At 45.4% G+C, this 115,343-nt stretch carries 108 protein-coding genes, 1 tRNA gene and 1 riboswitch (1 of these 110 running past the window's edge); of the genes, 80 read left to right on the forward strand and 29 right to left on the reverse strand.

Annotated features, from left to right (window positions below; translation table 11 throughout):
* Positions 1 to 10 precede the first annotated feature (10 nt).
* The 37 genes from MF542_RS16145 (at position 11) to fabZ (ending at position 38,025) form a co-directional block, all read left to right on the forward strand.
* Positions 11 to 87: transfer RNA gene (locus tag MF542_RS16145), tRNA-Asp, on the forward strand.
* Positions 88 to 329: 242 nt separating this feature from the next.
* Positions 330 to 695: an NADH-quinone oxidoreductase subunit A gene (locus MF542_RS16150; protein ID WP_247021357.1), complete on the forward strand. Its 366-nt coding sequence runs from the start codon at positions 330 to 332 to the stop codon at positions 693 to 695.
* A complete protein-coding gene (locus MF542_RS16155; RefSeq protein ID WP_247021359.1) occupies positions 686 to 1,237 on the forward strand; it encodes a NuoB/complex I 20 kDa subunit family protein in 552 nt (183 codons plus the stop codon). The genes MF542_RS16150 and MF542_RS16155 overlap by 10 nt, the downstream gene beginning before the upstream one ends.
* An 86-nt stretch (positions 1,238 to 1,323) precedes the next feature.
* Complete coding sequence (locus MF542_RS16160) at positions 1,324 to 1,938, forward strand: NADH-quinone oxidoreductase subunit C (protein ID WP_247021361.1); 615 nt, start codon at positions 1,324 to 1,326, stop codon at positions 1,936 to 1,938.
* Positions 1,938 to 3,116, forward strand: coding sequence for an NADH-quinone oxidoreductase subunit D (locus MF542_RS16165; protein ID WP_247021363.1), 1,179 nt, complete (start codon positions 1,938 to 1,940; stop codon positions 3,114 to 3,116). Before MF542_RS16160 ends, MF542_RS16165 begins: the two co-directional genes overlap by 1 nt.
* Complete coding sequence (nuoE, locus tag MF542_RS16170) at positions 3,113 to 3,709, forward strand: NADH-quinone oxidoreductase subunit NuoE (RefSeq protein WP_247021364.1); 597 nt, start codon at positions 3,113 to 3,115, stop codon at positions 3,707 to 3,709. The genes MF542_RS16165 and nuoE overlap by 4 nt, the downstream gene beginning before the upstream one ends.
* The gene (gene nuoF, locus MF542_RS16175) at positions 3,709 to 4,989 is read left to right on the forward strand and encodes an NADH-quinone oxidoreductase subunit NuoF (RefSeq protein ID WP_247021366.1); all 1,281 of its coding nucleotides are present in this window, start codon (positions 3,709 to 3,711) and stop codon (positions 4,987 to 4,989) included. Before nuoE ends, nuoF begins: the two co-directional genes overlap by 1 nt.
* A 23-nt stretch (positions 4,990 to 5,012) precedes the next feature.
* Complete coding sequence (gene nuoG, locus MF542_RS16180) at positions 5,013 to 7,037, forward strand: NADH-quinone oxidoreductase subunit NuoG (protein WP_247021368.1); 2,025 nt, start codon at positions 5,013 to 5,015, stop codon at positions 7,035 to 7,037.
* A 51-nt stretch (positions 7,038 to 7,088) separates the two neighbouring features.
* Entirely contained in the window at positions 7,089 to 8,108 is a 1,020-nt protein-coding gene (nuoH, locus tag MF542_RS16185; protein WP_343265033.1) for an NADH-quinone oxidoreductase subunit NuoH, read from the forward strand.
* Between the two features lie 13 nt (positions 8,109 to 8,121).
* Positions 8,122 to 8,610 (forward strand): NADH-quinone oxidoreductase subunit NuoI, encoded by a 489-nt coding sequence (gene nuoI / locus MF542_RS16190; protein ID WP_247021372.1) that lies wholly within the window; start codon positions 8,122 to 8,124, stop codon positions 8,608 to 8,610.
* A gap of 15 nt (positions 8,611 to 8,625) precedes the next feature.
* Positions 8,626 to 9,270, forward strand: coding sequence for an NADH-quinone oxidoreductase subunit J (locus tag MF542_RS16195; protein WP_247021374.1), 645 nt, complete (start codon positions 8,626 to 8,628; stop codon positions 9,268 to 9,270).
* 12 nt (positions 9,271 to 9,282) lie between these two features.
* On the forward strand, positions 9,283 to 9,591 hold the full coding sequence (gene nuoK, locus MF542_RS16200) for an NADH-quinone oxidoreductase subunit NuoK (protein ID WP_247021377.1): 309 nt from the start codon (positions 9,283 to 9,285) through the stop codon (positions 9,589 to 9,591).
* 6 nt (positions 9,592 to 9,597) lie between these two features.
* Complete coding sequence (nuoL, locus tag MF542_RS16205) at positions 9,598 to 11,577, forward strand: NADH-quinone oxidoreductase subunit L (protein WP_247021378.1); 1,980 nt, start codon at positions 9,598 to 9,600, stop codon at positions 11,575 to 11,577.
* Positions 11,578 to 11,595: 18 nt separating this feature from the next.
* Positions 11,596 to 13,125 (forward strand): NADH-quinone oxidoreductase subunit M, encoded by a 1,530-nt coding sequence (locus tag MF542_RS16210; protein ID WP_247021380.1) that lies wholly within the window; start codon positions 11,596 to 11,598, stop codon positions 13,123 to 13,125.
* Between the two features lie 14 nt (positions 13,126 to 13,139).
* Complete coding sequence (gene nuoN / locus MF542_RS16215) at positions 13,140 to 14,591, forward strand: NADH-quinone oxidoreductase subunit NuoN (RefSeq protein WP_247021382.1); 1,452 nt, start codon at positions 13,140 to 13,142, stop codon at positions 14,589 to 14,591.
* A 35-nt stretch (positions 14,592 to 14,626) separates the two neighbouring features.
* Positions 14,627 to 15,376 (forward strand): biotin--[acetyl-CoA-carboxylase] ligase, encoded by a 750-nt coding sequence (locus tag MF542_RS16220; RefSeq protein ID WP_247021384.1) that lies wholly within the window; start codon positions 14,627 to 14,629, stop codon positions 15,374 to 15,376.
* Between the two features lie 11 nt (positions 15,377 to 15,387).
* Positions 15,388 to 16,164, forward strand: a complete 777-nt coding sequence (locus tag MF542_RS16225) for a type III pantothenate kinase (RefSeq protein ID WP_247021386.1) — start codon at positions 15,388 to 15,390, stop codon at positions 16,162 to 16,164.
* A 6-nt stretch (positions 16,165 to 16,170) separates the two neighbouring features.
* Positions 16,171 to 17,850: a ribonuclease J gene (locus MF542_RS16230; RefSeq protein ID WP_247021388.1), complete on the forward strand. Its 1,680-nt coding sequence runs from the start codon at positions 16,171 to 16,173 to the stop codon at positions 17,848 to 17,850.
* Positions 17,851 to 17,861: 11 nt separating this feature from the next.
* Positions 17,862 to 18,266, forward strand: a complete 405-nt coding sequence (gene mce, locus MF542_RS16235) for a methylmalonyl-CoA epimerase (protein WP_247021390.1) — start codon at positions 17,862 to 17,864, stop codon at positions 18,264 to 18,266.
* Between the two features lie 6 nt (positions 18,267 to 18,272).
* Positions 18,273 to 18,530 (forward strand): DUF1467 family protein, encoded by a 258-nt coding sequence (locus MF542_RS16240; RefSeq protein ID WP_247021392.1) that lies wholly within the window; start codon positions 18,273 to 18,275, stop codon positions 18,528 to 18,530.
* Positions 18,531 to 18,930: 400 nt separating this feature from the next.
* Positions 18,931 to 20,244, forward strand: a complete 1,314-nt coding sequence (proS, locus tag MF542_RS16245; RefSeq protein ID WP_247021394.1) for a proline--tRNA ligase — start codon at positions 18,931 to 18,933, stop codon at positions 20,242 to 20,244.
* A 14-nt stretch (positions 20,245 to 20,258) separates the two neighbouring features.
* On the forward strand, positions 20,259 to 21,506 hold the full coding sequence (locus MF542_RS16250; protein ID WP_247021396.1) for a lipoprotein-releasing ABC transporter permease subunit: 1,248 nt from the start codon (positions 20,259 to 20,261) through the stop codon (positions 21,504 to 21,506).
* Between the two features lie 4 nt (positions 21,507 to 21,510).
* Positions 21,511 to 22,188, forward strand: coding sequence for an ABC transporter ATP-binding protein (locus MF542_RS16255; RefSeq protein ID WP_247021398.1), 678 nt, complete (start codon positions 21,511 to 21,513; stop codon positions 22,186 to 22,188).
* Between the two features lie 50 nt (positions 22,189 to 22,238).
* Complete coding sequence (locus tag MF542_RS16260) at positions 22,239 to 22,664, forward strand: DUF1761 domain-containing protein (RefSeq protein ID WP_247021400.1); 426 nt, start codon at positions 22,239 to 22,241, stop codon at positions 22,662 to 22,664.
* Between the two features lie 22 nt (positions 22,665 to 22,686).
* Positions 22,687 to 26,199 (forward strand): DNA polymerase III subunit alpha, encoded by a 3,513-nt coding sequence (dnaE, locus tag MF542_RS16265; protein ID WP_247021402.1) that lies wholly within the window; start codon positions 22,687 to 22,689, stop codon positions 26,197 to 26,199.
* Positions 26,199 to 26,951, forward strand: a complete 753-nt coding sequence (locus MF542_RS16270) for an NUDIX hydrolase (protein WP_247021404.1) — start codon at positions 26,199 to 26,201, stop codon at positions 26,949 to 26,951. The genes dnaE and MF542_RS16270 overlap by 1 nt, the downstream gene beginning before the upstream one ends.
* Before the next feature lie 154 nt (positions 26,952 to 27,105).
* Positions 27,106 to 27,900, forward strand: coding sequence for a 30S ribosomal protein S2 (gene rpsB / locus MF542_RS16275; RefSeq protein ID WP_343265011.1), 795 nt, complete (start codon positions 27,106 to 27,108; stop codon positions 27,898 to 27,900).
* 98 nt (positions 27,901 to 27,998) lie between these two features.
* Positions 27,999 to 28,928 carry a translation elongation factor Ts gene (tsf, locus tag MF542_RS16280; protein ID WP_247021406.1) on the forward strand — a complete coding sequence of 310 codons (930 nt, stop codon included), beginning with the start codon at positions 27,999 to 28,001 and terminating at the stop codon, positions 28,926 to 28,928.
* Positions 28,929 to 29,102: 174 nt separating this feature from the next.
* Positions 29,103 to 29,825 (forward strand): UMP kinase, encoded by a 723-nt coding sequence (gene pyrH, locus MF542_RS16285; protein ID WP_247021408.1) that lies wholly within the window; start codon positions 29,103 to 29,105, stop codon positions 29,823 to 29,825.
* A 6-nt stretch (positions 29,826 to 29,831) separates the two neighbouring features.
* Complete coding sequence (frr, locus tag MF542_RS16290) at positions 29,832 to 30,389, forward strand: ribosome recycling factor (protein WP_247021410.1); 558 nt, start codon at positions 29,832 to 29,834, stop codon at positions 30,387 to 30,389.
* Position 30,390: 1 nt separating this feature from the next.
* On the forward strand, positions 30,391 to 31,131 hold the full coding sequence (locus tag MF542_RS16295; protein WP_247021412.1) for an isoprenyl transferase: 741 nt from the start codon (positions 30,391 to 30,393) through the stop codon (positions 31,129 to 31,131).
* A gap of 12 nt (positions 31,132 to 31,143) precedes the next feature.
* Positions 31,144 to 31,956, forward strand: coding sequence for a phosphatidate cytidylyltransferase (locus MF542_RS16300; protein ID WP_247021413.1), 813 nt, complete (start codon positions 31,144 to 31,146; stop codon positions 31,954 to 31,956).
* An 11-nt stretch (positions 31,957 to 31,967) separates the two neighbouring features.
* On the forward strand, positions 31,968 to 33,128 hold the full coding sequence (locus MF542_RS16305) for a 1-deoxy-D-xylulose-5-phosphate reductoisomerase (RefSeq protein ID WP_247021415.1): 1,161 nt from the start codon (positions 31,968 to 31,970) through the stop codon (positions 33,126 to 33,128).
* 12 nt (positions 33,129 to 33,140) lie between these two features.
* Positions 33,141 to 34,250: an RIP metalloprotease RseP gene (rseP, locus tag MF542_RS16310; RefSeq protein ID WP_247021417.1), complete on the forward strand. Its 1,110-nt coding sequence runs from the start codon at positions 33,141 to 33,143 to the stop codon at positions 34,248 to 34,250.
* Positions 34,251 to 34,317: 67 nt separating this feature from the next.
* On the forward strand, positions 34,318 to 36,936 hold the full coding sequence (bamA, locus tag MF542_RS16315; RefSeq protein WP_247021419.1) for an outer membrane protein assembly factor BamA: 2,619 nt from the start codon (positions 34,318 to 34,320) through the stop codon (positions 36,934 to 36,936).
* Positions 36,937 to 36,966: 30 nt separating this feature from the next.
* Positions 36,967 to 37,554 (forward strand): OmpH/Skp family outer membrane protein, encoded by a 588-nt coding sequence (locus tag MF542_RS16320; RefSeq protein ID WP_247021421.1) that lies wholly within the window; start codon positions 36,967 to 36,969, stop codon positions 37,552 to 37,554.
* Positions 37,555 to 37,581: 27 nt separating this feature from the next.
* Complete coding sequence (gene fabZ, locus MF542_RS16325) at positions 37,582 to 38,025, forward strand: 3-hydroxyacyl-ACP dehydratase FabZ (RefSeq protein ID WP_247021423.1); 444 nt, start codon at positions 37,582 to 37,584, stop codon at positions 38,023 to 38,025.
* A 140-nt stretch (positions 38,026 to 38,165) separates the two neighbouring features.
* Here the strand turns inward: fabZ and MF542_RS16330 are convergent, their stop codons facing one another.
* Together MF542_RS16330 and gltX are read right to left on the reverse strand one after the other, a co-directional pair.
* Positions 38,166 to 39,452 carry a citrate synthase gene (locus MF542_RS16330; RefSeq protein ID WP_247021425.1) on the reverse strand — a complete coding sequence of 429 codons (1,287 nt, stop codon included), beginning with the start codon at positions 39,450 to 39,452 and terminating at the stop codon, positions 38,166 to 38,168.
* Between the two features lie 51 nt (positions 39,453 to 39,503).
* Positions 39,504 to 40,907 carry a glutamate--tRNA ligase gene (gltX, locus tag MF542_RS16335; RefSeq protein ID WP_281501753.1) on the reverse strand — a complete coding sequence of 468 codons (1,404 nt, stop codon included), beginning with the start codon at positions 40,905 to 40,907 and terminating at the stop codon, positions 39,504 to 39,506.
* A 223-nt stretch (positions 40,908 to 41,130) separates the two neighbouring features.
* Between gltX and MF542_RS16340 the strand changes: the two genes are divergently transcribed.
* A complete protein-coding gene (locus MF542_RS16340) occupies positions 41,131 to 43,125 on the forward strand; it encodes a ComEC/Rec2 family competence protein (RefSeq protein WP_247021429.1) in 1,995 nt (664 codons plus the stop codon).
* Here the strand turns inward: MF542_RS16340 and lexA are convergent, their stop codons facing one another.
* The 6 genes from lexA to MF542_RS16370 all read right to left on the reverse strand — a co-directional run bounded on the left by lexA (position 43,126) and on the right by MF542_RS16370 (position 47,950).
* Entirely contained in the window at positions 43,126 to 43,797 is a 672-nt protein-coding gene (gene lexA / locus MF542_RS16345; protein ID WP_247021431.1) for a transcriptional repressor LexA, read from the reverse strand. It abuts the gene before it with no gap.
* Between the two features lie 75 nt (positions 43,798 to 43,872).
* Positions 43,873 to 45,066 (reverse strand): molybdopterin molybdotransferase MoeA, encoded by a 1,194-nt coding sequence (locus MF542_RS16350; protein ID WP_247021433.1) that lies wholly within the window; start codon positions 45,064 to 45,066, stop codon positions 43,873 to 43,875.
* On the reverse strand, positions 45,063 to 45,539 hold the full coding sequence (gene moaC, locus MF542_RS16355) for a cyclic pyranopterin monophosphate synthase MoaC (RefSeq protein WP_247021435.1): 477 nt from the start codon (positions 45,537 to 45,539) through the stop codon (positions 45,063 to 45,065). Before moaC ends, MF542_RS16350 begins: the two co-directional genes overlap by 4 nt.
* The gene (trpC, locus tag MF542_RS16360; protein WP_247021437.1) at positions 45,536 to 46,336 is read right to left on the reverse strand and encodes an indole-3-glycerol phosphate synthase TrpC; all 801 of its coding nucleotides are present in this window, start codon (positions 46,334 to 46,336) and stop codon (positions 45,536 to 45,538) included. The genes moaC and trpC overlap by 4 nt, the downstream gene beginning before the upstream one ends.
* Positions 46,329 to 47,366, reverse strand: a complete 1,038-nt coding sequence (trpD, locus tag MF542_RS16365; protein ID WP_247021439.1) for an anthranilate phosphoribosyltransferase — start codon at positions 47,364 to 47,366, stop codon at positions 46,329 to 46,331. Before trpD ends, trpC begins: the two co-directional genes overlap by 8 nt.
* A 5-nt stretch (positions 47,367 to 47,371) precedes the next feature.
* A complete protein-coding gene (locus tag MF542_RS16370) occupies positions 47,372 to 47,950 on the reverse strand; it encodes an anthranilate synthase component II (protein WP_247021441.1) in 579 nt (192 codons plus the stop codon).
* Positions 47,951 to 48,063: 113 nt separating this feature from the next.
* Here MF542_RS16370 and MF542_RS16375 point away from each other — a divergent pair, with 113 nt between their 5' ends.
* Positions 48,064 to 49,107, forward strand: a complete 1,044-nt coding sequence (locus tag MF542_RS16375) for a divergent polysaccharide deacetylase family protein (RefSeq protein ID WP_247021443.1) — start codon at positions 48,064 to 48,066, stop codon at positions 49,105 to 49,107.
* 9 nt (positions 49,108 to 49,116) lie between these two features.
* Here MF542_RS16375 and trpE read toward each other — a convergent pair whose 3' ends face one another.
* Both trpE and MF542_RS16385 read right to left on the reverse strand, forming a co-directional pair.
* Positions 49,117 to 50,607 carry an anthranilate synthase component I gene (gene trpE / locus MF542_RS16380; protein WP_247021445.1) on the reverse strand — a complete coding sequence of 497 codons (1,491 nt, stop codon included), beginning with the start codon at positions 50,605 to 50,607 and terminating at the stop codon, positions 49,117 to 49,119.
* A gap of 10 nt (positions 50,608 to 50,617) precedes the next feature.
* On the reverse strand, positions 50,618 to 52,546 hold the full coding sequence (locus MF542_RS16385) for a SurA N-terminal domain-containing protein (protein WP_247021447.1): 1,929 nt from the start codon (positions 52,544 to 52,546) through the stop codon (positions 50,618 to 50,620).
* Between the two features lie 218 nt (positions 52,547 to 52,764).
* Between MF542_RS16385 and tpiA the strand changes: the two genes are divergently transcribed.
* The 15 genes from tpiA (at position 52,765) to MF542_RS16460 (ending at position 67,072) form a co-directional block, all read left to right on the forward strand.
* Positions 52,765 to 53,520 carry a triose-phosphate isomerase gene (gene tpiA, locus MF542_RS16390; protein WP_247021449.1) on the forward strand — a complete coding sequence of 252 codons (756 nt, stop codon included), beginning with the start codon at positions 52,765 to 52,767 and terminating at the stop codon, positions 53,518 to 53,520.
* A 108-nt stretch (positions 53,521 to 53,628) separates the two neighbouring features.
* Complete coding sequence (gene secG, locus MF542_RS16395; RefSeq protein WP_247021451.1) at positions 53,629 to 53,952, forward strand: preprotein translocase subunit SecG; 324 nt, start codon at positions 53,629 to 53,631, stop codon at positions 53,950 to 53,952.
* Positions 53,953 to 54,066: 114 nt separating this feature from the next.
* A complete protein-coding gene (gene pyrG, locus MF542_RS16400) occupies positions 54,067 to 55,698 on the forward strand; it encodes a CTP synthase (RefSeq protein ID WP_247021453.1) in 1,632 nt (543 codons plus the stop codon).
* 103 nt (positions 55,699 to 55,801) lie between these two features.
* Positions 55,802 to 56,590 carry a hypothetical protein gene (locus tag MF542_RS16405; protein WP_247021455.1) on the forward strand — a complete coding sequence of 263 codons (789 nt, stop codon included), beginning with the start codon at positions 55,802 to 55,804 and terminating at the stop codon, positions 56,588 to 56,590.
* A gap of 111 nt (positions 56,591 to 56,701) precedes the next feature.
* Entirely contained in the window at positions 56,702 to 57,976 is a 1,275-nt protein-coding gene (gene eno / locus MF542_RS16410; protein WP_247021457.1) for a phosphopyruvate hydratase, read from the forward strand.
* A gap of 127 nt (positions 57,977 to 58,103) precedes the next feature.
* Positions 58,104 to 58,415, forward strand: a complete 312-nt coding sequence (locus tag MF542_RS16415; RefSeq protein WP_247021459.1) for an FtsB family cell division protein — start codon at positions 58,104 to 58,106, stop codon at positions 58,413 to 58,415.
* Between the two features lie 157 nt (positions 58,416 to 58,572).
* Positions 58,573 to 59,604 (forward strand): pyruvate dehydrogenase (acetyl-transferring) E1 component subunit alpha, encoded by a 1,032-nt coding sequence (gene pdhA / locus MF542_RS16420; protein WP_247021461.1) that lies wholly within the window; start codon positions 58,573 to 58,575, stop codon positions 59,602 to 59,604.
* Positions 59,605 to 59,617: 13 nt separating this feature from the next.
* The gene (locus MF542_RS16425; RefSeq protein WP_247021463.1) at positions 59,618 to 60,997 is read left to right on the forward strand and encodes a pyruvate dehydrogenase complex E1 component subunit beta; all 1,380 of its coding nucleotides are present in this window, start codon (positions 59,618 to 59,620) and stop codon (positions 60,995 to 60,997) included.
* A 110-nt stretch (positions 60,998 to 61,107) separates the two neighbouring features.
* Entirely contained in the window at positions 61,108 to 62,400 is a 1,293-nt protein-coding gene (locus tag MF542_RS16430) for a pyruvate dehydrogenase complex dihydrolipoamide acetyltransferase (RefSeq protein ID WP_247021465.1), read from the forward strand.
* Between the two features lie 12 nt (positions 62,401 to 62,412).
* Positions 62,413 to 62,772, forward strand: a complete 360-nt coding sequence (locus tag MF542_RS16435) for a cupin domain-containing protein (protein ID WP_247021466.1) — start codon at positions 62,413 to 62,415, stop codon at positions 62,770 to 62,772.
* A 2-nt stretch (positions 62,773 to 62,774) separates the two neighbouring features.
* Positions 62,775 to 64,172: a dihydrolipoyl dehydrogenase gene (gene lpdA, locus MF542_RS16440; RefSeq protein ID WP_247021468.1), complete on the forward strand. Its 1,398-nt coding sequence runs from the start codon at positions 62,775 to 62,777 to the stop codon at positions 64,170 to 64,172.
* 8 nt (positions 64,173 to 64,180) lie between these two features.
* Positions 64,181 to 64,786, forward strand: coding sequence for a DUF5655 domain-containing protein (locus MF542_RS16445; RefSeq protein WP_247021470.1), 606 nt, complete (start codon positions 64,181 to 64,183; stop codon positions 64,784 to 64,786).
* Positions 64,787 to 64,789: 3 nt separating this feature from the next.
* Positions 64,790 to 65,704, forward strand: coding sequence for a lipoyl synthase (gene lipA, locus MF542_RS16450; RefSeq protein ID WP_247021472.1), 915 nt, complete (start codon positions 64,790 to 64,792; stop codon positions 65,702 to 65,704).
* Positions 65,705 to 65,772: 68 nt separating this feature from the next.
* Positions 65,773 to 66,570, forward strand: a complete 798-nt coding sequence (locus MF542_RS16455) for a DUF3667 domain-containing protein (protein WP_247021473.1) — start codon at positions 65,773 to 65,775, stop codon at positions 66,568 to 66,570.
* Positions 66,571 to 66,631: 61 nt separating this feature from the next.
* The gene (locus tag MF542_RS16460) at positions 66,632 to 67,072 is read left to right on the forward strand and encodes a type II toxin-antitoxin system RatA family toxin (protein ID WP_247021475.1); all 441 of its coding nucleotides are present in this window, start codon (positions 66,632 to 66,634) and stop codon (positions 67,070 to 67,072) included.
* On the opposite strand, the gene MF542_RS16465 is transcribed toward MF542_RS16460, so the two are convergent.
* The gene (locus MF542_RS16465) at positions 67,069 to 67,716 is read right to left on the reverse strand and encodes a TetR/AcrR family transcriptional regulator (protein WP_247021477.1); all 648 of its coding nucleotides are present in this window, start codon (positions 67,714 to 67,716) and stop codon (positions 67,069 to 67,071) included. The two genes, MF542_RS16460 and MF542_RS16465, sit on opposite strands and share 4 nt — an antisense overlap.
* Positions 67,717 to 67,776: 60 nt before the next feature.
* Between MF542_RS16465 and MF542_RS16470 the strand changes: the two genes are divergently transcribed.
* Complete coding sequence (locus tag MF542_RS16470) at positions 67,777 to 68,652, forward strand: phytanoyl-CoA dioxygenase family protein (RefSeq protein ID WP_247021478.1); 876 nt, start codon at positions 67,777 to 67,779, stop codon at positions 68,650 to 68,652.
* 36 nt (positions 68,653 to 68,688) lie between these two features.
* Here the strand turns inward: MF542_RS16470 and MF542_RS16475 are convergent, their stop codons facing one another.
* The 3 genes from MF542_RS16475 to MF542_RS16485 form a co-directional block, all read right to left on the reverse strand.
* On the reverse strand, positions 68,689 to 69,183 hold the full coding sequence (locus MF542_RS16475; RefSeq protein ID WP_247021480.1) for a CinA family protein: 495 nt from the start codon (positions 69,181 to 69,183) through the stop codon (positions 68,689 to 68,691).
* Positions 69,184 to 69,246: 63 nt separating this feature from the next.
* Positions 69,247 to 69,750 carry a phosphatidylglycerophosphatase A family protein gene (locus MF542_RS16480; protein ID WP_247021482.1) on the reverse strand — a complete coding sequence of 168 codons (504 nt, stop codon included), beginning with the start codon at positions 69,748 to 69,750 and terminating at the stop codon, positions 69,247 to 69,249.
* A gap of 3 nt (positions 69,751 to 69,753) precedes the next feature.
* Positions 69,754 to 70,962: a bifunctional 2-C-methyl-D-erythritol 4-phosphate cytidylyltransferase/2-C-methyl-D-erythritol 2,4-cyclodiphosphate synthase gene (locus MF542_RS16485; RefSeq protein ID WP_247021484.1), complete on the reverse strand. Its 1,209-nt coding sequence runs from the start codon at positions 70,960 to 70,962 to the stop codon at positions 69,754 to 69,756.
* A 43-nt stretch (positions 70,963 to 71,005) separates the two neighbouring features.
* On the opposite strand from MF542_RS16485, the gene dusB reads away from it, so the two are divergent.
* The 9 genes from dusB (at position 71,006) to hflX (ending at position 82,986) form a co-directional block, all read left to right on the forward strand.
* Positions 71,006 to 71,992, forward strand: a complete 987-nt coding sequence (dusB, locus tag MF542_RS16490) for a tRNA dihydrouridine synthase DusB (RefSeq protein WP_247021486.1) — start codon at positions 71,006 to 71,008, stop codon at positions 71,990 to 71,992.
* The gene (locus MF542_RS16495) at positions 71,992 to 73,101 is read left to right on the forward strand and encodes a two-component system sensor histidine kinase NtrB (protein ID WP_247021488.1); all 1,110 of its coding nucleotides are present in this window, start codon (positions 71,992 to 71,994) and stop codon (positions 73,099 to 73,101) included. Before dusB ends, MF542_RS16495 begins: the two co-directional genes overlap by 1 nt.
* Positions 73,098 to 74,555, forward strand: coding sequence for a nitrogen regulation protein NR(I) (gene ntrC / locus MF542_RS16500; RefSeq protein ID WP_247021490.1), 1,458 nt, complete (start codon positions 73,098 to 73,100; stop codon positions 74,553 to 74,555). Before MF542_RS16495 ends, ntrC begins: the two co-directional genes overlap by 4 nt.
* A 66-nt stretch (positions 74,556 to 74,621) precedes the next feature.
* A complete protein-coding gene (locus tag MF542_RS16505) occupies positions 74,622 to 76,931 on the forward strand; it encodes a sensor histidine kinase NtrY-like (RefSeq protein WP_247021492.1) in 2,310 nt (769 codons plus the stop codon).
* 27 nt (positions 76,932 to 76,958) lie between these two features.
* Positions 76,959 to 78,347 (forward strand): nitrogen assimilation response regulator NtrX, encoded by a 1,389-nt coding sequence (gene ntrX, locus MF542_RS16510; RefSeq protein ID WP_247021494.1) that lies wholly within the window; start codon positions 76,959 to 76,961, stop codon positions 78,345 to 78,347.
* A gap of 19 nt (positions 78,348 to 78,366) precedes the next feature.
* Positions 78,367 to 79,743: a Trk system potassium transporter TrkA gene (trkA, locus tag MF542_RS16515; protein WP_247021496.1), complete on the forward strand. Its 1,377-nt coding sequence runs from the start codon at positions 78,367 to 78,369 to the stop codon at positions 79,741 to 79,743.
* 11 nt (positions 79,744 to 79,754) lie between these two features.
* Complete coding sequence (locus tag MF542_RS16520) at positions 79,755 to 81,200, forward strand: potassium transporter TrkG (protein WP_247021498.1); 1,446 nt, start codon at positions 79,755 to 79,757, stop codon at positions 81,198 to 81,200.
* Between the two features lie 161 nt (positions 81,201 to 81,361).
* Positions 81,362 to 81,610 carry an RNA chaperone Hfq gene (gene hfq / locus MF542_RS16525; RefSeq protein WP_247021500.1) on the forward strand — a complete coding sequence of 83 codons (249 nt, stop codon included), beginning with the start codon at positions 81,362 to 81,364 and terminating at the stop codon, positions 81,608 to 81,610.
* A 2-nt stretch (positions 81,611 to 81,612) separates the two neighbouring features.
* Positions 81,613 to 82,986 carry a GTPase HflX gene (gene hflX / locus MF542_RS16530; protein ID WP_247021502.1) on the forward strand — a complete coding sequence of 458 codons (1,374 nt, stop codon included), beginning with the start codon at positions 81,613 to 81,615 and terminating at the stop codon, positions 82,984 to 82,986.
* Here the strand turns inward: hflX and mazG are convergent.
* Positions 82,983 to 83,798 (reverse strand): nucleoside triphosphate pyrophosphohydrolase, encoded by an 816-nt coding sequence (gene mazG, locus MF542_RS16535; protein ID WP_247021504.1) that lies wholly within the window; start codon positions 83,796 to 83,798, stop codon positions 82,983 to 82,985. The two genes, hflX and mazG, sit on opposite strands and share 4 nt — an antisense overlap.
* Positions 83,799 to 83,877: 79 nt before the next feature.
* Here mazG and MF542_RS16540 point away from each other — a divergent pair, with 79 nt between their 5' ends.
* From MF542_RS16540 to MF542_RS16560, 5 genes are all read left to right on the forward strand, one after another.
* Positions 83,878 to 84,828 carry a glycerophosphodiester phosphodiesterase family protein gene (locus MF542_RS16540; protein WP_247021506.1) on the forward strand — a complete coding sequence of 317 codons (951 nt, stop codon included), beginning with the start codon at positions 83,878 to 83,880 and terminating at the stop codon, positions 84,826 to 84,828.
* Between the two features lie 307 nt (positions 84,829 to 85,135).
* Positions 85,136 to 86,002, forward strand: a complete 867-nt coding sequence (locus tag MF542_RS16545; protein WP_247021508.1) for an NTP transferase domain-containing protein — start codon at positions 85,136 to 85,138, stop codon at positions 86,000 to 86,002.
* A gap of 161 nt (positions 86,003 to 86,163) precedes the next feature.
* Positions 86,164 to 87,954, forward strand: a complete 1,791-nt coding sequence (locus MF542_RS16550) for a methyl-accepting chemotaxis protein (protein ID WP_247021509.1) — start codon at positions 86,164 to 86,166, stop codon at positions 87,952 to 87,954.
* A gap of 188 nt (positions 87,955 to 88,142) precedes the next feature.
* Positions 88,143 to 88,598 carry a tellurite resistance TerB family protein gene (locus tag MF542_RS16555; protein ID WP_247021511.1) on the forward strand — a complete coding sequence of 152 codons (456 nt, stop codon included), beginning with the start codon at positions 88,143 to 88,145 and terminating at the stop codon, positions 88,596 to 88,598.
* 65 nt (positions 88,599 to 88,663) lie between these two features.
* Entirely contained in the window at positions 88,664 to 89,440 is a 777-nt protein-coding gene (locus MF542_RS16560; RefSeq protein WP_247021513.1) for a cyclic nucleotide-binding domain-containing protein, read from the forward strand.
* Positions 89,441 to 89,482: 42 nt separating this feature from the next.
* On the opposite strand, the gene MF542_RS16565 is transcribed toward MF542_RS16560, so the two are convergent.
* The gene (locus MF542_RS16565; protein ID WP_247021515.1) at positions 89,483 to 90,835 is read right to left on the reverse strand and encodes a sensor histidine kinase; all 1,353 of its coding nucleotides are present in this window, start codon (positions 90,833 to 90,835) and stop codon (positions 89,483 to 89,485) included.
* Positions 90,825 to 92,213 carry a sigma-54-dependent transcriptional regulator gene (locus MF542_RS16570; protein WP_247021517.1) on the reverse strand — a complete coding sequence of 463 codons (1,389 nt, stop codon included), beginning with the start codon at positions 92,211 to 92,213 and terminating at the stop codon, positions 90,825 to 90,827. The genes MF542_RS16565 and MF542_RS16570 overlap by 11 nt, the downstream gene beginning before the upstream one ends.
* A 164-nt stretch (positions 92,214 to 92,377) precedes the next feature.
* Here MF542_RS16570 and MF542_RS16575 point away from each other — a divergent pair, with 164 nt between their 5' ends.
* The 11 genes from MF542_RS16575 (at position 92,378) to cobO (ending at position 105,293) form a co-directional block, all read left to right on the forward strand.
* Positions 92,378 to 93,736, forward strand: a complete 1,359-nt coding sequence (locus MF542_RS16575; RefSeq protein ID WP_247021519.1) for an efflux RND transporter periplasmic adaptor subunit — start codon at positions 92,378 to 92,380, stop codon at positions 93,734 to 93,736.
* Positions 93,737 to 93,777: 41 nt separating this feature from the next.
* Positions 93,778 to 94,458, forward strand: coding sequence for an ABC transporter ATP-binding protein (locus tag MF542_RS16580; protein ID WP_247021521.1), 681 nt, complete (start codon positions 93,778 to 93,780; stop codon positions 94,456 to 94,458).
* A 34-nt stretch (positions 94,459 to 94,492) separates the two neighbouring features.
* Complete coding sequence (locus MF542_RS16585) at positions 94,493 to 96,994, forward strand: ABC transporter permease (RefSeq protein WP_247021523.1); 2,502 nt, start codon at positions 94,493 to 94,495, stop codon at positions 96,992 to 96,994.
* A 125-nt stretch (positions 96,995 to 97,119) separates the two neighbouring features.
* Positions 97,120 to 97,767, forward strand: a complete 648-nt coding sequence (bluB, locus tag MF542_RS16590; RefSeq protein WP_247021525.1) for a 5,6-dimethylbenzimidazole synthase — start codon at positions 97,120 to 97,122, stop codon at positions 97,765 to 97,767.
* A 77-nt stretch (positions 97,768 to 97,844) separates the two neighbouring features.
* Positions 97,845 to 98,054: riboswitch (cobalamin riboswitch) on the forward strand.
* A gap of 140 nt (positions 98,055 to 98,194) precedes the next feature.
* Positions 98,195 to 100,045: a TonB-dependent receptor plug domain-containing protein gene (locus tag MF542_RS16595; RefSeq protein WP_247021527.1), complete on the forward strand. Its 1,851-nt coding sequence runs from the start codon at positions 98,195 to 98,197 to the stop codon at positions 100,043 to 100,045.
* Between the two features lie 17 nt (positions 100,046 to 100,062).
* Complete coding sequence (locus MF542_RS16600) at positions 100,063 to 100,950, forward strand: ABC transporter substrate-binding protein (protein WP_247021528.1); 888 nt, start codon at positions 100,063 to 100,065, stop codon at positions 100,948 to 100,950.
* The gene (locus MF542_RS16605; RefSeq protein ID WP_247021530.1) at positions 100,943 to 101,935 is read left to right on the forward strand and encodes a FecCD family ABC transporter permease; all 993 of its coding nucleotides are present in this window, start codon (positions 100,943 to 100,945) and stop codon (positions 101,933 to 101,935) included. The genes MF542_RS16600 and MF542_RS16605 overlap by 8 nt, the downstream gene beginning before the upstream one ends.
* Positions 101,932 to 102,717 (forward strand): ABC transporter ATP-binding protein, encoded by a 786-nt coding sequence (locus tag MF542_RS16610; protein WP_247021532.1) that lies wholly within the window; start codon positions 101,932 to 101,934, stop codon positions 102,715 to 102,717. Before MF542_RS16605 ends, MF542_RS16610 begins: the two co-directional genes overlap by 4 nt.
* On the forward strand, positions 102,717 to 103,676 hold the full coding sequence (cbiB, locus tag MF542_RS16615; protein WP_247021534.1) for an adenosylcobinamide-phosphate synthase CbiB: 960 nt from the start codon (positions 102,717 to 102,719) through the stop codon (positions 103,674 to 103,676). The genes MF542_RS16610 and cbiB overlap by 1 nt, the downstream gene beginning before the upstream one ends.
* Positions 103,673 to 104,695, forward strand: a complete 1,023-nt coding sequence (locus MF542_RS16620) for an aminotransferase class I/II-fold pyridoxal phosphate-dependent enzyme (protein ID WP_247021536.1) — start codon at positions 103,673 to 103,675, stop codon at positions 104,693 to 104,695. The genes cbiB and MF542_RS16620 overlap by 4 nt, the downstream gene beginning before the upstream one ends.
* Positions 104,685 to 105,293, forward strand: a complete 609-nt coding sequence (gene cobO / locus MF542_RS16625; RefSeq protein WP_247021537.1) for a cob(I)yrinic acid a,c-diamide adenosyltransferase — start codon at positions 104,685 to 104,687, stop codon at positions 105,291 to 105,293. Before MF542_RS16620 ends, cobO begins: the two co-directional genes overlap by 11 nt.
* 4 nt (positions 105,294 to 105,297) lie before the next feature.
* Here the strand turns inward: cobO and MF542_RS16630 are convergent, their stop codons facing one another.
* The 12 genes from MF542_RS16630 to MF542_RS16685 all read right to left on the reverse strand — a co-directional run.
* Positions 105,298 to 105,930 (reverse strand): histidine phosphatase family protein, encoded by a 633-nt coding sequence (locus MF542_RS16630; RefSeq protein ID WP_247021539.1) that lies wholly within the window; start codon positions 105,928 to 105,930, stop codon positions 105,298 to 105,300.
* Complete coding sequence (gene cobS / locus MF542_RS16635) at positions 105,927 to 106,721, reverse strand: adenosylcobinamide-GDP ribazoletransferase (RefSeq protein ID WP_247021541.1); 795 nt, start codon at positions 106,719 to 106,721, stop codon at positions 105,927 to 105,929. The genes MF542_RS16630 and cobS overlap by 4 nt, the downstream gene beginning before the upstream one ends.
* On the reverse strand, positions 106,714 to 107,736 hold the full coding sequence (gene cobT / locus MF542_RS16640; protein WP_247021543.1) for a nicotinate-nucleotide--dimethylbenzimidazole phosphoribosyltransferase: 1,023 nt from the start codon (positions 107,734 to 107,736) through the stop codon (positions 106,714 to 106,716). The genes cobS and cobT overlap by 8 nt, the downstream gene beginning before the upstream one ends.
* On the reverse strand, positions 107,723 to 108,283 hold the full coding sequence (gene cobU / locus MF542_RS16645; RefSeq protein WP_343265026.1) for a bifunctional adenosylcobinamide kinase/adenosylcobinamide-phosphate guanylyltransferase: 561 nt from the start codon (positions 108,281 to 108,283) through the stop codon (positions 107,723 to 107,725). The genes cobT and cobU overlap by 14 nt, the downstream gene beginning before the upstream one ends.
* Positions 108,284 to 108,448: 165 nt before the next feature.
* On the reverse strand, positions 108,449 to 108,967 hold the full coding sequence (locus MF542_RS16650; protein ID WP_247021547.1) for a nuclear transport factor 2 family protein: 519 nt from the start codon (positions 108,965 to 108,967) through the stop codon (positions 108,449 to 108,451).
* Between the two features lie 548 nt (positions 108,968 to 109,515).
* The gene (locus MF542_RS16655) at positions 109,516 to 110,253 is read right to left on the reverse strand and encodes a retropepsin-like aspartic protease family protein (RefSeq protein ID WP_247021549.1); all 738 of its coding nucleotides are present in this window, start codon (positions 110,251 to 110,253) and stop codon (positions 109,516 to 109,518) included.
* 62 nt (positions 110,254 to 110,315) lie between these two features.
* Complete coding sequence (locus MF542_RS16660) at positions 110,316 to 111,068, reverse strand: MBL fold metallo-hydrolase (protein WP_247021551.1); 753 nt, start codon at positions 111,066 to 111,068, stop codon at positions 110,316 to 110,318.
* On the reverse strand, positions 111,065 to 111,874 hold the full coding sequence (locus MF542_RS16665) for a TatD family hydrolase (protein WP_247021553.1): 810 nt from the start codon (positions 111,872 to 111,874) through the stop codon (positions 111,065 to 111,067). Before MF542_RS16665 ends, MF542_RS16660 begins: the two co-directional genes overlap by 4 nt.
* The gene (gene metG / locus MF542_RS16670; RefSeq protein WP_425531263.1) at positions 111,874 to 113,448 is read right to left on the reverse strand and encodes a methionine--tRNA ligase; all 1,575 of its coding nucleotides are present in this window, start codon (positions 113,446 to 113,448) and stop codon (positions 111,874 to 111,876) included. The genes MF542_RS16665 and metG overlap by 1 nt, the downstream gene beginning before the upstream one ends.
* Position 113,449: 1 nt before the next feature.
* Positions 113,450 to 114,556 (reverse strand): DNA polymerase III subunit delta', encoded by a 1,107-nt coding sequence (locus tag MF542_RS16675; RefSeq protein WP_247021557.1) that lies wholly within the window; start codon positions 114,554 to 114,556, stop codon positions 113,450 to 113,452.
* Positions 114,556 to 115,209 carry a dTMP kinase gene (gene tmk / locus MF542_RS16680; protein WP_247021559.1) on the reverse strand — a complete coding sequence of 218 codons (654 nt, stop codon included), beginning with the start codon at positions 115,207 to 115,209 and terminating at the stop codon, positions 114,556 to 114,558. The genes MF542_RS16675 and tmk overlap by 1 nt, the downstream gene beginning before the upstream one ends.
* A gap of 1 nt (position 115,210) precedes the next feature.
* Positions 115,211 to 115,343, reverse strand: the end of a protein-coding gene (locus tag MF542_RS16685; protein WP_247021561.1) for a D-alanyl-D-alanine carboxypeptidase family protein. The gene runs 1,049 nt beyond the window's last position; only the last 133 of its 1,182 coding nucleotides appear in the window; its start codon lies beyond the right edge, outside the window; it ends in the stop codon at positions 115,211 to 115,213.

The raw sequence follows: 115,343 nt of genomic DNA on the forward strand, positions 1-115,343 counted from the left end.
CAAGCAAAGCGCGGGTGTAGCTCAGTTGGTTAGAGTATCGGCCTGTCACGCCGAGGGTCGCGGGTTCGAGTCCCGTCACTCGCGCCACTTGTTTGTTTGGAAAACGCATCGCTGTATAGTGATGCGTTTTTTTCGTTTTATAGCAATAAAACCCATTACAATCCGGTCTCGTAAAATTCCGTAAAAGCGGAATGTAAGCTTTTCTTTACTAAAAAGAGGGCATAAACTTATTTCTGTGTTCAATGAGGCAAAATTCTCTCTTTACTGATTGGGTTAACCCCATTAAAAGAGCGCTGTAATTTAGGGCCAATAAACAAAAAGGGACTCCCATGGAGTCGTTGCTCATCCAATATCTTCCGATCCTTATCTTTCTAGGGATCGCTATCGTATTTTCATTAGTCTTCGTGGGCGCTGCTGTGCTTATTGCACGCCAGAACCCTGATGAAGAAAAGCTGTCAGCGTACGAATGTGGATTTGAAGCATTCGAAGATAGCCGTCATCAGTTTGATGTACGTTTCTATCTCGTTGCTATCCTCTTCATTATTTTCGACCTTGAAGTGGCATTCTTATTCCCGTGGGCGGTAGCTCTCGGTTCAATCGGTGTGTTCGGTTTCTGGTCAATGATGATCTTCCTCGGAGTGCTGACTGTTGGTTTCGTGTATGAATGGAACAAAGGAGCGCTGGAATGGGAGTAGTACAATCCAGTCATCCTGCTGTTGCAGAGGGTGGTAAGAACCCGGCAGAAACAGAATTTTTCCAAGGTCTTAATGACGAACTTCAGGATAAGGGGTTCGTTGTTGCCAATTTGGAAGATCTTATTGCCTGGGCCCGTACCGGCTCTCTTTGGTGGATGACCTTCGGTTTGGCATGTTGTGCTGTTGAAATGATGCACTCGAGCATGCCTCGTTATGACGTTGAACGTTTCGGTTTTGCTCCACGTGGTAGCCCGCGCCAGAGTGATGTGATGATCGTTGCGGGTACGCTCACTAATAAGATGGCGCCAGCGATGCGTAAGGTTTATGACCAGATGCCTGAACCGCGCTACGTTATTTCTATGGGTAGCTGTGCGAATGGTGGTGGATATTACCACTATTCTTATTCAGTAGTTCGCGGTTGTGATCGTATTGTACCGGTAGATATTTATGTGCCGGGCTGTCCTCCAACTGCTGAAGCACTCATCTACGGAATTTTGCAGCTGCAGCGCAAAATTCGCCGTATTAGTACTCTCGAAAGATAACATCATAGCCGACCCGGTATTCTCCGGGTCGGCCTCATGTATGTGTGGCCCGTCGGGCCGCTTATGTAAGAGGAGCGCGCGAGCGCATGACCGATAAAGCATTGATAGATTTGGGCGAGGCAATCGCGACCAGTCTGGAAAATGACGTAATCTCCACGAGCGTTTCGTTCGGGGAGCTTACTATTACTGTCCGTGCTGATCACATTAAGAAGGTGCTTACCTATCTTCGTGATAACCCGGACTGTTGTTTTAAACAGCTGATTGATCTAACGGCGGTAGACTATCCAGAGCGCTCCAAGCGCTTTGATGTGGTTTATCACCTTCTTAGCATTCAGTTTAACCAGCGTATCCGCGTGAAAGTGGAAACGGATGAAGATACTCCAGTGCCTAGCGCTGTTGAGGTTTATCCGGCAGCAAACTGGTTCGAGCGTGAAGCTTGGGATATGTACGGTATTTTCTTCTCAGATCACCCAGATCTGCGTCGTATGCTGTCTGATTATGGCTTCCAAGGCTTCCCGCTTCGTAAAGATTTCCCTGTTATGGGTTATGTTGAGTGTCGTTATTCTGAAGAAGAGGGGCGTGTTATTTACGAACCAACCCAGCTTACTCAGGAAAACCGTAACTTCGATTTCATGAGCCCATGGGAAACAGCCAAATATGTATTGCCTGGTGATGAAAAAGCTGAGGCGGAGAAGAAATAATGGCTGATGTAGATATTAAAAACTATTGCCTGAACTTCGGCCCACAGCACCCAGCAGCACACGGCGTACTTCGTATGGTTATGGAGCTGGATGGTGAGATCGTTGAACGGGTAGATCCGCATATTGGTCTTCTGCACCGTGGTACAGAAAAGCTGATTGAGCAGAAACAGTATCTTCAGGCGATGCCGTATTTTGATCGTCTTGATTATGTTGCGCCAATGAACCAGGAACACGCGTTTGTTCTTGCTGTTGAAAAGCTGCTTGACGCTGAAGTACCGATCCGCGGCCAGTATATTCGTGTATTGTTTAGTGAGATCGGCCGCGTGCTGAACCACATTCTGAACATTACCACGCACGCGATGGACGTTGGTGCGCTTACGCCAATTCTTTGGCTTTTTGAAGAGCGTGAGAAGCTGATGGAATTCTACGAGCGCATTTGTGGTGCTCGTCTTCACGCAGCTTTCTTCCGCCCAGGCGGTGTTCACCAGGATATGCCAGCGGGTATGGCAGAGGATATCCTGAAGTGGGCTGATGAGTATGAGCAGGTTCAGCAGGACGTTGAAACACTCCTTATCGATAACCGTATCTTCAAACAGCGTAACGTGAATATCGGTGTTGCAGATGCAGAAACAGCGCTGGCGTGGGGTTGGACTGGCCCAATGCTTCGCAGTACTGGTCTTGCATGGGATCTGCGTAAATCTCAGCCATATGAAGTTTATGATAAGATGGACTTTAAAGTGGTTGTTGGTAACGCAGGTGATTGTTACGACCGCTTCATGATGCGTCTTGCTGAAATTCGCGAAAGTATCAAAATTATTCGTCAGTGTATCGAGCAGATGCCTGAAGGACCGGTTATGTCTCTAGACAATAAGATCGCTCCTCCGCGCCGTGCTGATATGAAGACGTCTATGGAATCTCTAATTCACCACTTTAAGCTCTATACAGAAGGCTTCCGCGTGCCGGAAGGCGAGGCTTATGCAGCTGTTGAAGCGCCTAAGGGTGAGTTTGGTGTGTATCTGGTATCAGACGGTTCCAACCGTCCGTACCGCTGTAAAATTCGTGCTCCTGGGTTTGTGCACCTTCAGTCTATGGATCTGCTATGTCGCGGCCATATGCTTGCTGATGCACCTGCTGTTCTTGGTGCTATGGATATTGTATTTGGTGAGGTTGACCGATGAGTGCGGCTTCAAAAGCATTTGCGTGGACGTCTGAAAATGAGGCGGTAGCGCAAAAACACATCGCTAAATATCCTGAAGGTAAGCAGCAATCTGCTGTTATGCCTCTGCTGGATTTGGCGCAGCGCCAGAATGGTGGCCATGTGACACAGGAAATTATGGAGTATATCGGGAAGTATCTTGATATGCCACCAATCCGTGTTCAGGAAGTGGCGACATTCTACTCTATGTATAATCACAAGCCGATTGGTAAACACCATGTACAGGTTTGTGGCACAACACCATGTTGGTTGCGCGGTTCGGATGACATCATGAGCGCTTGTAAGAAGCGCCTTGGCATCACGAAAGGCCAAACAACAGAAGACGGTATGTTCACACTTTCAGAAGTTGAATGTGCTGGTGCTTGTGTGAACGCACCTGTTGTTGCGATTGATGACGATTACTACGAAGACCTTTCCCCAGAAAGCGTTGTCGATATTCTCGATAAGCTCGCTAAAGGAGATGCGGTTAAGCCAGGGCCACAGGTTGATCGTCAGACAAGTGCTCCAGTAGGCGGCGCTACGACGCTTAAAGGTGATAAAGAGGGAGATGCATAATGCTTGCTGATAAGGATCGCATCTTTACTAACCTTTACGGCGATGAAAGCGCTGATATTGATGCAGCGATGAAACGCGGCGATTGGCAGGGTACAAAAGACTTTATCGCCAAAGGCCAAGACTGGATTATTGAGCAAATCAAAGAATCTGGTCTTCGTGGTCGTGGTGGTGCGGGGTTCCCTACAGGCCTTAAATGGTCATTCATGCCGAAGGAATCAGATGGTCGCCCATCTTACCTTGTTGTGAATGCCGATGAAGGCGAGCCAGGTACGTGTAAAGACCGTGATATGATGCGTCACGACCCTCATAAGCTTATTGAAGGTTGTTTGATCGCTGGTTTCGCTATGCGTGCCGTTGCGGCTTATATTTATATTCGTGGTGAATTTTTCCGTGAAGCTGAAGCGCTTGAAAAAGCGATTGAAGAAGCACGCGCGAAGGGTTTCCTTGGTAAAAACGCTTGTGGTTCCGGATATGATTTCGACGTATTCGTTCACCGCGGAGCAGGGGCTTATATTTGTGGTGAAGAAACCGCACTTATCGAAAGTCTTGAAGGAAAGAAAGGCCAGCCTCGCCTGAAGCCTCCTTTCCCAGCGAACGTTGGTGTGTGGGGCTGCCCAACTACCGTAAACAATGTTGAATCTATCGCAGTTGTTCCAACAATTCTGCGTCGTGGTGCTTCATGGTTTGCGGGTCTTGGTCGTCCGAACAACACAGGTACCAAAGTATTCTGTATTTCTGGTCACGTTAACAATCCTTGTAACGTGGAAGAAGAAATGGGAATTCCACTGAAAGAACTTATCGAAAAGCACGCGGGCGGTGTTCGTGGCGGCTGGGATAATCTTCTTGCAGTTATTCCTGGTGGTTCTTCTGTACCAGTTCTACCAAAAGAAATTTGTGACACAGTGTTGATGGATTTCGATAGCCTTCGTGATGTGCAGTCTGGCCTTGGTACAGCTGCAATTATCGTGATGGACAAATCCACTGATATTGTGAAAGCGATTGCTCGTCTCTCTGAATTCTATAAGCACGAAAGCTGCGGTCAATGTACGCCTTGCCGTGAAGGTACTGGCTGGATGTGGCGCGTTATGGAACGCCTTGTAGAAGGTAGAGCTGACAAATCAGAAATTGATACCCTTCTTGATGTTACTAAACAGATTGAAGGCCATACAATTTGTGCACTTGGTGATGCTGCTGCTTGGCCAATTCAGGGATTGATGCGCCACTTCCGTGATGAAGTGGAAGCTCGTATCGATGCCTACCAAGCAAAAGCTGCTGAGTAAGAGCGCGAGGCCAGGAGAATTCAATGCCCACGCTAACTATTGATGGTAATGAAATTACCGTAGATGCCGGGACAACAGTCCTTCAGGCGTGTGAGAAGTTAGGAATTGAGGTTCCGCGCTTCTGTTATCACGAACGCCTGTCGATTGCCGGTAACTGCCGCATGTGTCTTGTTGACATGGAGCGTTCGCCTAAGCCGATCGCAAGCTGTGCAATGCCTGCGGGTGATGGCATGGTAATCCACACAAATACTGAACGTGTTAAGAAAGCACGTGAAGGTGTGATGGAATTCCTGCTGATTAACCACCCACTTGATTGCCCAATTTGTGACCAGGGCGGCGAATGTGAGCTTCAAGACCAATCTGTTGCCTTTGGTGCAGGTAATGCTCGTTTTGATGAAAACAAGCGTGCGGTTGAAGATAAAAACATGGGGCCGCTTATTGCGACCACAATGACACGCTGTATTCACTGTATGCGCTGTGTGCGTTTCAGCGATGAAATCGGCGGCGTTGATGACATGGGTGCGTTAGGCCGTGGTGAAAACGCGGAAGTGGTAACTTACCTTGATGGCCTTCTGGATACAGAGCTATCTGGTAACGTAATTGACTTGTGTCCGGTTGGTGCGTTGACCAGCAAACCTTATGCGTTTACTGCACGTTCTTGGGAGCTATCCTCCACGCCGTCAATCGATGTGATGGATGCGGTTGGCTCTAACATCAATATTGATACACGGGACGGCTACGTTATGCGCGTTCTGCCTCGTATCCATGATGATGTGAACGAAGAGTGGATCTCAGATAAAACTCGCTTTGCTTATGATGGTCTGAAAAAGCGCCGTCTGGATCGCCCATATGTACGTAAGGGTGATAAGCTAGAGCCAGCCTCATGGAATGATGCATTTGCTGCTATCAAAACTGGTGTTGCTGGAGCTAAAGGCGCTGAAGTAGCTGGTGTTGTTGGTGATCTCGCTGACATGGAGAGCATGTTTGCTCTTAAAGGCCTTCTAGGCTCACTTGGTTCTGACCGCATTGAAGCGCGTCAGGACGATGCAGCGCTTGATGCATCTGTTCGCTCAGGCTACATCATGAATACCGGTATTGCAGGTATTGAAGACGCTGATCTTATTCTTCTCGTAGGCACAAACCCTCGTACAGAAGCGCCGCTTGTTAATGCACGTATTCGTAAGACAGTTCGCAAAGGTGGCTTGAAAGTTCTGAATATCGGCCCTTCCGTAGATCTCACATATGATGTTGAAGACTTTGGTGACGATGCGAGCCTTCTTAAATCAGCAAAAGGCGGTCGCCATGCGATTTCCAAACTGCTGAAAGCAGCAGAAAAACCAATGATTATCGTTGGTCAGGCTGCTCTTCGCGGTGAAAACGGCTCTGCTGTGCTTAAAATGGCGCGTGATGTTGCTGACAAATACTGCATCAAGGAAGGCTGGAACGGCTTTGGCGTACTTCACACAGCTGCAAGCCGTGTTGGTGCCCTTGATCTTGGTCTGACAACAGAAGGCGGCGTGAAATCAATTCTTGCGGACGCTGAAGCGGGCAAGCTTAAAGCTGCTTTCCTTCTTGGCGCTGATGAGTTTGATACAGCTGCTCTTAAAGATGTTTTCACTGTTTACGTGGGTACACACGGTGACGAGGGCGTTAAAAACGCTGATGTTATCTTGCCTGCAGCTGCTTACAGCGAAAAAGCCGGTACATATATCAACACTGAAGGTCGTGTTCAGAAAGCTGCTAAGGCGGCCAATGCTCCGGGTGATGCCCGCGAAGATTGGACAATCCTTCGTGCGCTTAGCGATATAATCGGTGAAACACTGCCATTTAATTCAGCATCTGATCTTCAGGCAAAACTTGTGGAAGCTGTTCCACATGTTGCAACTGTTGATACGCTACCAACAGAAGAGTGGGGCGACTTTGGTGTTGAGGGTGAACTTGGTAAAGATGGATTTGTTCTTTCAACAACAAACTTCTATCAAACCAACCCAATCGCGCGGGCTAGCTCTATAATGTCAGAGTGCATTGACGCTCGTCAGGAGGCTTAGGGACCAATGGTTGAAGCATTTTTTGAATGGTTCCCTACTACTTGGTTAGGGATGTTACTCGGAGTGGAGCAAACTGGTTTGTTCTATTTCGTGACGATTGTCGCAATTATTCTCGCGATTGTGTTCCCACTGCTTATCGCAGTTGCTTTCGCAGTTTATTTCGACCGCAAGATTTGGGCTTCTGTGCAGCTGCGCCGTGGTCCGAACGTGGTTGGCCCGTTTGGTCTTCTCCAGTCATTTGCTGATGGCTTTAAGTTGTTCCTGAAGGAAACAGTTATTCCGACAGGCGCAAACAAAGCGATCTTCCTGATGGCACCGATGATTACATTCGTACTTGCGCTTATCTCCTGGGCGGTTATCCCATTCGGTGATGGTATGGCGCTTGCTAATCTGAATGTTGGTATCCTATACATTCTGGCGGTTTCGAGCCTTGGTGTATACGGTATTATCATGTCAGGTTGGGCTTCAAACAGCCGTTATGCGTTCCTCGGGTCGCTTCGTTCCGCTGCTCAGATGGTATCGTATGAAGTATCCATTGGTTTCGTGCTTGTATGTGTTCTTCTCGCTGTGGGTTCCTTGAACCTTAACGATGTAGTGCTTGCGCAAGAAGGTGGTATTCACCGCTGGTATTTCATTCCATTCGCACCTGTGTTCTTGATCTTCTATATTTCAGCACTTGCTGAGACTAACCGCCCTCCGTTCGACCTTCCTGAAGCGGAAGCTGAGCTCGTGGCTGGTTATCAGGTAGAATACAGCTCTATGGCGTTCGCACTCTTCTTCCTTGGTGAGTATGCAAACATCCTTCTGATGTCTGCTGTGATGGCAATCCTGTTCTTTGGCGGTTGGTATGCGCCAATTCCAGCACTTGATTTCATCCCAGGCTTCTTCTGGTTGTTTATCAAGATTTGTTTCTTCTTCTGGACATTTGCCATGGTGAAGGCGTTTGTACCGCGTTACCGCTATGACCAGTTGATGCGCCTTGGTTGGAAAGTATTCCTGCCATTATCATTATTCCTCGTAGTGTTCTACGCCGGCTTCATGGTCGCGTTTGACCTGCTGCCTGGTCAATAGGAGGGCTGATTAGATGTCTGCTATTGCACAAACAGTTAAAAGCCTGATCTTGAAAGAGTTCTTCGCGGCTTTCTGGCTTTCTATTAAATATATGTTCAAGCCAAAGGCTACGATCAACTATCCATACGAGAAAGGCCCGCTAAGCCCACGCTTCCGTGGTGAACATGCTCTTCGCCGTTATCCAAACGGTGAAGAACGCTGTATCGCCTGTAAACTGTGTGAAGCGATTTGCCCGGCTCAGGCTATTACGATTGAAGCTGAGCCTCGTGAAGATGGTTCTCGCCGTACAACACGCTACGATATTGACATGACCAAGTGTATTTACTGTGGTTTCTGTCAGGAAGCGTGCCCAGTTGATGCGATTGTTGAAGGTCCGAACTTTGAGTTCGCAACAGAAACACGCGCAGAACTGCTGTACAGCAAAGAAAAACTACTGGCTAACGGTGAGCGTTGGGAGCGTGAGATCGCTCAGAACATCGCGGCCGATGCGCCGTACCGCTAAGGAAGGAATAGATTAATGCTTAGCCTTAGCTTAACTGAATTAGCCTTTTACTTATTTGCCTTTGTTACTGTGGCAGCTGGCGCGCTCGTGATTTCCGCGAAAAACCCGGTACACAGTGTTCTTTGGCTTATTCTGGCTTTCTTCAGCTCCGCAGGACTGTTTGTTCTGATGGGTGCTGAGTTCCTCGCGATGCTGCTTGTGATCGTATACGTAGGGGCGGTAGCGGTGCTCTTCCTCTTCGTGGTGATGATGCTCGATATCAACTTTGTTGAACTGCGTCAGGGCTTCTTGCAGTATTTGCCGATTGGTGCGCTTATTGGTGCCATCCTTGCAATCGAACTGGTTGTTCTTGGTTCTGCTTGGCATTTTGGCCCGGATGTGGCTTCAAATATTGCGGCGCAGGCGCCTGCGGCTACTGAAGTGGAAAACACTAAAGCGCTCGGTCAGATTATTTACACTGATTATATTTTCATCTTCCAGACAGCTGGTTTGATCCTGCTTGTGGCAATGATTGGTGCGATTGTTCTTACACACCGTACACGTCCTGGCGTGAAGCGTCAGAATATTGCTGAGCAGGTGGCTCGTCGTCCTGAAGATGCATTTGAACTTGTTGATGTAGAAGTTGGTAAAGGTGTTCCTATGCCAACGAAGAAAGGGTAGGGCCAGAAGTCCATGACAATTGGGTTAGGACATTATCTGACGGTCGCCGCAATCCTGTTTGTATTCGGGGTTTTCGGTATCTTTCTAAACAGAAAGAACGTCATCATTATTTTGATGTCTGTAGAGCTTATGCTTCTTGCAGTTAACATCAACCTGGTAGCCTTCTCTACATATCTGAATGATTTGGTTGGTCAGGTATTCGCCATGTTCGTTTTGACAGTTGCTGCAGCTGAAGCCGCGATTGGTCTAGCGATCCTTGTAGTTTACTTCCGTAACCGCGGTTCGATTGCGGTTGAAGATATCAACCAGATGAAGGGGTAAGGGACAATGGAATTTGCCATTAAAACTCTTGTTTTCTTGCCGCTTATCGGCTTCTTAATTGCTGGTATCTTCGGCTCAAAAATCGGCGATAAAGCCAGCCAGATTGTTACAACTGGTTTACTCTTTATCTCTGCAGCGCTTTCTTGGATGGTGTTCCTGGATGTTGCCCTTGACGGTAACAAATATCCGGTAACTCTATTTAACTGGGTTACATCAGGCACACTTTCCTTCGATTGGTCAGTAAGTGTTGATGCACTCACAGCTGTGATGCTTGTTGTTGTGAACTCAGTTTCTGCACTGGTTCACCTATATTCAACGAGCTACATGGAAGAAGACCCGCACAAACCACGCTTCTTTGCGTATCTGTCGCTCTTCACATTCATGATGTTGATGCTTGTTACATCTGACAACCTGGTTCAAATGTTCTTTGGTTGGGAAGGTGTTGGTGTAGCTTCTTATCTGCTTATTGGCTTCTGGTTCAAGAAACCAACAGCAAATGCGGCTGCTATCAAAGCGTTTGTTGTAAACCGTGTTGGTGACTTTGGTTTTGCTCTGGGTATTTACGCAACATTCCTTCTTTTCGGATCAGTAGAATTCGATGTGATCTTCGCGAATGTTGGCCAATATAAAGACGCAACAATGAGCTTCCTAGGCCATGACTATCATGCGCTCACAGTTGTTTGTTTGCTGCTCTTTGTTGGTGCAATGGGTAAATCTGCTCAGCTTGGTCTACACACATGGTTACCTGACGCGATGGAAGGTCCGACACCTGTATCAGCGCTTATTCACGCTGCTACAATGGTAACAGCGGGCGTATTCCTTGTTGCTCGCTTTAGTCCTGTGTTTGTAGAAGCGCCGGACGCCATGGCTGTTGTAACTGTTGTTGGTGCTCTAACGGCGTTCTTCGCAGCGACTGTTGGCCTTGTTCAGAATGATATCAAGCGTGTGATCGCTTATTCAACTTGTTCGCAGCTTGGTTACATGTTTGTGGCACTTGGTGTTGGGGCGTTTGGCGGCGGTGTATTCCACCTCTTCACACACGCTTTCTTCAAGGCACTTCTATTCCTGGGTGCTGGTTCGGTGATCCACGCAATGCATCATGAACAAGATATGCGTAACATGGGTGGCCTTCTTAAGAAGATCCCATTCACTGCAACAGTAATGTTCATTGGTAATCTGGCTATTACGGGTGTACCGCTTCTATCCGGTTACTATTCAAAAGACCTGATTATTGAAGCGGCGTTTGCAGCACATTCTGGTGTTGGTGAATTTGCCTTCTTCATGACTGTGGTTGCGGCACTTATGACAAGCTTCTACAGCTGGCGTCTATGGTTCATGACATTCCTTGGTGAAAGCCGTGCGGATGCTCATACATATGATCATGCCCATGAAGGCCCGATGTTCCAGATGCGCTTCCCACTTGCAGCACTTGCTGTTGGTGCCCTAGCTGCAGGTTGGACATTTAAAGAAGCGTTTATTGGTCATGACGTAGCTGGTTTCTGGAATGGTGCGATTGACCTTTCTGTGAAAGTAATGTCTCACGGTGAAAGCCTACCTATCATGGAAGCTGCTCACCACGTTCCTGGTGCTGTAAAGCTCGCGCCGATGATTGCGATGATCGTTGGTCTTTTGCTTGCTGCTTGGTTCTACGCACGTAAAACTGATCTGCCGCAACGCACTGCTAAAACATTCAACCTGCTTTACGATTTCCTACTTAATAAGTGGTATTTCGATGAGCTGTATGACTTCCTGTTCGTGAAGCCTAGCTTTGCTCTTGGCCGTATCTTCTGGAAACGCGGTGATGAGCAAACCATTGATGGTTTTGGTCCGAACGGCGTGTCTGCTGCAGTTGCAATGGTTGCTGCCAAGGTACGCAAGCTTCAAACCGGATATGTTTATCACTATGCATTTGCCATGATTGTTGGCCTTGCTGCTATCGTGACCTGGTTTATGGCCAGCGGCATAAGCAGTGGCGCCGGGCATTAAGGGCAGGGGAATAGACAAATGTTATTTATTGAAAATCACCTGCTCAGCTTCATGATGATTATCCCGCTCATTGGCGCGGCGATCATCATGATGATTAAGCATCAGGATAAAGAAATTGAGAAGCGGAACATCCGTCAGGTTGCTCTGTGGACGACAGTTGCTACGTTCCTGCTCAGTATTCTACTTTGGGCTGGCTTCGATAGCACAACGGCAGATTTCCAGTTTGTTGAGAAATATAACTGGGTTGGCGAAGACATTAAATATTACGTGGGTGTGGATGGTATTTCCATGCTGTTCGTCGTGCTTTCAGCCTTCCTTATGCCAATCGTTGTTCTGGCAAGTTGGGATAGCGTTCAGAACCGCGTAGCGGAATATATGATTGCCTTCTTGGTGCTAGAGACACTGATGATCGGTGTATTCTCTGCACTTGATATCTTCCTTTTCTATGTGTTCTTCGAGGGCGGCCTGATCCCAATGTACCTTCTTATCGGGGTGTGGGGCGGTGCAAACCGTGTATATGCGAGCTTTAAGTTCTTCTTATATACGCTTCTAGGCTCTGTAGTGATGCTTGTCGCTGTGCTCTATATGTTCATTGAAACAGGTACGACTGAAATCCCAGCGCTGATGACACATGGTTTTGATACCGATGTGCAAAACTGGCTATGGCTGGCATTCTTTGCTTCATTCGCGGTGAAAATGCCGATGTGGCCGGTTCACACGTGGCTACCGGACGCGCACGTACAGGCACCCACTGGTGGTTCTGTAATCCTTGCGGGTGTTCTTCTGAAAATGGGTGGTTACGGCTTCCTGCGTTTCAGTCTTCCAATGTTCCCGGAAGCGACAGAGCATTTTGCTTGGCTTGTGTTCGCACTGTCAATTGTAGCGATTGTTTATACATCACTTGTCGCGCTCGTTCAGGAAGATATTAAAAAGCTGATTGCTTATTCTTCTGTCGCTCACATGGGTTTTGTAACAATTGGTATTTTCCTTCTGAATCCAAACGGTATCGAAGGTGCTATCTTCACTATGCTTAGCCACGGTATTGTATCTGGCGCACTCTTTCTGTGTGTTGGTGTGATTTATGATCGCCTTCATACACGTGAAATCGCTCGTTACGGTGGCCTTGCTATTAATATGAAGATGTATGCAGCTACATTCGTAATCTTCACGATGGCTTCTGTTGGCCTTCCTGGTACAAGTGGTTTTGTGGGTGAATTCCTTGTTCTTAATGGTGCTTATACTGTGAACACTTGGGTGGCCTTCGGTGCAACAACTGGGGTGATTCTTGGTGCTGCTTACATGCTTTATCTTGTTCGCCGTGTTATCTTCGGTGAGCTTGATAAAGACGATGTGAAAGCAATGCCTGATCTAAATCTACGTGAAAAGATCATCATGGCACCGCTGATTGCTATCGTTATCTGGATGGGTGTGTATCCGAACAGCTTCCTTGAGCCAATCCACACATCTGTTAACAGCTTGATTGAAACTCATTTCTCAGCAAACACTGAGCATGCTGCGGCACCTGCGCCGCAGTCTGCTGCACGCTAAGGAGCCTTTGACCGATGAACGGTGAATTAAATCTATTCGTTGCTTTGCCAGAAATTATCATGGCAGTTTGGGCGATGGCTCTTTTGATGCTGGGTGTATTCCAGGGCGATAAGAGCTATAACCAGATTTCTAATCTAACAATCGTAGGCTTTATTGTGTGTGCGATTGTGATGCTGGTGAATGTAGGCGGTGAACGTCAGGTTGCTTTTGGTGGCATGTTTATCTCTGATGCATTTGCGGTGTTTATGAAAACGCTGGTATATGCTGGCGGCGCGGTTGTGCTTCTGATCTCAACCACATACCTGAAAGATCATAAGATCGCCCGTTTTGAATTCCCAATTCTAGTGATGCTTGCGTCTCTCGGTATGCTGCTGATGATTTCGGCAAACAGCCTTATGTCTCTTTACGTAGGCCTAGAGCTTCAGTCTCTATCTCTCTATGTATTGGCGGCAATGAACCGTGACCGTACGCGTTCTACAGAGGCGGGTCTTAAGTACTTCCTTCTTGGTGCACTAAGCTCAGGTATGCTGCTTTATGGTATCTCGCTGATTTACGGCTTTACTGGTACAGTAGATTTTGATGTTCTTGCTCAGGTTCTGAAAACAGAAGGTGCATCTAATATTGGTGCGGTTATTGGCATCGTGTTTATGCTGGCTGGTCTTGCATTCAAAGTATCTGCAGTTCCGTTCCATATGTGGACGCCAGATGTTTATGAAGGTTCTCCAACACCTGTTACAGCATTCTTTGCTGCAGCGCCTAAGGTAGCAGCACTCGCGCTCTTCATCCGTGTGATGGTTGGTGCATTCCCTGGTCTTATGCATGAGTGGCAACAGATTGTGATCTTTATCTCAATCGCTTCTATGCTTGTTGGTGCTTTCATTGCGCTTGTTCAAACAAACATTAAGCGTCTGCTTGCCTATTCTTCTATCGGCCATATTGGCTATGCCCTTGTTGGTTTGGCGGCAGGTACACAAGCTGGTGTTGAAAGCGTGCTGATCTATATCGCAATCTATCTAACCATGACGCTAGGTACTTTCGCATCAGTACTTACTATGCGCCGCAGCGAAGGTATGGTTGAGAATATCTCTGACCTTGCCGGTCTGTCTCGTAACAACCTGCCGATGGCAGTGGCACTCGCGATTTTTATGTTCTCACTTGCAGGTATCCCGCTCCTCGCTGGTTTCTGGGGTAAGTGGTATGTGTTCCTTGCAGCTGTAGAAGCAGGCCTGTGGCCAGTGGCTCTGATTGGTCTCCTCGCTAGTGTGGTAAGTGCATTCTACTATCTGCGCGTTGTTAAGATCATGTTCTTTGATGAACCAGCTGCGAGCTTTGATGGCAACCACGGTCGCTCTGTATCGTTTGTGATTGGTGTGTCTGCGCTGATTAACTCACCAGTGAGTTATATTCTGCTTGTTGCACCGCTAATTACAGCGGCTGGTTGGGCGTCTAAGGCGCTGTTGTTCTAGTGAACATACCATCTTTTGAAAATTGGGGAGCCTCGATGCCGCATGGTGTCGGGGCTCGCTTTTTTAATAGCTTAGATAGCACGAATATTAAGGCGACGGAGCTAGCAACTACTGGTGATAAAGGCCCAGTATGGCTTGTTGCTGGTACGCAAGATGCTGGCAGAGGGCGTCAGGGTAGGGTTTGGACATCAAAGCCCGGTAATCTATACACTTCCTTACTGTTCGCACCACATATCAAGCCTGTAGATGCTGGTGCATTGCCGTTTATCACTGCTCTTGTTGTACGAGAGACATTCGTCGGTCTGGGGCTTGAAAACGAGCAAGTGCAGTGTAAATGGCCAAATGACATCCTGATTAATCACAAAAAGGCCAGCGGTATTTTGATTGAAAGTTCTGCCGGAAGTAATGGCTATCTCGATCATGTGATTATCGGCATTGGTATGAATTTGTTACATAGCCCGACGGACGCTGCTTTTAAAGCTACCTCGTTTTTTGAAGAGACGAAGAAAACTGTTGAAGTAAGAGATGCGCTTCAGCTCCTCGCTCATAATATGAAAAAACGATTAGATAGCTGGATAGTAGGCCAGTTTGAATCTATTGGGCGAGAATGGACTGAAAATGCCTGGGGTTTAGGCGAAAAGAGAGAGATTAGAACCACTAGAGATACATTTGAGGGCACACTTTTGGGCCTTGATAGCCATGGTGGTTTAAAAATTTCAGTTCCAACTGGTGAAGAACAGACTATATATGCGGCTGATATTTTCCCAAGTTTATCTGGTAATTAGAGGGTAGAGTTATGCTGCTAACCATTGATGTAGGAAATACCAACACTGTTTTTGCTTTGCTTGAAGACGAGAAGACAGTGGAATTCTGGCGTTTATCTACAGTGGACCAGCGGACTGTGGAGGAATATATGGTTTGGATCAGCCACTTGATGGCTCTCCATGATCGTTCTCCTAAAGATGTGCACGGTGCCATCATCGCCAGTGTGGTACCGCAGGTGGTAAGGCCACTAAAGCAGCTTTGCGAGAAGTATTTTGATACTTCACCTCTTGTGGTGGGTGATCCTGGCGTTGATATCGGTGTTGAGGTTGATGTAACCAATCCAGGTGAGGTTGGTGCTGACAGGCTCGTGAATGCAGTAGCAGCCAATGATATGTATGGTGGGCCGCTTGTTGTGGTAGATTTTGGTACGGCAACAACTTTTGATGTGGTCGGCGAAACAGGCGCCTATCTTGGAGGCCTAATCTGCCCAGGTATCAATCTTTCTCTTTCTGCTCTTCATCAGGCCGCCGCAAAACTCCCTCGGATTGCTGTAACTGCGCCAGAAGATGATCGCTGTACGGGCAAAACTACGCTGGAAGCTATGCAGTATGGTATTTTCTGGGGCTATATTGGGATGATTGAAGGTATTGTAAAGCGCCTGAAGAAAGAGCACTCCGAAGATATGAAAGTGCTTGCGACAGGGGGCTTAGCACCTGTTTTCGCTGACTGGACCAACGCCATTGATGAAGTTAGTAGTGACCTGACCCTCGAAGGTCTTCGTATAATTTTTGATAATAACAATAAATAAGCATATATGGCCTACCTAAAACCAAAAGATAAAAGCCTTTATTTCCTGCCGCTTGGTGGTTCAGGAGAGATTGGAATGAACCTCAACTTATATGGCCATAAAGGCAAATGGTTGATGGTAGACTGCGGTATGATGTTTGGGGGGGAATATACCCCAGGTGTTGACCTTATTTTCCCTGATCCTGCCTTTATTGAGGACGAGAAAAAGCATATCTCCGGTTTGGTATTAACCCACGGACATGAAGATCATATTGGGGCGGTACCTTATTTATGGGGTCGGTTCCGTTGTCCAGTTTATGCTACAGCTTTCACTGCTGAGCTAGTTAAAGACAAGTTGAATGAAGTGGGCCTTCTTGATGAAGTCGAGCTGATAATTGTTGAGCCATCTCAGGCATATGATATTGGGCCATTTGGTGTGACTTATGTTCCTCTTGCGCATTCCATTGCGGAAGGGCACGGCATTGTTATACGTACAGAAAGTGGTACGATTTTCCATACAGGTGATTGGAAACTTGATGCTAACCCAATTATTGGGCCTGCATGCCCAGCTGATACACTTACTCAGCTAGGTCAAGAAGGTGTTCTGGCCCTTGTTGGGGATAGTACAAATGTCTTTAATCCTGAAAGTTCAGGTTCTGAAGCAGATGTTCAGAAAAATCTGATTGAAGTAGCAAAAGAGCAAAAGAACAGGGTGGTGATTACCACGTTTGCCTCTAACGTTGCGCGGTTGGAAACAATTGGTGCAGTTGCCAAGGCTACAGGCCGCAGCTTAGCTCTAATGGGGCGTTCTATGCACCGTGTTTATAATGCGGGTAAAGCAACTGGCTACTTTAAAGATTTTCCGCCACTTGTTGACGAAGAACATATATCGGATATCCCGCGTGATCGTATTTTGATTGCTTGTACTGGATGCCAAGGCGAACCGAGGGCAGCAATTGCCCGTATTGCCCGTGATGAGCACAAGAATGTTCATCTAAGCCCAGATGACACGGTTATCTTCTCCTCCAAAATTATTCCTGGTAATGAACTGGTTTTGGGAAGTTTGTTTAATAATTTATCATCAAAAAAGATCAATGTTATCACAGAGAAAGATGCCTTTATTCATGTATCAGGTCATCCAGGGCAGGCTGACCTGAAGCAGATGTATGAATGGGTGAAACCGCAAACAGCTATTCCTGTGCACGGTGAAGCACGGCATTTGATACGTCACGCAAAGTTCGCTCGTGAAATGGGTGTGAAGCATACATGTGTGCCAAAGAATGGTGATATCTTTGAGATTACAGTGGACGGTATTCATCTGGTTGATGAAGTGCCAGTTGGTCGCTTGGCGCTAGACGGGAAATATATTTCGTCAGTTGACGATAACGCGATTGTTGAGCGCCGTAGGGCTGCTGTGAGCGGGTTTATTACTGTTAGTCTTATACTGGATGATGATGGGGTGCTGTTGGCGGAACCAGCTGTTGCTATGCTTGGGATTCCAAAGGGGTATGATCCGGTTTTTCAGGATACAATAATAGACGCCGTTGAAACAGCGATCGAACGCCTGAATGCCAGAGGCTTAAAATCAAATAGAGATATTGAAGAAACTTGCAGAATTACCATTAGAAGGTTCTGCCGCACTGAAATAGGGAAAAACCCAGGCGTAGCCACGTTGATTACCTACGAACGAGATATGGATTTAGAATAGAGGATGGGCCAATGATTGGACGATTAAATCATGTAGCAATAGCTGTTCCAGATTTGGATGCTGCTGTTAAACAGTACAGAGATGTACTTGGCGCAAATGTTTCAGAACCGCTCGATTTGCCTGATCATGGTGTTACAACGGTTTTTGTAAATTTACCAAATACCAAGATTGAGCTTCTGTTGCCGCTTGGCGACGATAGCCCAATTGCTAATTATCTGGTGAAAAACCCTTCAGGTGGCATGCATCATATATGTTATGAGGTGGAAGATATTATGGCTGCACGTGATAAATTGGTGGAAGAGGGCGCTCGTGTTTTGGGATCTGGTGAACCTAAAATTGGAGCACATGGTAAGCCGGTACTATTCCTTCACCCAAAGGATTTTAGTGGAACATTGGTGGAAATTGAACAGGTCTAGAAACTGATGAACATAGCGACAATTATATTGGTGTTTGTTATTTCCTGGTGGATGGTCTTTTTTGCTGCGCTGCCTATTGGCGTGAGGGCACAAGACGAAACTGATGAGGAAATAACAGAAGGTACTGTACCAAGTGCTCCTTCCAATCCAAATCTGAAGAAGAAAATGTTCTGGACCACCATCGTAGCTATCCTGGTGACAATTGGGTATTATTACTTGGCAACGTCAGGACTGATTAGCTTTAGGGGCATGAAGCCTTCATAAGGGCTGAAATCTTAACCAAATAAAAAAAAGCGAAGCAATGAAGCTTCGCTTTTTTTGTTGGACCTGCTCATTGGCAGCTCTCAATCTATTTTCCTCCCTGAGCGTGGGCCACTATGATGTGTCCTCTATCGAACTCAGTGGCAAGAACTTATGTCAGCCAGCGCAAGTTTGTCATTAAGCTTAATGAAAAATTAAGGTTCTCGCTCATGTGCTTTTTTAGTAGTGAGGCAATTTTGCAACAGGTTTTAGCAGGAGGTAGCAGTTTCTTTTCATGAAAGGCAGTTTTCTTGGGCTTTTTTCTAATTCCCAAAGATTCTATTTGCCAATTGAACTGCATAACGGCAAAAGAAACAAAAGGCTTTCGCCACATTGTTTCATTGTAATTAAGAGAAGTAAGGTCATGCGTTTAAGTCGCTATTTTTTGCCGACCATCAAGGAAAACCCTTCTGAGGCTCAAATCGCTTCCCACAGATTAATGCTACGTGCGGGCATGATCCGCCAGGGTGCCGCAGGGATCTATTCTTGGCTGCCTCTGGGCTTACGTGTTCTTAAAAAAATCGAAAATATTGTTCGTGAAGAGCAAAACCGCGCCGGCGCTCTTGAAGTGTTGATGCCGACCATCCAGTCCTCAGAACTTTGGGAAGAAAGCGGTCGTTATGATGATTACGGAAAAGAAATGCTCCGCATCGAAGACCGTCATGGCCGCAATATGCTGTTTGGCCCGACAAACGAAGAGATGATCACAGATATCTTCCGCCGTGAAATTCACAGTTATAAAGACCTTCCAAAGAATCTTTATCATATTCAGTGGAAATTCCGTGATGAGATCCGTCCGCGTTTCGGTGTTATGCGTGGTCGTGAATTCCTGATGAAAGATGCGTATAGCTTTGATCTGACACCGGAAGAGGGCGTTAACAGTTATAATGCGATGTTCGTAGCCTATCTGCGTACATTTGCACGGCTCGGACTTAAAGCCATTCCTATGCGTGCAGATACTGGCCCAATTGGCGGTGATCTATCTCATGAGTTCCTGGTGATAGCCGAAACGGGTGAAAGCGAAGTATTCTTCCATAAAGATTTTGAAGGTATGGAATCTCTTGTCGATTTTCCTGCTGATGCTGAGGGCCTTCAGGCAATCGTTAATGAGTGGACGACACCATACGCGGCTACAGAAGAAATGCACAGCGAAGATGATTGCCCAGTTGAAGGGAATAATCTAATCCGCGGTCGCGGTATTGAAGTTGGGCATATTTTCTTCTTCGGCGATAAATACTCCAAGCCTATGAAAGCAAGTGTTCAGGGGCCAGAAGGGGAAATGCTGAATGTGCAGATGGGATCATACGGCGTTGGTGTGTCTCGTCTTGTAGGCGGTATTATTGAAGCATGCCATGATGAAAATGGTATCGTGTGGCCTGAAGCCGTTGCACCATTTAAAATTGGCCTGATGAACCTCGGTGCCAAGAATGAAGAATGTACAGCTTTCTGTGATGTCTTGTATGCAGAGCTTGAAGAAGCAGGTATCGAAGTGCTGTTTGATGACACGAAAGACGGTGCTGGCGCCAAGTTTAAGAATATGGACCTTATTGGTTTGCCTTGGCAGGTTGCTGTTGGACCACGCGGCCTTAAAAATGGCGTAGTTGAGCTGAAAAATCGCAAAACAGGTGAAAAAGAAGAGCTTACTAAAGAAGCGCTTCTCGCTAAATTTACAGCGTAGTTCGGAGAAAATAATTGCTGCAGAGAGGATTTGAATGGGGTGTTGCAAAGCGGTATTTACTGCGTCCACCGAAAGATGGCTACATCTCCCTTAATACAATTCTCTCTGTAATTGCCATTATGCTTGCGGTCACGGCACTGATTGTTGTGATGTCTGTAATGAATGGTTTCCGCGCTGGTCTCATAGAAAGCATCCTTGGCTATCAAGGGCATGCCGTCGTGCAGGGGTACGGTGGTCGCCTTTCTGGTTATAATGATATTTATAATAAATCTAAGGCATTACCTGGCGTTGTTAAAGTAAAGTATTACACGGAACATCAAGTGATGCTTACTCGCGACGGGCGTTCAACGGGGGCTATCGTTCGTGGTTTGCCGCCTGAGCAACTGACTGAAGATGGCCTTGGCGACGTCAAGGTTCTTACAGGTCAACTAAACAATGACGCTGATACTCCTGGACTAGTTCTAGGTTTCAGGCTCGCTCGTAAATTAGGCGTTACTGTTGGTGATACAGTTACTGTTGTTAGCCCCAATACAGTTTCCACACCTTTTGGCTCAACACTAAGATACCTTGGTTACCGGGTTGATGCTTTGGTTGAAATTGGCCTTTTCCAGTTTGATGATAGTTTTGTAGGGATGCCACTGGATGAAGCTCAACGGTTTTTCCAGATGGGTGAAGCTATTTCTAAGATGGATATCTATATCGAAGATCCTGATCAGATAGATGGTTTCTTACCTTTGCTAGAACAAGCTGTGGGCGGTAAGGCCTATGTGTTCGGGTGGCGTTCCTTTAACCCATCACTTCTTGAGGCGCTGAAGACAGAACGTATCGCTATGTTCTTGATTTTATGCCTTATCATTGTTGTTGCAGTGTTCAATGTTTCATCAAGCCTCGTTATGCTCGTGAAAGATAAATCCGGTGATATAGCTATCATGAGGACAATGGGAGCACGGCAAGGTTCTATCCGGAAAATATTCCTTATTGTTGGCCTTTCCGTAGGTGCGTTTGGTGTATTGTTAGGTGGAGCTTTAGCGGCGCTTATCATTGAGAACATAGTTGGTATTAAAGAATTTATCGAATGGGCATTCGGATTTAATGCTTGGGACCCGGCAACCCGCTGGATTTCTGAAATTCGGGCAGATGTTGATTGGACAGAAACTATCCTGATCATTGTAGTGGCTTTGGTGCTCTCATTCCTTGCTACAATATTGCCTGCGTTCCGTGCTTCACGCCTTGATCCTGTTACTATTCTTCGACATGAGTAGAAAAATGACGTCTGCGCTTAGCCTTAAAAATATTAATCGTTCTTTTGTACAGGGACATAAAAAAATTGACGTCCTTAAAGGCATTAATCTTGAAGTGAAACAGGGCGAACTGGTTGCTCTTCTGGGCTCATCTGGTTCTGGTAAATCAACTTTGCTGCAGATTGCAGGCTTGCTTGATAGTGAGTTCAAAGGTTCGTTGGAGATTGGTGGAGCTGCGGTAGAAGCAAAATCTGATGATATGCGCAGTGCGCTGCGGAGAGAAAAACTGGGCTTTATTTACCAATTCCACCACCTGCTACCCGATTTCTCTGCCCTGGAAAATGTTGCTATGGGGCTCCGCGTGGCTGGGGTGGGAGCTAAAGAAGCTAGCAAAAAAGCAGAAGAGCTTTTAGCTCGTTTAGGGCTTGCTGAGAGGCTTGATCATTTGCCTTCTAAGTTATCAGGAGGAGAGCAACAACGTGTTGCTATCGCGCGTGCGGTCGCGACTGATCCGGTATTGTTGCTGGCAGATGAACCGACAGGAAACCTCGATGAGGAAACCGCCGACCGGGTTCTTACACTACTTTTAGAAACAGTAAGGGAACGAGGGTTAGCAGCGGTGATCGCAACACATGATAAGAAACTGGCAGAAAAGCTTGACCGCAAAGTATATTTACATGATGGAATGCTAACACCTGCTTGAGTGTTGGAAGGTTAATAGGTACTCTTTCCTAAATCTCGGGAGGAAACATCATGATCGATCTTAATCTGGATACAATTAACTGGCTAACTGTTCTTGTTGGCGCTGTAATCTATATGTTCGTAGGTGGGTTATGGTATGGCCCTGTCGCTGGTAAAGCCTGGATGAATGAGATGGGCCTGACGGAAGAAGACTTGAAGGAAGGGTCAAGCCCTGCTGTGGCAATGGGTAAGAGTTTTATTGCTGCCATCGTGATGAGTTTTGGTCTTGCTTGGTTGATGTCCCAATCGTCCTTTGCTGAACTTACCGTTGCCGGTGGTGCTGTACTCGGTGCAGTTGTTTCTCTTGTGCTTGTTGGTGGGGCGACGTTTCCGAATTATGCTTTTGAAGATAAAAGCTTAAAGCATTTTCTTATTCATATGGGCAATGTTACCATTGCAATGGCGCTTATCGGCGCCATGATGGCTGTTTGGCGTTAATCTTACCGCGTTTGGAGTTATTATGAACTACGCAGACTTTGTTCATTTGCGTGTGCACACCGCTTATTCGCTTTCAGAAGGTGCAATCCATGTAAAGGATTTGGTGAAGCAGTGTGTAGGGCATAAAATGCCTGCGGTAGCCATGACTGACACCAACAACATGTTTGCAGCGCTCGAGTTTTCAAGCGCTGGGACTGGTATGGGTATTCAGCCGATTATCGGTGTTACACTTACTGTTAAAAACCCATATCGGGAAAATAAGAAGGGTGGCAAAGTTAAGGAGCAGCCAGAGGCATTGGTGCTGCTTGCGCAAAACGAAGAGGGATATCAAAACCTAATGAAAATCGTTTCCAAGGCGCACTTGGAAAGTGATGTTCAGGTAGGGGTACAGTTCCCTGTTAGTGGTTTTAAAGGATTTTCAGAGGGTATTATCTGTCTTACCGGCGGAGCAAATGGCCCTATTGGTCGTCTTATTCGTGATGGTAAAAATGAAGATGCCGAAAACTTACTTCTCCAGTTGAAAGAATATTTCGGTGACCGCCTGTATGTCGAGCTTCAGCGGCACGGTGAAGAATTTGAAGAAGAAACGGAAGAAGTCTTTCTTGATCTGGCTTATGAACACAATGTTCCTATTGTGGCAACAAACCAGCCGTATTTTGCCGGACCAGACATGTATCAGCCCCATGATGCACTTCTCTGTATGGCAGATAGTACCTATGTTGCAGTAACAGACCGACGTAAGCTGAACGCCGAATACCGTTTTAAAACAGCGGAGGAGATGAAGGAATTATTTAAAGATCTTCCAGAAGCTTATGAAAATACAGTAAATATTGCCAAGCGGTGCCGTATTAAAATTGATCCTATCGATCCGCTTTTGCCTAACTTTACTCAAGGTATGGATGTGTCTGAGGCTGATATGCTCAGGCAGGAATCCGAGGTTGGTCTTCGTGAAAGGCTAGACTTTAAAGCCAAAGAGGAGGGTTTAACGTCGGGCAAAGATCAAGAATGGGAAAAAGAATATTGGGAACGGCTCGATTTCGAGCTTGGCATTATCAACCAAATGGGGTTCCCTGGATACTTCCTTATCGTTGCTGATTTTATTCAATGGGCAAAAGATCATGATATCCCGGTTGGCCCCGGGCGTGGCTCCGGCGCGGGCTCGGTGGTTGCTTGGGTATTAAAAATTACAGATCTGGATCCGCTTCGTTTTTCACTGCTGTTCGAACGGTTCCTTAACCCTGAACGTGTTTCTATGCCTGATTTCGATATCGATTTCTGTCAGGATAAACGTGAACTTGTTATCAGGTATGTGCAGGAAAAATATGGGGCCGACCGCGTAGCGCAAATTATTACTTTTGGTAAGCTGCAGGCTAGAATGGTTGTGAAATCATGCGGGCGTGTATTGCAGCAGCACCATGGTGCTACTGACAGACTTTCCAAAATGATCCCGAATGATCCCGGTAATGCAATGACATTGCAGGAAGCTTTGGATAGTGAACCTCGATTGCAGCGGGAAGTGGATAGTGATGAACTTACCGCTAAGGTTATTGAACGCGCACTGAAGCTAGAGGGCTTTTATGCCCATTCATCAACGCACGCAGCGGGGGTGGTGATTGGCGATAGGCCTTTGGATCAACTGGTACCGCTTTACCGTGATCCTAAGTCAGATATGCCTGTGACCCAGTTTAATATGAAATGGGTAGAGCTTGCGGGCCTCGTGAAGTTTGACTTCCTTGGTTTGAAAACACTTACGGTGCTTGATCGCGCTGTAAAATATATCAGAGCGCGTGATATTCATATTGACCTAGCAGAAGTGCCGCTTACCGACGGCCCCGCATATGAGCTATTGCAAGCAGGCGAGAGTGCTGGCGTGTTCCAGCTTGAGAGTACAGGTATGCGTGCCGTACTTAAAGGTCTGAAGCCTGATAAATTTGAAGATATCATCGCGATTGTGGCGCTATATCGCCCCGGACCTATGGATAATATCCCTACATATGTGGACCGTAAACACGGCCGGTTAGAAGTAGAATACCCACATCCAATTCTGGAAGATATCCTCGGTGAGACATACGGCGTAATCATCTATCAGGAACAAGTGATGCAGATCGCACAGGTGATGTCAGGCTACAGCCTTGGCGAGGCGGATATCCTGCGCCGTGCGATGGGTAAAAAAATTAAAGAAGAAATGGATAAGCAGCGAGGCCGTTTCTGTGAAGGAGCCGTTGAGCGCGGTATCGATTACGAAAAAGCCAGCTATATCTTTGATCTCGTAACCAAGTTCGCATCATACGGCTTTAACAAATCGCACGCAGCTGCTTATGCGCTTGTTTCCTACCATACGGCATATTTGAAGGCGAATTTCCCTGTTGAGTTTATGGCGGCGATCATGACGCTGGATATGGGGAATACGGATAAGCTTGCGGCCTTCAAAATGGAATTGCAGCGGATGGAAATTCCGCTCCTTCTACCAGACATCAACCATTCTGATGTACCGTTTACTGTGGAAGCCGCGCCGGAAGTTTACTGTGAAGGCGGTGAAGACCCTCGGCATAACCTAGCGGTTCGCTATGCGCTCGGCGCCATCAAAGGGGTTGGTGAGAAGGCTATGGAAGCTATCGTTGAAGAGCGAAAAGCCAATGGCCCGTATAAGGATATGTTTGATTTCGCTGAACGTATTGACCCGAAATTGGTGAATAAACGCCAGATGGAGCGTTTGGCCGCGGCTGGCGCGTTTGATGGTTTATTACCTAATCGTGCGCAGGCGCATGCTGCAGCTGAAATTTTGATGCGTACAGCTCAAATGGAAGCTAAAGAGCGAGAAAGCAGTCAGGTAAGCCTGTTCGGTGGTGATTTGGCAGCAACGGTTGAGCGGCCAACGCTTCCGATCGTGAAGAGTTGGACTGATACCGAGCAGCTTGATGAAGAACGTAAAGCCATTGGGTTCTATATATCAGCGCATCCGCTGGATACGTACGAAACAGTACTTGAGCGCGAACGTATTGTGCCAGCGAAGGAAGTTTATACTGATCCGGGCTTGATTACGCAGACCGTGCGGATGGCTGGTGCTATTCTTGGGTATCGTGAAGGCATGACAAAGCGTGGTAATAAGTTTGGTCGCCTGACGCTTTCTGATCGAACAGATGCGTTTGAACTTATGGCCTTTGAGGATGATCTGGACCGTATGCGCCAGCTCGTAGAAGAGGGCGCCCCTATGGTGGTTTCTGTTCAGATCCGTAAGCGTGATGATGATGATAGTATTGGTCTTTCCTGTCGCGGTATGGAATCACTGGAGCATGTAGCATCGCAATCATCTAAGGGCCTATTTATTGAAGTTGAAGAAGCGAATGCCTTTCCTTCCATTAAAGCTGCCCTAGATCGTAAAGCAGGGGGGAAAGGTGCTGTTACAGTTCGTGTGCCTGTTGCTGAAGATAAGCGTTTTGCTGAATTCAGGCTTACAGGTAAATATAAGGTCACACCGGAATTGAAACAGGCCATTGCCGCTGAAATGGGGGTTCTTTCAGTAGAGGAAATCTAATGGCTAATGGTCAGAAAATAGTAACGCCGCTTCCTGCAGCATCTGTTTTACTTGTTCGAGACGGTGAAGCCGGGCTCGAAGTTTTAATGACAGAGCGCGCTAAAACCATGAAGTTTGCACCGGGAGCATTTGTATTCCCTGGCGGTAAAGTAGATGTGGCAGATAGCGAGCCAGAGTTTGTTGAACGTTATACAGATAGTGAGACCAGTGAACAGGATGTTGCGTTCAAGGTTGCTGTTTTAAGAGAGCTTTATGAAGAAGCAGGTATTTATTATTCGGTAGCCGAGAGAGATACACAGCCATCTGGTAGGAAACTCGTAGAGTTACTCTCTGAAAATGGAGATCAACTGGCTACTTCAAAGCTTGTGCATTTCGCCCACTGGGTAACACCTGAGCCAATTCCGCGCCGTTTTGATACACATTTTTACATTGTTCCTCATAACGGACAAACAGCTAAGCATGATGGTAATGAGGCGATTTCACTTCGCTGGGTAAGCCCTCGTGCTATTCTAGATGAGTGGGATCATGATAAAGTACCACTTATGTTCCCGACTCGTTTGAATCTTATGAAACTTGCTCGGGCTAATTCTGTTTATGAAGCGCTGAAGCAAGCCAAGGATGCTGAAGTCGTTCGTACGCTCCCGGTAATTGGTATGGATGAAAATGGCATGAAATTGACCATTTCTGAAGAATGCGGATACGGCGTTACACAGGCCACCATGAAAGAGATGGCTGTAGAAGCTGTAAAATAAGCAGAAAACACTTGATCTTTATATAATACCGGCCTATATGGGCCGCGACTTCACACGTAGGGAAGGCAGTTCTTCGAGTTGTTGATCGGCCATCCGGTGTCTCAAAGATGAGGCGCATCCCTACGGAGGCTTAACCGGAAAAGGAGTATATAGCATGGCAATGCCAGTAGTCGATATGCGCGCCCTTCTAGAAGCAGGCGTACACTTTGGTCACCAGAAACACCGTTGGAATCCTAAGATGGCTCCGTTCATCTTTGGCGAGCGCAACGGCATTCATATCATTGACCTTTCTCAAACAGTTCCATACCTGACACGCGCGCTTCAAGCTGTTCGCGATAAAGTATCAGGTGGTGGTCGCGTTCTTTTCGTTGGTACAAAGCGTCAGGCTTCTCCAATCGTTGCAGAAGCTGCACAGCGTTGTGGCCAATACTATGTAAATCACCGTTGGCTCGGTGGTATGCTTACGAACTGGCAGACAATCAGTCAGTCTATTAAGCGCCTTAAAGAGCTAAACGAAGTTCTTAGCCAAGAGCACACAGGCCTGACTAAGAAAGAAACTCTTCAGATGACTCGCCAGCGCGACAAGCTAGAGCTTTCTCTTGGCGGTATCCAGGATATGGGCGGCCTTCCAGACATTATCGTTGTTGTTGACACTAACCGTGATGATATTGCGATTGCTGAAGCTAAGCGCCTTGGTATTCCAGTTGTTGGTGTTATCGATACGAACTCTAAGCCAGATGGCATTGATTACCCAGTTCCTGGTAACGACGATGCAACACGCGCTATTCGTCTTTACACTGATCTGATCTCTGACGCTGTTCTAGACGGCATTCAGGCGGACCTTGCTGCACAGGGCGTTGACCTTGGTGCTGCAGAAGAATCTGCTGAAGAAGTTGCTGAAGAAGCAGCTCCTGCGGAAGAAGCAGCTACTGAAGAAGCAACAGCATAATTCAGTAACAATTCTATTGTATCCGCTCCGGGTGGCTGGTTATAGCCCGGAGCACTTATCTAATTACACTGAGTGTGAGATCTTGAAGGGGAACTCCAATGGCAAAAATTACTGCCGCTCTCGTTAAAGAACTGCGTGAACAATCTGGCGCAGGCATGATGGATTGTAAAAAAGCACTAGCTGAAACAGACGGTGACCTACAGGCTGCTGTTGATTGGCTGCGTACTAAGGGGCTTTCTGCTGCTGCAAAGAAATCTAGCCGTGTTGCTGCTGAAGGTCTTGTAGCTATGAAAGCTGCTGGCGCTAAAGCTGCTGTTATTGAAGTAAACTCTGAGACTGACTTCGTTGCTCGTAACGAACAGTTCCAGAGCTTTGTTGCTGACCTTGCTGGTGTTGTTCTTGAAACTGGCGCTACAGACGCTGAAGCAATTAAAGATGCTGCTTACCCTGGTGCTGATAAAAAAGTTGGTGAAGTACTAACTGATAACATCGCAACTATTGGTGAGAACATGAACATCCGCCGCGCTGCAACTCTTGAAGTTGAAGAAGGCATGGTTGCTTCTTATATTCACGGTGCTGTTGCAGACGGCATGGGTAAAATTGCTGTACTAGTTGGTCTTAAATCTTCTGCATCTGCAGATGTTCTTGCACCACTTGGTAAACAGCTTGCAATGCACATCGCAGCTGCAAACCCAGCGTCTCTTTCTGAAGACGATCTAGACCCAACAATTCTAGAGCGTGAAAAGCAAGTTCAGATGGATAAGGCTCGCGAGTCTGGTAAGCCAGAGAATATCATCGAAAAGATGATTGTTGGCCGTATGCGTAAGTACCTTGAAGAAATCGTTCTTCTGCACCAAACATTCGTAATTGATGGCGAAACTAAAATCGCTGACGTTGTGAAGGCTGCTGCTAAAGAAGCTGGTACAGATATTGAGCTAGTTTCATACGTTCGTATGGAAGTAGGCGATGGTATCGAGAAAAAAGAAGAAGATTTCGCTGCGGAAGTTGCTGCTGTAGCAGGCGCATAATATTCGTGCAAATCAATAAAAAAGACCCAGGGGACTTTCCTCTGGGTTTTTTTTGACCTCTACATCGTTTGTTGGGCTCAAGCGATTAAAAATAAAGATGAAAACTTAACTAGCCAACAACATTAGTTGAGGCTAAGCTGCCAACAGCCTATGTTGGTGTCAGGGGGGACAATTATGTCTACAGAACCAAAATATAAACGCGTTCTACTTAAGCTTTCGGGCGAAGCGCTTATGGGCAATGGCTCATATGGTATCGACCCTGAAACTGCTGCCCGTGTATCTGGTGAAATTCAGCAAGCGCGCGAAATTGGAACAGAAGTATGTGTTGTTGTAGGCGGCGGTAATATCTTCCGTGGCCTCAAGGGCGCAGCTGAAGGCCTTGATCGTTCCACAGCGGATTATATGGGCATGTTAGCGACAGTTATGAATGCACTGGCGCTTCAGAATGCTCTTGAGAAAATCGGTGTTGATACACGTGTTCTCTCTGCTATTCCGATGGCAAGTGTAAGCGAGCCATATATTCGCCGTCGTGCCATTCGTCATCTTGAAAAGGGCCGGGTAGTGATCTTTGCTGCGGGTACCGGTAACCCGTTTTTCACGACCGATACAGCTGCTGCTCTAAGAGCTGCTGAAATGAACTGTAATGCCCTTCTTAAAGGTACGCAGGTGGATGGTGTTTATAATGCCGATCCTAAGAAAGATCCGAACGCTGTTCGCTATGAGAATTTGAGCTATATGGATGTGTTGAAGCAAGACCTGAAGGTAATGGATGCTTCTGCGATTTCCCTTAGCCGTGAAAATAATATTCCAATTGTTGTCTTTTCTATTCATGCCCAAGATGAACTTGTAAATGTGCTGCAGGGTGGTGGTACATGTACAGTCGTGGGTGAGGAGTAAAAATAAATGAGCGATATTGATCTAGACGATATTGAGCGCCGCATGAACGGTGCGACTGAATCACTGAAAAGCGAATTTGCTGGCCTTCGTACAGGCCGTGCGAGCACAAGCCTTCTTGATACTGTGGTTGTAGATGTATACGGCGCCAATATGCCTATTAATCAGGTTGGTACTGTATCTGTTCCAGAGCCACGTATGCTTTCGGTACAGGTTTGGGATAAAGCAAACGCTTCAGCTGTTGAAAAAGCTATTCGTAATGCAGGCCTTGGTTTGAATCCAATGCTAGACGGACAGCTTGTTCGTGTGCCAATTCCTGAACTTAACCAGGAACGCCGTGCAGAACTGGCGAAAGTTGCAGCTAAATATGCTGAACAAGCTCGTATCGCTATCCGTAACGTACGCCGCGACGGTATGGATACGTTAAAGAAAGCTGAAAAAGATAAGACTATCAGCGAAGATGATCATAAAATGTACGCTGATGAAGTTCAGGACCTAACCAACAAGTTTGTTGGGCAGGTTGATGAAATGCTTGGCGTAAAAGAAAAAGAGATCATGCAGGTTTAGCATGGCTTTTTCTGCTTCTCCAATTACCGAAACGGGTCAATCATCAGCGCCCAAGCATGTTGCCATCATTATGGATGGCAATGGGCGCTGGGCCCAAAAACGTAAGCTTCCCAGAGCATTAGGCCATAAACGTGGTGCGGAAGCTGTAAGAGAAGCTATCGAAGGGGCACTAGAGACTGGTGTAGAGTTTCTAACCATTTATGCTTTTTCATCTGAGAACTGGAACCGTTCAGCGGAAGAGGTAAGCGATTTAATGGGGTTGCTGAAACTATACCTGTCTAAAGAAGTTAAATCGCTTCATAAGGAAAATATCAGACTTAATGTTATTGGTAACCGTAGCCGACTTTCTGATGATATTAAGAAAAGAATCCTTCAGGCCGAAGAACTGACTGCTAACAATACGAGACTTACTTTTACCATTGCGCTTAGCTATGGGAGCCGTGAGGAAATCGTTGAGGCTAGCAAGGAGCTTGCTGTGATGGTGCAAAATGGCGCCATTAAACCTGAAGAGATTAATGAAAATACCCTGAATTCACTTATGTTTACATCAGATCTACCTGATCCCGATCTGATGATTAGAACAAGTGGTGAGATGAGGCTTTCTAATTTCCTTCTTTGGCAGAGTGCTTATACAGAGTTTCTATTCCTTGATACATTATGGCCTGATTTTACTAAACAGCATTTTAGTGAAGCTGTAGAAACCTTTCTTTCAAGAGATCGCCGTTATGGCGGCAGGCCGTAAAGACACTCCACAATGCCTCTAGGACTTTCAGATAATCTTTTTAAAAGAGTGGTTTCAGCTGTCTCGCTGCTCCCAATAGTATTGGGTGTCATTTATCTGGGTGGCTGGTGGTTCTATGGGTTCCTTGTACTTGGCGGCGTTTTAATGTCGCTTGAGTGGAATAAAATGACGGATAATAATTCGTTACTTTCTCATGGGATTTTAATTGCAGTAACCCTTTTTGCGCCAGCAATAGCTATATCGACTGAAATAACTTGGCATGGATACGCGGAGGAGATTATTAGCCTGATAGTGGTTTGTTTCTTGGCTATTGGGTTAATCCGTCCTGTTGAGGGAGCTAAAAGTAAAGCTACGTTTATTGGTGCTATCTATTTGTTTGTGGCGCTGTTCAGTATTGCTCTACTGCGTATGCAGGATGCGCATGGATTGCTTGTATTTTGGGTGTTTATTTCGGTTTGGGCTATGGATGTTGGCGGCTATTTCGCGGGCAAATCCATTGGCGGTCCTAAACTAGCCCCCAAGGTTAGCCCCAAGAAAACCTGGGCGGGACTTATTGGAGGCATGCTATTAGCTGCTTTAGTATCTGCTGTGATCTCATGGGCTTTTGCTTGGAATGATATTTATCTTCTTTCCTTCGCAGGGTTTGTACTGGCATTTATTGCTCAGATTGGTGACTTATACGAGAGTGCAATTAAACGCCGTTTTGGCGTTAAAGATTCTGGTGCCTTAATCCCTGGCCATGGTGGTATCCTTGATCGAGTTGATGGCTTGGTATTTGCTGCACCCGCTGCAGTTATCGCTCTTAATTATCTGTCTGTGAGTTAAGGCGAAGAACAATGACAAAAACGATAAGTTTATTGGGAGCTACTGGTTCAGTAGGACAAAGCACACTGGAACTTATCCGCGAGCACCCAGGTAAATTTGAAGTACAGGCATTAACCGCGTTTAGCAGGGTAGCGGAACTTGCTGCTCTGGCATTGGAATTTAACGCTAACCTTGCAGTGATTGGTGATGAAACTAAATTAGCTGAGCTTAAAGAGCGCCTTCAAGGTTCAGGTATAGAAGTCGCAGCTGGCGAACAGGGGTTGCTAGAGGCTGCAGCTTATCCTTCAGATATGGTTGTGGCTGCAATTGTTGGAGCAGCTGGTCTACGACCAACACTTACAGCAGTAAGGCGCGGGGCGACTATTGCCCTTGCCAATAAAGAATGCCTTGTGTGTGCGGGCGAATTGATGATGAAAGAGTTGGAAGCTCATAATTCCACGCTTTTACCAGTAGATAGCGAGCATAATGCGATCTTTCAGGTGTTTGATGCAGAACACACACAAACAGTATCTCGATTGATCCTGACTGCGTCTGGTGGCCCTTTCTTAAACAGGGAATTGGCTGAGCTGAAAAACATTACACCGGCTCAAGCAGTTGCTCATCCAAATTGGGATATGGGCGCTAAAATTTCAGTAGATTCGGCTACTATGATGAACAAGGGCCTAGAAGTAATTGAGGCTTATCACTTGTTCCCCGTAGATAAAGAGCAGATTGACGTGCTTGTTCACCCTCAATCCGTTATTCATTCGATGGTTGAATATATTGATGGTAGCACGTTGGCTCAGCTTGGCTCTCCAGATATGGTTGTGCCTATTGCATCATGTCTTGCTTGGCCAGACCGTATCTCTACACCTGCAAAAAAGCTGAATTTAGCGGAAATAGGCCAATTGACATTCCTGGAGCCGGATTATGATAAATTCCGCTGTTTGGCACTAGCAAAAGAAGCTTTATATATTGGTGGTGCAGCTACTACAGTTCTAAACGCAGCAAATGAGGTGGCCGTAGATGCTTTCCTCAAAGAAAATATACCGTTTCTTGCAGTTCCAGAGCTTGTTTCAAGGACCCTTGAGAAATCTGACATGAAAGCGCCACATTCCCTGACGAATGTGTTTGAAATTGATCAGGAAGCTAGGAGGTTAGCCTCTTCGTTTCTTGATGTATATGCCAAGTAATCCGAGGAAAGCATGGAAACTGAAGGTCCTGGTTTGTTTTTAACTATTATCGCTTTCCTTGGCGGCTTTAGCGTATTGGTCTTTATCCATGAATGGGGCCATTATTCTGTAGCGCGTTTTTTCGGTATTCGTGTTGATACTTTTTCTATCGGTATGGGGAAAGAGATATGGGGCCGAACTGCAAAATCAGGCACTCGTTGGCGTATTAGTGCTATACCGCTTGGTGGGTATGTAAAGTTTTTTGGTGATGCGTCAGCTGCCAGTAACCCCGGTGATACTCCTGAAGGGCTTGCAGAAAAAGAAAAAGCTGAATGCTTCCATTATAAGCCAGTTTGGCAACGTGCTTTAGTTGTATTTGCTGGACCAGCGGTTAATTTAATTGCTGCTGTGCTTGTATATGCGGCTTTCTCTTATGGATATGGTATTAGAATTGCCGAGCCTGTGATTAATCAAATTCAGGCTGAATCTGCAGCCGAAAAAGCAGGTTTGCTGCCAGGTGATCGTATTCTGTCTGTCAACGGCTCCTCTATAGGCCGGTTTAGCGATATTCAAGACCAAGTGAGATTAAATCCCGGAAGAACTATTGAAGTGATTGTTGATCGGAATGGTCAGCAAACGGCAATTCCTGTCTTGCTTGATATTACCTACATGGAAGATCGGTTTGGAAACAGGTATCCGCTTGGTCGACTTGGAGTTAGTTCGAACCAGCTGAAAGTTTTGGATTTAGGTCTGGTGGGTGCATTGGGTGAGGGCGTTCGTCAAACTGTTTCAACAGCTGATATGATGCTTACTTCAATGGGGCAGATGATTCTCGGCATCCGATCAGTAAAAGAGATGGGCGGGCCAGCCAGAATAGCGAATATGGTAGGTGAGGCAGCTGCTATTAGTTGGGAGCGGTTTATTCTAATTCTTGCCTTATTATCGCTTAATTTAGGCATTGTTAATTTGTTACCGATTCCGGTGCTAGACGGCGGACATCTGGTGTTTTATGGGTTGGAGGCGATTAAGGGTTCGCCTCTTAGCAAGAAGGCTCAAGAGGCAAGTTTTATTGCCGGAATGGCCTTAATGCTAATTTTTATGGTGTTTGTGACACTGAATGACTTGCAATCTATGGCGCTCTAGGCCAATTTCTCCGCCGGGGTTCCATGAAGTATGTTGTTTGTGCCAAGAATAAGAATAGGCTGAAACGTTGCGTTTAAATATTTTGCGTTTGATACAGAGCTGTAGTTTAGCTCTGATTCTCGGGGGAGTAACACTAAGTGGGCAAGCATTTGCTCAACAACAGCCTGTTGCTCAACAACTTCCTGTTATTCGTCAGATTAGTGTATCTGGTAACGAACGGGTAGAACCTGAAACGATTGGATCTTATCTCACAGTTAAAGTTGGAGATCGTTTTGATCCTACGCAGCTTGATATCAGCCTGAAAAACCTGTTTGCTACAGGGCTGTTCTCTGACGTTGATTTCCAAGAGCAAAATGGCGCGTTGATTGTGCGGGTTGTAGAGAACCCTATCATCAACCGTGTTATCTTTGAGGGTAACAAAAAACTCGATAACGAGGAGCTTGCGGAAGAATCCCGTCTTCGTCCACGTACTGTATTTACTCGTGCGAAAGTTCGTTCTGATGTAAAGCGTATGCTGGAGCTATACCGAAATAAAGGTCGTTTCGCGGCTATCATTGAACCGAAAGTTGTTCAGTTAGAGCAAAACCGTGTGGATCTTGTTTTTGAAATTCAGGAAGGCCCCAAAACTAAGGTAAGCCGTATTAATTTCATTGGTAACAAGGTGTTTGGTGACGGTGACCTGCGTGATGTAATGGCAACGAAAGAAAGCCGTTGGTGGAAGATTTTTACATCCCACGATACATTTGACCCAGATCGTCTGGCGTATGACCAGCAAGTACTACGCAATCATTATCTGAATGAGGGTTATGCTGATTTCCGTATTGTATCAGCTGTTTCAGAGCTGACCTCGGATCGTGAAGACTTTTTCATTACGTTCTCTGTTGAAGAGGGCGAGATATACACTTTCGGTGAAATTAAGGTTGAAAGTGAAATCCGCGATATTGACACCAATCTGTTCCGGCTATTTGTTCGGATGCGTGAGGGCGGTACTTATAACGCCGAAGCGATTGAGCAATCTATCGAATCTCTTACAGATGCAGCTGGTCGCCTTGGTTATGCTTTTGTAGATATTCGCCCGCAAATTAATCGTAGCCGCGCTGATCGTACGATTTCTATCACATTTAAAATTCTTGATGCACCTAGAGTGTATGTTGAGCGGATTAACGTGCATGGTAACGTAACTACTCTCGATAGGGTAATTCGCCGTGAGTTTCGCCTGCAGGAGGGCGATGCCTTCAACTCAGCTCGTGTGACACGTTCAGAAAATCGTTTGAAACGCCTGAACTTCTTCCGTGATGCGACGATTGAACGTTCTCAAGGCTCTAAGCCAGATCGTATTGTCCTTGATGTTAATGTAGAAGAACAAGCCACTGGTGAACTTAACGTTGGCGCCGGTTTCTCAAGTATTGAAAACTTTATTTTTGACTTCTCTATTCGTCAAAGAAACCTATTTGGTAAGGGGCAAGACCTTCGCCTTGGACTGCGGCTTTCAAGCCGGAGCCAAGAGATTGACCTAGGCTTTACCGAACCTTACTTCTTGGGGCGTAGAATCAGTGCAGGTTTTGATATCTTTGCCCGTAGATTTGATAACTCAAGATTTGGTGCAGCGTTTAACCAGGATTCTATTGGTTTCTCACTTCGTGCTGGTATGGCTATCAACGAGTTTTGGACACTTTCCACCCGCTACACTCTACGTAGAGATAATGTAGATTTGGTAGACTCGTTTGTTACCAACAATAATAACAATGGTATCTTCGATACCTTTTTCTCTGGAATTCAGAACGAGTTTGCAAACGCTGATGCCATTGAGCGTCAAGAGCTTCTCGATCTTTATGATACGAACCAATCAAATACTATTGAGATTGAAGATTTCAGTGCGGACGGGCTGTCTACACCAACGACAGAGGAACTAGCTCGCGCGGTACCTACGCTATCTCGTGCTTTCATTGATAGTTTGGGCTCACGTTTCCAATCTATCATTGGCTATTCCGTTGGTTTCGATACGCGTAACCATATCATTAGACCGACACGTGGTAGCTCGTTCTACTTCCACCAGGATTTCGCTGGTTTGGGCGGGGATGTACGTTACTTAAGAAACCGGGTAAACTTCGATAATTACTGGACACCATGGCAGGGCTGGACCTTCCGTCTGGGTGGTGAAGGTGGTTTCATCACTGGTCTTGGTCAAACAGTTCGTGTGAATGATAAATTCTATATTGGTGGCCCGCGTATTCGTGGTTTCGATAACTCTGGTATTGGCCCAAGAAACTTCAATGGTGGTAATGCCAATACTGCATCGTCACTTGGTGGTACTGCATTCTATATTGGCCGAGGGGAACTATTCTTCCCGCTGGGTGATCTAGCACTAGAAAGTGGTATCAATGCGTCAGCCTTTATTGATGTAGGGTCGTTGTTCAGAGCACAAGAAGAGCTAGCGGAATGTACGTTCTCGCGTGCTGACTTTGAGGCTTTCCAGCTTGCTCGCGAACAAGATCCAACAGTAACATTTGGTCAAGATACAGTTTGTCTGTCTGGTAATTCACCATCACCACGTATTTCTATTGGTGTAGGTGTTTCCTGGCAGTCGCCTTTTGGTCCGTTCCGAATTGATTTAGCTAAGACAATTAAGCAGCAACTTGGTGACAGACCACAAACACTACAGTTTAACGTTGGTACAACGTTCTAATAAGCTCATAGGGAAAATGGGAATAATAAGATGACATTCATCAAAACACTAAAACTTGCAGTTCTTGGAGCTATTACAGCCGCTGGACTAACCGTAGCGGCGACTGCACAAACATTTATCATTGATAATGAGCGTGTTGAAAAAGATGCCGCTGCATATAAAGATTTCAACCTACAGACAACTGATCTTCGTCAGAATATTCTACAGTTGCGTCAATATATTTCACGTGGTGGTGCTGCTGAACAGCAGATGGCTGAACTGGAAAAGCAAAAGGCAATTATCGGTAACGATAAGTATGAAGAAGAAAAGAAGAAAATTGAGCAAACATATGTAGCCGCTCAACAGAACCTTCAGGCGTATGAGTATCTATTTGATCAGGTTCGTCAAGAAGCTCTTGTTCAGGTTGAACGAGCACGTCAGCCTGTTATTCGTCAGATTTTAAAGGATCGTAAAGCGCAGTTGATTTTGCCTAAGCGCCTCGTTCTAGGTAGCGCTCCAGGTCTTGATGTAACGACAGAGTTTATTGAGCTGCTTGATGCAGAGCTACCATCTGTTACACTAACAAAATTGCCACCAAAGCAAGCGCCGACAACTACGCCTGCACCAGCGCAGCAGTAATCTCTAATTTAGGGTAGAGTGTAAGCAATGGAATTCGATATTGCTAAAATTATGGAAGCGATACCTCATAGGTATCCCTTCCTTTTGGTTGATAAGATCATTGATGTAGTGCCTGGTGAAAGCGCTGTAGGCATTAAGAATGTTACTATCAATGAAAACTTTTTTCAGGGGCACTTTCCGCAGAAACCAGTTATGCCAGGCGTTCTTATTTTAGAAGCGATGGCACAGACAGCTGGTGTTATTGCGATCGATGTACTTGGAGATGATGCTAAAGGTAAGGTGGTTTACTTTATGGGTATTGATGGTGTGAAATTCCGTCGCCCAGTTGGACCAGGTGATCAATTGCACCTTAAGCTTAACAAGACCCGTGGCGGACCTGGAAAAAGCGTTTGGAAGTTTGATGCAGTAGCTGAGGTTGAAGGCGATGTAGCTGCAACAGCTAGTCTAACAGCGATGCTTTCTGCTGAATAAGCTTTACAAAAATGAACTGTTTTAAAAGCCCGGCATTTGCTGGGCTTTTTTGTTGCTTTAGTATTCTTGGTGTGAACAGTAGAAATAAAAAAAGGGCTGGAAAACCAGCCCCTCTAATTTGATTGAATGCTCTATGTAGCTTAACGTTTATCAACTGGAACATAGTCACGCTTTGGAGCGCCAGTGAATAGCTGACGAGGGCGGCCAATCTTCTGTGTTGGGTCCTCAATCATTTCGTTCCACTGTGAAATCCAGCCAGATGTGCGCGCCAGAGCAAACAGCACAGTAAACATGCTGGTTGGGAAGCCCATAGCTTTCAGGATGATGCCTGAGTAGAAGTCTACATTCGGGTAAAGCTTCTTCTCAACGAAGTATGGATCTTCAAGAGCGATTTTCTCAAGCTCCATAGCAACATCGAAGAGAGGATCATCAACGCCAAGTTCTTCAAGCACTTTGTGTGCTGTTTCACGCATTACAGTTGCACGCGGGTCAAAGTTCTTATAAACGCGGTGACCAAAGCCCATTAGACGGAATGGGTCCGCTTTATCTTTCGCGCGGGCAATGAATTCAGGAATACGGTCTACTGTGCCGATTTCTTCAAGCATGTTCAGGCATGCTTCGTTAGCGCCACCGTGAGCAGGGCCCCATAGACATGCAATACCAGCAGCAATACATGCGAACGGGTTCGCACCAGAGGAACCTGCTAGACGTACCGTAGATGTTGAAGCATTCTGTTCGTGGTCAGCATGCAGGATAAAGATAAGATCCATTGCTTTCTCAAGCGTTGGGCTCACTTTATATTCCGCAGCAGGAACGGAGAACATCATCTTCAGGAAGTTACCAGCGTATGAAAGATCATTCTCTGGGTAAACAAATGGCTGACCAACAGAATATTTATAAGCCATTGCAGCAATTGTTGGGATTTTTGCAATTAAGCGGTAGCTGGCAACCATACGCTGATGAGGATCATCAATGTCAGTGCTGTCATGATAGAAAGCAGCAAGAGCACCAACAACACCAACCATAATAGCCATTGGGTGTGCGTCACGGCGGAAGCCGCTGAAGAAGCGGTGAAGCTGCTCGTGCACCATAGTGTGGTGTGTAATATCGTGCTCGAACTTTGCTTTTTCTTCTTTAGTCGGAAGCTCACCAAAGAGAAGCAGATAGCAAACTTCCATATAGTCGCTGTGTTCTGCTAGTTGCTCAATTGGATAACCACGGTACTGAAGCTCACCTTTGTTACCATCGATGTAGGTAATTTTAGATTCGCAGCTTGCCGTAGAGGTGAACCCCGGGTCAAAAGTAAACATGTCTGACTGAGCATACAGTTTACGGATATCAATGACCTTCGGACCCACTGACCCTTCCATAACCGGTAGATCAACGTCTAGCCCTTCGCCGGTTAGCTTGAGAGTGTCATTTGACATGGTCCTTACTCCTTCATAAAAATTAACAACTCGCCCGGAGGCAAATTGGGGTTACGCAGCAACCACATCGCGCAAACGCGCAACAGTTTCTTCCTGGCCCAAAATTTCCAGGGTTTCAGCAAGATCACCTGACTGTTTTCCTCCAGTCACGGCAGCTCTTACAGGTTGCATTACTTTACCCAGTTTTAGTTCTTCTGCCTCAGCAAAAGAAACGATTGCAGCTTTGATATCATCAGCATTCCACTGTGACACCTTCTCTAAAACAGGTGTTAGCGAGCCAAGCATTGGCACTGTGTCGCCAGAAAGTTGCTTCGCTGCTTTGTCTGTCAGACTTAGCGGACGAGTGTTACAGAAAAGAGAAGCCCCTTCATGTAGGTCCGGTAGTCTTTTTGCTCTTTCTGCAAGGCTTGGGAGCGCTTTGGTTACGCGCTCAACTTCAGTTGCATCAAGGGCATGTCCCACTTGTTCTTCTAGGTCGGATTGCACATAAGGCAAGAGTTCTGACCCATTTAATTCTTTCATATAGTAGCTGTTCACAAAGTCCAACTTGTCAAAGTCGAAGCGAGAAGGGCTTTTGCCTACATTCTCAAGTGTAAACCACTCAATTGCTTTTGCAGTTGGGATGATTTCTTCGTCACCATGGCTCCAGCCAAGGCGCAGCAGATAATTACGCATCGCTTCTGGTAGGAAGCCCATCTCTTCATAACCTTCCACTCCCAGTGCACCATGCCGTTTTGACAGTTTCTTACCGTCAGGGCCGTGGATAAGCGGAATATGAGCGTATGTAGGAATATCCCATTCCAGTGCTTTATAGATAGGGATCTGGCGGAATGCATTATTGAGATGATCATCACCACGTACAACGTGGGTTACTCCCATATCATGGTCATCTACTACCACAGCCAACATATAGGTTGGCGTGCCGTCTGAACGCATGATAATCATGTCATCTAGTTCCGCGTTCTGAACTTCTACGCGCCCTTGAACTTGATCATCAATGGCGTGAGAACCTTCGCGTGGCATCTTGATACGAATTGAATACGGTGTATTCGCAGGCGCTTGATCTTGCTTTTCGCGCCACATGTCTCCACGGAAAGGTTTACCTTCAGCACGAGCAGCGTCGCGAAGCTCAGCTGTTTCTTCTGGTGAAGAGAAACATTTATATGCATGACCACTAGCGAGCATGGCTTCCGCAACTTCACGGTGGCGGTCGGCACGGTCAAACTGGCTGATGGCGTCGCCATCCCAGTCCAATCCCATCCATTTCATACCATTTAATATCGCTTCAATCGCTTCGTCTGTTGAACGTTTGCGGTCTGTATCTTCAATTCTTAGAAGAAATTTACCATTATTCGCACGGGCAAGAAGCCAATTATATAGTGCAGTACGAGCACCACCGATGTGAAGAAAACCAGTCGGGGAGGGTGCGAAACGCGTTACAACAGTTTCGGGCATGTTTTTAGTCACGCTCAGAGCCTAAACCTTTTTAAATTTACAAAATGTCAGCAGAAATACGGGGGAGCTGACGTCCAAGATTTGTGAGGCTTGTAACATATGTTTTTCCAGAACACAAATGTGCAGTGCAGCAAAATACGCCCAGATTTTGTTAAAAAGCTCGCATAAGATGTTTAATGCGTTATTAAAATGAATAGCTTTTCTGTTTTTAGAGGCGGTTTTATTGAACTTAAGCAGGTTTGAAACGTATGTGCACCCAGAATGGCGGCTAATTGTCGCTGCCATGATGCTTGGGGCAGCCTGTTACCTTCCTATTGGCGGCAATATTACGCAGTATCACGTTATCTTTATCGGCATTCTGGTTCTCGTGATGCAGCTCCTGAAGCAAATATATCTAGCCGGGCTATTGCTGATTGTTATGTTGGGTTTGCTGAATAGCCAGGTAAACGTGGAACCTAGGCTTAATGATACCCTGATAAAAGATGGTAAGTTTTATAATCTTGTCGGCACTGCAATTCAGGTGGAAGAAAGGGTAGATAGTAGCCTTCGTCTTACTATAGAAAATGATAGCCCTCAATTTGTTGCAAGGGTCACTATTCGGAATGGTAAAACTATCTCAATCAAACAGGGGCAGCGCCTAAAAATCTCGGCTATTTTATCGAGGCCAACAGGCCCGGCTGTTCCATACGGTTATAATTTTTCCAGAGACGCCTTCTTTAAAGGGATTGATGCACAAGGCTTTGCTGTTTCTCCAGTGCAGATAGACGATACTATCAACGCGAAGTACAGTATAGATGCTTTCAGACAACAAACAGCCAAGTTACTCTATGAGAGTGTAGGAGGGCAAAATGGTGCTGTTGCTGCAGCACTTTTAGTAGGCGAGAAATCATATCTGTCTGAAGAGACTAAAGAGAATTTAAGGAAGGCAGGGTTGGCGCATTTGCTTGCAATCTCTGGCTTACATATAGGCCTAGTTGCAGCTATTGGTTTCTTTGTTTTTGAGTATATTTTTGCCCTTATTCCGGCATTGGCTTTTCGTGTTATGCCTCGGAAGCTTGCGGTGCTTCCTACCTTCCTGCTTGTTGTTATATATCTAATGATAAGCGGTGCGAGTGTTGCCACCATTCGTGCTGTCATCATGATATCGGTGGCAATGATGGCATTATTAACTGATCGCCGCGTAATTTCACTGAGAAGTGTGGCCATAGCTGCAATAGTCATCCTGCTTATCTGGCCAGAGAATATAGTTAGTATCAGTTTTCAACTTTCTTTTGCAGCAACTGCTTCGCTGGTTGCCTTTTACGAATGGTTTTCCCGTTCTGAACTTTGGCGAAGATGGCAAAGCCAACAGAATTTATGGCGAAAGCTTCTTACGGCTGTCTTTGCCGTAATGCTAACAAGTCTGATTTCCCAGATGGGTATTTTACCATTTGCCTTGTATCATTTTCAGGAAATCTCAGTAATTGCGCTAATATCTAATGTGCTTGTCTTGCCACTTGTTTCATTTCTTGTAATGCCACTATTGCTGTGTGTCTTGGTGGGGTGGACGCTGTTTGGAATAATGGCGTTTACCATTCCGCTTGGTCTATCTATTGGGGTTATTCGCGATATCGCTGCATGGTCTGCTTCTTTTAGTTGGGCTACAGCACAAACCTATCAGCTTACAGATATAGGGTTCGTAATCTTAACTTTGATTTTTATGGGAATGCTTTTAGTGAGAGAACCTAGAGTATTTTTCGCTTTGCTCATTGTAGTGCCTGGCGTCTTTTTACTCAGTTTTCGCAAACCTGTAGATATACTTATAGATAGAAACGCCAGTTTTATTGCCGTACACGATAATGATAAGATGGCTATTTCGTCTAAATATAGAGATAATTTCAGAAACAAGATTTGGTTGAAATATTGGGCCACATCTAAAGATGATATCGTTCAATTAAAACGTAGCTGTGATCAAGATGCATGCCTTTATGAGCTTAAAGGTGATAGGTACTTGGGTATTATAAAGATGATTGATGCAGTTAGACCAGTTTGCAATATTGCCGATATCATCATAATACCAACTAAATACAAAAGGCTTTGTAGAACAAGTGCATTAATTATAACCAATACCGACTTACAAAAAAGAGGCCCGTTGGGCCTCTCTTATCGAGAAAATTCAACAACTCCCGTTATGAAATGGAGCGTATCCGAACATCAAACCAAGCCTTGGAAAGAATGATTAATGATACTGTCGCATCAGGCTGACAAGTCTGCCTTGAACCTGTACGCGATCTGCTGAATATACTTGGGTCTCATAATCACGGTTCGCAGGAATAAGAGCTACATCCCTGCCTTGTCGTTGAATGGTTTTAAGTGTTGCTTCTTCGCGATCAACAAGAGCTACAACCACTTCGCCATCACGGGCTGTATCGGCACTTTCAATAATAATAGTATCACCATCCATAATGCCCATCTCAATCATAGAATCACCAGATACTTCAAGTGCATAGCAATTGCCACGGCCAATCATGCCTGCAGGCACGGAAACAAAGCTATCCTGATTTTCAAGCGCTTCAATAGGGGTACCAGCAGCAATGCGGCCATGCATTGGAATATCAAGGGTTTCAGGCTCTGATGGTGCAGGGGGCGCTTTACCAAAATTACCCGCCACTACATTAGAAGGCGTCTCTTGCTGGCCTTCTGGCATCTTGAGAATTTCAAGTGCACGAGCTCGGTTTGCCATACGGCGAATGAAGCCTCGTTCTTCAAGAGCGTTAATCAAACGGTGAACACCGGATTTGGATTTAAGGCCAAGCGCGTCTTTCATTTCATCAAAGGACGGAGAAACGCCTGCCTCTGCGAGTTTGTCCGAAATAAAGAGCAAAAGCTGATGCTGTTTTGCTGTAAGCATGCTTGGTCTCCAACCATTTTGTTTTCTATATGTTCTCTTTTAGTTCACCTTTTGGTTGGCGTCAAGAACATTAGATTAAAACGGCAGGAAGGGGACCAATTCACCAGCTTTAACGGCATCGGCATTTGGAGCCCGCACAATAAGGCCATCGGAGTTAGCTAGAACGCTGGTGTGCCCACTATCCTGAGATACTGCGGGGTCAACATGCCTGTCACCAGCTTCACCAATTAAACGAGCACGCATATAGTCTTGACGTGTACCACTAGCCGGTAGGTCTGTTGCCACTGGTAACATTACACCAGTTGGAAGGGGAGCAGGACGCCCCATCAAACGGTCAATAAGTGGGCGCAGATAGAGATAAGCGCATACAAAAGCAGATACAGGGTTTCCGGGCAGGCCCAAAACATGCTGCTTACCATTCTTGCCGTAAATAAGTGGCTTGCCTGGGCGCATTGCTACCTTCCAGAAATCAAGTGCCATGCCTTCTTCCGCGAGAGCTTGTTGCATGAAATCACGGTCACCAACAGAGGCCCCTCCAATAGTCACCAGTACATCTGCCTTCTTACCTTTTTGAAGAGCGGCCTTTAGGCTTTCGATGCTGTCACCAGCATGGCCTAAATCTAGCACTTCAGCGCCGATATCTTTTATAAAGGCATTCAGCTGCGGTGAGATACTGTTCACTGTTTGATAATCTTCAAACTTATGAGTATCTGGGCTGGCTAGTTCGTCACCTGTCGCAAGGATAGCGACGGTTGGAGCTTTATAAACCATAAGGGAACCATGTCCTGCACTCGCCGCAAGGCCAATACTCTTTGGTGTCATAAAGGTGCCAGCTTCAAGTACAATCTGTCCTTCAGAAAAGTCATATCCTTTCATGCGGATATGCTTGCCAACATTAGGGCTATCATCGGTGAATATGCCACCTTCTGCAGGGCCTGTGTTTTCCTGAATAACTACTTGGTCAGCACCGGCTGGAACAGGCGCACCAGTAAATATACGAACAGTTTCACCTTTTCTTACGGTGCCTTTGAAAGGCTCCCCAGCGGCGCTTGTGCCTGCAAGTTTGAACGTAACCTCAGAACCGGTGAGGTCGCTGCTGTTTACAGCATAACCATCCATTGCAGATACATCGGATGCTGGCTGAGAACGGCGTGCTTTAATTGCCCCGACAAGAACTCGGCCAGAAGCATCCTGAAGGCTTACTTTTTCTGTCGTCAACAAATCAGCAGATGTGACGATGCGTGTGAATGCTTCTTCAACAGAGATCATACCTCAGCCTCATATTTTCCTGATTTGCCACCTTCCTTTAGAAGAAGGCGGGTGCCGCTAATAACCATAGCTTTATCAACCGCTTTAGCCATATCATAAAGGGTAAGGGCAGCCACGCTTGAAGCGGTCAAAGCTTCCATTTCAACGCCGGTCTGTCCTGATACTTTCACACGGCTTTCTATGCGAATTTGTGTATCGCCAACAGGTTCTATCTCAACCTTCACACTCGTGATGGGAAGAGGGTGGCAGAGTGGGATGAGGTCACTGGTTTTCTTGGCAGCCATAATACCAGCAAGACGAACAGCAGCGATAACATCACCTTTGGGGAGGTCGCCACCCAAGATCAGCTTTTGGGTTTCTGCTTCCATAGTGACAAAGGTTTCAGCGATGGCAATACGGGAAGTAACAGTTTTCTCACCCACATCAACCATGTGGGCGGCGCCTTTTTCATCAATATGAGTTAACCTGCTCATGCTGCACCTTTCTGGAGGTTTCTTACTGCAGCACCAACATCATCTTGGCGCATAAAGGTTTCGCCGATAAGGAAGGTGGATGCACCTACGGCATCACACTGCGCTAGATCTTCAGTTGTACGAAGGCCTGACTCCGCTACAGCAATGCGGTCAGTCGCGTATTTAGGCGCTAAAGATAGCGTATTATCAAGCGACACTTCCATGGTTTTAAGGTTGCGATTGTTCACACCAATAAGTTTTGATTTTAACTTAAGGGCGCGATCAAGTTCTTCCTGGTTATGTACCTCTATAAGGGCATCCATACCCCATTCGTGTGCAGCTGTTTCCATTTCGGCAGCGAGGGTATCATCAAGCGCGGCCATAATAATGAGGATACAGTCTGCTCCGAGGGCGCGTGCTTCAGGAACCTGATATAGATCAACCATAAAATCCTTGCGAAGTGCAGGGATACTTACGGCGTTTCTGGCTTGAACCAGATATTGATCATCACCTTGGAAGTAAGGGATATCTGTAAGGACAGACAAACAAGCAGCACCACCTTCTTCATAAGCTTTTGCAAGTGTTGCCGGATCAAAATCATTAGGGCGGATAAGGCCTTTGGAAGGACTTGCTTTTTTGATTTCACAAATAAAACCGTATTCGCCAGCTGTTTTCTTGGCCTCTAGTGCATTGATAAAACCGCGTGGCGCAGAAGCTTCTTTTGCACGTGTTTCTTGCTCAGCTAAGCTTAGTTTAGATTTAACCGAAGCAACATGCTCGCGTTTACGGTCACAAATTTCTGCGAGAATATCAGCCATTATTGTCCTCTGGGCGGAATTTATTAGTGTAGGCAACCCACTGTTCAAGGGTTTGTAAGGCTTTACCTGAATCAACTGCATTAGCGGCGAGTTTTAAGCCCAAGGCAAAATCAGGCGCGACATCAGATACAACAAGTGCAGCGGCGGTGTTCATCAACACAATGTCCCGGTACGCTGATTTCTGGCCTGCAAGCAAATCTTTGATCGCTGCAGCGTTTACATCAGCGTCGCCGCCTTTCAGGTCTTCAATTGAAGCTGTTTCCAAACCATAATCATTTGGGTGGATGTCAAATTCAGTAATTACACCCCCTTTAAGCTCAGCTACTGATGTGGTTGTTGTGTTAGTGATTTCATCAAGGCCATCATGACCGTGAACCACCCAAACATGTTCGCTTCCAAGTTTTAATAGTACTTCAGCCATCGGGCGTAACCACTTGCGGTCAAATACACCAAGTACCTGGCGTTTCGTTTGCGCTGGGTTCGCAAGCGGGCCGAGAAGATTAAAGATTGTTCTTAGCTGTAATGAACCACGAGCAGGTGCCACATGTCGCATTGCCTTGTGATGGGCAGGGGCAAACATGAAGGCATAGTTATTTTCTTCAAGGCTTTGCTCATTAGCTGCTTTATCAAGTTCCAGATAAGCACCGAATGACATGAGAACATCAGCTGAACCGGACTTTGAAGAAACTGAACGGTTCCCGTGCTTCGCAACGATAGCGCCCGCCGCAGCTGCAACAAACGCGGAAGCGGTTGAGATATTATAGGTACCGTGGCCGTCACCACCGGTGCCGCATGTATCAACGGATAATAGAGGAGCCTCCAGCTTTTCAGCTTTGGCTCTGAGCACTTTTGCTCCGCCAACGATTTCGTCTACGGTCTCGCCGCGCACACGTAGAGCCATAATGAAAGCAGCCATTTGTGCAAGGTCGGCGTTGCCAGACATGATTGTATCGAATGCTGCCGTACTTTCTTCTACTGATAACCTGTGGCCATCAGCGAGTTGAGCAAGTATGGGACGAAGATCTGCCATAAGGATCAAGCCTCTGCTTTACAGATATCAAGGAAGTTCTTGAGTAGTGTATGCCCGTGTTCAGACGCTATACTTTCCGGGTGGAACTGTACACCGTGAAGAGAATATTCTTTGTGCTGAAGCCCCATAATCAAACCATCTTCAGTTTCGGCAGTGATTTGAAGGCAATCTGGAAGCGTTTCTCTTTCTACAAGTAGGGAGTGATAGCGTGTTGCAGTGTAAGGAGATGGGATATCCTTGAAGATGCCTGTGCCGTCATGAGAAATAGGGCTTGTTTTGCCGTGCATAACATAAGGAGCGCGTTTCACTTCGCCTCCAAAAATCTGTCCAAGCGATTGATGACCAAGGCAGACCCCTAACAGTGGAGTTTTGCCTTTAACAGCATCAATCAAGGCCATGCATATACCTGCTTCATTCGGTGTGCATGGACCTGGGCTGAGGATGATGCCTTCTGGCTCTTTCTCCAGAACTTCTTCAACGGTGATCTGATCATTACGGTGCACTTCAATTTCAGCACCAAGATCGGTTAGATAATGATACAAATTGTAAGTAAAGCTGTCGTAATTATCGATCAAGATATACATTGGGATAGTCCGCTGATTCATAACAAAGTTTGGACAATGCTTTTTTCATCTGGAAAGTCAATGCCAGAGAACACTATAAGGCATAAAAATACTAAACAAAGAAGTGAGTTTCCGTGAAGTTGCAGAGTTTTTCATATATAGCCAAAATTACTTCTGTTTTCACGGATACAGAAAAACGCAGAAAACTTGGCATGATTGCTGGTTTTTTTTATGCCTGTGTAGTGCTAGCTATTGTTTATGCGATGGTTGACATCCTTCAAAATGGGCAAGAGGCCGTTGAAATTGAAGAAAAGGTTGCTCAACCAATTATAGAGCAAGCCAGCAGCTCCATTCAAATTACAGTCCCATCGTTACCTGAGGTTAAACCTGAACAAGGTTTGCCAGAGACACGGGAGGTGCCCTCAAAATCTGCCTGGCGGCAGAATGCGGCAGTTTGGACAGAGACCAATTTACCCAAAATTGCCATTGTTATTGATGATTTGGGCCTAGATGAAGAAGCCAGCATAAAACTTGCTGAACTTAAAGGACCTCTAACCCTTGCTTATTTGCCGTATGCAGAAGGATTAAAATGGCAAACGGAAGCGGTTAGAAAGGCAGGGCATGAGCTTATGGTGCACCTACCTATGCAGCCTCATAATGCAGCCGCTGATCCGGGCCCAAACGCCCTGATTGATGGTTTGGTATTACAGGAATTTGAACGTCGAATAGATTGGAATTTGCATCAATTCGAAGGATTTGTTGGTGTAAATAATCATATGGGCAGTAAGCTTACTGAAGATCCGGCTCTCATGGTTCGCGTTATGGCGCATCTTCAAAATGGTGGTTGGGTGTTTTTAGATAGCCTCACATCACCAAAAACAGTAGCAGAAAGAGCTGCAAAAGCGAGTGGCGTACCTACGATTGCCCGTGATGTTTTCCTGGATAACGATAGAGATGAACAGTTAATCTGGGAACAGATGCTGAGAGCTGAACGTATCGCTAAACATAGAGGATATGCTGTGGTTATTGGTCATCCATATCCTGAAACCATGGCTGTATTAAAACGGTGGACGGCAGATATTGAACAGCGAGGAATTGCGCTGGTGCCAGTCAGCCAGTTGATAGCTGAAAAAGAAGGTGTCGCGCATCTAGCGGACACCTCCACAAAATTTAATTAGTGTTTATTTTTAGCCGCGATTGGAGCGAGCAAACCTGATAGCTTCTTTTGCAGCTACTACCAGTGCACGCGCTTTATTATGGCATTCTTGATATTCAGATTCAGGATCACTGTCTGCTACAACACCAGCGCCTGCTTGCACATGCATTTTGCCGTCTTTTACAACTGCCGTTCTAAGAACAATACATGTGTCCATCATGCCGTTGGCGCTAAAGTAACCAACACTGCCGGCGTAGGGGCCTCGAGCATCAACTTCAAGCTCGTCAATGATTTCCATGGCACGAACTTTTGGTGCGCCTGAAACTGTACCGGCAGGGAAGCCAGCAGATAGGGCATCAATTGCATCATATTTAGGGTCAAGTACACCCACCACATTGGAAACAATATGCATTACGTGAGAATAGAGTTCGATAGTGTTGCGGGAAGTTACCTCTACTGAACCAGGCTTAGAAACGCGGCCAACGTCATTACGGCCTAAATCCAGAAGCATCAAATGCTCTGAAAGTTCTTTCTGATCTGCTAGCAGGTCAGCTGCCAAAGTATCATCTTCTTCCGGCGTCATGCCGCGTTTCCGCGTGCCGGCGATGGGCCGAATGGTTACTTCCTCATCCCGTAATCTTACGAGGATTTCTGGGCTTGAACCTACAATTGCGAAATCATCAAAAGCCAGATGATACATAAATGGTGATGGATTTGTTCTACGGAGTGCACGGTATAGTGCAAATGGAGGCAACTCAAACGGCATGGTAAAACGCTGGCTGAGAACTACCTGAAATATATCACCTGCTAGAATATATTCCTGAGCCTTCGCTACCATTTCATGGAATTGATCTCGGCTGGTATTAGAAACAGCGTCTTGTTCAGAAATGTCAGCACCATTTGCCATGAGAGGAAGTGGTGCATCAAGGCGGTCCAACATTGCATCAATACGTGCTTCCGCTCGTGCTAATGCCTCATCCGCGGAAATACCATTTTTCGGGCGTACCGGTGTAACTAACGTTACAAGGTTTGTAACACTATCAAACACCGCCATAACCGTTGGGCGAACAAAGATGGAGGTAGACATACCAAGTGGATCGGGTTTGGCGGTGCCGATATCTTCCATCTGGCGTACCATGTCATATCCCATATGGCCAACGAGGCCAGCGGCCATTGGGGGCAGGGGATGTGGTAGGTCAATAAGGCTTTCTGCCAAAATTTCACGTAGGCATTGAAGGGGGTGCCCTTGCATTGGTTCAAACGTGTTTTCACCCGGTTCGTCTGCATTTCTACAAACCTCAGTATCTGAGCCATCGTTTCGCCAGATAAGGTCGGGTTTAAGGCCGATAATAGAATAACGACCACGTGTTTCGCCGCCCTCTACGGATTCAAGAAGGAAGCTGTGTTTTACATTTTGGGAAAGCTTAATATAAGCAGAAACCGGTGTATCAAGATCAGCCACAAGAGTGTTGAACACTACTTGTGGCTGGCCATCATTGTATCGTTTTTTAAAATCAGACATGCCTAAACATTTACTGAATTGGTTGGTCGTTGAACAGCTGTTGTTTCAGTTGATTGTTCACAGTTGGTTTATATTCGTTGAGCAGATAAGCCTGATACTGTGCAAAAATCTCATTTGTCATCGCAGCGTTTAGCTCAGTAACAATAGCTGCTACTTGTGTAGGGCGTTCCTCAGGGTTTCCTGGGCGCACTTCATCAACTCGAACCACAACATAGCCTGCGTTACCCGCAGAGCGTTCAAAATCAATCTGACCCTTTGGTAGGTCAAAAATTAGCGTACGGATATTTTGTGAGAGGTTAGAATTAGCGTCAGCAGTACGAGCTACATTCTTAGCGTCAAAGGAAATACCGTTAAGCTCTTCAGCAACCTTGATCGCATCATCACCTTGTTCAAGACGAGCTTTCGCCTGTTCCGCTAGTTCACCAGCCTTTTCCAGTTTACGAGCCGCAATCATTGTTGTGTTGATTTCAGCTTTCATATCTTCAAAGGAGCGCTGCTCAGGAGCTTTTATCTCAGTTAATTCCGCAAGGAAGATACCTTTGTCACTATCACGAGGATCAATATCCATGATTTCTGGTTCATCGCCAAGTTCGCGTTTTGTAATGTCTGAAAGAACAGCATATTCTTCAGCGGTTGTTACAGCTGCTAAGCCGTTTTCACCCAAACCACGAGCGTCAATGTTTGTTACTTGAGCCAAGTTGAGACCAAACTTTTCTGCGAGGGCATCAAGGTTTGGTTCTTCGTCCAGTTCGATATCCAGATCTTTCTGGAAATCATACATCAAATCAATCGCGCGTTCTTTTTGGTAAGTCTCAGCGAGTTCTGCTTTTACGTCTTCAAAAGAACGGGAGTTAGCAGGAACAACTTCTGAAACTTTATAAATGCTATAGCCACCAATACCCTGGAGAGGGCGGCTTACGCCTTGGTCCGACAAAGTGAATACTTCTTCAGCGGTTGTTGGGTTATAGAATGATGCAAGGTCTTCTTTGGTAAATTCACCAAGGTTAATTTCTTCGGCAGTAAACTCTGTAACAGAGGCTCCAGCCTCAACAAAGTCTGTACCTGCGTTTACAACAGCGAGAAACGCATTGGCTGCGGCTTCATCACTAAAAGTTACTTGTTGAAGTTTGCGCTTCTCAGGCTGCACGAATTCATTAATGCGGGCATTATAATCTTGCTGAAGAGCCTCATCATTAACTTCTACATGGTCAGCAAATGTATTTGGTGTTGCAAGGATATAACGATAAGAGCGGCGCTCCGGTGTCATATATCCTGCTTTATTATCTTCATAATATTGCTGAAGCTCTTCATCTGTCGGTGCTGAAAAGTCAGTGATATCTTCAGCATTGAAGTTAATCATCGTAGCTTTACGGCGTTCTGCGCGCCAAGTGTATAGCGCTTTGGCAGCATTTGAAGTCGCCATTTTTTCATTAGTTAGACTATTGAGCAGGTAACCACGAGAAATGCCATCACGAATATCATTAAGCAGTTCTTGCTCAGTTACGCCGGCTTGACGGAGCGCTTGATCCATCAAGTCACGGTTAAAACTACCATCGGGAAGGGTAAAGGCATCAATCGCCAGAAGCTCTTTGGCTACCTGTTCATTTGTCGCGCGCATGCCCAGATCTTTCATGTGCTGCGTAACAGCAGCTTGAGCAATAAGTTGCTGCAAGACCTGATCATCAAGGCGCATCATAGTGATGATTTCATTAGAGCTAAACTGTCCACCAAACTGTTGCTGCATCGTTTGTGCACGATTTTGAACTTCGTTGAATAGACGTTGAGCGGAAACATCTGTTTCACCAACAGTTGCTACATTTTGGTTTCCAACGTTCAACATACTTGGGCCGATACCCCAGATAGCGAAGGCAGCGATCAAAAGACCAAGAAGAATTTTAATAACAATGGAATCCAACCCACCACGAAATTTGAGCAGCATTTGCCCAGCTCCTGTCGATAACATCAATATAATTTATACACTATGTGTATGCCACATAGGGCGCGCATCATAAGCATGCTTATCAAAAGCCGCAACTCTCTTAATGAGAATAACAAAAACAGTTGAATTTTAAGTGTGCTAGGGCTGGTGAAATGGGAATATATTTGTTAAGCAGCAGAAAATCATAATAACCAATAAATATATTAAGAGAGACCCCAATGACTACACCTACACCACTGGTCGCCGGAAACTGGAAGATGAACGGGCTTTCTTCCAGTTTAGCAGAATTTGAAGCGCTGGAAACTTTTGTTAAAGAACAGGCAGAAGCCTCTTGTGAGTTATTGATTTGTCCACCATTTACGCTTGTAGCGGCTATGGCCGTAAAAGCTGGAGGAAATGTGAAGGTTGGTGCTCAGGATTGCCATTTTAATAAATCTGGTGCTCATACAGGTGATATCTCTGCTGAAATGTTGAAGGACATTGGTGCTGAGTATATTATTGTTGGTCACTCTGAGCGCCGTGCAGATCACGAAGAAACCAGTGATACGATTAATGCGAAAGCTGCAGCTATTCATGGCGAAGGTCTTTCGGCTATTGTATGTGTTGGCGAAACAGAAGAAGAACGCGATGCGGGGCAAACTGAAACAGTGGTTCTTGGGCAGCTTCTGGTTTCTGTACCTGATAGCGCCGCACCAACAAATACCGTGATTGCCTATGAGCCAGTTTGGGCCATCGGTACTGGTAAAACGCCTACAGTTGCTGACGTAGCTGAAACTCATACAGCAATCCGCGGCGCTCTTGTTGAGCGATTCGGTGAAGCTGGCAAAGAGTTCCGTATTTTATATGGTGGTTCAGTTAAGCCATCAAATGCTGATGAGTTAATGGCGGCGGATAATGTAAATGGTGCCCTTGTGGGAGGCGCTAGTTTAAAGGCTTCTGACTTCAACGGTATTATTGACGCGTACAGATCGTAAAATAATACTTGGCAAGCGGGGTTGCTTTGGTTTAGAAACCCCGCTTTGAAACAGGTTGGATATTATGTATCCTGCTTTACGTCAGTTTAAATGTTTTAGGACAGGTTAATGCAAACAGTTTTGCTGAGCATCCATTTGATTGTTGCACTTGCGCTTGTAGTTACAATTCTTCTTCAGCGTTCTGAAGGTGGCGCACTTGGTATTGGCGGCGGTCAAGGTGGTATGATGACTGCGCGTGGCGCGGGCGATCTGTTGACTAAAACAACAAAATGGTTGGCAATCGTATTTTTAGCAAATTCACTACTTCTTGGCTGGTATGCAGCTAATAAGCAAAGTGAAGCTGATGCGGTGGTGGAAGCGGCTGAAGAACAGCCGGTTGAAAAACCAGCTGACCAACTCCCTGAAATACCTACCGTTCCAAACGGCGGGTAAGACAAAGAGACTTTAAAGCGGGGGCCAAGAGCCCCCGTTTCTCTTTTTGTAGAAGCGTAATTCATCTGTCTGCCAGTGCTTGGCGGACATAAAGTGTTGTTTAAGAGAGGCGATATGACACGCTATATTTTCATTACTGGTGGTGTGGTAAGTTCACTTGGAAAAGGTTTGCTTTCTGCATCTTTGGGCGCGTTGCTTCAAGCACGTGGTTATTCCGTTCGTTTGCGTAAGCTGGATCCGTATCTGAACGTTGATCCAGGAACAATGAGCCCATACCAGCACGGTGAAGTATTTGTAACTGATGATGGCGCAGAAACCGACCTTGATCTTGGCCACTATGAGCGTTTCACTGGCGTTGCCTCACGCCAGAGCGATAATGTGACATCTGGCCGTATCTATTCGCAGATCATTCAAAAAGAGCGTCGTGGTGATTATCTGGGTGGTACAGTACAAGTTATCCCGCATGTAACAGATGCCATTAAGGATTTTGCCCTTGCAGAGCAGGACGGTATTGATTTCATGCTTTGTGAAATTGGCGGTACCGCGGGTGATATCGAAGCAGCTCCATTTATGGAAGCTATTCGTCAGCTATCTATTGAACTTGGTCGTGGCCGTTCAATTTTCACACACCTAACACTTGTGCCTTATCTTGCTGCGGCGGGTGAGTTGAAAACTAAACCTACACAGCATAGTGTGCGGGACCTTCGTTCTATTGGTATCCAGCCAGATATTCTCGTTTGTCGTTCTGAGCATCCGATCCCGGATAGCGACCGTCGTAAGATGTCACTTTACTGCAACGTAGCAGAAACAGCCGTTATTCCAGCGCTTGACGTAAGCACAATCTATGAAGTGCCGATCTCTTACCATAAAGAAGGTCTTGATAATGAAGTATTAAAGGCTTTTGGTCTCGCGCATTCAGAAAAACCAGATCTATCTCGTTGGGAAGATATTGTTGACCGTATCAAAAAGCCTGAAGGTGAGGTAACGGTTGCTGTTGTTGGAAAATATACCGGCCTGCCAGATGCTTATAAGTCACTAAACGAAGCGATTATCCACGGCGGTATCGCAAATCGTGTGAAAGTAAATATCAAGTGGTTCGAATCTGAAATCTTCGAAAGTGAAGATGCGATGGAAAAACTTGAGAATGTGAACGCTATCCTTGTGCCAGGCGGTTTTGGTAAGCGTGGAACAGAGGGTAAAATCGCAGCTGCTAAATTCGCACGTGAGCACAATGTACCTTACTTTGGTATTTGTCTGGGTATGCAGATGGCAACTGTTGAAGCAGCGCGTAATATGGCGGGTGTAAAAGATGCCGGTTCTACAGAGTTTGGCGAACAAGCTAATCCGCTAGTAGGCTTAATCACTGAGTGGGTGCGTGAAGACGGTAGTGTTGAGCAGCGTACCGAAGACACAGATCTTGGCGGCACAATGCGCCTTGGTGCATATCCTGCTGTTCTGAAAGAAGGCTCTAAGGTAGCTGAGATTTACGGCAAAACTGAAATTGAGGAACGTCACCGTCACCGCTACGAGGTGAATATTGGTTATGTTACGCAGTTAGAAGAAGCAGGCGTGCTATTTTCGGGTATGTCACCGGATGGTGAACTTCCTGAAATTATCGAGCTTCCGGATCATCCTTGGTATATTGGCGTACAGTTCCACCCTGAACTTAAGTCGAAACCATTTGATCCGCATCCGCTATTTGCAAGCTTCATTGAAGCAGCACTAAAGCAGAGCCGTCTGGTTTAAGTATTAAGACAAAATTATTTCTTTAAAAGGAGGCTTTTAGGCCTCCTTTTTGCATTATAAAGCCTAGGTTCCTATGATAGCGATATCTACAGAGGGTAAAAGAATGCTGAGATTAGTTGTTGCGATATTATTGTCCATTTGCATTAGTTGGGGTGTAAGTGCAGATAAAGACAAAGAAAAATCTATTGAAGCATTAAATGTAGTAACTGAATTGGTTGTGCAGCATTCAGGCGAAAACAATCCTGTCACCCTGAAAAAACTATCAACCGACATTGAGCGTGCTTGGCGAGAGTTCGGCAAATATTACCCTGACGATCATATCTTGATGGCACGCTTTAGCCTGTTACGTGCAAGGAGCCTTTACGCCTCAGGTAAGCTTCAAAAGGCAGTTGCGGCTTGGCAGTTTGCACTTCAAAGTCAGCCTCCCGGGACGGAGCCATCTATTCGTATTCAACTTCTAACAGAGGCGGCTTCCGCAAGTACTGAAGCTGGCAGTTTTGAAAAGGCTGCTGAGTATTTCGCAGCTTCGCGCGCTGTAGCAGTGCAGCGAGGTAAAGAAGTTGCTCATTCTCAGCTGTATCTTCGGCTTAAGGAGTTGGATACAATCGGGCAGGGGCTGGAGTGGCGTCGTTTGAATGATGCGCTACTTGATCTCAGGAAATTCTCTCAGCAATTTGTGATATGGTCATCGCCGCGGCTTGATGCTCTTTTGGGGGAAGCCGAGCTTCGCTTCCAGCTTCAGCCTAATACGGATGAAAAACGCTTGGACCTTGCTGCTCTTAAGGCACAAATTGAGTTATCACAAAAAGGTCTTGGCGATAATATTGGCCCCATGCAGCTTGAACGGTTACGCACACTTTTCTATGCGTTAGAAGACCATTGGCAGCTATAACCAGTTAAATCTACACTGGATTCTTCTCAATACTTGCGATTTTGGCGGAATGTGGGTATTTAACCCGCATCTGTTTACCCCTTTTCTCTTTTGAGCATTAAGGAAATCTCCATGAGTGCAATTATTGATATTGTAGGTCGCGAAATTCTGGATAGTCGCGGCAACCCAACTGTTGAAGTTGATGTTATTCTTGAAGACGGCGGCTTTGGCCGCGCTGCAGTACCTTCTGGTGCTTCTACTGGCGCGTATGAGGCGGTGGAATTGCGTGATGGCGGTGGTCGCTACCGCGGTAAGGGGGTTCAAAAAGCTGTTGAAGCCGTAAATGGTGAACTGTTTGAGGCGCTTGTTGGTCTGGACAGTGAAGATCAGTTGATGATCGACCAAGCCATGATGGAAATCGACGGTACTGAAAATAAGAGCCGCTTGGGGGCAAATGCTATTCTTGGTATTTCTCTTGCGATTGCAAAAGCGAGCGCTGATAGCCTTGGTGTTCCATTATACCGCTATATCGGCGGTGCAAACGCACATGTTATGCCTGTGCCAATGATGAATATCATCAACGGTGGTGAACATGCAGATAACCCTATCGATGTTCAAGAATTTATGATCATGCCGGTAAATACCGATAGCTGTACAGATGCTATTCGTATTGGTGCTGAGATTTTCCACGAACTTAAGGCAAAGTTAAGTGCTGCGGGCCATAATACGGCTGTTGGGGATGAAGGTGGTTTTGCACCAAATCTTGCTGGTTCCGAAGATGCCATTAAATTCATTATGGAAGCGATTGAGAGCGCTGGCTACAAAGCTGGTGAGGATGTTTATCTGGCGATTGATGCCGCATCTAGCGAATTCTATAAGGATGGTACCTATAACCTGAAAGGTGAGGGTAAGACACTCACAAGCCAGGAAATGGCTGAATACTGGGCAGATCTAGTTGCGCGTTATCCAATTATTTCCATCGAAGATGGTATGGACGAAGATGACTGGGAAGGCTGGAAGATCCTGACCGATATGGTTGGTGATAAATGTCAGCTGGTTGGTGATGATTTGTTTGTAACAAATCCTGCGCGTCTTGCTGATGGTATTGAGCAAGGTGTTGGCAATTCTATCCTTGTGAAGGTGAACCAGATTGGTACGCTAAGTGAAACAATGAAGGCTGTAGATATGGCGCACCGCGCTCGCTACACTTCTGTGATGTCGCACCGTTCTGGCGAAACAGAAGATGCAACGATTGCTGATTTGGCGGTAGCGCTTAACTGTGGTCAGATCAAAACAGGATCACTTGCACGTTCTGATCGTCTCGCTAAATATAATCAGCTTATTCGTATTGAGGAAGAGCTTGGTGATACGGCTGTTTATGCCGGTACATCAATTCTAAGAAAATAGGCTTAGATTTTAAAAAATGCTGCCACTAGAATCACTTGCGAATCTAGTGGCATTTTTTTATCAAAAAACCTTTGAATTTATTGATTTTTTTCTTGCATGCCCGAGTCGCTTATGAGATGATTCGTTTATGAAGAAGATCATGCACATATCAAAGAATATCAGCCAAGCCTGGGCTACCGGTTTATGGTTTTTCCTGATTGCTTATTTTGCAATTCATGCATTTCAAGGCGAGAGTTCCTTGTCTGCACTGAAAGAGCTTGAGCAGCAGGAATTTGCACTTAAGCAGCAGGCACAAGATATTGCCGCTGTTCGTTATGCTTTGGAAATGCGTACAGAGAAAATGGGCGGTCAAACGGTTGATCCTGATCTTCTTGAAGAACAGGTGAGGGCGCGTCTTGGCTTTGCACATCAGGATGAAGTTATTCTGTTTCTAGAATAATTGAATACATTAATTAACTAAAAATAAGTTAATTAAGTAAAATCTATATATTTCAGTAACTTATACCCCCTTGCAAAAGACCTTCTAGAGGGTTATCTATTGTGACGAAGTGAAGTTCGATAGGTATTCTCCTATTTCCTTTCTCAGGAAGGTCTAAATGACTACAAAAAAGACATCTACAAAAGCTGCAGCCTCCCCAAAACGCCGCAGCAGTAAAACAGCTCTCTATAAACCTACCAATGATGAGCTAGTTGATTTTTATAAAGACATGTTGTTGATCCGTCGCTTTGAGGAAAAAGCGGGTCAAATGTACGGTATGGGCCTTATTGGTGGTTTCTGTCACCTCTATATTGGTCAGGAAGCCGTGGTTGTTGGTGTTCAAACAGCATTGAAAAAAGGCGATAGCGTTATCACTGGTTACCGCGAGCATGGTCATATGCTTGTTGCGGGTACAGATGCTAAAGCTGTTATGGCTGAACTTACTGGTCGCTCAGGTGGCTGCTCTAAGGGTAAGGGCGGTTCGATGCATATGTTTGACCCTGAGAATGGTTTCTACGGTGGCCATGGTATTGTAGGTGCACAGGTTTCTCTTGGTACAGGTCTCGCGTTTGCTGCTAAATACAAGAAAACTGACAATGTTGGTGTTGCTTACTTTGGTGACGGTGCCGCGAACCAGGGGCAGGTTTACGAGAGCTTCAATATGGCTCAGATCTGGAACCTCCCGGTGATTTATATCATTGAAAACAACCAATATGCGATGGGGACAAGTGTAAGCCGTTCTAGCTCTGAAATTGAGCTGTATCGCCGCGGTGAAAGCTTCCGTATTCCTGGCGAGCAAGTTGATGGTATGAACGTACTGGCTGTTCGCGCCGCTATGGACAAAGCTGTAAAGCACTGCCGTGAAGGCAAAGGTCCATATATCCTTGAGATGAAAACATATCGCTATCGTGGCCACTCAATGTCTGATCCAGCGAAATACCGCTCTAAGGAAGAAGTGCAAAAAATGCGTTCTGATCATGATGCTATTGATCAGATCAAGAACATGATTCTTGATGCAGGTATTATGGATGAAGCGGCACTGAAAGGCATTGATAAAGAAGTGAAAGCAGTTGTTGCTGAAGCAGCAGCGTTCGCTCAGGAATGCCCAGAGCCTGATCTTTCTGAACTATACACTGATGTGCTTGCTTAAGGGGTTTTGAATAATGGCTATTGAAATTACTATGCCTGCACTTTCCCCAACGATGGAGAAAGGCACACTAGCAAAATGGCTTGTGAAAGAAGGCGATACAATTGAAAGCGGTGATGTAATCGCTGAAATCGAAACTGATAAAGCTACGATGGAAGTTGAAGCGGTTGATGAAGGTACAGTCGCTAAAATTTACATTGAAGAAGGCGCTGAAGATGTGGCTGTTGGCACACTCATCGCCATGCTTGCTGAAGAAGATGAAGATGTTGCCAGCGTTGCAGCGGGCGGCGCTGCTGCTCTGGCACCAACGGTTACAGCTACTGTACCTGCTCAGGAAGAGGTTTTCGTGGCACCAGCTGGCCCAGTTGCCGTAGCAGTAGCTGAAGATCCTGAAATTCCTGAAGGTACAGCAATGATCAACCAGACAGTTCGCGAGAGCCTTCGTGATGCTATGGCTGAAGAAATGCGCAAAGACCCAGACGTGTTCGTTATGGGTGAAGAAGTTGCTGAATATCAGGGTGCCTATAAGGTTACTCAAGGCCTTCTAGATGAATTTGGCCCAGATAGGGTAATTGATACACCGATTACAGAACACGGCTTTGCTGGTCTTGGTGCTGGCGCAGCGTTTGCCGGCCTTAAGCCAGTGATTGAGTTCATGACGTTCAATTTCGCTATGCAGGCGATTGATCACATCATCAACTCAGCGGCAAAAACACGGTATATGTCTGGCGGTGTTGTTGAATGTCCTATCGTATTCCGCGGCCCGAACGGTGCGGCGTCCCGTGTAGGCGCTCAGCACAGCCAAAACTATGCGGCATGGTATGCGAATGTTCCTGGTCTCAAGGTTATTGCGCCGTATGACGCACGTGATAATAAAGCGCTTCTAAAAGCGGCAATTCAGGATCCGAACCCGGTGGTATTCCTTGAGAACGAGCTGATGTATGGTGAAACATTCGATGTTCCTGATTTGCCTGATTATACAGCGCCGATCGGTAAGGCTCGTATTTTCACTGAAGGTACAGACGTAACAATCGTTTCATACTCAATCACGGTTGGTGAAGCCATCAAGGCGGCTGAAATGCTGGCTGAAGAAGGTATCAGCGCAGAAGTGATTGATCTCCGTACAATTCGCCCCCTTGATCTTGATACGCTGATTGAAAGTGTGAAGAAAACAAACCGCTGCGTTGTTGCGGAAGAAGGTTGGCCACAGTGTTCTGTAGCAAGCGATGTTTCTGCACAGCTTATGGAGCAGGCGTTCGATTATCTGGATGCGCCGGTTACACGAGTGAACAGTGTTGATGTACCGCTTCCATACGCTAACAACCTTGAAAAAGCAGCAGTTGTTAGCGCAGAGGATATCGTAAAAGCAGCTAAAGCTGTTTGTTACACAGATTAAGAATTGGTTGAAAGGAAGGGCAATGCTCTTCCTTTCCCGTTTTAGATAAGAATTCAAAAAAGGCGCTGCCGGGTACGGCGGGTTAAGCCCCAAATCAAGGGATAAGCCAAATGTCTATTGAGATTTTCATGCCAGCTCTTTCTCCAACAATGGAAAAAGGTACGCTTGCAAAATGGCTCGTTAAAGAAGGCGATACAGTTGAAAGCGGCGATGTGATCGCTGAAATCGAAACCGATAAGGCGACGATGGAAGTTGAAAGCATTGATGATGGTACTGTAGCAAAAATTCTGGTTGCTGAAGGTACAGATGATGTGCCGGTAGGCCAGATTATTGCTGTGCTCGCAGAAGATGGTGAAGAAGTTGGTGATGTAGATGTCTCTGCTGCTCCAGCGGCATCGCCTGCACCTGTTGCTGAAGCACCAAAAGCGTTAGATACTCCTGCACCAACAACACCAGTTGCTGCACCAGCTGCTGCTCCGGCACCGTCAACAGGCGATCGCGTAAAAGCGTCGCCGCTTGCAAAACGCATTGCGAAGCAGGCTGGTCTTGATATTGCGACTGTTGCAGGCACAGGCCCGCATGGCCGTATCATCAAGCGCGATGTTGAGGCTGCGATGGCGGCTCCTCCAGCTGCAGTTCCTGCGGCAACGGCAACTACTCCAGTAACACCCGCTGCAGTGGCAGAAGCTCCAACATATGGTCCACATGACGATATTCCATTCCGCGAAGAACGTCTGTCTGGTATGCGCAAAACTATTGCCAAACGCCTCACAGAATCTAAGACAACTGTGCCGCACTTCTATCTCACAATTGAATGCGAGATGGATAAATTGATGGTGCAGCGCAAAGAGCTAAACAACCGCTTGGCGGACGAAGGAGTGAAACTTTCTGTGAATGACTTCATCATCCGTGCGACAGCTCTTGCGCTTAAGAAAGTACCTGCTGCAAACGTTCAGTTCGCTGGCGACAAGATGTATTGGTATGAGCGTGCTGATATTTCAGTAGCTGTCGCTGTTGATGGTGGCCTTGTAACGCCTGTTGTTCGCAGCGCTGATAACAAGGGTCTCGCAGATATTTCCCGTGATGTGAAAGAGCTAGCTACGAAAGCACGTGACGGCAAACTAATGCCTGAAGATTATGCTGGTGGCACATTCTCTATTTCTAACCTCGGCATGTACGGCATCAAGGAATTTGGTGCAGTGATTAATCCGCCACAGGGCGCAATCATGGCAGTTGGTGTTGGTGAACAGCGTCCGGTTGTGAAAGATGGTGCTCTTGCAGTAGCAACAGTGATGAGCTGTACGCTTTCGTGTGATCACCGTGCAATTGACGGTGCTGTTGGTGCGGAATTCCTTGCAGCCTTCAAAGGTTACATCGAAGACCCAATCACAATGCTTCTCTAGGAGAACCTTGCGATGAACCCGGTTAATCTTGCAGAAAAACTTAAAAGTTTTAATGATCACTGGTCTCCAAAACATATTGGAGACCTTGACGGCTACCATGTGAAGCTTGCCAAAATCGAAGGGGATTTTGTTTGGCATGCACATGAAGAAGAAGATGAATTCTTCCTTGTAGTGAATGGTCGCTTCCGCATGGATTACCGGGATAAGCAGGTTTGGATTGAAGAGGGTGATATGGTTGTGGTGCCAAAAGGCGTGGAACACAAACCATTTGCCCCTGAAGAATGCAGTATCTTGTTGATCGAAAAAGCAACCACTGACCATACCGGTGGTGTTGACGATCCAAGACGTGTTGAAAATCCCGAAAGGATTTAAAAATGGCGAATGCTTTTGATCTTGTTGTTATTGGCGGCGGCCCTGGTGGCTATGTTGCCGCAATCCGTGCAGCACAACTTGGTATGAATGTAGCGTGTGTTGAACGTGAGCACCTTGGTGGTATTTGTTTGAACTGGGGCTGTATCCCTACAAAAGCGCTACTTCGCTCTGCTGAAGTGTATCATTTGGCAAAGAATGCTGAACAATTTGGCCTGAAGGTTGATAATGTTCAGTTCGATCTTGATGCGATCGTAAAACGTTCACGTGGCGTTTCCGCTCAGATGAATAGCGGTATTGGCATGCTGTTGAAAAAGAATAAAGTTACTCATATCGAAGGTGAAGCAAAGATCCTTGCTAAAGGTAAACTAGCTGTAACTGGTAAAGACGGTAAAGTAACTGAGCTTTCTGCGAAGAACACAATTATCGCAACTGGTGCTCGTGCTCGCGAACTACCGCACTTGAAGGCGGACGGTAAACTTGTTTGGACATACAAGCACGCGCTTGCACCAAACACAATGCCGAAGAAGCTTCTAGTGATTGGTTCTGGCGCGATCGGTATCGAATTCGCCAGCTTCTTTAATGAGCTGGGTTCTGATGTGACAGTTGTTGAGATGATGGACCGAGTTCTTCCAGTAGAAGATGCTGACATCTCAAAGTTCGCAGAGAAATCCTTCAAGAAGCAGGGCATGACAATTAAAACAAATGCCTCTGTTACAGAACTTAAGCCTGGCAAAGATAGCGTAACATGCGTTGTAGAGCAAAAAGGCAAGAAGGAAGAAATCACCGTAGACCGAGTGATTATCGCAATCGGTATTCAAGGTAATACTGAAAATATCGGCCTTGAAAGCGTTGGTATTAAAACAGATCGCGGCCATATTGTTACAGATGAATACGGCTTCACTGGTGTAGATGGTTTTTGGGCTATTGGTGATGTAACCGGTGCGCCGTGGCTTGCACATAAAGCATCGCATGAGGGTGTTATCGCTGCCGAAAAAATTGGTGGCGTTAAAGGTGTTCACCCAATGGATAAAGGTAATATCCCTGGCTGTACATACTGCCGTCCGCAGGTAGCATCTGTTGGTCTTACTGAAGCAAAAGCTAAAGAAGCAGGATATGAAATCAATGTTGGTTCATTCCCGTTCATTGGTAACGGTAAAGCTGTGGCTCTTGGCGAGCCTGAAGGTCTTGTGAAAACAATCTTTGATAAGAAAACAGGTGAACTGCTGGGAGCTCACATGGTTGGTGCTGAAGTAACAGAGATGATCCAGGGCTATGTTGTTGGTCGTACGCTTGAAACAACCGAAGCCGAATTGATGCATACTGTGTTCCCGCATCCAACACTTTCAGAAATGATGCATGAAAGTGTGCTGGCAGCATACGGTCGACCAATCCATATTTAGGAAATGATATGAAACTGAAAGTCCATCCTGCGGTTAATCATATGATTGCTATTCGAGAGAATATTCCGGCAAAAACCGGTAAATCTCTGGAAGAATGGTCAGCGATTGTAACGAAGGCTGGGCTTTCTGTTTCAAAAGATATTATTGCTTTCCTTAAAGCTGAATACGGCTTAGGTAGGCCCACATGTATGGTAATTGCGAGCGACGCGCTTGGTATGCATGAAGATTTTGATGCCGATGCCTATCTTGAAAAGGTGCCAACAGTTGTTGATGCGCAGTTTACGGGTAAAAAGGAACATCTTCGCGAATTCGCTGATAAGCTTTATGCTATCATTGAAGAGCAGGGGGATGATGTAGGGGCAAGCCCTTGCAAAACATATGTGCCTTTTTACCGGAACCATGTATTCGCACAGGTCAAAGCAGCTACGCAGAAACGCATAGACCTCGGATTGGCGCTAAAGGACTATGATGGGGGGCTACCAGAACGCTTGATTGATACAGGCGGTTTGGCAAAAGGTGATAGAATTACCCACCGAATTGAGGTATCTAGCGCCGATGATGTTGATGATGACCTGATCTCTTGGATCAAGTCAGCGTATGAATTGGACGCATAGCCCATGAATAAGCAAGAAGATCAAAAGCAGTTTCAGCGCAAACCAAGCTGGATTCGTGTGAAAGCGCCTGTAAGCAAGGAGTATCACGAAACTCGAAAGCTGATGCGCGGTAAAAACCTGCACACAGTATGCGAAGAAGCTGCATGCCCAAACATTGGTGAATGCTGGTCTAAAAAGCATGCAACAGTGATGATCCTTGGTGATACATGCACACGTGCTTGTGCTTTCTGCAACATCAAGACTGGTCGTCCAATGGCTGTTGATCCGATGGAGCCCATGAATACGGCAATTGCCTGTAAAACCATGGAGCTTGAGCACATTGTTATCACGTCTGTTGACCGTGATGATCTTGATGATGGTGGTGCAAACCAGTTTGTTGAAGTGATCAAAGCAATTCGTGATACTAGCCCTAAAACCACGATCGAGATTTTAACCCCGGATTTCCGTAATAAACCGGGTGCTATTGAGACTGTAGCAGAAGCTCGCCCAGACGTATTTAACCATAATCTGGAGACCGTGCCGCGGAACTATCCAAAAATTCGCCCAGGCGCGCGTTATTATCACTCGCTTCGCCTTCTTGAAACAGTGAAGCAGGTGGACCCGAATATATTCACAAAATCGGGCATTATGGTTGGTCTTAGTGAAGAACGTCTTGAAGTTAGCCAGGTGATGGATGATATGCGCATGGCGGATATTGATTTCATGACCATTGGCCAATATCTACAGCCAACGCCGCGCCATGCTAAGGTAGAACGTTTTGTAACGCCTGATGAATTCAAGGCTTATGAGCGTATGGGTAAAGGTAAAGGCTTCTTGCAGATATCCTCAACACCTCTAACTCGTTCAAGCTATCATGCCGGCGATGATTTTGCCCGTCTTCGTGAGGCACGCGAAAAGAAGCTGGCCGCAAAGAAGTAAGTTTCTATTTTACTTGACGAAACAAGCCTTTCCGATGAATTCTACGCGAATTCGGGAGGGCTTTTTTTATGGCTGAAGCTAAAACGACATGTGCTAACTGCTATGAACCTATGCATGGCAGTTACTGTTATGCGTGCGGACAAAAGGATATTGGAACTCGTCTCACAATAAAGGTCTTTATCAGCCAGATGTTTGAGGCCTTAACAGAGGTAGATTCCAAGTTTTGGCGTACTCTACGTGAGTTGACGTTAAATCCTGGAAGGGTTGCTCTTAATTACATCAATGGAAACCGTGCCAGCTATATTAACCCTGTTAAGTACCTGTTTGTGTGTTTTGCCATCTATTTCTCTCTTACAGTTATAACTGGCTTTCATGAAATATATGTACAGGAAGCAGTAAATGATGGTGAAGGGTCACAGGTAACCCAAGAAGAGGTAAATAGTATTGAAGTAAAAGAAGATAACGTTCAGGTACAAGTCTCCGCTGAAGCTATTCGAGATATGCTGCGTAACCAGTTAAACCTGTTGGTTTTTATGAGTATACCTCTGACAGCCTTTTTTCTACGTTGGCAATATTTTCGGGCAAAACACAATTACCCAGAAGTGCTGAGCTTTTTATGTTTAATTGTTGGGCACAGCTATTTTCTATCCATATTCCTAGTTATCTTGATGTGGCTGTTTGATGCATATCAAAAAGACATACGTACATTGCTAATGCTGGCTTTATTCTTTTTTGGCGCAAGAGTGTTTTTCAAAATGGGGTGGATTATATCGTTTCTGGGAACGATAGCGACACTGCTTTTGACAGCTATTTCGGTTTTGGTTGTGGGCGCTTCTCTGGTTTTGATTAACTTATATATTGCCTGATATTGTGCTTTACGGATAGAGCTCTTCCTTGTATTCAACGGCTAAGTAATAGAGATTTTTCATGCCTAAGTTTACAGAAAAAAAGATACTGCCTTATTCGCCTCAGCAGGTATTTGATATTGTTTCAGACGTAGCAAGATACCCGGATTTCTTACCGTGGTGTGTGGGTGCGCGCGTATACGGCAAGAAACCAAATCAATTTGATGCGGATGTGATTATCGGCTTCAAGATGTTCCGTGAACGTTTCACAAGCCGTGTCACGCTGGAAGAAAACGCTAAAGTAGATGTTGATTATATTAAAGGCCCCATGAACAGGCTTTATAATCACTGGCGTTTTATCGAGCAGGAAGATGGCAGTTGTCTCGTTGATTTTGAAGTGGATTTTGAATTTAACAGTAAATTACTGAACGACCTTATCGGTGGTTTGTTTGGTAAGGCCTGTGAAAAAATGGTAGCTGCGTTTGAAGAGCGTGCAGCTGAGCTATATGAGAATGCTGCTTAGTTGCGCTTGGCTAGCGGCGAATAGATGAAATCCCATAATTGGGCTGTTAAGGTTTCTTTGTCCAATAAAGCCGGGTTTGAGAGAGCTTGAGCGGTAGCAAGTGTGATGCCGCCGATAATAGCGCCCGCTGCTACTTCTCTGTTAATATCTTCACGCAGATAACCTTTGCGCTGACCATCAGCAATATTGGCTTTTGCAAGCTCAACTGTTGCTCTGGTTCTTTTTGCTTCTACAGCGAGCACCTCTGGGCTTGAGCCTAAATTTGCAAGCATGATCGGGGCTAGGGGGCTGGTATAGAGAAAATCCACGACAGCACAAAGTCGTTTATACTCGCGTTTTTGCCACGGAATCTCTGCGTCGTACCGTTCATTCATGATAGCATCATAGTCATCGTAGAATTTTTCTACGACAGCAGAAACTAGGCCAGCTTTTGATCTAAAATAGTGATAGGCAAGGCCAACTGAAACACCAGCTCGTTTCGCGACATCATTCATTTCAATGTCACCTAAGCCTTCGATAAGAGCATCAATGGCTGCTGTTAATATCTTTGTTTTTGCTGGTACTTTTTTCTTCATTAAAGTTCTATAGCAATCTGTGTAATTGGCGGCAATATCAATATCTTTTATATTTTGAATTGAATTCAATTCAAAATATCCTATATATCATTTCAATGTCTGTTTTATAGTGTGATCATGGAGGGGCCAATGTTTGAAAATTTATCTATGAAGAGAGATGAAGTTGAGAAGTATTTAGGCGGCCGAAGTTTCGAGCAAGCGAAGGATGAATATGATCGTGAAGGTTATGTGATCTTTGAAAATGTATTATCCGAAGAGATGCTGGAGCGTATTAAATCTGCGGCTAAGCCATATCTCGATGAGAATGTAGCTGGCCGGAATGATTTTGAAGGGCTCAAATCTAATAGGCTTTATGCGCTCGTTGAAAAAGACCCAGTGTTTGCTGAATTGGCTATGCATCCACTAGCTCTCGGCTTTGCTGAAGCTGATTTGGGGCGCCACTGCCTGCTATATGCTTATTTGGCTATTAACCTTCATCCGGGAGAAAGCGTACAGCCATGGCATTATGACGATAGTCACTGTGAAGTAGCGTTACCTCGTAAGAATTGGAGCGTAAGCACCTTCTGGGCTATTGAAGACACAACTGATGTTAACGGAGCTACGGAAATTATTCCTCGTAGTCATCTTTGGGGTGAAGAGGAGATGAATGGCGCTATTCTTGAAAATACATTTTCTGATAAACGTATGAAGGATGTAGATGAAGACCCTGGTGCTCGTGTTGATGCAATAAAAGCTACAATGAAGGCTGGTTCTTTTATGGTTGCTAAAGGAACTTTGTGGCACCGTGGTGGAGCGAATAAATCAGACGGTACTAGATTTATCATCACGCCTCAATATTGTGCAGGATGGGTTAGATCGCTGGAGAACTTTTCCCTATCTATTTCAAGAGAAACAGCAGCTCAATGCCCGGAAAGAGTTCAGGAGTTGATAGGGTATGATATCTATCCTCCGTTTAAAGGGTATGTAGATGGTATGCACCCCAAACGTCTTTTAAAAACTGCCTGATTACCCAGAGAAAAGGCCGTTTCTTCGGCCTTTTTTTTAAGATGCTATAGCCTCAAGAAGAAGGGATAAGGCAACTTTCACGGCTTCATTGCGAACGCCATCACGGTCTAAATCGTTAAAGTGTCGTTCCTCCGCATGTGGCGCTTCTCCTAACTGAGCAATGGCAAACCAGACGGTACCAACTGGTTTTTCATCGCTGCCACCACCAGGGCCCGCAATGCCGGTGATTGAGACCGCGATGTCAGCCATTGAGTTCGCAAGAGCTCCATACGCCATTTCTTTCGCCACGGCGTTTGATACTGCCCCAAATCTCTCAAGGTTTTCAATATTCACGCCAAGCATCTGCTGTTTTGCTTCATTGGTATATGTAACAAAACCCCGGTCAACGACATCTGAGGAACCTGCAATGGCAGTTAGAGCACCCATGACTAGGCCGCCTGTGCACGATTCTGCGGCTGTAATTGTCAACCCTCGCTGTCTCGCAGCTTCAAGTAAGCTTTCTGCTAGTGTTTGAATATCTTCGTTAAACAAAACGCGCCCCTTGAAAATAGATGTTTATGTATTTGCATTCAGGAGAATACAGAATGATTACCCTCATAGGATGAACATTTTAACAGCATAAAAGGTAGCTGCAGCAAATATACCTGCAACTAGGTCGTCTACCATTACGCCGAAACCACCTGAGACCTTTTTATCCAGCCACCCAATCGGCCATGGCTTGATGATATCATAAAAACGGAACAATATGAATGCACTAGCTAGCTCTATATACCCAAAACCAGTGAAGGTTAGGGGTAATAAGCAGACCCACATGCCAGCAAATTCATCTATCACGATCTCTGGTGCATCATGAATACCTGTTTTACGTTCAATTTGGTTAATAGCGAACACAGACAGCAGTGTGGTAGCGGCTATAAATATGAGTAATATCCAAAAAGATTGAGGCAGCTTAAGAATGCCATATCCAATAAGGATACCTGCCAAAGAGCCCCACGTTCCGGGAGCTGGTTTTATAAGGCCTGAGCCAAACCCAACGCTCCACCAATATGCAGCGCTTTTATACCGTTCTTGCCAATTTGAGAGAGTTTGCTTTGCCATGAATTAGTCCAGAGGTAGTCTTATAGTTGCCGTTGCCTGGCAGGCGATACCTTCTTCGCGCCCTGTGAAACCAAGCTTTTCTGTTGTGGTAGCCTGAACACTTACTCTACTTATCTCTATATCTAATGAATCAGCAATTTTCTGCCGTATCGTGTCTTTATGTGGGCCGATTTTAGGTTTTTCACAAATAATACAAATACCTACATGTGCGATGACACCGTCTTTTTCAGCTACTAATTTCTGTGCTTTTTCCAAGAATATATGGCTTGGGGCATCGCGCCATTGTTCATCGCTTGGTGGGAAATGACTGCCAATATCGCCTTCTGAAATAGCGGCAAGAATAGCATCTGTCAGAGCATGTAAGGCAACGTCCGCGTCTGAATGGCCTTTAAGCTTGTGTGAATGTGGAATTTTTATGCCACCAATCCAAACATGATCGCCTTTGTCAAATCGGTGCACGTCATAACCAGAGCCAACTCTTATATCTGCTAATTGCATCATCATCAGGTTTGTTGCCTTTAGAAAATCCTCGGGGCGAGTAATTTTAAAATTAGTTTCAATTCCGTCCACAATTGTAACTTTTCCACCAAAGTGTTCAAATACAGCTGCATCATCGGTGAAATTCTTATGTGGTGCATTTTTATGTGCTTCAAGGATTTCCTTATATAGGAATGCCTGTGGTGTTTGAACGGCATATAGAGAAGTTCGGTCCACAGTTTTTTCAATTATGTCTTCAGTGACATGTTTTAAAGTATCTACCACTGGTACCGCAGGGAGCAGGGCGCGCTTACCGTTATTGAGGCCTGTGATTAATCTTTCAATTGTTTCTTTAACTATAAAAGGCCGTGCTGCATCATGGATCAGCACATAATCAGGATCATAATCTTGAAGCGCTAATAGCCCGTTCAACACGCTCTCTTGACGGGTTTCACCACCTATAACAGGCGGTAACGCGCAATTTTTATGAGTGAGTTGTTCATATCGTTGATGATCATCTTCATGAATGACAGGAACTATGATAGCGTCTTCAATAGATGAAGAAGTAGATTTAAGTGTATGATCTATAATAGTTTTACCGAAAATTTTTTCATATTGTTTTGGTCCATCTGTACCAGCGCGGGTGCCACGACCAGCCGCTACAATTATCACCGCTATTTTCTTAGTATCTGTCATGCAAATCTTGCTCTGGCTTTTTCTATCATTTTCTGGCATAAGCAGTGCCCAATATTTAGGCAGCGTAGTTTAGGTTCTTGTTATGGCTATTAACATTGGTCCGATAGAAATCAAAGACCCAGTATTTTTAGCACCTATGTGTGGTGTATCAGATATGCCGTTTCGTAAACTTGTGAAAAGTTACGGCGTTGGTCTTGTGGTATCCGAAATGATTGCTTCTGAGGCAATGATACGTGCAAGCGAGAAGTGCCAGAAGATGGCGACAAACTGCGCTGAAGAATTCCCAATGTCTGTTCAGTTGGCGGGTTGTGAAGCTTCAAAAATGGCGGAAGCTGCCAAGCTTAATGAAGACCGTGGTGCTGCTTTTATTGATATCAATATGGGGTGCCCGGTTAAAAAAGTAGTGAACGGCCACTCTGGTTCAGCACTTATGCGCGACCTTGATCACGCAGGTGAACTTATTCATGCTACAGTGAATGCAGTATCACTACCAGTAACCCTCAAGATGCGACTTGGTTGGGATGATGATAGCTTCAATGCTCCCGAATTGGCAAAAATTGCTCAGGAAGCAGGAATCAAGATGCTCGTTGTACACGGTAGAACACGCTGCCAGATGTATAAAGGGCATGCCGACTGGGAGAAGGTCGGAATTGTTAAAGACGCGGTTGATATCCCTCTGGTGGTAAACGGCGATGTTAATACCTTTGACGATGTGGATAATGCTCTTGAGCAATCAGGCGCAGATGGCGTTATGATCGGTCGCGGGACATACGGTAAACCTTGGTTCCCGTCACAGGTAATTCATTACCTTAAAACTGGTGAGCGTATTGCTGAACCAACACTGGCAGAGCAACTTGAGGCAATTTTAAGCCACTATGAGGAAATGCTTCATCACTACGGTACTGTTACAGCTGTTCGTATGTCGCGTAAGCACCTCGGTTGGTACACAAAAGGGCTAACAGGTTCGGCGGAATTCCGACATTACATAAACCGTGTTGATGATCCGGAAGAAGTTAAAAAATCTCTTAAGGAATATTTCCTACCACTGTGTGAACAAATGGCAGCTTAATGAAATCAGATGGGGGAAGTTTGGAAACAGTATCTTCTGGTGAACTTATGGCACCTGAAGCTGTTCTGAACAATCTACATCAGGCAACATTGCTCGTTTCAGTTGATAATATAATTACGCAAATATACTCGCACACTGAAGCTATTTTTCAGCAGAGCGAAGAAGTGTTAATTGGCCAATCGGTCCGGGCTCTTCGTAGTATTGGTCTTCAGGTGGAAGAACTTGCAGATAGATCCCGACAAGAAGTGACACCTCTGAATAGTTATGATGTGGCTTGCGGACCACCAATAGGTGACATAGAGCTTATGGATCTTCATGCTTCACCTTATGGGGAAGAGGGCGAGATACTCATAACAGCCCAGCCTCGGCGGATTACAGCGTATCTTGAAAAACGCGAGGAAATGGAAGCTGCGGCTCGTTCTGTTAGCGGTTTAGCGTCCATGTTAGCTCACGAAATTAAAAACCCCTTATCCGGCATCCGAGGGGCCGCTCAATTAATCGCTCGTTCTTCCAAAGAAGGAGATGGCAGACTTCCTGAATTGATTGTTAAAGAGGTTGATCGGATTAAATCGCTCGTTGACGAGTTAGAGACCTTTAGCACGCCAACCGCACAGGAAAATGAAGCAGTAAATATTCATGAAGTACTGGATCATGTACTTAATGTAGCTACCGCTGGTTTTGGTGAGAAAGCTGAGTTTGAACCGAAATTTGATCCTTCACTCCCTAATGTTTATGGTAATTATGATCGTTTGATTCAGGTGTTTTTAAATCTAGTAAAAAATGCTGTGGAAGCAGCGGGAGACACAGCGAAGATCACAGTAACTACACGTTATCAACATGGAATCTGGATTAGAGAAGCTGACGGTTCCCGAAAGAGATTACCTATAGAGATATCTATCCATGACAATGGCCCGGGTATTCCGGAGAAGCTAAAGAATTATCTGTTTGATCCGTTTGTAAGCGGTAAAGAGGGTGGTTCAGGCTTGGGACTTGCATTAGTAGCACGCTACATCAGCGAAATGGGAGGTACAGTCACCTTCGATAACCACCCCAAGGGCGGCGCGGTCTTTAAAGTGCAATTGGCACTCGATGAGGATAAAAGAGCATGACACGGAATAAACCAACTATCATCGTTGCTGATGACGACCTGACTATACGCCTTGTAGTGGGGGAGGCGCTGCGCCAAGAAGGTTGGCTTGTGGTTGAAGCCGAAGATGTTGCCGAGCTTGACAGGTTGGTTAAGAGTGGAATGGGTGATCTGGTTCTGTCCGATGTGATGATGCCAGGTGGTAATGGCATTGAATGTATGGCGGAGCTTAACGAAGTCCGACCTGAGCTACCGTTTGTTATTATGAGTGCCCAAAATACACTATCCACAGCTATGGCTGCATCTGATAAAGGAGCTTTTGATTATCTACCAAAGCCCTTTGATATCGATGAGTTAGTCTCTATTGCTAAGAAAGCACTTAAAAACAATATTAATTTAAGTGAAATTGATCAAGAGCCAGAAGAGAGTTTGTTGATTGGCCGTTCAGCTGTCATGCAAGAGATTTATCGCGCTATGGCACGAGTGGTGCAGACTGAACTCACTGTTCTTATTATTGGAGAAAGCGGAACCGGTAAAGAATTGGTTGCAAGGGCTATTCACGCGCACAGCAAGCGAAAAGAAAATCCTTTTGTTGCAGTGAATATGGCAGCTATTCCGAAAGAACTGATTGAGAGTGAACTTTTCGGTCATGAACGTGGTGCATTCACTGGAGCTGAAACGAGAACATTAGGCCGATTTGGGCAAGCTAAAGGCGGTACCTTATTTCTGGATGAAATAGGTGATATGCCTCTCGAAGCACAAACAAGGCTTTTAAGGGTACTTCAGGAGGGCGAGTACAGGACAGTTGGCGGAACTTCCACGATTAAAACTAATGTTCGTATTATTGCAGCAACCAACAAAAACCTTCGAGAAATGGTGCGATCTGGCGATTTTCGCGAGGATTTATACTTCCGGCTGAATGTTGTGCCGTTAAATATCCCTTCTTTACGTGAGCGTACTGACGATATTCCTGATCTAGCAGACCATTTTCTCAAGAAAGCGGTAGAAAATGGCCTTCCCCAAAAAGTTTTGTCTTCCGGGGCTAAAAAGATACTGCAATCGTTTGATTGGCCAGGAAATGTGCGTGAACTAGAAAATATGATTAACCGAGTTTGCGCTTTATATCCAGGCAACGAAATTACTGGGAATATGGTGAAAGAAGAATTTGATAGATCAGTCTCTGATTTGTCAGGGGGGCCGATCAGTATTATGGCTGACATAACCGGAGGGAATCTGTCTCAAACGGTTCGGCTGCACCTGGATCAGTATTTTGATTATCATGATGATGGACTGCCATCCCCCGGAATTTACCAACGCATACTTAGAGAAGTAGAACGGCCTCTTATTCAAAAAGTGTTGTCCGTCACCAATGGTAACCAATTGAAAGCCGCGGATTTATTGGGCCTGAACCGAAATACTCTCCGTAAAAAAATCAAAGAGTTGGAGATTGTCATCTCTCCAAAAAGCCAACGTTAAAAAAAACATAAAAATAATATGTGATATCTCTGGTACAACCGTGACAAATATGCATCATAGCTAGTTATGACGGAAACAACCAAACCAGATAATGTTGATGGCATCATTGCTACGCACCCTAAGTTGCCTAACCGAAATTGGGCAAAATTCGTTCTTTGGGCAAGGCGGCTCAAATTAGCTGGAAGGATTGAGATAGTTATCGCTTTCCTTGCGGTAACCTCAGCGATAGCAACCTACATTGCAATGTCCCAAAAGGGAGCCCCGTTTGAAGTGGCTACCGGACGTACCATGCGGGTGTTACTCGGTGTTAATTTGGCCCTGTTGCTAGCGCTGGCTGTATCAATAAGCCGTTGGGTTATCAGGATATGGTGGTCGCGCAAGGGAATGGCTGCTGGTTCGAGGCTTCATAACAAACTTACGGGCTTCTTTATTGGTATAGCCGTCGTTCCACCAATTATTATGACGGTTTTCTCAGCATTGTTTCTGGAATTTGGGTTGCAGTCTTGGTTTAGCGATAAAATTAGAAATACTCTCACTAATTCCCTCGAAGTTGCCCAAACTTATATGATTGAACACCGGGCGGATGTTGAAAAGGACATGCTTCAAATTGCCCGTGCATATAACAATATTTCTCCTCTGCAAAAACAAGATCTTATAGGCTTGCAAAGAGTAGCAGATGATGCGCTGAATACTCGGTTGCTTAGCGAGCTAATTGTGTTTGATGGCGAAGCTAATGTTTTAGCGCGAGCAACAGCTGGCCTAGGGTTGTCAGATGATTTTTTGGACACTGCGGTAATTGAACATGCACGGGACGGTGGGGCTATTGTTGTTACGGATGTAGAGAATAACCGAGTGATAGGTTTAATCCGACTATCATCTTTCTTCCGGCCCACTTATCTATATGTATCGCGTGATCTAAGCCCTAATGTCTTGACATATTTAGAAGCTACTCAGAGCGCAGTAAATGACTATGAAACACTGGAGAATCAACGAAGTGACTTCCAGTTACAGTTCAATTTGGTTTTCATCATTATCGCACTTCTTATTTTACTGGCAGCTATCTGGATTGGCCTTTGGTTCTCTAGCCGCCTTGTAACGCCACTCTCTAATTTGGTAGATGCATCAGAGCGAGTGGGTAAAGGTGATTTCGCAGCACGTGTTCCCAGCGTTCCAACAAGTGATGAAGTTGGCATGCTGAGCCGTGCATTTAACCGGATGACAGATCAATTAGCTAAAAACCAAAAAGATCTCATCGCAGCTAACTCAGAGCTTGATGAACGCAGGCGTTTCCTTGAAGAGGTTTTAGAAGGGGTATCTGCAGGTGTTATCGGGCTACAAAAAGATCATACGGTATTTCTTCCAAACCTATCAGCTGCAGCACTCCTTGGGTCTACTGTTGAAGAAATGATCGGACAAAAACTGGAAGTTATCATCCCTGAATTTAAGGATATTCTCGAACAGGCTAAGGATGCGAATGGGAATGAAGCCAAGGGCGAAATTCAGTTGGAAAGAGATGGAGAGATACGCACTCTGCTTACACGTGTGTCGGCTGAACGCTCAGATGATGGTGGCATTAGTGGTTTTGTTACCACTTTTGATGATGTGACAGAGCAGTTAGCAAACCAAAGAACGGCTGCTTGGGCTGACGTTGCCAGACGTATTGCCCACGAAATTAAAAATCCGCTTACACCAATTCAACTCTCTGCAGAGCGTTTGAAACGTAAATATTTGAAAGAAATTGCATCCGATACTGCTGTATTTAGTCAGTGTACAGATACAATTATTAGGCAGGTTGGTGATCTGCGCCGTATGGTCGATGAGTTTAGCTCTTTTGCTAGAATGCCGGCACCGCTTCTCAAAGAGACTAATATTAGGGACGTTATAAAACATGCTGTTTTCCTGCAGGATGTTGCGAACGTTGATATTAATTTTCACCATAATCTTAATGAAGAGCTTAATGAGCTTATTTGTGACGGGCGCTTGGTTGGTCAAGCTCTTACTAATATTTTGAAAAATGCATCTGAATCTGTAGAAGCACGCATGGATAAACAAGCTGCATCAGGAGAAGAAGTTATTCCTGGTAAAGTATCTTTGGAATTACAACAGGATGATGAACGAACTGTTATTACTGTGCAGGATAACGGTTTAGGGCTTCCAGTTGAGCAGAAAGATCGTTTGATGGAACCCTATGTGACAACCAGAGCAAAAGGAACCGGCCTCGGTCTGGCAATCGTGCGTCGGATTATGGAAGAGCATGGTGGTAATGTGAGGATCGCTGACCGTGGTGAGGGAGGAGCGAGCGTGACATTGTACTTCTCTCATAAGGCTTTGGAAAAGCGGGTTGAGCAATTGGAAAAGGCAGCGACAGCTGTTTGAGAATAGTAAAGTTGGGAGGGAGCCTAAATGGCCCTTGATATTCTAATCGTTGATGATGAAGCTGATATTCGTGAGCTAATTGCGGGCATTCTTGAAGATGAAGGCTATGCAGCCCGTACCGCATACGATAGTGACAGTGCGCTTACTCAGATAGAGGCGCGTTTACCTTCATTGTTAATTTTAGATATATGGCTTCAGGGCAGCAAGCTCGATGGCCTTGAAATTCTTGAGCTTGTCAAAAGTAGACACCGTGATCTTCCTATCATTGTAATCTCGGGACACGGTAATATTGAAACAGCCGTTGCAGCGATTAAAAAGGGTGCCTACGACTTTATTGAAAAACCTTTTGAATCAGAACACCTGTTGCTGACAGTTGCTCGAGCAACAGAGGCTGAGCGTTTGCGTAGAGAAAATGAAGAATTAAAGAAGAAGGCGGGTTTTTCTGTAGATATCATTGGTCGTTCGCAAGCTATCAATAGCTTGCGACAAAATATTGAAAAGGTAGCCGCCACTAATAGCCGCATCTTGATACAGGGACCGTCTGGTGCCGGGAAAGAAGTTGCTGCTAGACAGATTCATGAAAGGTCCCATCGTTCTCGTTCAGCATTTGTAGTGGTCAGTGCTGCATCTATGGAGCCTCACCGTATGGAGCAGGAATTGTTCGGGGTAGAGCAGAATGGCGGAGTAGTTAAGACAGGTCTGTTTGAGCGGGCTCATGGTGGCACTCTCTTTATCGATGAAGTAGGGGATATGCCACTTCCAACACAAGCAAAGATTCTAAGGGTATTAACTGATCAGGCCTTTGAGCGTGTTGGTGGTAACTCCAGAGTTAAAGTTGACGTTAGAGTTATTTCTGCAACCAGTAAAAATCTATTGGTAGAAATTGAAGAAGGGCGTTTTAGAGAAGATCTGTATCACAGATTGAATGTTGTACCTCTGTCAATGGCGTCTTTGGCTGAGCGGCGAGAAGATATTCCTATGCTAGCGCAGAATTTCCTTGAAACGCTGGCCGCTGCAACAGGCCGAGCCTCTGTCACGTTGTCTGATGATGCGCTGGCTTCTTTGCAGAATTATGATTGGCCGGGAAATGTGCGGCAGCTCAAAAACATTATTGAACGTGTACTGATTATGGGCCCAGAAGACGGCGGTTCCGAAATCTGTAGCAAAGACCTACCACCGGAAATTCGTACTAATTCAAATGATTTATTGCACTCTAGTACCGACAACGCCATTATGACCACACCTCTTAGGGAAGCGAGAGAGAGTTTTGAAAGGGAATATCTCAAAATTCAAATTAATCGTTTCAGTGGGAATATTTCTAAGACAGCAGAGTTCATCGGGATGGAACGTTCAGCGCTCCATAGAAAATTGAAGTCGCTTGGCCTGACGAGTAACGGCCGAAATGCTGGTGAATAGATAGAGGCTTGATAAGTCTATGAAAGTTATTGTCTGCGGCGCAGGGCAGGTTGGATTTAATATCGCCAAGCACCTTGCAAACCAAAATAACGATGTAACAGTGATTGATACATCACGGGCCCTTATTCGTAAGATTAGTGAATCATTGGATGTTCAGGCGCTTGTTGGACATGCATCTGATCCTTCTATGCTGAATAATGCAGGTGCCGCTGATGCAGAACTTATTATTGCTGTTACACAATCGGATGAAGTGAACATGATAGCGTGCCAAGTGGCACATTCTATGTTCAGCGTACCGACTAAGGTGGCACGTATTCGTAATCAGGCATATCTTTCTGATACATACGCCGATTTGTTCTCTCGTGATCATATTCCAATTGATGTAATTATTTCTCCAGAATTGGAAATTGCTCAAGCTCTATTAAGACGCCTTGAAGTACCTGGCGCTCTCAACATGGTGCCATTTGCCGAAAGTAAGGTTCGCCTAATCAGCTTGAAGCTTGAGGAAGACTGTCCTGTGGTTGATACACCGCTTAGGCAGTTAACAGAGTTATTCCCAAATCTGAACACTATTGTAGCAGCTGTATATCGCAGCGGGCGGTTATTTGTGCCGCGAAGTGATGATCAACTTCAGATCGGTGACTTGATCTACATTGCTGTGGACCGTGAGATGACAGATAGAGCAATGGCTGTCTTTGGGCATGAAGAAAAGGCAGCAAACCGGATTGTAATTGTGGGTGGTGGTAATATTGGTTATTTCCTTGCTCAACAACTGGAAGAACGGTCTAGTTCTGCTAATGTGAAAATTATTGAGGTGGACCGCAAGCGCGCAGAATGGTTAGCAGAGAGACTTTCAAAAACTATTGTCATTAACGGTGATGCCCTTGATAGGGAGATCCTGACAGAGGCAAATATCGAACAAACAGATACGATTGTATCTGTTGCGGATGATGATGAAGTAAATATTCTCTCATCACTATTAGCCAAGCAACAAGATTGCCCCCGCGCTATTACTCTTATGAATAACCCGATTTATGGTGGTTTGGTTGGATCAATTGGCATTGATGTCGCTCTTGATCCCAGAGAGACGACTGTGTCATCTATTGTACGCCATATTCGCCGAGGTCGGATTCGAGATCTTTATAGCATTTTTGAGGGTCAAGCGGAGATTATTGAAGCAGAAGTAATTGAAGGTTCTGGAGTTGTTGGGCAGACGATTGGCGAATTGCGTCTGCATGGAGATGTGAAATTTGGAATGATCGTACGTAATGATGAAACGATAGTTCCTCAGTCAGATACCACTCTTCAGGCTGGTGATACGGTTGTTATCCTTGCAATGAGCGATGCAGTGCGGAAGATCGAACAGCTCTTCTCTGCTCGTGCAGAAATTTTTTAAGAGACAATCTGATGTGGAAGAGCCGGTTATATTTTTTGCTGGGGTGCTGGCTTTTAATCTTATCTGCTCTTGAGTTAATTCCGCTTTTTACCGCAGCTGTTCTTGAGGAGCTTTCTGCCTTTCAAGCATTGTTTTCGGCATTCATCCTAACAGTTCTTATCGGTGGTGCCCTTTTCTTGGGTTTCCGTTCAACGGAAAAAATCAGAATCCCAAAGCTGACAATTATCCTGCCTGTAGCGGGGGCGATTGTTCTTGCCTGGGGGGCAGGGCTGCCATTTTTCTTTTTGTTTCCCGACGAAGGAATGGTCCCAGCTTTTTATGAAGGCATGTCGTTGATTACTACCAACGGCACAAGTGCCTATGAAGGCTTGATTGAAGAAGGCGGTTATTCAATTGAATTATGGCGCGGGATAGCCTGTTGGGTAGGCGGGTTTTTAGGTCTTTCAATTATCCTCTCCTTTCTGACGGCAATGAATATCGGAGGATTGCAGCTTCACCGCTCGCCCCTTGCGTTTGGAGATAGTGAAACTGGCTACCCACGAATGAAGGCTACAGCATATACGCTTTTACCTTTGTATTTAACAATTACAGCATGTTGTATATTTTTCTTATTATTAAGCGGTGTGAACTTTGCTGATGCCATTCTTCTCGCCTTTGGTATCATTAGTACATCGGGTTTCAGCCCTGAGCTTTCCTACAACTTTAATAGTGTTGGAACACAGATATTCACAATTATCTTTCTAATAATGAGTATCACAAATTGGGACGTTCAATATGCGTTTTGGAGAAGGAAAAAGCTGGATCACAGCATGCATATTGAACTACGCACTACCTTGTTGATGAGCGCGGTACTTCTTTTGTTGTTGATTTATATGATGCCCATTGAAACCTTTACTGGGTTTGTTGATCACAGTTTCGCGATTGTATCATCGGTTGCCACTTTTGGGTTGTACCCAGATAGCTATGCTAAAGAAGCAAGTTTAAGCGTTGATGTAAGTATTATTTTACTTGTGGGGGCAGGAATTGGTGGAGCTGTGGTTGGTACTAGCGGGGGATTGAAACAGCTAAGAGCGATCGTTGTATTTTTTGCTGGCAAAGCTGAGGTAGAACGGCTTGCACACCCGCATAGTGTAAAAGGAATTGTATATCAAAGAGATGATGTGCAACGTTCTGATATCGAGGCTGTGTGGTTATTTCTAGGTGGTTTTGTCTTTATATTGGCCATGGGTACGATTTTGCTTGGGATACTTGGGATTCATTTTCAAGATGCCCTTTCCATGTCTTTCAGTGCATTAACACTCTCTGGCCCTATTATTGATATTGTTGACCCAGCCTTCGGAGGTTTCACAGGCTTACAAGATGCCGATTATTTTATCTTGTCGTTCCTGATGATGATTGGGCGAATAGAAGTGTCATTGTTCTTCGCATTGTTTTCAAAAGCGCTTTGGCGCGGATAATTTCGTAAAAGCAGTTGACCTAAGGCTGAAAGGTCTGACATAAAGTTGTTGCGTGAATTCAACAAATTTCGATTTTTAAGAGGTGATCTGTTGGTTTCTTGCAATGCCCGAACGGGCCACTAAATAATGAACATAATAGAAAAGAAAAGCACGGACAGTCCATGTCAGATAAAAACCAAAACCTTCAGGACGTCTTTTTAAATCGCGTTCGCAAAGAAAAAGCATCCGTAACCGTATTCCTGGTAAATGGTGTTAAACTTCAGGGCGTTATTACTTGGTTCGATAATTTTTGTGTGTTGTTACGCCGGGACGGGCAGTCACAACTCGTGTACAAACACGCTATTTCAACTATAATGCCTGCTACTCAGATTTCTCTGTTTGAGCCTGAAAAAGAAGGTATTGAGGACTAATCTTGGTTGAAAAAAAAGACCGCGATCGTTCGGATAATCAGCCGGGCGGCGGCTGGTCTACCGAAGGGCTAGGCTACCTCCAGAAACAGGTAGCCCGCCAACGTGTATTTGTAGTTCACCCCTATTTAAAAGATAGACCTGCGTCTGTGATAGAGCGTAGCCCTGAGGCGCGCCTTGATGAGGCAATGGGATTAGCTGTTGCTATTAATATCGATTTAATTGGTGGTGAGTTAATTCCTCTGCGTAATATCAAGCCCTCTACATATATGGGGCAGGGCAAGCTTGATGAAGTTTCACAAATTATTGAAGATCAAGAAATTGAGATTCTGATCTTTGATTGTGAACTAACACCTATTCAGCAGCGTAATCTAGAACGCGAACTTAAGGTTAAGGTGATTGACCGAACAGCGCTTATTCTGGAAATCTTTGGTGATCGAGCCAGCACAAAGGAGGGCGAGCTTCAGGTGGAGCTTGCGCACCTTGTGTATCAGAGATCACGCTTGGTGCGGTCATGGACCCACCTGGAACGTCAACGCGGCGGTTCAGGCTTTATGGGCGGCCCTGGTGAAACGCAGATTGAAGCTGACCGACGGATCATCGCAGATCGCATTGTGCGCATTAAAAAGCAGCTTGAAGCAGTAACGCGCACCCGCACGCTTCATCGTGCCCAACGGCAGAAAACACCTTATCCCATTATAGCTCTGGTTGGTTATACGAACGCTGGGAAATCAACGCTGTTTAACAGGCTAACTGAAGCTGATGTAATGGCGGAGGATATGTTGTTTGCAACACTTGATCCAACGTTACGGTCAATTGATATGCCAAGTGGTCGCAAAGTGATTATTTCAGATACTGTTGGCTTTATCTCAGAACTACCTACGATGCTTGTTTCCGCGTTCAGAGCGACCTTGGAAGAGGTTCTCGAGGCGGATATCATCGTACACGTTAGGGATGCTTCTCATGCCGATACTGACGTTCAGAAGCATGATGTATTAAATGTGCTTGATGAATTAGGTGTTGATTTTGAAAGCGAAACTGATGGTACACCAATATTAGAGGCGCTTAATAAAACAGATCTAATGGATGATGAGGCTAGAAGCAGTATTGAAGCACATGCCGAACGTCACGATACATGTATCCCTCTTTCAGGTCTTACAGGATATGGCTGCGAAGATTTAATTCAAGCTATTGATGATATTCTTGGAACCAGAGACCATGAGATTGAGCAATTAGTGCCTTACAGCGATGGTGCAACTCAAAGTTGGGTGCATGCAAATACAAAAATCCTGTCCGAAAAGCATGAAGAAGAGGGGGTTCGCTTTCATTTTATTGTGGACCCAATTCTCTGGGCTAAATTCCAAAAGCGTGCCGGTTAGTCGGCACGCCTTTCCTCTTTTTTAACTTCGTCCCAAAGCGCATCCATTTCTTCGAGGGTAGAGGTTTCTGGCGATTTACCGATCTCCGTTAGTTTTTTTTCTACATTACGGAATCTGCGATCGAACTTAGCGTTGGCTGATCTCAGGCACTCCTCTGGATCGAGTTTGAAATGTCGGGCTAAGTTACTAATAACAAATAATAAATCACCAAATTCTTCTTTAACCTTATCTTCCGGGCCACCATTTTGAACTTCGTATAAAAGTTCGTTGCATTCTTCTTGTATTTTATCAATCACTTGTCCGGTCTCAGGCCAATCAAAGCCTACACGGGCAGCTCGATTCTGTAATTTCAAGGCGCGTTGCAGTGATGGGAGGCTTAATGAGACACCATCAAGTGCTGATGGCGTATGTCCTGTTTCCTGGGCTTTTCGTTTGCGTTCAGCAGCCTTATGTTCTTCCCAAGCTTTCGTTTGCGCATCAGCATCTTCAACTGTGCCGTCACCAAAGACATGAGGATGTCTGCGAACCATCTTCTCGCTAACATTTTGTACTACATCTTCAAAGGTGAAAAGCTCTGCCTCTGAAGCCATTTGTGTGTGAAATACTGTTTGAAACAAGAGATCACCTAGCTCATCTTTCAGCGCAGGCATATCATTGTTTCTTATAGCTTCATCAACTTCATATGCTTCTTCGATGGTGTAGGGTGCAATGGTTTGGAAATTTTGTTCTATATCCCAAGGGCAACCGTGCTCTCTGTCCCTTAATTTTGCCATGATATCCAGCAAATCATTCATGGTATATTTTTCTGACATAATCGCCTGCAATTATCTGATTGACTTTAAAGGCCTAACTTGGCTTTTAAAGGTAAGGTCAATGAAAAGAGAATTACTCATGCATAAATTACTATCAACTTTGTTGCTATATGTTTTCGCGAGTATCGCAGTATTTGCAGAAGACGTTCCAGCGCCAGTCGATGAAAATGCTCGCTACTATATCGAAATACCTAAAGGAGGCCTGTTGGATTTCTTTAAATATACACCAATGCGAGTTCCTATGGTTAGTCATCACCGTGGAGGGCCTGTGCCTGGGTATCCGGAAAATGCAATTGAGACCATGGATCATGCTCTTAAATATGGCCCGGGTTTGATGGAAGTTGATGTAGCGCAGTTGAAAGATGGTACGCTTATTTTAATGCACGACTATACTGTAGATCGCACCACAACAGGAACTGGTAAATTTAAAGATATAACATGGGATTATGTTAAAAAATTAAAGTTAAAGGACAATGACGGCACGGTCACCGAATATGGGGTGCCCTTGCTAAGAGATGTGCTTAAATGGGCAAAGGCCAGAGCAATATTAACGCTAGATATTAAGCGGGGCACCGATTTTAAAAAGGTTGTTGAATTGGTTCAAGAAACCGGTGCTGAAGATTATACTGCTGCAATTGCCTACACACTTAAGCAAGCCGTAGCCTTCAACCAAATGGCGCCTGATATGCCGATTACTGTTGGGATGATGGATGCCGATGATATAGCTGCCGTTGAAGAAAGTGGCATACCGTCCGATAGAGTTATTGCGTGGACAGGTACACGCGAGAAGTCTGCAGAGTTTTACCGGGAAATACACGGTAAAGGTTGGCGAGTGATTATGGGAACTCTCGGTCGGCCTGATCGCTCTATTGATGGCCAAATCGCAGTCAATGACAATGATCAGCGTTATCTGGAAATATTCCAGAAGGGTGCTGATGTAATTGCGACTGATCGATTTTGGGCTGTGAAGAAACAAATTCAAAATCCTAACTTCTTTTTCTTTGTAAAGAAGCAAATCACAGCCAGATAAATTGAGTGGTTGGGATTAAAATTTAAGAGAAATTTTAGCCAGTTCTGCACAAGCAGGCTGGCTTATTTTATCAATGAGTTCCATGATTTACTTACAAAATACAAACTGTGTTTGCTGTTTTGTGTGAGGTTTTCTGCGGGTTTTCTTGAGGGAATGTTTGCTTCTCCGCATAAACTAAGGTATGCAGGAATCTTGCTGCTAATGACTTTTGCTGCTTGTTGGGAAGAGGGATCAAGCATTGGAAGAGTTTCGCAGCCTGTAAAACTCGGTTTAGCCGAAAATGTGTTTCCATAGGGGGGAAGGACAGATGAAGGCCAGTAATATTACGGCTACAGTAAAAAACCGTGCGGAAAAGACCATTTCTGTACAAAATGAGACAAAGGGTGATTTTACCGCAATCGTACTTGCTGGAAGCAGGGGAGATTGCCCAGTTGCCTCAGTGTTTGGTGAACAGTATAAAGCACTTGTGCCTATATGTGGTAAGCCAATGATTTCTCGTGTTGTGGAAGCTCTTGCAGATTCCAGGTCCGTAAAAAAAGTGATTATCGTTTTTGATTGTGAAACATCGCTATATTCTACGTGTCCTGAATTTCATGCTGATAACACGGAAATTGAGATTTCAGTTGTGTCATGCGGCACTTCCATTTGTGATAGCGTTCGAAAAGCTATAGATAGCACAAAGACAGAATGGCCATATCTCGTAACAACAGCAGATCACGCTTTGCTTACATCTGAGATTGTTGACCGTTTCTGCGATGGCGCCAGTTACAATTGTGATTTAGCAGTTGGACTCGTTGAAAAGAAATATTTAGATGCGCAGCATCCGAATTCAAAGCGTACATACCTGCCATTCAAAGAAACTAAGCTATCTGGGGCTAATCTATTTGCTTTCGTTAACCCAAACGCAGAATCAGCACTTAGTTTTTGGAAAACGATAGAAAAGCAGCGAAAGAAGCCATGGAAATTATTCGCTGCATTTGGTTGGAAGAATGTTGTCGGCCTTGTGATGAAACGTTTTACCGTTGATGAAGCGTTCATGCGTGCGTCTGGCACACTTGGCGTGCAGGTGAAGGCGGTTAGGTTACCTAATGCTGAAGCTGCTATTGATGTAGATTCACCTAAAGATTACGCGCAGGTATCAGAAATTTTACAAAGCCGTTCTTTAGCTATCTAACGCTAATCAAATCTACTTTTTCGAAAATAATACCACGTAAGGTGATGAATCTTACGTGGTTTTTCTCTTTTGATCACATATAGTTTAGATTGGTTTTAATACAAAAAGAACGAATAAGGTTTTATACAGTCCAGATCAAATCTGTAATGAAGGGGCTGTTGATGAACTTCATAAAGAACGCAAAAATTAATACGAGGCTGTTTTGGGGATTCGGTATTCTAATCGTCCTGATGGTCTCATTAACCGTGGTTGGTAGTAATGATGTAAGCAGGGTGAATAATATGCTTACCATTATTAATGACGTAAACAGTGTTAAACAGCGGTACGCAATTAACTTCCGGGGAAGCGTACATGACAGAGCTATTGCACTCCGTGATGTTACACTTTTAACTGACCTCGATGAGCTTAATGAAACTCTCAATGAAATTGAAAAACTTACCGAGGACTACAGTGTATCTGCGGTCGCAATGGATAGATTATTCAGAGAACGTGATGACATCACTTCTGATGAACGAGCTATTCTAGCAAGAATCAAAGATATTGAAGAGAAAACACTTCCAATCATTGATAGTGTTTTGAAAGCCAGAGATGCTGGGGAAATTGATGAAGCCAACAGCATGGTAGTTTATGAAGCCCGTCCAGCTTTTGTCACCTGGTTGCAAATCATTAATGAGTTCATTGATCTTCAGGAAGAAAAGAACAAAGTCGTTACAGACCAGGCAAGAGGTGTTACAGAGAGTTTTCAGCTACAGATGACGTTGCTCACACTTGCTGCTGTTGTGTTTGGTGTGCTGGTTGCTGGTTGGACAATTGTAAGCATACGGCCTCTTAAAAACCTAACGGATAGTATCCTTCAGCTCTCTGAGGGTAATTTGGATGTAACTATTCCAGATTCTAAATCAGGTGATGAGGTTGGCATGATTACTGGTGCAACGAAGGTGTTCCAGGAAAATGCAATCGCCGCGGAGAAGCTTCGTAAGCAAGCTGAGCTTCAGGAAGAGCAAGAGCGTGAACGTGAACGTGAACGTCAAGACCGGGAAGCTACCGCAAAAGAAGAACGACGCCTGACGAAAGAGCGAGAAGAAGAAGAGGCTCGCCAACAACGCCGTTCGGCAATGCTTGCACTAGCTGACAGTTTTGAAGGATCAGTTATGAAACTGGTTGAAGAAGTTGCTCTTTCCGCAAAGGAAATGGAAGCTTCCGCCAATTCAATGACATCTTCTGTAGAACTTTCGACGAGTATTTCATCTGAAGTACTTCAGGCATCTAATGAGGCAAACAATAGTGCACAAGGTGTTGCTAGTGCGGCTAGTGAACTTTCTTCTAGCGTAAGGGAAATTACTCAGCAGACGAACCAATCATCATCAGGGGCTGGTGAAGCTGTTAATATGACTGAAATGGCTGGAAGTGATGTTACGAACCTTGAGCAAGCAGCTCAAAAAATTGGTGATGTTATCAAGTTAATTAATGATATTGCCGAGCAGACCAATCTTCTCGCCCTTAATGCAACAATTGAAGCAGCGAGAGCAGGGGATGCCGGTAAAGGCTTCGCGGTTGTAGCCAGCGAAGTGAAATCACTTGCAAACCAAACCGCCACAGCAACTCAAGAAATCAGTACGCAGGTTTCTGAAATGCAGAATGCTACTGGTAAAGCTGTTAAAGCGATTGGGCAGATCCAGTCAAAAATACGAGGTATTGGTGATACAGCTATTTCAATTGCGAGTGCGGTTGAAGAGCAGGATGCTTCTACGCAGGAAATCGCCAGAAACATCAACGAAGTATCCGCTGTTACTTCAAATGTTACTGAGAAGATTTCAGAAGTAAGAATGAGTGCGGAAGATACAGGAAATAGTGCTCAGATGGTGCTGCAGGCAGCGCAGAGCCTTTCTGTTAAATCAGAAGAAGTGCGTGAAAATGTACAGAACTTCCTTAGCTCTATTCGTTCAGAATAATTGAGATTAAAAAACGAAAAAGCCCTGCATTTGGTGGGGCTTTTTTATGAGCACTTTATGCCAGTAGATAAGCTCTGGTCGAAGCCCGTGATCACAGTTTGTCCACTAGAATATATCAACACGTCTTATAGTGCTTTATTTTGTCATAATTTCTCTTAGATATGTACTTGATTAGTTTGGAGAATAATATGTTTGATAAAATTTCCCAGGTTTTAGGGCTCAAGCCAGATACAGCTTCAAAAGAGGTTTCTGAACTTCATTTGGCCACAGCAGCTTTAATGGTAAGCGTGTCTAAAAGCGATGAAAATTACACTGACGAAGAACGGGAAGTTTTAATCAAAAATTTGCAGAATCATTTCTCATTGAGCAAAGACAGTGCCGTTCATATCGCCGACTTAGCTCTGGAAGATGAAAATGACGCGCCTAGCCTATACCAATTTACCAGAGCTGTGAGTAAAGAACTTGATAATGAGGAAAGACAGGAAATTATCAGACTTCTTTGGCAAGTAGCTTTTGCGGATGGGCATCTTGATAACTTTGAATTAAACATTATTGCTAAAATTGGTGGATTACTTGGGGTTTCCGCCCAAGATCGAATACGAATTAAGCATGAAGTTGAACAGATAACGCCTTGCTCTCAATGATTTGTTTATACCTTGTCATCTAATATATTAGGATGCTGCTAAAGTTTTCAGTTAAAGGTCGGCAAATGGAAAATAATGGTGAGGAACAGCTCTTTAAAGCGGGCGAAACCATCTATGAAGAGGGTGCAGAAAGTGACTGCGCTTATCTTATCCTTGAAGGTAAAATTGATATATTGCGATCAAAGGATGGTGCCTTTTACGAATTAGGTACCCTTGAAGCAGGGTCGTTGTTTGGTGAAGCGGGAGTGCTTCAAAATGATGTTCGCTCCACTACTGTTAGAGCACATACGGACGCAAGATTGCTAATTATTCCGGGTGAGACCTTCCGGCGTACTTTCTCAGATCCGCTGGCTAAGCATGTTGTAACAGCGATGGCTAAACGGCTTAGAGATAGGTATGTACCTGAACGTGAATTGATACAAAACTCCGAGATTAAAGCCGTTTATAAGAAGAAGCCTAAAACAGCCATGCAAACGGGTGACCCTGTTGTAGAAGGTGTGACACCGTTAGTTTTGGAAAAACTGGTTGCGCCAGTTCGCATACTAAACTTCCCGTTTTTTATCGGAAACTCTAGAGCACCGGGAGAAATGGCAAGAGAGTCCGCTCAAAGCCTGATGTTTCCATTACCCAGTGCGCCAGACCTCGAACCTCAACATTTTGAGTTTGTGAAACATGGTAAGGAAGTTTGGGTTCGCGATCTAGGAACAAAACACGGCACCGTAGTTAATGGTGAAATTGCCAGCAAATTTGGTAAACAAGTAGAGATTAAACTTACGCCTGGGGAAAATATTGTTGGTACAGGTGGTATGAACAGTAAAGTGACGTTTCTAATTACCCTCTAACCCAATATAAGCCGATCCATTTCATAATGGTCGGCTTTCTAGTTAGAATGTAAGCGTAAAAACGCTGCCTCCATTTGCAGCATTTGAGTGTGATATAGAGCCGCGATGGGCGATCATAATTTGTCTTGCTAAGGCAAGGCCAACGCCACTACCTGTCCGCTTGGTGGTATAAAAGGGTATAAATATTTTGGATGCTGTCTCTGCATCTATTCCGGTGCCATTATCTGCGAGTTCTATAACGATACTATTCCTTGAATTGATATAGGCTTTCAAACTGATATGACCTTTTTTTCTCCCGGCAACTGCATGTTCGGAGTTCTGCACCATATTAAGCAATGTTTGTTCAATCATTTTCCGGTCTGCAAATAATTCAAGATTTTGCTGACTAACGTGAGATTCAAACCAGATATCTTTATTGTTCCAAGATTGAACTGCGAGTTTCTCAATAGACTGGAATAATCCTGTTACAGAGAACTTGGTTTTCTGTGGTGGGGGTAAGCGGGTAAGCTGTCTGTAGCTGCCAACGAATTCTGTTAGTCCTTCGGATCGCCTCGCAACCGTTTGTACAGCATCTCCAATATCTGTTAGGCTTTCTGTAAATTCATTCGGTAATCCAGGTTTTCTTTTGAGGTCTTCCATCAAATCATTGGCGGTATTAGCGAGAGACGCCATGGGAGTAATGGAGTTCATAATCTCGTGGGTCAGGACGCGGACTAAATCCTGCCAGGCTTGTAATTGAGCTGTTTCAAGTTCATTCTGAATATTCTGAAGGCTTAGAAGACGTTCGCTGTTGCCTCCAATTATGATTTTGGTAGCGGCAATCATAAAATGCTGATCTGTCCCGTCTATATTGAAACGAATGAGCTTTTTCTGCCCCGTTTTTAAAGATAATATTTCCGTATAAAAATCCTGCCCAAACTGTTTGAGATCGGAAATGCTTGATAGATGGATATTCCTGAAAAGCTTCCTCGCGGCATGGTTCCAAAATGTCACTCTATCACTTTCATGGAGCGAAATTAGAGGGAAGGGAACATGTTCAATGAGAGCTTTATGATGTTTAAGTATTGTCTCTTGATTTGATTGTAACTCCTTAAATTTGTTGAGTATTATGGAAAATGACTTTGTTAGATCATCAAAGCCACCTCGATATCCCTTTAAATCGAAACGTTGGTTGAAATCTTGATGATGTATCGCTGTTAGGAAACGAGCGAGTTCACGGTTTGTAAGGGTAATAAGGTGCCAGAGATTATATGTAAGCCCTATTGATATGAACAGTAACAGGAGGGTCGTCGCGTGATAGCCTGGGGTGTGAATTAGAAAAGCGAATACAGAGAAAGAAATAAAAACAAGCGTTAATCTTATGCCAAGATGTATGGTGAAATTACTATAGGCCATGTTTTTCCATCCTTCTATAGAGCGCCGCACGCGTAAGACCTAGCTCTTTCGCTGCATGGCTTATATTGTAGCGCTGTCTTTTCAAAGCTAGAGTAATTGCCTTCTTTTCCAATTCTTCGAGGTTTAGAGTTTCTGTCTGCTGATTATTTTCTACAGCATGCGCATGCTCAAAAGCTTGCCCTTCAGTACTCAATTGAAAGTCTGCTGCTTGAAACTCTGTACTATCGGAAAGAATAACAGCCCGTTCGATTGAATGCCGCAAAGCCCTAACATTTCCGGGCCAAGGCGCTGCTTTAATAGCTTTAATAGCTTTTTCTGAAAAAGACTTCGGCTGGAAGTTATATTTTTTCGCGTAAAAATCAGCATAAAAGGCTGCAATAGCAGGAATATCGCTTGGTCTTTCTCTTAAGGGTGGGACAATAATTTCCACTGTATTTAGGCGAAACAGGAGGTCTTGCCGGAATTTTCTTTCGTCAAGAAGTTCCATCTTGGGAAGGTTTGTTGCTGCTATAACCCGAACATCTATATCTTTTTCTTTGGTGTCCCCAACTGGAGTAATCACACGTTTTTCCAGCGCAGTTAATAACTTTGCTTGAAGGTGCAATGGAACATTACCTATTTCATCAAGAAAAATCGTGCCTCCATTTGCGGCTTCAAAAAAACCTATCTTGTTTTCGTTTGCGCCAGTGAAAGCGCCCTTTTTATGCCCGAAGAGCTCTGATTCAAATAAGTTCTCGGGGATTGTACCCATATCTACTGATATGAAAATCTTATGGTTTCTGAGTGAACTACTATGAATCTTCTGTGCGGTTAACTCCTTACCTGTACCGTTTTCCCCGAGAATTAGCACATTCGCGTCTGTAGGGGCCACGCGGTCGATAAGTGACAACATATTTTGAGTTGTTGCACTGTCACCCAATATGGGGCTGTCGCTTTTATTTTGGACGTTATTAAGGGTGGCATTCACTTGTTTCAGATGGCTGGTTTCATTGCGGCTTTTTTTTAGTTTTACGGCAGTTGATAGAGTTGCAATTACCTTTTGATTTTGCCAGGGCTTAGTGATGAAATCGGTGGCACCACGCTTCATCGCTTCAACTGCCATATCCACGTCGCCGTGTGCGGTTATTAATATAACCACTGCATCTGGGTCGATATTCAGTATTTTTTCCAAGCAATGAAAGCCCTGATTTCCATCTGATAAGCCCGGACTAAAATTCATATCAAGAAGAATGGCATCAAAAGTTTGGCTGGCCAGCAACGTTGGTATCTGGCTTGGAACGTTAGTGGTAACTACTTTATCAAAATGTCTTTTCAACAGCAGTCTACCAGCTATCAGAATATCTTCATCATCATCAACAATTAGTATTTTACTGCTCATAGCTGTTCCGCGTGTTTTTGAATTGATGCCCGATATCGAACATTTAAGTGTGCGATATCGAACAGTTAAATATAGCTTTTTGCAAGGTAAAACTATAAAGCCCCTTAAAATCAATGAGTTAATTTCTGGCACGCGCTTTGCTGATTATCTAAGCGCAAAATCAAATGGCGAGACCAAAAATAATGAGAAGAGAAAATATGGCAACCGGGCTCGAGAACGACAGCGAGGCTATAGTAAATAAGGTGCCCAATACCTCTGTTTCCGGTCAGGGGATGGATCGGGCCGTAAGCGGAAAAAAGAAATCAAACCAATATACTTATGCCGTTTTAGGCGCTGTTTTATTGCTGGGCGGTTATTGGATAGCACAGAAAAGTATCACCTCAGGTAAATCAATAAAACTTGAGCGACATCAGGTAATCATTTCAGAAGTAAAGCAAGGTGTATTTGAAGACGTTATACCCGTTCGTGCTCGTGTAACTCCGCTAAAGACAGTTTTTCTAGATGCTATAGAAGGCGGCAGGGTGGAACGTGTTCTTGTTGAAGATGGTGCTGTTGTTGAAAAAGGCGCCCTGATTGCTGAGTTATCAAATACTAGTTTACAGCTACAGGTAATGGGTAATGAAGCATTGGTAACAGAACAGCTCAATAACTTGAGAACCATCGAACTCCAGCTTGCACAAAACAGGCTGTCCCACAAAAGAAGTCTCGCTGAGTTTGACTACCAGATACTCAAATTAACACGTCAGGTGGAGCGAGAGGGAAAGCTGATTAAAACCAGTGCCGTTTCATCAAGTCAGTTGGAAAATACGCAAGATGAGTTGGCTTACAATATTGAAAGAAGAAAGCTGACCCTTGAAAGCCAAGCCACAGATGCACGTATTCAGGAACAGCAGTTGAGTTACTTAAAGTCAAGAGCAGAACAACTTGAAAGAAACCTGAAGTTTGCGCATCAAAACCTTGAGGCTTTAAGCATAAAAGCACCGGTTTCGGGCAAAATTTCCGGCTTTGATATTGAAGTTGGTCAAAGCATCAGTCGTGGTGGACGTCTTGGACAAATAGATGATCCGTCTAGATACAAATTAGTTGCACATATTGATGAATTTTACTTGGGCCGTGTGGATATCGATCAAAGAGTAGAATTTGACAGAGATGGGGTATCTTATAGCCTGCAGATTTCGAAAATATATCCTCAGGTAAATAATGGTCAGTTTGAAGTTGATATGACTTTCGCTGATGAACAAGCTGTAGGTATTCGCCGAGGGCAAAGCCTGCAAACCCGTCTAATGCTGGGCGAGGCAACTATAGGCTTGTTGATACCGAACGGGGCTTTTTATCAGGATACGGGCGGAAACTGGGTCTTCGTCGTTACAAGTGATGGTGCAGTGGCTGTGAAAAGATCTGTGAAGCTTGGACGGCGCAACAGCCGATTTATAGAAGTTCTTGAGGGTCTTGAGGAAGGTGAGCGTGTGGTTACATCACCATATACGAATTACACCGATATGGACCGCCTGAAATTAAACTGAATAAACCAGATACCGACAGCTAACTAAAGAGGATATGCATCATGTTGCAGCTTAATAATTTATCAAAGATTTATAGAACATCCGAAGTTGAAACTACGGCTCTCGATAACGTAAATATCGAGATATCAACAGGGGAATTTGCCGCTATTATGGGGCCGTCAGGTTGTGGTAAATCTACGCTTCTTAATATTATAGGAATGCTGGATACACCAAGCTCAGGAGAGTATCTTTTCATGGGCGAAAACATAGCAGGGTATTCAGAAGCATTACTGAGTAATATCCGCAAACGTAATATCGGGTTTATCTTCCAGTCATTTAATTTGATTGATGAACTAACTGTTTCTGAAAACATAGAACTGGCTCTTTTATACCATGATATTCCGGTTAGCGAACGGCGTGACCGGGTTGAGACCGTGATGGATAAGGTGGGTATAGCTCACCGTGCAGGGCATATGCCGTCGCAGCTTTCAGGTGGCCAGCAGCAGCGGGTAGCTGTTGCCCGCGCCGTTGTGGGTGATCAGGCGATGATCCTAGCTGATGAACCGACAGGAAATCTGGATAGTTCACATGGTCAGGAGGTTATGGAAATGCTGCAGGCTTTAAATGAAGAGGGGACAACAATCGTTATGGTTACACACAGCCCTTCGCACGCCGATTTTGCGCGCCGTACTATCAATTTATTTGATGGGCAGGTAGTAGCTGAAAATATTCGCGCTGCATGAGCATTTCATAAAATAACAAAACGGCGAGAAACCAATGTTTAAAAATTACTTTCTGACAGCGTGGCGACATTTGCTAAAAAATAGGCTCTTTACTGCAATTAATATAATAGGTCTGTCTATAGGTTTAATGAGTTGTGTTTTAATCCTTTTGTTTGTACAGGATGAGTTATCATATGACCGCATATGGGAAGATTCAGAAAGACTTTACCAAGTTAATACCACATATAATTATCCCGGCAGCCCTGCTAATACCACTTCTCGAGTAACAGGTAGAATGAAAGAGGCCATGCGTCTTTATTTTAAAGACGATATCGAAGCGGCTACTCGATTAAATTCGATGAATTCAACAGTTCGTATCGGTGGAAGTGCCTTCAAAGAAGCCATACAGTTTGTTGACGCGGAATTCACAGAATTATTCCAGCTGGATGTGATAAACGGCGATATGAGCGTTGCGCTTTCAAATACCAGCAACATTGCAATCAATGCTTCTTTTGCAACGAAGTATTTCGGGAATATTAACCCGATTGGCCAAACGCTAGAGGTTGCTGTCTATGATCTGAATAGAGTTTATACAGTAGCGGCGGTTTTCGAAGATCTTCCTCATAATACAACGCTTTCTTTTCAGGCACTTGCATTGATTGATGAAAGTGCTTTCTTAAGTGCTCCATGGGAATTTGATGGTTGGGACAGTGCAAACGGTTGGCTTTATTTTAAGCTGAGGAGCGATAGCGATGAAGTAAAGGTGAGTAGCCAGCTTAAGGATTTTATAAATTCAAACGTTGTTATTCCATCTTATGTGTCTACGGATAAAAATGCCCAACCGACTGATTTTTGGAATTATTCTTTTCAAAAACTCGTTGATGTACAGCTAAACGCAATCAGTAATGATGACCAGATGAAAGAACTGGGTGCCCTCACAAAAGTTGTTTCTTTCAGTATTGTAGCAATGCTTATTTTGGCTGTGGCATGTGTGAACTTTGTCAATCTTGCAACCGCTAAATCAACAAAACGAGCTCGAGAAATCGCTATCCGCAAGGTGCTTGGTGCGCAACGTGGCCAGCTTATTCGGCAATATTTAGGAGAATCCTTACTGCTGGTGGGAATAGCTTTACTTATAGGATTAGTGCTGGTTGAGCTGCTCTTGCCTTTTTTTTCCTCATTCCTGAACAAACATCTAACGCTGGAATTGGCTAATCCAATGACATTATTGCAGCTAGTTGCCTTTGTTCTTGTAATAGGTCTTTTGGCAGGGGCTTATCCAGCGCTCGCTCTATCAAATGTCGTTCCAGCAACTGTACTGAAAGCTAACAAGTCCGCAGGACAAGGGCAATCAGTGTTATTACGACAGGTATTGGTAGTTTTTCAGTTTGCTATCTCTATTGGTTTGATCGTGGCGACTGGTGTAATTTATGCGCAAACCCAATATTCGATTACGAAGGATGTTGGCTATAACACCACCAATCTACTGAGTGTTCGTAATTTCGGCACTGCTCAAGCTGCGGCGCACCAACAGGCTATTCGGGATCGGGTCCAAAGGCTTCCAGGGGTGACGAGTGTTGCTGTTACTAGTTCAAGGCCTGCAGGAGGTGGTAGAAATAGTAGGGCTCTTCAGTTGCCTGGCCAATCTATCAACGGTCTTTCCTTGGCTGTTCAGGCTGTTGACCATGAATTCCTTGAAACCTTCGATATTCCACTTATTGCTGGCCGAAGTTTTGACCGCGCCCGTTCTACTGACGGGACTCCAAGGGCTGAAGGAGCAAAACCTGGTGAAGTATTGCAAGGCACAGTGATGATAAACGAAAAAGCGGTAACACGCTTAGGATTTGGTACGCCCGATCAGGCGCTTGGCAAGGCCATTCGTATTGTTATAGCCATGGTTGCAGAGCAGGAGGTTTATGCAGATTTAAGCGTAATTGGTGTTGTGAAAGATACGGTCTACCACCGGCCAAGGAATGAAGGATGGGGAGAAGCATACTACCTTGAACCAAACTATCCAATGGGCGGTTTAACTATACGTTATGCGGGTGAACGTACTGAGTTGGTGGAAGGCGTTAGAGGGATTTGGCAAAACCTTATTCCAACGGTTCCGTTCCAGTATGAATTTGTAGAAGATGTTATTCAGCAAGCTTTTTCTGCTGAAAAGCAACTCGCTATCTTATTTGTGGTGTTTTCTCTGCTTGCCATCATTGTTGCTTGTATGGGGCTATACGGTTTAGCGGCATTCACCGCGGAGCAAAGAACGAAAGAAATTGGGGTACGCAAGGTTTTAGGGGCAAGTGTATATGATATCGTCCGGCTTCTGGTTTGGCAGTTTTCAAAACCGGTATTGCTTGCTTGTTTATTGGCATGGCCTGTTGCGATCTTCGCAATGCTTAATTGGCTTGAGACGTTCCCATACCGTATAGATACGTGGATACTTTTTCCTATCTGCTTAGGGGCAGGGGCGATTGCCACTCTCATTTCATGGGGAACGGTTGGCGGCAATGCGGCTAAGGTTGCTCGAGCAAACCCTGTTAGAGCGTTGAGATACGAATAAAGTACATTAGATTATAGACAAGGGTAAGTTAATAGATTTACCCTTGTCTTTGTAGAGGGGCTACTGATCTGCAGTGGTTTATAGCCGGATTTCCCCAATGTGAACCAGTTTGAATAGAGTAAGTTATGGATAATCCTTCTCCAGAATTTTCTGATCAGTTTCGTGCAGAGTTTGATCAACTATTAAGTTGGCGAAGGGATGTTCGTACATTTAAAACTGACCCATTGAACCAAGAAATATTTGAATGTCTGCTCAGGGAAACTCTTACCAATTCTCCTTCTGTAGGGAACTCTCAACCTTGGCGTTTTGTGCGTATTTCAACCCCTCAAACTAGGCAGTTAATTCGAAATCATGTAGAGTTCGAAAACAAACGATCAGCACAAATATATGAAGGTAAAACCGCAGAACATTATAACCGTCTGAAATTGCACGGGCTTCATACAGCGCCCGAACAGCTGGCTGTGTTTTCAGCCATGAATCCAAATGAGGGTAAAGGCCTGGGCAGGCAAACGATGCCCCAAACTCCAGTATGGTCTACAATTATGGCCATTCACACCTTATGGCTGAAGGCTCGAGCGCTAGGTATCGGATTAGGATGGGTCTCTATCCTTCAACCTCAAGAGATGACTGCGATATTAGACTGCCCGGAAGACTGGCAATTTATAGCGTATCTTTGTATGGGATATCCTAAGGAAGAGAGCCAAACACCTGAACTTGTTCGGGAAAATTGGCAAGAACGCCTACCAATGGAGAAGCTGATTTTACAAAAATGATATGGTAGGAAAACCACACTTCGTTGCTCAATTTAAGGCTTCATGGCACATAATCATTGAAAAAAAACATCCCTTAAAGTATCCGGGTGCCAGATGGTGCTCTGGGAAACCAGAGTGAAAAGGGAAAACGGTGCGATCATTTTTGATTTAGTCCGTTGCTATGCCCGTAACTGTAAGTAAAGAGTGAACCCCGTACACCACTGAATGCTGATGTTTGGCAGACGGGAAGGTGGGTGTTTCATGTTTGATTTACAAGCCAGGAGACCTGCCATCGCATCGCCCTCTCTAGCGGTCGGAGCAACCAGTTAGAACGGAATCCCGTGTAGGCGATAAAACCGTTTGCACGGAGATTGTCTCGTTATTCATCCGACAAGCTCCCTGTTAAGATTAATTCGCCTCTACGGAGGCAAGCTTGATGGATTTTGCCATGCAACATCTTAAAAATTCTGTATGTATCACCGCGCTTCTTGCTGGTGGTCTTTATTCTGCACCAACCCTTGCTCAAGACGAAGCAGCAGACGACATTGAAACAATTTACGTAACTGTAAACCGCCGCGCGCAACCACTTTCACAAATTGGCAGTAGTGTTTCTGTTCTTACGGATATCGACCTGCAAAAGGGTCAGAACATTTTTGTCGTGGATGCCCTAGAGGTGCTGCCGAGCGTAAATATCGCCCAAAATGGTTCTTTTGGTGGGCTGGCATCCCTTTCTTTGCGCGGTGCTGGTGGTGATAGTACGGCTGTACTCATTGATGGTGTGCAACTGAATGATGCTTCATCTACGGGTAACGGCTATAATTTCGCTCATCTTGATACAAATAATATCGAACGTATCGAAGTACTGCGCGGTCCACAATCTGTACTATATGGTTCAGACGCTATCGGTGGTGTGGTGAATATCATCACGAAAACTGGTGGTGATGGCCTTGGTGGCAACGCATATGCTGAATATGGCTCTTACAACACATTCCGTACTGGTGGCGCGCTGCACGGCGGCACGAAGAAACTTGGTTTTAATCTGGCAGCCAGCTTCACAGATACAGACGGTATTTCTGCCGCTGATGAAAATGACGGTAACACCGAGCGTGATGGCCTGCGCAGCTATAATATCTCGGGTAAGGTAACCAGCGAAATTTCCGAAGATCTTCGTTTTGAAGTGATCTCGCGTTATTCTGATAATGCCAGTGAATTTGATAGCTTCGGACCAATTGATGGTGATGAAGTTGCCCATACTGATGAGTTTTTGATTGCAGGTCGTGCGCATTTTAACCTGTTCGATGGACGCTTACAGAATACTGTATCCGCAGAGTTTTCTTCAATTGAGCGAGAGAATTTTACAAATGGCGCTTCCAGCTTTGGGGCACAGGGTAACCGTACAAATTTTGACTATCTTGGTGTATTTGAAGCCACAGAGGACTGGACTGTAACCTTCGGTGCTCAGCATGAAGTTGCTAAAGCTACAAACCTTGAAGGTGATGGTATTTCCATTGATAGCGTGTTTGGTGAATTGGGCTGGACACCTGTGGAAGGGCTGGTTCTGACAGCCGGTATTCGTCAGGATGATCACGAGACATTCGGTGGTGCCACAACAACGCGTTTCACAGGGTCATATCAGGTAACAGATACAACGCGCCTTATTGCAAACTGGGGTGAAGGCTTTAAAGCACCCAGCGTGTTCCAGCTAACATTTGTTTGTACTTTCTGTGGTCTTACAGAGCCAAGTTCAGATCTCCGCCCAGAGCGCGCTAAAGGCTATGAATTTGGCGTTGAGCAAACTTTCCTTGAAGGTGATCTTCTTCTTTCCGCGACATGGTTTAACCTGAAAACCCGTGATGCCATTGATTTCACTTTCACAAATGGTTACGCCAATGTGGATTCTCGTCGTTCAGAAGGTCTTGAGCTAGGTTTGCAGGCAATCCTAAGCGATAGGCTGGATGTAAGCGCTAATTACACATATACAGATGCTGTTGATACAGCGACTGATATTGCGATCGAGCGTCAGCCGGAAAACCAATTCTCTGCCACCGTAAACTGGGCGCCTGTTGAGGCGGTTAATCTGCGGGCAACACTTGTTCATAACGGTGAAGAAGAACAGTCATTTGGTGCTGGAACTCTAGAAGCCTGGACACGTCTTGATCTGCGAGCAAGCTTCCAGATCAATGACCGTGTGAGTGTATACGGCCGTATCGATAATCTGTTTGATGAAGAATATCAGTCTATCATTGGATACGGTACACCTGACCGTTCAGCTTATGTTGGGCTAAGGGTTAATCTCTAGTAAACGGGAGCAAGGTAATGGCTTTAGGAAAGTTATTATCTGGTCTTCTGCTAGCAACACTGTTTGAGATGGTGGCAGCACCGTCTCAAGCAGCGGGTGATGCTGAAACTCAACCTCTGCCTTCGGTGGTTTCGCTCGATTACTGTGCGGATCAATATATTCTTGCTCTCGCTGATCGTTCGCAGATTAAAGCGGTATCAAAAGGGGCTAGGGAAAAATATTCTTTCTACCGGGCACGAGCTGCTGGGGTCCCATACACAGAAAGCTCGATTGCTGAAGTCATTGCTCTGCAGCCAGAGATTGCTATCCAGAGCTATACAGTCGCGGCGCGTATGCCTGAAATGGCGGAACGTACTGGATTTGAGCTTGTTAAAACGCGGTTTGGCAGTGCACCTGAAATTGTACTTCAGAATGTTCGTACCATTGGAAAAGCCATAGGCCGCGAAGCGCAGTCTGAAGCAATGGCAAAGACGTTCGAAGCCCGATTACAGGCGTTGAAGCTAGAGGCGAAATCCTCCCTCCAGATTGCCTATGTCACTCCAAGTGGGTTCACCTCAGGTGTTGGTACGTTTGTGGACGGCATCATCGAACTGGCAGGCTTTCGTTCTTATGCCGCTTCAAAAGGGTATCAGGGTTGGCTGCTACTTCCGCTTGAAGACCTGATTATGGATCCGCCAGATATGTTTGTGACCAGCTTCTTCGATACCAATATGGAAAATCAAAGCAATTGGAGCCTCAGCCGACATGACAGATTGCTTGAGATGATGGACCAAACCCCGACCGTTCACCTGCCCGGAAGTTATCTGGCCTGTAATGGTTTGTTTCTCGCCGATGCTGCGGAAGCTATCCGCGCTAAAGCCAGTGAATTTGGTATCCTGAAAAAGAAAGATACGGCCGATGAATAAATATCTGAGAGATAACGTTTTTCTTGGGCTGCTGTTGCTTGGGGTAATGCTGTTTTCGCTCATATTCGGCAGGGTTGATATGTCCCTTGCGGATGTCTGGCAAGGGCTGACCGGTGGTAAAGATGATTCTGTTTCTATTATTGTGCGTGAACTTCGGTTGCCGCGTGTGATTTTAGGGGCTGTCGTTGGCGCTGCTCTTGGCCTTTCAGGTGCAGCGCTTCAGGGAATGCTGAGAAACCCTCTCGCTGATCCCGGTGTTATTGGAGTAACGGCCAGTGCGGCTTTTGGCGCTGTGCTTGCTATTCACTTGGGCTTTATCATCAGCTTTCCGCTTATGATTTCCTTCTTCGCTATGGCGGGCGCACTTGTTGCAACAGCTATCCTCCTTTTCATCTCAGCGCGAGATGCCAGTGTTCTTATGCTTATTCTTGTGGGGCTTGGTATTAGCTCGCTTGCAACAGCTCTTATCTCACTTGTAATGAACCTTTCAGAGAGTCCTATCAGTGTGCGGGATATGATTATGTGGATGCTTGGTTCACTTGAAAACAGAACAGTATCTGATCTCTGGTTTGCACTGCCGTTTATCGGTTTTGGCTGGCTGTTGATGTTGAATGTAGGGCAAGAACTGAATGCTCTCAGTGTCGGTGAAGACACGGCGAAGACCATGGGGGTGAATATAAAGCAGCTTAAACTCCGTATCGTCGTTGGTTCAGCTATCAGTGTCGGGGCGGCAGTTGCCGTATGCGGTAGTATCGGGTTCGTAGGGCTAATTGTGCCGCACATGGTGCGTGGTCTTATATGTAAGGAACCGGGGCGGTTATTGCTGCCAAGTGGTTTGATGGGGGCGCTGCTACTTACCTTTGCTGATATTTTAACAAGAGTACCAACCCCAGGCACTCCGCTTCATATCGGCGTGGTTATGGCGCTTGTTGGGGCACCAGCATTCCTGTTCATTGTTTATAAAGCCCGGGAGGCCATGAGATGAGCGATTTAAAGGTAGCCAATCTCTCACTGGAGGTCGGGACGAAAGAAATACTGAAAGATGTTTCTGCTGAGATGAAATGCGGCGAGCTGGTGGGTCTTATCGGGCCAAATGGTGCAGGTAAAAGTAGTTTGCTTAAAGCCATTCTCGGGCTTCAAGATTGTGTCCGAGGTGAGGTGATGCTTGAAGGAAGAGATTTAAACAGTCTTTCCATCAAAGAACGTTCGAAGCTGTTCGCCTATGCGGCGCAAGGGGCACCGGTTCACTGGCCTTTAACCGCAGAATATATTGTCGGCCTTGGGCGAGCGCCTCATCTAAATCCGTGGCAAAGAATGGGCGTAAGAGATCTGGAAATTGTCGAGGAAGCGCTTAGAAAAACGGATTGCACGCACCTGAAAGAGCAGTCTGTGACGACATTGTCGGGTGGAGAAAAAGCGCGTGTGTTACTTGCTCGTGCGCTTGCTTCTGACACGCCGTATCTGTTTGCTGATGAACCAGTGGCGTCTCTTGATCCAGCTCATCAGCTTCAGGTGATGGATATCCTGAAAAATGAAGCTGAGGCGGGGAAGGGCGTAATGGTTGTTCTTCATGATCTTGGATTGGCGCTTCGTTATTGTGATCGTTTGATTTTGTTGCATGAAGGCAAAACGATTGGTCAGGGAAGTGCGGAAGAAATTTTAAGTGATGAAAATTTAGATCAGGTTTTTGGCGTTCAGGCCGAGCGTTGGAAAAATAAGGGACGAGATTTTTTGATCGTTCATAATCTGGATAAAGGGGTTGCCTGATGCTATTAGCGTGTCTGGCTATGCTGGTGGATACTTTGACTGGGGAGCCTAAATTGCTTTACAGCCGAATAAAGCACCCGGTTAGCTGGATGGCCGCTATGCTTATGTTTTTAGAGCGCCGTTTTAACAAACCATCCAGAAAGAGAAGTGTTCGCAAGTTTTTAGGGACGGTTTCCATTCTGCTGTTGATACTGCTGTGGGGAGCTACTGCGTGGATTGCCGAAAACGCTATCAAGAGTTATGTGGTGGAGCCGTATAGCTTGCTGTTTGTTGCATTGATTGCCAGTGTCTTTATTGCTGCAAGAAGCCTCTTTGAACATATTAATTTGGTGAAGAATGCTCTTGATCGGCAGAGCGTTGAAGATGCCAGGTGTGCAGTAGGGATGGTCGTAGGAAGAGAAACGGCTGACCTTGACGAACTGGCTGTTTCACGTGCTGCGGCGGAGAGTTTGGCGGAAAATTTTTCTGATGGTGTTATTGCCCCGCTGTTTTGGTTGCTGATAGGTGGGCTTCCCGGGCTGATTGTCTATAAGATGGTCAACACTGCTGACAGCATGATTGGACATAGAACAGAACGCTTTCGTGATTTTGGATGGGCAAGTGCCAAACTTGATGATGCGATGAACTTGTTGCCAGCGCGGATAACAGCACTTTTACTGGCCTTGGGAGCCTTTGTGCTGAGAATACCTTCAGCTTTTCAGGGCTTTAAAGTGGCCTTCAAGGATGCATATCTACACGCGAGCCCAAATGCAGGCTGGCCGGAAGCAACAATGGCTGGTCTTCTCAAGGTGCGTCTCGGTGGCCCTAGGTCTTATGGGCCGGGGCAAAGGGAAGAATATGCATGGCTCGGCGCTGACTTCCCTGAAACCAATCAGCCTGATCTTGGATTGGCGCTGTGTATCGTGAAAGCATCTTGGTTGGTTCTATTTGTCTTGTTAATGGTGGGAGGTGTGTGGTGATCCCCTCCATTCATCATGGTGGTGATATGCGAGCGGTAAAAGCGCAATATCCTCATTTGCAAGAAGGATGGCTGGACTTGTCTACGGGCTTGAGCCCATTTATTTATCCGTGGCAAGAGAAAATAGCTGCAGCTGATCTCTATGAAGCGTCTTCAAAACTGCCGCAAACCTCCCTTATTGATACTTGCGGTAAGGCATGGTCACGGTATTTGGGGATAAAGGATAGGACTGATTGGCTCGTTACGGCCGGCTCACAGGCTATCATTAATATAATGCCGCAGCTTCTGCCTGAATACCAGGCGGTTATTCCTGTTCCAAATTACGGTGAGCATGCCAGAGTGTGGAGCCGGTCTGCTCGGCCTGCCATTATGCTGGAGCGAGAGGTATTAAAATCTTTTGAATATGGTGACCAACAGGTTGTTTTTCTGACGTCCCCAAATAACCCTGACGGATATATTTGGTCGAAAGAGGTCATATGGAAAGCCGCTAAACAGCTGAAAGAAAAGAGAGGGTATCTGCTGCTGGATGAAGCGTTTGCCGATGTTGCCTTCTCTACCAGTATAGTCACTGAAGACATACCAGATAATATGATCCTTCTGCGTTCCTTTGGTAAGTTTTTTGGCTTGGCAGGGGTAAGGCTTGGTTATGCAAAGTTGCCAGCTGACCTGAAGGGCCAGGCACAAGCTATTCTGGGCCCTTGGTCTGTAAATGGGCTGGCTGCTCTTATCGCTTTCACAGCTCTTCGAGACGATAGATGGATTCAGGATACTCGAATGGCACAGGCTAAAGGGATGGTGAAGCTGAAAACCATTCTGGAGGGTGCCGATTTTGAAATTATAGGGGGTACTGATCTGTTTTGTCTCGGTTACCATAAAGATACAGACCGACTGACAGAACAGTTGAATGGTAGCGCTATCCATATTCGGCGCTTTGAAGAATACCCCAATTGGATACGCTTTGGCCTACCGGCCAGCGAGAAAGAATTTAACCGCCTGAGGGAGGCTTTATATGTCAGATGATATTAATGAAGAACACCGTAAGAAGATGGTGAAGCTCAAAGAAGAGCAGCGCGCTAAGGTGAAAGAAAAAAAGAAAGCTGAGCGTGGGCTTTTGATGGTTCATACTGGCGACGGTAAAGGGAAATCAACCGCAGCTTACGGTACGTTGTTACGCGCGCTGGGCTGGGGGCATGATGTTGCTGTTCTTCAATATGTTAAAGGCAATTGGAAAACCGGTGAGAAAGAGTTTTTTAAGCGGTTTCCTGAGCTTGTTCGTCTAGAAGTGATGGGCGAAGGATTTACGTGGGAAACTCAAGATCGCGAGCGGGATATTGAAGCCGCAAGAAAAGCTTGGGAGGTAAGTAAAGAGATGCTGAACTGCGGTGACTATGATCTCGTTGTCCTTGATGAGCTGAATATCGTGCTCAGAAATGATTATTTGGATGTTGAAGAAGTAAAAGAAGGCCTGCTTGCTCGCCATCCACGTACAACAGTGATTGTAACTGGCCGTAATGCCAAACAGGAAATCATCGATGTTGCTGATTTGGTGACCAGTATGGAAATGGTCCGCCATCCTTTTGAAAACGGAATTAAAGCCGCGCGCGGTATTGATTTTTAGAGTGTTAGTAGAGGCGGTTAAGGCACTGAAGCTGCCATTGACCGCCTTTTCCCTGTCCTGTTTGATGCAATAGACGGGTGAGAGAGAAGGGCTCTGCATTTAGTGCAAGAGCCTGATTGGTGTCTAAACCAAGAGTTATGCCTGCAAAGGCACGGATCACACCTGCATGGGTTACCAAGACCTTAGGAGTTGAATTTCCTTCTTTGATAAGGTTTTCAATAAAACCTGACACTCTGTCGCTAACAGAGGAAAAACTCTCACCTTCAGGGGGCGTTGTTTCAGCCGCTAACAGGGACCAGTTATGCGGTTCTAAATCTTTCATTTCCTCCCATATTTCTTCAAAACTTAACCCTTGCCACCTACCAAAGTTCTGCTCAGTAATTTCCGAAGAAGTGTTTATTATTTTGGGGCTTAGACTTCCTTCTTTAATCAGTGCATTAGCTGTACTTTGGGTGCGATCCAGGGGGCTTACGTACCATTCAGCGTTCTTGGGGAGTTCAGCGGCTAGTGCTGAAATGGTTTCCGTCGCTGGCAATACTGCTTCTGCGTTCGCATCTTTATAAATGCCCTTACGGCTGTTTTTAACCGGCGCGTGACGGACTAGATACCATTCTGTTAGCTGAATATCACTGATCATGAGGATGCCTGCCATAAAGTTGCAAGTGTTATGAGCATAGCGATCTCGGAAAGCTGCTGTGTTGCACCCAGAATATCTCCGCTATAGCCGCTTACTTGTTTGTAAGCCAGTCGACAGAAAATAAGCGTCGTTAATAGTGCACTTACCGTAAGAAATATTGTTGCAGCCATACCAGCAATGAAAAAGCTACAGCCAAGTGAGAGGATAAAGGCCGTTGTTACCGTTGGAAAAGAGGGTTTGCCAGCCTCGGTGGCAAGGCTGTTGCTACGGGCAGGGGAGAGTATCAGTGACGGAATAAGTACTACAGAACGAGATATAACTGCGACAATTATCATTGCACGTATGATATCGATATCTGTCAGGGATTGAAGGCTGAAGAATTTGAAAGAGAAGGCAATAATTAAAGCAAGACCACCATATGTACCAATCCTGCTGTCGCGCATAATTTCGAGTTTTTTATCCTTACCGTATCCGCCACCAAATCCATCGGCCACATCAGCGAGGCCATCTTCATGAAAAGATCCTGTGGTGAAAACTGCGGTAGATATAGCTATTAGGATTGCGAGCTGTTTAGGCATCCCCATTTGAGTGCTTGCGAGAAAAGCCAAACTCATCAGGCCACCTATGAAAAAGCCTACAACTGGGTAAGCCCTCATGGCCCGGCCTAAGTTAGGAGGTGTATTCGAAATTTTGGCCCAGTTTATGGGAATGCGCGTGAGCAACATAAAGGCAGCAGCGATATCTTCGCGCCATTTTCGAACTAAGCCTTTTTTATTGCTCTCGTCAGTCACCACTGGTTACTCCAGCTTCTTTGAACGTCGCCATACCGTTATGAGCAGCAAGAGCTGATTTAATGATCATTAGAGCCACGGCAGCACCACTGGCTTCCCCCAGTCTCATGCCAAGATCAAGAAGCGGTTTTTTGTGAACTTTCTCTGCTATCAGTTTATGCCCAGGCTCCACAGAAAGGTGAGAAATCAAACAGTGATCAAGAGCATCAGGGTTTGATTTCACAAGAGCCGCTGCAGCTGCGGTAGAGATGAGACCATCCAGTATTACAGGAATACGCTTATGTCTGGCCGCTAATGTGGCCCCAGCGATTGCGGCTAGTTCCCGACCGCCTACTGTCCTTAATATATCAAAAGAAGATATTTGGCTTGAAAGATGGAGCAGGTGAGCATCTTCCACGGCTTTAAGTTTGGCCTTAAAACCATTGTCATCAACACCAGTGCCGCGACCAACCCAATCAGAGGGAAAACAGCCAAACGTTGCCTGAGCAACTGCTGCTGCTGATGTGGTATTTCCAATACCCATTTCCCCGAGAAGGATTATGTCAGCATCTTCAGGAACAGCATCAATACCTGCTTGAATAGCTGCACAGCATTCTTCATCGCTCATCGCGGGGCCTGAAGTAAAATCTGCCACTGGTTGGTCTAGATCAAGGGCTATTACATCGAGGGTTGCACCTGCGGCCGCACATAGCTGATTAATAGCAGCTCCACCAGTTGCAAAGTTCGCAACCATCTGCTCTGTAACTTCCGAAGGGAAAGCAGATACTCCCTTACGCGTAACACCGTGATTGCCGGCGAATACCAAGCAATGTACGTTATCTGTAGTTGGCTTTAACTTGCCCTGCCAACCAGCAAGGAAAACAGCAATTTCTTCCAGCCTGCCGAGGGAGCCTGGCGGTTTAGTAAGCGCAGATTGGCGCTGAGTAGCCTCATCTATGAAATGTTGCTGAGGGGAGGGTAACCCTTCCAAGAGCGCAGAGAAACTGCTGTGGCTGGTGATTTTAAGGTTGGTCACTAGATAAACTTTCTAACATGGTACGACCATCTTTTTTCAAAGGCATAGGTAAACCAGCGATAATGAAAAAGCAGTTGGGCAGGGCGGCAGCTAAGCGTTGATTAAGCCTTCCTGCTTCATCACGGAAATCACGTGCAAGCTTATTCGCAGGCACAATTCCCATACCTACCTCGTTACTGATGCATATGACCGGGCAAGGGGCTTTTTTTATAGAAGTTAAAAGGCTGGTGATTTGAGCATCGATATCTAGCTCAGCGAATGTGATATTACTAAGCCATAAGGTGAGGCAATCAATAAATATGACAGTATTTTCATAGGCTTCGGCGTTAATAACGTCAATAATATTGGTTGGTTCTTCAATGGTTTTCCAGCCAGATGTTTCTCGCAATTGTTGGTGATGAGCAATGCGTTCTTGCATTTCATTGTCGTGCGCTTCAGCAGTAGCGATATAAATAGGTGTAAGCTCAGTTGCCAGCGCCAGCTTTTCACCAAAACTGCTTTTGCCTGAACGTGCACCGCCCAATATCAACGCTGACTGTGAATGCACGAGCTCTCACCTATGTTAAAAGTTTCTTTCTAATTTAAAGGCTTACATCAGTGTAAAGGGCTCCGCAAGCAAGACTATCACGAGGAGCTGTTTGGCCAAGTGAAAGAATTACAGGCGAAGTACGGAACCCTAAGATTTAGCTGTTATGTGTGGCAAATAAATCCTCTAGAATGGCGAGTTATCATGAAGCTCAGATTTCACCACTGGGCGGCTAACACCCCAATGCTCAGCAAATTTTCCATCTTCCATACGGAATATATGCATGCCAGCATTTCCGGTGGAAGAGGGAGTTGGTTTAAAGTGTATATGCATCCAAACCAGATCACCATCTGCGCCAGCCCGTTTAATATCACCGTGCATTTGCGGCATTCTTTCCAGCGCACGTGCAAAATACTGTAGCAGACCTTCTTTTCCATCAGGTACATGAGGAGCGTGTTCAATATGAACATCTGCAACACACTCTCTGCCAAAACGGTCAACATCTAAATCCACTTCAAGCGCCTTCATGCAGTAGACGGCTTTTTCCAGGTTTTTCTGCTCCAGAGCTTCCTGAGCAATAATTTCAGCGTCTGTATCTGTACCGATAGCTGGAACCACATTAAGCGCCATTGCTAAAGCTGTAGCAGCGGCTTTTGGTTGCCATTTATGGAGTAGGTTCTTTTTCCTTGGGCTATGAAAGTTCATATTTTCCTCACTGTTTTTATAGTTAATGTTATTACCTATCTTATATTTAGCAGTTTTTTACAATTAATATAATTCGTTCATTTGAGATAGGAGGCTCTTTCTGGCGGTAAGGGTTGGTTTAAAAGTTTTTAAGAAGCGAGGCTTGCATAAATAGCGGGGAAGAATGCGCTAACCAAGGAAAAGAGGTGTCGGTTTTTATATTAATAAATATCGCATAATTTATATTATGGGAAATTATACGGTGTTTATTAAAAACGTCTCGTTGCAACTTTTCCCATTATAAACAACGTGTTACAGCCTTATTCGCACTAAGGACTAAGTTTTACTCTTCTTATGGGGATATTTCATGATGTCGCTCTTAATGTCGATATCAACGGCCTGACACCGCTTGTTGAGTGTGTGAACAATGAAAACGAGCTTAGGCTTTCTAAACGTCTTCGCAATGGTCGCTACAAGCATTCTGTTAAAGCTACCTGACGAAGCTTGCTATGCTTCCAGCCTCAGCGGACTATATTCTATTTCATGATTTGAAATTAGCCTTAACACAATTAAGGCCGTAAAATCAGTGTATCACCGCGCATTTCAACGCTTGAGAAGCGGTTAAGGATATTGAGGCCAAGGAGTGAACCTCGCATATCTGCACCGTTTACGGTAACGGTAACGTCGTAAAATGCTTCTGTGCCAATCTCTATGCTGTTTACGCGGGTTTTCGCAAACTGAACGGAGCCGTTCGCTGTCTCTGCCCTGCCCGTAAACACCAGATCATCCATATCAATGCCAACAAGAGCCGCATCTTCCGGGCTTAACACTACGTTACTGGCGCCTGTATCCACCATAAATTTCACTGGCACATCATTAATTTGGGCTCGCAGCCAGAAATGGCCATCTTTTGCCCTGTGCACCAGAAGCCCGTGGTCAGAACTGGTAACGCCTGATGGATCAAGCGCCGCCATAAACCTCGTTCCCACATCAGATTGGTACAGGTAAAAAAGCGACGTGCCTACAATGAACAAAAGCCAAATGCCCGCATATTTGATGAGCTTTAAAATAGACGTTCGGCTCCAAAAAGCCGCCACACCGCCGAAAATACCCAGAATAACCAAGCTACGCACCAAATAAGGGTCATTCATTGTGGTGCTTGGAAAAACAAGGGACAGACCAAAAACAAGCATCGCCAGGCCAAGGAGAAACAGCACAAGGCGGAGAACCTTTGGTTGCTCCACTGTTCTGTAACGATCGTGATTTTTTCCTTTGTGGTCAGGTACTTGCCACGGATCATGATCCATCGTGCTTTCCTCCAAGGATACAGTGTACCGCATCAGTAAGGTTTGCTCAAATGCTCAATGGTTTAGAGAGTGATTTCCATACCGTCATAAGCAGGTTCAACACCGTCAGGTAATTCCCGCTTAAGCGTTTCATAATCCATATCCCATGTCATATGGGTGAGAATGGCGCGTTCGGGTTTAATCAGTTCAATCCACTTGAGAGTTTGTTCCAAATGGGAATGTGTTGGATGAGGTTCATAACGAAGTGCATCTACCACCCAAACCTTCACGCCTTGTAATGCTTCAACGGCTGTTTCTGGTAAGCGGTTCAGGTCTGTTGAATAGGCCATATCCCCGAACCTGTAACCGAGGCTGATACCGTTACCGTGGCCCTGTTCAAATGGTGTCATTTTAATTGCACCAACGGTTTTGGGGCCGCTTAAAACATGGCCTTTACACATCGCCGGATACCCAGCCTGCGAGCGAAAGATATAATCAAACCGGTCTTTAATAACCTGTAAGGTTTCTTCATCGGCATAAACCGGGATTTTCTCCCGGCTTGAATGGAAGAAACCACGAAGGTCATCAATGCCGTGCACATGGTCTGCATGATCGTGGGTATAGAAAACAGCATCCAGACTTTCTGTGCCTGCCATTAGCATCTGTTCGCGAAAATCTGGTGTAGTATCGATAACGAAGGTTGTGTCCCCCTCTTCCACCAGCACACTTGCCCTGCGCCGACGGTTTTTTGGATTTTTGGGGTCACACGCACCCCAATATTCCGGAATCTTAGGCACGCCGCCAGAAGTGCCACAGCCTAAGATCGTGAGTTTCATGCCGCGGCCTTTGCAGGTGGTGTGATCTTAGAGAAAAGATCGAAGAAATTCTGTGTGGTCGCTTCGCTGAGCTCCTCAAGGCTTTCTCCGCGCAAATCTGCTAGAAATTCTGCAGTGTTCGCAACAAATGCTGGTTCACACTTTTTACCTCTGTGCGGTACCGGCGCAAGAAATGGAGAGTCAGTTTCAATGAGCAAGCGGTTTAGCGGAATGGTTTTCGCGCTGGCTTGTAGTTCCTTCGCACTTCTGAAGGTTACAATCCCGGAAATAGAGATATAAAGCCCCATCTCTAGGCAAGCATCCGCGAGGCGTTGGCTTGCAGTAAAGCAGTGAATAACGCCCGGGAAAAAGCCCTTTTTCATTTCTTCGGTAAGGATATTGATGCAATCATCATCCGCGTCACGTGTGTGTACGATAACAGGTAAGCCAAGCTCACGAGATGCTGTGATATGGCTGCGAAAATTCACGGCCTGCATATCCCGGGGTGCATTATCATAATAATAATCCAGCCCAGTTTCACCAATACCCACGATTTTGGGGTGTGCAGCGCGTTCCAGAAGTGCTTGAACAGCTACGTCAGGTTCGTTTTCCGCCTCGTGAGGATGAATGCCTACGGTGCCAAATATATCATCATATTTCTCAATGATATCAATGATTTCTGGGTATTGTCTCAACTTAGTGTTTATGCTTAGCATACAGCCAACACCAGCGGCGCGAGCGCGTTGAACAACATCGTCTTGCTGTTCAATAATGCCCTCGTAGTTCAGATGGCAGTGACTATCAACAATATACCCGTATTTGCTCATTATTCAGCGGCCTCTGGCAATTCAAGGCGAGGGAACACACCTTGTGGCTTCGGTATATCAATGCCTGGTTGAAGACGCCCTGCCTCATTCAACTGGTCAAACCCACGATTTGTAACGCTGATCTGGCTTAAAAGTTTGTCTCCTGCTTCGGGCATAATTGGCTGAATAAGAATACCAAGCATACGAATAGCTTCCGCAAGTACATAAAGCACCGTTTCCATGCGCGCCGTATCGGTTTTACGGAGCTTCCATGGTTCCTGCGTGGTGATATAGCGGTCAGCGGCAGCTGCTTGTGCGAAGATCGCTTCAAGTGCCAGATGGAAGGCTTGCTTATCCATATGACCGCGTACAGTTTCCAGCACGGCTTCGATCCCGGAAAGAAGTTCTGTATCTTCCGCTGTAAGTTCGCCTGGTGCTGGTAACTTCGCTTCACAGTTCTTGTGGATCATTGAAAGCGTGCGTTGGCTCAGGTTGCCAAGGCCATTCGCAAGATCAGCATTCGCCCGGTGAACGAAAGACTGACGAGAGAAATCACCGTCATTACCAAACGGTACTTCTCGCATCAGGAAGAAACGAGTTTCATCAAGGCCAAAGGTTTCAATAAGTTCGAATGGATCTATGACATTACCAAGAGATTTAGAGATCTTCTGGCCTTCATTTGTCCACCATCCGTGCGCAAATACGCGGTTTGGCAACGGCAAATCAGCTGCCATAAGGAAAGCAGGCCAATAAACCGCGTGGAAGCGCAGAATATCTTTACCCACCATATGAACATTTGCTGGCCAGAATTTTTGGTAATCAACACCATCAGTATCTGGGTATCCAACGGCTGTTAGATAATTAGTAAGTGCATCAATCCACACATACATAATGTGGCCATCTGCATTTGGTACAGGTACACCCCAGTTAAATGTTGTGCGGGAAATAGATAGGTTCTCAAGGCCGCCTTTTACAAAGCTGCGAACTTCATTGAGGCGGGATTTCGGCATTACGAAATTTTCCTGACCATCATAAAGCTCAAGCAGCTTATCCTCAAAGGCAGAAAGTTTGAAGAAATAGCTTGGTTCTTCAACCCATTCCACTGGAGCGCCTGTTGGGGCAAGTTTTTCATCGCCCTCGCCGTCAATCAGTTCAGATTCAGCATAAAAGGCCTCATCACGCACGCTGTACCAACCAGCATATTTATCTTCGTAAATGAACCCTTTTTCCACGAGGCGTTCCCAAAGGTGCTGTACTGATTTTTTATGACGTTCCTCGGTTGTGCGAATGAATTGGTCATTAGAGAAATTCATTGCCTTCGCCAACTCCTGGAAGCGTGCTGAAACACGGTCACAAAATTCAAGCGGAGCGACACCAGCTTTCTCAGCTGATTTTTCAACCTTTTGGCCGTGTTCGTCAGTGCCTGTAAGGAACATAACATCATAACCGTCCAGCCGCTTGAAGCGCGCGAGAACATCACATGCAAGGGTCGTATAGGCATGGCCAATATGTGGAACATCGTTCACATAATAGATTGGCGTCGTAATGTAAAAAGACGACTTATCAGTCATTGTTTCTCTCAAACTTTTAAAGATACTATCGGGCGACTGCACTGAGGGATGTAAATAAATTTACGATCACCTGCTTACGGTCAAGATTTACCGCATCAGCGCGCGCCACCATTTGGCCCATCTTTTCCCACAGGTCCAGCCAGCGATCAACCCCGGCTGATACAGAAATACGCCTCATTTGTTCATTTTCACCGTCTAATATTTCTGGAAGGGGCATGTTACTGGCGCTCTGGCGGATCATGCGTTCAATCCAGCCGAGGTAAATCTTTACGAACAAACGATATTTAGCATCCGCTTTAACCGCGGCCAGTTCACCTGCAAGGATATGTATTTCAGGAATATTAAAACGCGGAAAACGGCTTAAATGGGTGGATACTTTCCTGTATAGGCCTACACCGTCGTTATTAGCCAATTCAATTGCCCTACCCGGCGCGCCTTCAGACAAACGTGTGAGGGCCGTTAGATCATCGATAGATAACTCAGGAAACTTACCCGCAAGCACAGCTTTCACGCCGTCTTCTGGTAGTGTAGAAAGCGATAAAGCACGGCAACGACTTTTTATAGTTGGTAACAATTTACCCGGTGCATGAGATAGCAGCAGAATAATAGATTTCTCAGGTGGTTCTTCAAGGATTTTAAGAAGCGCATTGGCTGCATTCACGTTCATCTCGTCTGCAGCATCTACAATTGCCACACGCCAGCCACCTTCGGCACTCGTCTGACTGTAGAAGCTGATCAGTTTGCGGATATCATCAATAACGATATCGTTCCGAAGTTTACCGGTTTTCTCATTCTCTGTTCGTTCGGCGACCACAAGCCCACCGTGCCCACCAGATACGATGCGGTGAAGATCAGGGTGATCAGGGCTGATATTTAGCGAAGTAGCCTCACTTGGTAGATCATCGCCAAATAAACCGGGCCCATCATCCTTATCTGCTTGGGTTAGCAGGAATTTTGCGATCTTCCATGCTAGTGTGGCTTTACCTACTCCTTTGGGGCCTGAAATAAGCCAGGCATGGTGAAGTCGGTCACTATTGAAGGCCTCAAGAAACATGCGTTCTGCGGCTTCATGGCCGAGCAGCAACTCCGAATGCCTTGGGTTTAATTCCAAACTTTCTTCCGTATCAGCCATTAAAGGGAAAATCTCTCTGCAACAGTTGCACGAATTTGTTCTTGCAGTTCATCGATGCTTTGTGTGGCATCAAGAACAATAAAGCGGTCTGGTTCGGCATCTGCCAGCTTGAGGAATGTTGCACGAAGTGTTTCATGAATACTTACATCCATTCGCTCAAAGCGGTCTTCTACATTTACTGTTTTAGTGCCTTCGCGGCCAATGGCACGTTTAAGGCCAATTTCAACAGGAAGGTCCAGAAGAAATGTTAATGTGGGTTTTAAGTTTCCAAATGCAAGTCTTTGTATTTGCTCAACATTCTCAACACCAACCCCTCGCCCAGCGCCCTGATATGCAATGCTGGAATCTTCAAATCGGTCACACAGTACCCATTTACTTCCAGCGAGTGCTGGGCGAATGGTACGAGCAACATGCTCGGCTCGTGCTGCTGCATAAAGGAGCGCTTCCGTTACTGGTTCCCAGCGGTCCACATCTCCGGTCAGAACAAGTTCACGGATAAGCTCTGCCCCCGTGCAGCCACCTGGTTCACGCGTTCTGAGAACGTTAAGGTCTTTTTCCTTAAGCCATTCTTCTAGGAGTTTAATCTGTGTTGACTTGCCACCACCTTCACCACCTTCAAAGGTGATGAAAGGTGCATTATTTTGCGTTGGCATATTAATTAGGCTCCGGCTTCTTCGCGCCAGCAGAACCAAACAGCATATATTCGAAGGCTGCGCCAATTTTACCTAAACCACCAACTTTATCAATGGTTTCTCCAGCAACAAGATCGCGGGTTACTGCCGCACGC

The organism is Kordiimonas laminariae, from assembly GCF_023008165.1.
GTDB classification, from domain to species: Bacteria; Pseudomonadota; Alphaproteobacteria; order Sphingomonadales; family Kordiimonadaceae; genus Kordiimonas; species Kordiimonas laminariae.

Excerpts from the sequence above, each read along its gene's own strand:
- MF542_RS16150 (WP_247021357.1), top strand. The coding sequence starts at position 330 with ATGGAGTCGTTGCTCATCCAATATCTTCCGATCCTTATCTTTCTAGGG.
- MF542_RS16155 (WP_247021359.1), top strand. The coding sequence starts at position 686 with ATGGGAGTAGTACAATCCAGTCATCCTGCTGTTGCAGAGGGTGGTAAG.
- MF542_RS16160 (WP_247021361.1), top strand. The coding sequence starts at position 1,324 with ATGACCGATAAAGCATTGATAGATTTGGGCGAGGCAATCGCGACCAGT.
- MF542_RS16165 (WP_247021363.1), top strand. The coding sequence starts at position 1,938 with ATGGCTGATGTAGATATTAAAAACTATTGCCTGAACTTCGGCCCACAG.
- nuoE (WP_247021364.1), top strand. The coding sequence starts at position 3,113 with ATGAGTGCGGCTTCAAAAGCATTTGCGTGGACGTCTGAAAATGAGGCG.
- nuoF (WP_247021366.1), top strand. The coding sequence starts at position 3,709 with ATGCTTGCTGATAAGGATCGCATCTTTACTAACCTTTACGGCGATGAA.
- nuoG (WP_247021368.1), top strand. The coding sequence starts at position 5,013 with ATGCCCACGCTAACTATTGATGGTAATGAAATTACCGTAGATGCCGGG.
- nuoH (WP_343265033.1), top strand. The coding sequence starts at position 7,089 with ATGTTACTCGGAGTGGAGCAAACTGGTTTGTTCTATTTCGTGACGATT.
- nuoI (WP_247021372.1), top strand. The coding sequence starts at position 8,122 with ATGTCTGCTATTGCACAAACAGTTAAAAGCCTGATCTTGAAAGAGTTC.
- MF542_RS16195 (WP_247021374.1), top strand. The coding sequence starts at position 8,626 with ATGCTTAGCCTTAGCTTAACTGAATTAGCCTTTTACTTATTTGCCTTT.
- nuoK (WP_247021377.1), top strand. The coding sequence starts at position 9,283 with ATGACAATTGGGTTAGGACATTATCTGACGGTCGCCGCAATCCTGTTT.
- nuoL (WP_247021378.1), top strand. The coding sequence starts at position 9,598 with ATGGAATTTGCCATTAAAACTCTTGTTTTCTTGCCGCTTATCGGCTTC.
- MF542_RS16210 (WP_247021380.1), top strand. The coding sequence starts at position 11,596 with ATGTTATTTATTGAAAATCACCTGCTCAGCTTCATGATGATTATCCCG.
- nuoN (WP_247021382.1), top strand. The coding sequence starts at position 13,140 with ATGAACGGTGAATTAAATCTATTCGTTGCTTTGCCAGAAATTATCATG.
- MF542_RS16220 (WP_247021384.1), top strand. The coding sequence starts at position 14,627 with ATGCCGCATGGTGTCGGGGCTCGCTTTTTTAATAGCTTAGATAGCACG.
- MF542_RS16225 (WP_247021386.1), top strand. The coding sequence starts at position 15,388 with ATGCTGCTAACCATTGATGTAGGAAATACCAACACTGTTTTTGCTTTG.
- MF542_RS16230 (WP_247021388.1), top strand. The coding sequence starts at position 16,171 with ATGGCCTACCTAAAACCAAAAGATAAAAGCCTTTATTTCCTGCCGCTT.
- mce (WP_247021390.1), top strand. The coding sequence starts at position 17,862 with ATGATTGGACGATTAAATCATGTAGCAATAGCTGTTCCAGATTTGGAT.
- MF542_RS16240 (WP_247021392.1), top strand. The coding sequence starts at position 18,273 with ATGAACATAGCGACAATTATATTGGTGTTTGTTATTTCCTGGTGGATG.
- proS (WP_247021394.1), top strand. The coding sequence starts at position 18,931 with ATGCGTTTAAGTCGCTATTTTTTGCCGACCATCAAGGAAAACCCTTCT.
- MF542_RS16255 (WP_247021398.1), top strand. The coding sequence starts at position 21,511 with ATGACGTCTGCGCTTAGCCTTAAAAATATTAATCGTTCTTTTGTACAG.
- MF542_RS16260 (WP_247021400.1), top strand. The coding sequence starts at position 22,239 with ATGATCGATCTTAATCTGGATACAATTAACTGGCTAACTGTTCTTGTT.
- dnaE (WP_247021402.1), top strand. The coding sequence starts at position 22,687 with ATGAACTACGCAGACTTTGTTCATTTGCGTGTGCACACCGCTTATTCG.
- MF542_RS16270 (WP_247021404.1), top strand. The coding sequence starts at position 26,199 with ATGGCTAATGGTCAGAAAATAGTAACGCCGCTTCCTGCAGCATCTGTT.
- rpsB (WP_343265011.1), top strand. The coding sequence starts at position 27,106 with ATGGCAATGCCAGTAGTCGATATGCGCGCCCTTCTAGAAGCAGGCGTA.
- tsf (WP_247021406.1), top strand. The coding sequence starts at position 27,999 with ATGGCAAAAATTACTGCCGCTCTCGTTAAAGAACTGCGTGAACAATCT.
- pyrH (WP_247021408.1), top strand. The coding sequence starts at position 29,103 with ATGTCTACAGAACCAAAATATAAACGCGTTCTACTTAAGCTTTCGGGC.
- frr (WP_247021410.1), top strand. The coding sequence starts at position 29,832 with ATGAGCGATATTGATCTAGACGATATTGAGCGCCGCATGAACGGTGCG.
- MF542_RS16295 (WP_247021412.1), top strand. The coding sequence starts at position 30,391 with ATGGCTTTTTCTGCTTCTCCAATTACCGAAACGGGTCAATCATCAGCG.
- MF542_RS16300 (WP_247021413.1), top strand. The coding sequence starts at position 31,144 with ATGCCTCTAGGACTTTCAGATAATCTTTTTAAAAGAGTGGTTTCAGCT.
- MF542_RS16305 (WP_247021415.1), top strand. The coding sequence starts at position 31,968 with ATGACAAAAACGATAAGTTTATTGGGAGCTACTGGTTCAGTAGGACAA.
- rseP (WP_247021417.1), top strand. The coding sequence starts at position 33,141 with ATGGAAACTGAAGGTCCTGGTTTGTTTTTAACTATTATCGCTTTCCTT.
- MF542_RS16320 (WP_247021421.1), top strand. The coding sequence starts at position 36,967 with ATGACATTCATCAAAACACTAAAACTTGCAGTTCTTGGAGCTATTACA.
- fabZ (WP_247021423.1), top strand. The coding sequence starts at position 37,582 with ATGGAATTCGATATTGCTAAAATTATGGAAGCGATACCTCATAGGTAT.
- MF542_RS16330 (WP_247021425.1), bottom strand. The coding sequence starts at position 39,452 with ATGTCAAATGACACTCTCAAGCTAACCGGCGAAGGGCTAGACGTTGAT.
- gltX (WP_281501753.1), bottom strand. The coding sequence starts at position 40,907 with ATGCCCGAAACTGTTGTAACGCGTTTCGCACCCTCCCCGACTGGTTTT.
- lexA (WP_247021431.1), bottom strand. The coding sequence starts at position 43,797 with ATGCTTACAGCAAAACAGCATCAGCTTTTGCTCTTTATTTCGGACAAA.
- MF542_RS16350 (WP_247021433.1), bottom strand. The coding sequence starts at position 45,066 with ATGATCTCTGTTGAAGAAGCATTCACACGCATCGTCACATCTGCTGAT.
- moaC (WP_247021435.1), bottom strand. The coding sequence starts at position 45,539 with ATGAGCAGGTTAACTCATATTGATGAAAAAGGCGCCGCCCACATGGTT.
- trpC (WP_247021437.1), bottom strand. The coding sequence starts at position 46,336 with ATGGCTGATATTCTCGCAGAAATTTGTGACCGTAAACGCGAGCATGTT.
- trpD (WP_247021439.1), bottom strand. The coding sequence starts at position 47,366 with ATGGCAGATCTTCGTCCCATACTTGCTCAACTCGCTGATGGCCACAGG.
- MF542_RS16370 (WP_247021441.1), bottom strand. The coding sequence starts at position 47,950 with ATGTATATCTTGATCGATAATTACGACAGCTTTACTTACAATTTGTAT.
- trpE (WP_247021445.1), bottom strand. The coding sequence starts at position 50,607 with ATGTCTGATTTTAAAAAACGATACAATGATGGCCAGCCACAAGTAGTG.
- MF542_RS16385 (WP_247021447.1), bottom strand. The coding sequence starts at position 52,546 with ATGCTGCTCAAATTTCGTGGTGGGTTGGATTCCATTGTTATTAAAATT.
- tpiA (WP_247021449.1), top strand. The coding sequence starts at position 52,765 with ATGACTACACCTACACCACTGGTCGCCGGAAACTGGAAGATGAACGGG.
- secG (WP_247021451.1), top strand. The coding sequence starts at position 53,629 with ATGCAAACAGTTTTGCTGAGCATCCATTTGATTGTTGCACTTGCGCTT.
- pyrG (WP_247021453.1), top strand. The coding sequence starts at position 54,067 with ATGACACGCTATATTTTCATTACTGGTGGTGTGGTAAGTTCACTTGGA.
- MF542_RS16405 (WP_247021455.1), top strand. The coding sequence starts at position 55,802 with ATGCTGAGATTAGTTGTTGCGATATTATTGTCCATTTGCATTAGTTGG.
- eno (WP_247021457.1), top strand. The coding sequence starts at position 56,702 with ATGAGTGCAATTATTGATATTGTAGGTCGCGAAATTCTGGATAGTCGC.
- MF542_RS16415 (WP_247021459.1), top strand. The coding sequence starts at position 58,104 with ATGAAGAAGATCATGCACATATCAAAGAATATCAGCCAAGCCTGGGCT.
- pdhA (WP_247021461.1), top strand. The coding sequence starts at position 58,573 with ATGACTACAAAAAAGACATCTACAAAAGCTGCAGCCTCCCCAAAACGC.
- MF542_RS16425 (WP_247021463.1), top strand. The coding sequence starts at position 59,618 with ATGGCTATTGAAATTACTATGCCTGCACTTTCCCCAACGATGGAGAAA.
- MF542_RS16430 (WP_247021465.1), top strand. The coding sequence starts at position 61,108 with ATGTCTATTGAGATTTTCATGCCAGCTCTTTCTCCAACAATGGAAAAA.
- MF542_RS16435 (WP_247021466.1), top strand. The coding sequence starts at position 62,413 with ATGAACCCGGTTAATCTTGCAGAAAAACTTAAAAGTTTTAATGATCAC.
- lpdA (WP_247021468.1), top strand. The coding sequence starts at position 62,775 with ATGGCGAATGCTTTTGATCTTGTTGTTATTGGCGGCGGCCCTGGTGGC.
- MF542_RS16445 (WP_247021470.1), top strand. The coding sequence starts at position 64,181 with ATGAAACTGAAAGTCCATCCTGCGGTTAATCATATGATTGCTATTCGA.
- lipA (WP_247021472.1), top strand. The coding sequence starts at position 64,790 with ATGAATAAGCAAGAAGATCAAAAGCAGTTTCAGCGCAAACCAAGCTGG.
- MF542_RS16455 (WP_247021473.1), top strand. The coding sequence starts at position 65,773 with ATGGCTGAAGCTAAAACGACATGTGCTAACTGCTATGAACCTATGCAT.
- MF542_RS16460 (WP_247021475.1), top strand. The coding sequence starts at position 66,632 with ATGCCTAAGTTTACAGAAAAAAAGATACTGCCTTATTCGCCTCAGCAG.
- MF542_RS16470 (WP_247021478.1), top strand. The coding sequence starts at position 67,777 with ATGTTTGAAAATTTATCTATGAAGAGAGATGAAGTTGAGAAGTATTTA.
- MF542_RS16480 (WP_247021482.1), bottom strand. The coding sequence starts at position 69,750 with ATGGCAAAGCAAACTCTCTCAAATTGGCAAGAACGGTATAAAAGCGCT.
- MF542_RS16485 (WP_247021484.1), bottom strand. The coding sequence starts at position 70,962 with ATGCCAGAAAATGATAGAAAAAGCCAGAGCAAGATTTGCATGACAGAT.
- dusB (WP_247021486.1), top strand. The coding sequence starts at position 71,006 with ATGGCTATTAACATTGGTCCGATAGAAATCAAAGACCCAGTATTTTTA.
- MF542_RS16495 (WP_247021488.1), top strand. The coding sequence starts at position 71,992 with ATGAAATCAGATGGGGGAAGTTTGGAAACAGTATCTTCTGGTGAACTT.
- ntrC (WP_247021490.1), top strand. The coding sequence starts at position 73,098 with ATGACACGGAATAAACCAACTATCATCGTTGCTGATGACGACCTGACT.
- MF542_RS16505 (WP_247021492.1), top strand. The coding sequence starts at position 74,622 with ATGACGGAAACAACCAAACCAGATAATGTTGATGGCATCATTGCTACG.
- ntrX (WP_247021494.1), top strand. The coding sequence starts at position 76,959 with ATGGCCCTTGATATTCTAATCGTTGATGATGAAGCTGATATTCGTGAG.
- trkA (WP_247021496.1), top strand. The coding sequence starts at position 78,367 with ATGAAAGTTATTGTCTGCGGCGCAGGGCAGGTTGGATTTAATATCGCC.
- MF542_RS16520 (WP_247021498.1), top strand. The coding sequence starts at position 79,755 with ATGTGGAAGAGCCGGTTATATTTTTTGCTGGGGTGCTGGCTTTTAATC.
- hfq (WP_247021500.1), top strand. The coding sequence starts at position 81,362 with ATGTCAGATAAAAACCAAAACCTTCAGGACGTCTTTTTAAATCGCGTT.
- mazG (WP_247021504.1), bottom strand. The coding sequence starts at position 83,798 with ATGTCAGAAAAATATACCATGAATGATTTGCTGGATATCATGGCAAAA.
- MF542_RS16540 (WP_247021506.1), top strand. The coding sequence starts at position 83,878 with ATGCATAAATTACTATCAACTTTGTTGCTATATGTTTTCGCGAGTATC.
- MF542_RS16545 (WP_247021508.1), top strand. The coding sequence starts at position 85,136 with ATGAAGGCCAGTAATATTACGGCTACAGTAAAAAACCGTGCGGAAAAG.
- MF542_RS16550 (WP_247021509.1), top strand. The coding sequence starts at position 86,164 with ATGAACTTCATAAAGAACGCAAAAATTAATACGAGGCTGTTTTGGGGA.
- MF542_RS16555 (WP_247021511.1), top strand. The coding sequence starts at position 88,143 with ATGTTTGATAAAATTTCCCAGGTTTTAGGGCTCAAGCCAGATACAGCT.
- MF542_RS16560 (WP_247021513.1), top strand. The coding sequence starts at position 88,664 with ATGGAAAATAATGGTGAGGAACAGCTCTTTAAAGCGGGCGAAACCATC.
- MF542_RS16565 (WP_247021515.1), bottom strand. The coding sequence starts at position 90,835 with ATGGCCTATAGTAATTTCACCATACATCTTGGCATAAGATTAACGCTT.
- MF542_RS16570 (WP_247021517.1), bottom strand. The coding sequence starts at position 92,213 with ATGAGCAGTAAAATACTAATTGTTGATGATGATGAAGATATTCTGATA.
- MF542_RS16575 (WP_247021519.1), top strand. The coding sequence starts at position 92,378 with ATGGCGAGACCAAAAATAATGAGAAGAGAAAATATGGCAACCGGGCTC.
- MF542_RS16580 (WP_247021521.1), top strand. The coding sequence starts at position 93,778 with ATGTTGCAGCTTAATAATTTATCAAAGATTTATAGAACATCCGAAGTT.
- MF542_RS16585 (WP_247021523.1), top strand. The coding sequence starts at position 94,493 with ATGTTTAAAAATTACTTTCTGACAGCGTGGCGACATTTGCTAAAAAAT.
- bluB (WP_247021525.1), top strand. The coding sequence starts at position 97,120 with ATGGATAATCCTTCTCCAGAATTTTCTGATCAGTTTCGTGCAGAGTTT.
- MF542_RS16595 (WP_247021527.1), top strand. The coding sequence starts at position 98,195 with ATGCAACATCTTAAAAATTCTGTATGTATCACCGCGCTTCTTGCTGGT.
- MF542_RS16600 (WP_247021528.1), top strand. The coding sequence starts at position 100,063 with ATGGCTTTAGGAAAGTTATTATCTGGTCTTCTGCTAGCAACACTGTTT.
- MF542_RS16605 (WP_247021530.1), top strand. The coding sequence starts at position 100,943 with ATGAATAAATATCTGAGAGATAACGTTTTTCTTGGGCTGCTGTTGCTT.
- MF542_RS16610 (WP_247021532.1), top strand. The coding sequence starts at position 101,932 with ATGAGCGATTTAAAGGTAGCCAATCTCTCACTGGAGGTCGGGACGAAA.
- cbiB (WP_247021534.1), top strand. The coding sequence starts at position 102,717 with ATGCTATTAGCGTGTCTGGCTATGCTGGTGGATACTTTGACTGGGGAG.
- cobO (WP_247021537.1), top strand. The coding sequence starts at position 104,685 with ATGTCAGATGATATTAATGAAGAACACCGTAAGAAGATGGTGAAGCTC.
- MF542_RS16630 (WP_247021539.1), bottom strand. The coding sequence starts at position 105,930 with ATGATCAGTGATATTCAGCTAACAGAATGGTATCTAGTCCGTCACGCG.
- MF542_RS16650 (WP_247021547.1), bottom strand. The coding sequence starts at position 108,967 with ATGAACTTTCATAGCCCAAGGAAAAAGAACCTACTCCATAAATGGCAA.
- MF542_RS16655 (WP_247021549.1), bottom strand. The coding sequence starts at position 110,253 with ATGGATCATGATCCGTGGCAAGTACCTGACCACAAAGGAAAAAATCAC.
- MF542_RS16660 (WP_247021551.1), bottom strand. The coding sequence starts at position 111,068 with ATGAAACTCACGATCTTAGGCTGTGGCACTTCTGGCGGCGTGCCTAAG.
- MF542_RS16665 (WP_247021553.1), bottom strand. The coding sequence starts at position 111,874 with ATGAGCAAATACGGGTATATTGTTGATAGTCACTGCCATCTGAACTAC.
- MF542_RS16675 (WP_247021557.1), bottom strand. The coding sequence starts at position 114,556 with ATGGCTGATACGGAAGAAAGTTTGGAATTAAACCCAAGGCATTCGGAG.
- tmk (WP_247021559.1), bottom strand. The coding sequence starts at position 115,209 with ATGCCAACGCAAAATAATGCACCTTTCATCACCTTTGAAGGTGGTGAA.